At 65.3% G+C, this 112,832-nt stretch carries 105 protein-coding genes, 2 tRNA genes, 1 other RNA gene and 2 pseudogenes; 40 read left to right on the top strand and 70 right to left on the bottom strand.

Translation table 11 applies throughout. The features are described 5' to 3' along the window. Window positions 1-76 precede the first annotated feature (76 nt). The 5 genes from katG to C487_RS14630 all read right to left on the bottom strand — a co-directional run bounded on the left by katG (window position 77) and on the right by C487_RS14630 (window position 6,860). Window positions 77-2,215 carry a catalase/peroxidase HPI gene (gene katG / locus C487_RS14650; RefSeq protein WP_006186587.1) on the bottom strand — a complete coding sequence of 713 codons (2,139 nt, stop codon included), beginning with the start codon at window positions 2,213-2,215 and terminating at the stop codon, window positions 77-79. Window positions 2,216-2,502: 287 nt separating this feature from the next. Further along, the gene (locus C487_RS14645; RefSeq protein ID WP_006186586.1) at window positions 2,503-2,760 is read right to left on the bottom strand and encodes a PRC-barrel domain-containing protein; all 258 of its coding nucleotides are present in this window, start codon (window positions 2,758-2,760) and stop codon (window positions 2,503-2,505) included. A 90-nt stretch (window positions 2,761-2,850) separates the two neighbouring features. Next, on the bottom strand, window positions 2,851-4,197 hold the full coding sequence (locus C487_RS14640) for a RimK family alpha-L-glutamate ligase (protein WP_006186585.1): 1,347 nt from the start codon (window positions 4,195-4,197) through the stop codon (window positions 2,851-2,853). 85 nt (window positions 4,198-4,282) lie between these two features. Continuing rightward, window positions 4,283-5,752 carry a flippase gene (locus C487_RS14635; protein WP_006186584.1) on the bottom strand — a complete coding sequence of 490 codons (1,470 nt, stop codon included), beginning with the start codon at window positions 5,750-5,752 and terminating at the stop codon, window positions 4,283-4,285. A 355-nt stretch (window positions 5,753-6,107) separates the two neighbouring features. Further along, the gene (locus C487_RS14630) at window positions 6,108-6,860 is read right to left on the bottom strand and encodes a GNAT family N-acetyltransferase (RefSeq protein ID WP_006186583.1); all 753 of its coding nucleotides are present in this window, start codon (window positions 6,858-6,860) and stop codon (window positions 6,108-6,110) included. Window positions 6,861-7,042: 182 nt separating this feature from the next. Between C487_RS14630 and C487_RS14625 the strand changes: the two genes are divergently transcribed. The 7 genes and pseudogenes from C487_RS14625 to C487_RS14595 all read left to right on the top strand — a co-directional run bounded on the left by C487_RS14625 (window position 7,043) and on the right by C487_RS14595 (window position 13,793). Continuing rightward, a complete protein-coding gene (locus C487_RS14625; RefSeq protein ID WP_006186582.1) occupies window positions 7,043-8,137 on the top strand; it encodes a succinylglutamate desuccinylase/aspartoacylase family protein in 1,095 nt (364 codons plus the stop codon). Between the two features lie 162 nt (window positions 8,138-8,299). Next, window positions 8,300-8,731, top strand: coding sequence for a succinate dehydrogenase, cytochrome b556 subunit (gene sdhC, locus C487_RS14620; RefSeq protein ID WP_006186581.1), 432 nt, complete (start codon window positions 8,300-8,302; stop codon window positions 8,729-8,731). Beyond that, window positions 8,731-9,096 carry a succinate dehydrogenase hydrophobic membrane anchor subunit gene (locus C487_RS14615; RefSeq protein WP_006186580.1) on the top strand — a complete coding sequence of 122 codons (366 nt, stop codon included), beginning with the start codon at window positions 8,731-8,733 and terminating at the stop codon, window positions 9,094-9,096. Before sdhC ends, C487_RS14615 begins: the two co-directional genes overlap by 1 nt. 1 nt (window position 9,097) lies before the next feature. Continuing rightward, window positions 9,098-9,970 (top strand): succinate dehydrogenase/fumarate reductase iron-sulfur subunit, encoded by an 873-nt coding sequence (locus C487_RS14610; RefSeq protein WP_006186579.1) that lies wholly within the window; start codon window positions 9,098-9,100, stop codon window positions 9,968-9,970. A 2-nt stretch (window positions 9,971-9,972) separates the two neighbouring features. Next, a pseudogene (locus C487_RS14605) lies at window positions 9,973-11,810 on the top strand (FAD-binding protein). 80 nt (window positions 11,811-11,890) lie between these two features. After that, window positions 11,891-13,195 carry a 5'-deoxyadenosine deaminase gene (locus tag C487_RS14600; RefSeq protein ID WP_006186578.1) on the top strand — a complete coding sequence of 435 codons (1,305 nt, stop codon included), beginning with the start codon at window positions 11,891-11,893 and terminating at the stop codon, window positions 13,193-13,195. Window positions 13,196-13,547: 352 nt separating this feature from the next. After that, the gene (locus tag C487_RS14595) at window positions 13,548-13,793 is read left to right on the top strand and encodes a helix-turn-helix domain-containing protein (RefSeq protein WP_006186577.1); all 246 of its coding nucleotides are present in this window, start codon (window positions 13,548-13,550) and stop codon (window positions 13,791-13,793) included. 126 nt (window positions 13,794-13,919) lie between these two features. Here C487_RS14595 and C487_RS14590 read toward each other — a convergent pair whose 3' ends face one another. Beyond that, the gene (locus C487_RS14590) at window positions 13,920-14,735 is read right to left on the bottom strand and encodes an HD domain-containing protein (RefSeq protein WP_006186576.1); all 816 of its coding nucleotides are present in this window, start codon (window positions 14,733-14,735) and stop codon (window positions 13,920-13,922) included. 64 nt (window positions 14,736-14,799) lie between these two features. Further along, on the bottom strand, window positions 14,800-15,279 hold the full coding sequence (locus C487_RS14585) for a redoxin domain-containing protein (RefSeq protein WP_006186575.1): 480 nt from the start codon (window positions 15,277-15,279) through the stop codon (window positions 14,800-14,802). A 288-nt stretch (window positions 15,280-15,567) separates the two neighbouring features. On the opposite strand from C487_RS14585, the gene tatA reads away from it, so the two are divergent. Together tatA and C487_RS14575 are read left to right on the top strand one after the other, a co-directional pair. Then, window positions 15,568-15,930 carry a twin-arginine translocase TatA/TatE family subunit gene (tatA, locus tag C487_RS14580; RefSeq protein ID WP_006186574.1) on the top strand — a complete coding sequence of 121 codons (363 nt, stop codon included), beginning with the start codon at window positions 15,568-15,570 and terminating at the stop codon, window positions 15,928-15,930. A gap of 15 nt (window positions 15,931-15,945) precedes the next feature. Further along, window positions 15,946-16,018: transfer RNA gene (locus C487_RS14575), tRNA-Arg, on the top strand. A 248-nt stretch (window positions 16,019-16,266) separates the two neighbouring features. Here the strand turns inward: C487_RS14575 and C487_RS14570 are convergent. The 3 genes and pseudogenes from C487_RS14570 to C487_RS14560 form a co-directional block, all read right to left on the bottom strand. Next, on the bottom strand, window positions 16,267-17,508 hold the full coding sequence (locus tag C487_RS14570; RefSeq protein ID WP_006186573.1) for an acyl-CoA dehydrogenase family protein: 1,242 nt from the start codon (window positions 17,506-17,508) through the stop codon (window positions 16,267-16,269). 159 nt (window positions 17,509-17,667) lie between these two features. Next, window positions 17,668-18,156: pseudogene (locus C487_RS14565) on the bottom strand (SDR family NAD(P)-dependent oxidoreductase); the annotation flags it as partial. 100 nt (window positions 18,157-18,256) lie between these two features. Continuing rightward, complete coding sequence (locus C487_RS14560; protein WP_338045835.1) at window positions 18,257-18,616, bottom strand: SDR family NAD(P)-dependent oxidoreductase; 360 nt, start codon at window positions 18,614-18,616, stop codon at window positions 18,257-18,259. 187 nt (window positions 18,617-18,803) lie between these two features. Between C487_RS14560 and C487_RS14555 the strand changes: the two genes are divergently transcribed. The 7 genes from C487_RS14555 to C487_RS14525 all read left to right on the top strand — a co-directional run bounded on the left by C487_RS14555 (window position 18,804) and on the right by C487_RS14525 (window position 28,498). Then, window positions 18,804-22,412: an ATPase, T2SS/T4P/T4SS family gene (locus C487_RS14555; RefSeq protein ID WP_006186572.1), complete on the top strand. Its 3,609-nt coding sequence runs from the start codon at window positions 18,804-18,806 to the stop codon at window positions 22,410-22,412. After that, window positions 22,409-24,484, top strand: a complete 2,076-nt coding sequence (locus C487_RS14550) for a type II secretion system F family protein (protein WP_006186571.1) — start codon at window positions 22,409-22,411, stop codon at window positions 24,482-24,484. Before C487_RS14555 ends, C487_RS14550 begins: the two co-directional genes overlap by 4 nt. A gap of 1 nt (window position 24,485) precedes the next feature. Further along, window positions 24,486-25,013 (top strand): DUF7287 family protein, encoded by a 528-nt coding sequence (locus C487_RS14545; RefSeq protein ID WP_006186570.1) that lies wholly within the window; start codon window positions 24,486-24,488, stop codon window positions 25,011-25,013. Between the two features lie 4 nt (window positions 25,014-25,017). Further along, window positions 25,018-25,638, top strand: a complete 621-nt coding sequence (locus tag C487_RS14540) for a DUF7288 family protein (RefSeq protein WP_006186569.1) — start codon at window positions 25,018-25,020, stop codon at window positions 25,636-25,638. A gap of 359 nt (window positions 25,639-25,997) precedes the next feature. Next, window positions 25,998-27,011, top strand: a complete 1,014-nt coding sequence (locus C487_RS14535) for a bactofilin family protein (RefSeq protein WP_241431095.1) — start codon at window positions 25,998-26,000, stop codon at window positions 27,009-27,011. Between the two features lie 186 nt (window positions 27,012-27,197). After that, window positions 27,198-27,710, top strand: coding sequence for a DUF7266 family protein (locus tag C487_RS14530; protein ID WP_006186567.1), 513 nt, complete (start codon window positions 27,198-27,200; stop codon window positions 27,708-27,710). Then, complete coding sequence (locus C487_RS14525) at window positions 27,707-28,498, top strand: DUF7289 family protein (protein ID WP_006186566.1); 792 nt, start codon at window positions 27,707-27,709, stop codon at window positions 28,496-28,498. The genes C487_RS14530 and C487_RS14525 overlap by 4 nt, the downstream gene beginning before the upstream one ends. A 100-nt stretch (window positions 28,499-28,598) precedes the next feature. On the opposite strand, the gene C487_RS14520 is transcribed toward C487_RS14525, so the two are convergent. The 10 genes from C487_RS14520 to C487_RS14475 form a co-directional block, all read right to left on the bottom strand. After that, entirely contained in the window at window positions 28,599-29,888 is a 1,290-nt protein-coding gene (locus C487_RS14520; protein WP_006186565.1) for a hypothetical protein, read from the bottom strand. 119 nt (window positions 29,889-30,007) lie between these two features. After that, a complete protein-coding gene (locus tag C487_RS14515) occupies window positions 30,008-30,916 on the bottom strand; it encodes a CheR family methyltransferase (RefSeq protein WP_006186564.1) in 909 nt (302 codons plus the stop codon). Further along, complete coding sequence (locus C487_RS14510; RefSeq protein ID WP_006186563.1) at window positions 30,913-31,428, bottom strand: chemotaxis protein CheD; 516 nt, start codon at window positions 31,426-31,428, stop codon at window positions 30,913-30,915. The genes C487_RS14515 and C487_RS14510 overlap by 4 nt, the downstream gene beginning before the upstream one ends. Beyond that, window positions 31,425-32,693 carry a chemotaxis protein CheC gene (locus C487_RS14505; RefSeq protein ID WP_006186562.1) on the bottom strand — a complete coding sequence of 423 codons (1,269 nt, stop codon included), beginning with the start codon at window positions 32,691-32,693 and terminating at the stop codon, window positions 31,425-31,427. Before C487_RS14505 ends, C487_RS14510 begins: the two co-directional genes overlap by 4 nt. After that, complete coding sequence (locus C487_RS14500; protein WP_006186561.1) at window positions 32,690-33,295, bottom strand: chemotaxis protein CheC; 606 nt, start codon at window positions 33,293-33,295, stop codon at window positions 32,690-32,692. Before C487_RS14500 ends, C487_RS14505 begins: the two co-directional genes overlap by 4 nt. Before the next feature lie 34 nt (window positions 33,296-33,329). Further along, window positions 33,330-36,815: a chemotaxis protein CheA gene (locus C487_RS14495; protein WP_006186560.1), complete on the bottom strand. Its 3,486-nt coding sequence runs from the start codon at window positions 36,813-36,815 to the stop codon at window positions 33,330-33,332. Then, window positions 36,808-38,025 carry a chemotaxis-specific protein-glutamate methyltransferase CheB gene (cheB, locus tag C487_RS14490; protein WP_049908174.1) on the bottom strand — a complete coding sequence of 406 codons (1,218 nt, stop codon included), beginning with the start codon at window positions 38,023-38,025 and terminating at the stop codon, window positions 36,808-36,810. Before cheB ends, C487_RS14495 begins: the two co-directional genes overlap by 8 nt. Next, the gene (cheY, locus tag C487_RS14485; RefSeq protein WP_006181855.1) at window positions 38,022-38,384 is read right to left on the bottom strand and encodes a chemotaxis protein CheY; all 363 of its coding nucleotides are present in this window, start codon (window positions 38,382-38,384) and stop codon (window positions 38,022-38,024) included. The genes cheB and cheY overlap by 4 nt, the downstream gene beginning before the upstream one ends. Window positions 38,385-38,519: 135 nt before the next feature. Next, window positions 38,520-39,308, bottom strand: a complete 789-nt coding sequence (locus tag C487_RS14480) for a chemotaxis protein CheW (RefSeq protein WP_006186558.1) — start codon at window positions 39,306-39,308, stop codon at window positions 38,520-38,522. A gap of 294 nt (window positions 39,309-39,602) precedes the next feature. Next, window positions 39,603-40,838: an RNA-guided endonuclease TnpB family protein gene (locus C487_RS14475; RefSeq protein WP_006186557.1), complete on the bottom strand. Its 1,236-nt coding sequence runs from the start codon at window positions 40,836-40,838 to the stop codon at window positions 39,603-39,605. Window positions 40,839-40,892: 54 nt separating this feature from the next. On the opposite strand from C487_RS14475, the gene C487_RS21090 reads away from it, so the two are divergent. Beyond that, complete coding sequence (locus C487_RS21090) at window positions 40,893-41,030, top strand: hypothetical protein (RefSeq protein ID WP_006182022.1); 138 nt, start codon at window positions 40,893-40,895, stop codon at window positions 41,028-41,030. A gap of 305 nt (window positions 41,031-41,335) precedes the next feature. On the opposite strand, the gene C487_RS14470 is transcribed toward C487_RS21090, so the two are convergent. From C487_RS14470 to tfe, 3 genes are read right to left on the bottom strand one after another with little or no spacing between them, the layout of a single operon-like run. After that, complete coding sequence (locus C487_RS14470) at window positions 41,336-42,106, bottom strand: DUF5803 family protein (protein ID WP_006186556.1); 771 nt, start codon at window positions 42,104-42,106, stop codon at window positions 41,336-41,338. Between the two features lies 1 nt (window position 42,107). Continuing rightward, window positions 42,108-42,794 carry a DUF2110 family protein gene (locus tag C487_RS14465; RefSeq protein ID WP_006186555.1) on the bottom strand — a complete coding sequence of 229 codons (687 nt, stop codon included), beginning with the start codon at window positions 42,792-42,794 and terminating at the stop codon, window positions 42,108-42,110. Next, complete coding sequence (gene tfe / locus C487_RS14460; protein ID WP_006186554.1) at window positions 42,794-43,318, bottom strand: transcription factor E; 525 nt, start codon at window positions 43,316-43,318, stop codon at window positions 42,794-42,796. The genes C487_RS14465 and tfe overlap by 1 nt, the downstream gene beginning before the upstream one ends. Before the next feature lie 243 nt (window positions 43,319-43,561). Between tfe and C487_RS14455 the strand changes: the two genes are divergently transcribed. After that, window positions 43,562-44,572: an MBL fold metallo-hydrolase gene (locus C487_RS14455; RefSeq protein WP_006186553.1), complete on the top strand. Its 1,011-nt coding sequence runs from the start codon at window positions 43,562-43,564 to the stop codon at window positions 44,570-44,572. A 21-nt stretch (window positions 44,573-44,593) separates the two neighbouring features. On the opposite strand, the gene C487_RS14450 is transcribed toward C487_RS14455, so the two are convergent. Continuing rightward, a complete protein-coding gene (locus C487_RS14450) occupies window positions 44,594-46,171 on the bottom strand; it encodes a class I adenylate-forming enzyme family protein (RefSeq protein ID WP_006186552.1) in 1,578 nt (525 codons plus the stop codon). A gap of 131 nt (window positions 46,172-46,302) precedes the next feature. On the opposite strand from C487_RS14450, the gene C487_RS14445 reads away from it, so the two are divergent. Continuing rightward, entirely contained in the window at window positions 46,303-46,959 is a 657-nt protein-coding gene (locus C487_RS14445) for a hypothetical protein (protein ID WP_006186551.1), read from the top strand. A gap of 53 nt (window positions 46,960-47,012) precedes the next feature. On the opposite strand, the gene C487_RS14440 is transcribed toward C487_RS14445, so the two are convergent. Beyond that, a complete protein-coding gene (locus C487_RS14440) occupies window positions 47,013-47,570 on the bottom strand; it encodes a tRNA (cytidine(56)-2'-O)-methyltransferase (protein ID WP_006186550.1) in 558 nt (185 codons plus the stop codon). A gap of 161 nt (window positions 47,571-47,731) precedes the next feature. On the opposite strand from C487_RS14440, the gene C487_RS14435 reads away from it, so the two are divergent. Together C487_RS14435 and C487_RS14430 are read left to right on the top strand one after the other, a co-directional pair. Then, a complete protein-coding gene (locus C487_RS14435; protein ID WP_049908181.1) occupies window positions 47,732-48,214 on the top strand; it encodes a cupin domain-containing protein in 483 nt (160 codons plus the stop codon). A gap of 86 nt (window positions 48,215-48,300) precedes the next feature. Then, window positions 48,301-48,528 carry a hypothetical protein gene (locus C487_RS14430; RefSeq protein WP_006186548.1) on the top strand — a complete coding sequence of 76 codons (228 nt, stop codon included), beginning with the start codon at window positions 48,301-48,303 and terminating at the stop codon, window positions 48,526-48,528. A 54-nt stretch (window positions 48,529-48,582) separates the two neighbouring features. Here the strand turns inward: C487_RS14430 and C487_RS14425 are convergent, their stop codons facing one another. The 32 genes from C487_RS14425 to C487_RS14270 form a co-directional block, all read right to left on the bottom strand. Beyond that, entirely contained in the window at window positions 48,583-48,801 is a 219-nt protein-coding gene (locus C487_RS14425; RefSeq protein ID WP_006186547.1) for a hypothetical protein, read from the bottom strand. Between the two features lie 85 nt (window positions 48,802-48,886). Beyond that, the gene (locus C487_RS14420; protein WP_006186546.1) at window positions 48,887-49,348 is read right to left on the bottom strand and encodes a universal stress protein; all 462 of its coding nucleotides are present in this window, start codon (window positions 49,346-49,348) and stop codon (window positions 48,887-48,889) included. A gap of 2 nt (window positions 49,349-49,350) precedes the next feature. Beyond that, complete coding sequence (locus C487_RS14415; RefSeq protein ID WP_006186545.1) at window positions 49,351-51,096, bottom strand: sodium:solute symporter family transporter; 1,746 nt, start codon at window positions 51,094-51,096, stop codon at window positions 49,351-49,353. Further along, window positions 51,093-51,545: a DUF4212 domain-containing protein gene (locus C487_RS14410; protein ID WP_006186544.1), complete on the bottom strand. Its 453-nt coding sequence runs from the start codon at window positions 51,543-51,545 to the stop codon at window positions 51,093-51,095. Before C487_RS14410 ends, C487_RS14415 begins: the two co-directional genes overlap by 4 nt. A gap of 68 nt (window positions 51,546-51,613) precedes the next feature. Beyond that, window positions 51,614-53,593, bottom strand: coding sequence for an acetate--CoA ligase (gene acs / locus C487_RS14405; protein ID WP_006186543.1), 1,980 nt, complete (start codon window positions 53,591-53,593; stop codon window positions 51,614-51,616). A gap of 267 nt (window positions 53,594-53,860) precedes the next feature. Then, window positions 53,861-56,074: a bacterio-opsin activator domain-containing protein gene (locus C487_RS14400; RefSeq protein WP_006186542.1), complete on the bottom strand. Its 2,214-nt coding sequence runs from the start codon at window positions 56,072-56,074 to the stop codon at window positions 53,861-53,863. A gap of 133 nt (window positions 56,075-56,207) precedes the next feature. Beyond that, window positions 56,208-58,208, bottom strand: a complete 2,001-nt coding sequence (acs, locus tag C487_RS14395) for an acetate--CoA ligase (RefSeq protein ID WP_006186541.1) — start codon at window positions 58,206-58,208, stop codon at window positions 56,208-56,210. A gap of 102 nt (window positions 58,209-58,310) precedes the next feature. After that, a complete protein-coding gene (locus C487_RS14390) occupies window positions 58,311-58,811 on the bottom strand; it encodes a universal stress protein (protein WP_006186540.1) in 501 nt (166 codons plus the stop codon). Between the two features lie 50 nt (window positions 58,812-58,861). Continuing rightward, entirely contained in the window at window positions 58,862-59,293 is a 432-nt protein-coding gene (locus tag C487_RS14385) for a universal stress protein (protein WP_006186539.1), read from the bottom strand. A gap of 114 nt (window positions 59,294-59,407) precedes the next feature. Beyond that, a complete protein-coding gene (locus C487_RS14380; protein WP_006186538.1) occupies window positions 59,408-60,115 on the bottom strand; it encodes a TOBE domain-containing protein in 708 nt (235 codons plus the stop codon). A 63-nt stretch (window positions 60,116-60,178) separates the two neighbouring features. Beyond that, window positions 60,179-60,982 (bottom strand): ATP-binding cassette domain-containing protein, encoded by an 804-nt coding sequence (locus C487_RS14375; RefSeq protein ID WP_006186537.1) that lies wholly within the window; start codon window positions 60,980-60,982, stop codon window positions 60,179-60,181. 49 nt (window positions 60,983-61,031) lie between these two features. Beyond that, entirely contained in the window at window positions 61,032-61,703 is a 672-nt protein-coding gene (locus tag C487_RS14370) for an ABC transporter permease (protein WP_006186536.1), read from the bottom strand. Between the two features lie 36 nt (window positions 61,704-61,739). Continuing rightward, a complete protein-coding gene (locus tag C487_RS14365; RefSeq protein WP_006186535.1) occupies window positions 61,740-62,657 on the bottom strand; it encodes a substrate-binding domain-containing protein in 918 nt (305 codons plus the stop codon). Between the two features lie 300 nt (window positions 62,658-62,957). Next, complete coding sequence (locus C487_RS14360) at window positions 62,958-63,809, bottom strand: hypothetical protein (RefSeq protein ID WP_049908173.1); 852 nt, start codon at window positions 63,807-63,809, stop codon at window positions 62,958-62,960. Between the two features lie 69 nt (window positions 63,810-63,878). Further along, window positions 63,879-64,622: a hypothetical protein gene (locus C487_RS14355; RefSeq protein WP_006186533.1), complete on the bottom strand. Its 744-nt coding sequence runs from the start codon at window positions 64,620-64,622 to the stop codon at window positions 63,879-63,881. Between the two features lie 29 nt (window positions 64,623-64,651). Continuing rightward, window positions 64,652-65,095 (bottom strand): hypothetical protein, encoded by a 444-nt coding sequence (locus C487_RS14350; RefSeq protein ID WP_006186532.1) that lies wholly within the window; start codon window positions 65,093-65,095, stop codon window positions 64,652-64,654. Beyond that, the gene (locus C487_RS14345; RefSeq protein ID WP_006186531.1) at window positions 65,092-66,183 is read right to left on the bottom strand and encodes a hypothetical protein; all 1,092 of its coding nucleotides are present in this window, start codon (window positions 66,181-66,183) and stop codon (window positions 65,092-65,094) included. The genes C487_RS14350 and C487_RS14345 overlap by 4 nt, the downstream gene beginning before the upstream one ends. Before the next feature lie 103 nt (window positions 66,184-66,286). Further along, the gene (locus C487_RS14340) at window positions 66,287-67,564 is read right to left on the bottom strand and encodes an outer membrane protein assembly factor BamB family protein (RefSeq protein ID WP_006186530.1); all 1,278 of its coding nucleotides are present in this window, start codon (window positions 67,562-67,564) and stop codon (window positions 66,287-66,289) included. Window positions 67,565-67,566: 2 nt separating this feature from the next. Continuing rightward, window positions 67,567-67,938 carry a DUF3209 family protein gene (locus tag C487_RS14335; RefSeq protein ID WP_006186529.1) on the bottom strand — a complete coding sequence of 124 codons (372 nt, stop codon included), beginning with the start codon at window positions 67,936-67,938 and terminating at the stop codon, window positions 67,567-67,569. A gap of 43 nt (window positions 67,939-67,981) precedes the next feature. Further along, window positions 67,982-69,214, bottom strand: a complete 1,233-nt coding sequence (locus tag C487_RS14330) for a CbiX/SirB N-terminal domain-containing protein (RefSeq protein ID WP_006186528.1) — start codon at window positions 69,212-69,214, stop codon at window positions 67,982-67,984. Between the two features lie 30 nt (window positions 69,215-69,244). Next, window positions 69,245-69,937: a hypothetical protein gene (locus C487_RS14325; protein WP_006186527.1), complete on the bottom strand. Its 693-nt coding sequence runs from the start codon at window positions 69,935-69,937 to the stop codon at window positions 69,245-69,247. Further along, entirely contained in the window at window positions 69,934-70,200 is a 267-nt protein-coding gene (locus tag C487_RS14320; RefSeq protein WP_006186526.1) for a ferredoxin, read from the bottom strand. The genes C487_RS14325 and C487_RS14320 overlap by 4 nt, the downstream gene beginning before the upstream one ends. 37 nt (window positions 70,201-70,237) lie before the next feature. Next, window positions 70,238-71,275, bottom strand: coding sequence for a precorrin-3B C(17)-methyltransferase (gene cobJ, locus C487_RS14315; RefSeq protein WP_006186525.1), 1,038 nt, complete (start codon window positions 71,273-71,275; stop codon window positions 70,238-70,240). Window positions 71,276-71,292: 17 nt separating this feature from the next. Continuing rightward, the gene (locus C487_RS14310; RefSeq protein WP_006186523.1) at window positions 71,293-72,189 is read right to left on the bottom strand and encodes a precorrin-3B C(17)-methyltransferase; all 897 of its coding nucleotides are present in this window, start codon (window positions 72,187-72,189) and stop codon (window positions 71,293-71,295) included. Next, the gene (gene cbiG / locus C487_RS14305; RefSeq protein WP_006186522.1) at window positions 72,186-73,175 is read right to left on the bottom strand and encodes a cobalt-precorrin 5A hydrolase; all 990 of its coding nucleotides are present in this window, start codon (window positions 73,173-73,175) and stop codon (window positions 72,186-72,188) included. Before cbiG ends, C487_RS14310 begins: the two co-directional genes overlap by 4 nt. A 3-nt stretch (window positions 73,176-73,178) precedes the next feature. After that, window positions 73,179-74,099 (bottom strand): cobalt-precorrin-4/precorrin-4 C(11)-methyltransferase, encoded by a 921-nt coding sequence (locus tag C487_RS14300; protein ID WP_006186521.1) that lies wholly within the window; start codon window positions 74,097-74,099, stop codon window positions 73,179-73,181. Beyond that, entirely contained in the window at window positions 74,096-74,902 is an 807-nt protein-coding gene (locus C487_RS14295) for a cobalt-factor II C(20)-methyltransferase (protein WP_006186520.1), read from the bottom strand. The genes C487_RS14300 and C487_RS14295 overlap by 4 nt, the downstream gene beginning before the upstream one ends. Then, window positions 74,899-75,513, bottom strand: coding sequence for a precorrin-6Y C5,15-methyltransferase (decarboxylating) subunit CbiT (cbiT, locus tag C487_RS14290; protein ID WP_049908179.1), 615 nt, complete (start codon window positions 75,511-75,513; stop codon window positions 74,899-74,901). Before cbiT ends, C487_RS14295 begins: the two co-directional genes overlap by 4 nt. Window positions 75,514-75,701: 188 nt before the next feature. After that, the gene (locus C487_RS14285) at window positions 75,702-77,378 is read right to left on the bottom strand and encodes a hypothetical protein (protein ID WP_006186518.1); all 1,677 of its coding nucleotides are present in this window, start codon (window positions 77,376-77,378) and stop codon (window positions 75,702-75,704) included. Between the two features lie 119 nt (window positions 77,379-77,497). Further along, on the bottom strand, window positions 77,498-78,280 hold the full coding sequence (locus tag C487_RS14280) for a 3-oxoacyl-ACP reductase family protein (protein ID WP_006186517.1): 783 nt from the start codon (window positions 78,278-78,280) through the stop codon (window positions 77,498-77,500). Window positions 78,281-78,539: 259 nt separating this feature from the next. Then, a complete protein-coding gene (locus C487_RS21555) occupies window positions 78,540-78,731 on the bottom strand; it encodes a hypothetical protein (RefSeq protein ID WP_006186515.1) in 192 nt (63 codons plus the stop codon). A gap of 240 nt (window positions 78,732-78,971) precedes the next feature. Then, window positions 78,972-80,288, bottom strand: a complete 1,317-nt coding sequence (locus C487_RS14270; protein WP_006186513.1) for a cobyrinic acid a,c-diamide synthase — start codon at window positions 80,286-80,288, stop codon at window positions 78,972-78,974. A gap of 423 nt (window positions 80,289-80,711) precedes the next feature. On the opposite strand from C487_RS14270, the gene C487_RS21085 reads away from it, so the two are divergent. Continuing rightward, entirely contained in the window at window positions 80,712-80,879 is a 168-nt protein-coding gene (locus C487_RS21085) for a hypothetical protein (RefSeq protein ID WP_006186512.1), read from the top strand. Between the two features lie 144 nt (window positions 80,880-81,023). Here the strand turns inward: C487_RS21085 and C487_RS19730 are convergent, their stop codons facing one another. The 4 genes from C487_RS19730 to cobN form a co-directional block, all read right to left on the bottom strand. Then, a complete protein-coding gene (locus C487_RS19730; RefSeq protein ID WP_006186510.1) occupies window positions 81,024-81,290 on the bottom strand; it encodes a hypothetical protein in 267 nt (88 codons plus the stop codon). A gap of 111 nt (window positions 81,291-81,401) precedes the next feature. Beyond that, the gene (locus C487_RS14260) at window positions 81,402-82,202 is read right to left on the bottom strand and encodes a cobalt-precorrin-7 (C(5))-methyltransferase (protein WP_006186509.1); all 801 of its coding nucleotides are present in this window, start codon (window positions 82,200-82,202) and stop codon (window positions 81,402-81,404) included. Continuing rightward, on the bottom strand, window positions 82,199-82,948 hold the full coding sequence (locus C487_RS14255) for a precorrin-8X methylmutase (RefSeq protein ID WP_006186508.1): 750 nt from the start codon (window positions 82,946-82,948) through the stop codon (window positions 82,199-82,201). The genes C487_RS14260 and C487_RS14255 overlap by 4 nt, the downstream gene beginning before the upstream one ends. Window positions 82,949-83,008: 60 nt before the next feature. Continuing rightward, complete coding sequence (gene cobN / locus C487_RS14250; protein ID WP_006186507.1) at window positions 83,009-86,962, bottom strand: cobaltochelatase subunit CobN; 3,954 nt, start codon at window positions 86,960-86,962, stop codon at window positions 83,009-83,011. Between the two features lie 34 nt (window positions 86,963-86,996). On the opposite strand from cobN, the gene C487_RS14245 reads away from it, so the two are divergent. The 4 genes from C487_RS14245 to C487_RS14230 all read left to right on the top strand — a co-directional run bounded on the left by C487_RS14245 (window position 86,997) and on the right by C487_RS14230 (window position 92,665). After that, window positions 86,997-89,231, top strand: coding sequence for a VWA domain-containing protein (locus C487_RS14245; RefSeq protein ID WP_049908172.1), 2,235 nt, complete (start codon window positions 86,997-86,999; stop codon window positions 89,229-89,231). Between the two features lie 65 nt (window positions 89,232-89,296). Next, window positions 89,297-90,880 (top strand): uracil-xanthine permease family protein, encoded by a 1,584-nt coding sequence (locus C487_RS14240; RefSeq protein WP_006186505.1) that lies wholly within the window; start codon window positions 89,297-89,299, stop codon window positions 90,878-90,880. A 99-nt stretch (window positions 90,881-90,979) separates the two neighbouring features. Continuing rightward, complete coding sequence (locus C487_RS14235) at window positions 90,980-91,807, top strand: alpha/beta fold hydrolase (protein WP_006186503.1); 828 nt, start codon at window positions 90,980-90,982, stop codon at window positions 91,805-91,807. A gap of 210 nt (window positions 91,808-92,017) precedes the next feature. Next, window positions 92,018-92,665, top strand: coding sequence for a MaoC family dehydratase (locus C487_RS14230; protein WP_006186502.1), 648 nt, complete (start codon window positions 92,018-92,020; stop codon window positions 92,663-92,665). 675 nt (window positions 92,666-93,340) lie between these two features. On the opposite strand, the gene C487_RS14220 is transcribed toward C487_RS14230, so the two are convergent. Continuing rightward, window positions 93,341-93,415: transfer RNA gene (locus C487_RS14220), tRNA-Arg, on the bottom strand. Window positions 93,416-93,562: 147 nt separating this feature from the next. Here C487_RS14220 and C487_RS14215 point away from each other — a divergent pair. The 4 genes from C487_RS14215 to C487_RS14200 all read left to right on the top strand — a co-directional run bounded on the left by C487_RS14215 (window position 93,563) and on the right by C487_RS14200 (window position 96,052). Next, the gene (locus C487_RS14215; protein ID WP_006186500.1) at window positions 93,563-93,745 is read left to right on the top strand and encodes a DUF7511 domain-containing protein; all 183 of its coding nucleotides are present in this window, start codon (window positions 93,563-93,565) and stop codon (window positions 93,743-93,745) included. A 157-nt stretch (window positions 93,746-93,902) separates the two neighbouring features. Beyond that, window positions 93,903-94,757 carry a geranylgeranylglycerol-phosphate geranylgeranyltransferase gene (locus tag C487_RS14210; protein ID WP_006186499.1) on the top strand — a complete coding sequence of 285 codons (855 nt, stop codon included), beginning with the start codon at window positions 93,903-93,905 and terminating at the stop codon, window positions 94,755-94,757. A gap of 172 nt (window positions 94,758-94,929) precedes the next feature. Continuing rightward, the gene (locus tag C487_RS14205) at window positions 94,930-95,562 is read left to right on the top strand and encodes an RAD55 family ATPase (RefSeq protein WP_006186498.1); all 633 of its coding nucleotides are present in this window, start codon (window positions 94,930-94,932) and stop codon (window positions 95,560-95,562) included. A 79-nt stretch (window positions 95,563-95,641) separates the two neighbouring features. Then, window positions 95,642-96,052, top strand: a complete 411-nt coding sequence (locus C487_RS14200; protein WP_006186496.1) for a CoA-binding protein — start codon at window positions 95,642-95,644, stop codon at window positions 96,050-96,052. A 39-nt stretch (window positions 96,053-96,091) separates the two neighbouring features. Here C487_RS14200 and C487_RS14195 read toward each other — a convergent pair whose 3' ends face one another. Together C487_RS14195 and C487_RS14190 are read right to left on the bottom strand one after the other, a co-directional pair. Next, on the bottom strand, window positions 96,092-97,072 hold the full coding sequence (locus tag C487_RS14195) for a PLP-dependent cysteine synthase family protein (RefSeq protein WP_006186495.1): 981 nt from the start codon (window positions 97,070-97,072) through the stop codon (window positions 96,092-96,094). Between the two features lie 95 nt (window positions 97,073-97,167). Next, on the bottom strand, window positions 97,168-97,491 hold the full coding sequence (locus C487_RS14190; protein ID WP_006186494.1) for a DUF5798 family protein: 324 nt from the start codon (window positions 97,489-97,491) through the stop codon (window positions 97,168-97,170). On the opposite strand from C487_RS14190, the gene C487_RS21730 reads away from it, so the two are divergent. Further along, a complete protein-coding gene (locus C487_RS21730; protein ID WP_275039947.1) occupies window positions 97,490-97,612 on the top strand; it encodes a hypothetical protein in 123 nt (40 codons plus the stop codon). The two genes, C487_RS14190 and C487_RS21730, sit on opposite strands and share 2 nt — an antisense overlap. Window positions 97,613-97,756: 144 nt before the next feature. Further along, window positions 97,757-98,068: signal recognition particle sRNA (ffs, locus tag C487_RS19725), an RNA gene on the top strand. Between the two features lie 801 nt (window positions 98,069-98,869). Here ffs and C487_RS14180 read toward each other — a convergent pair. The 3 genes from C487_RS14180 to C487_RS14170 all read right to left on the bottom strand — a co-directional run bounded on the left by C487_RS14180 (window position 98,870) and on the right by C487_RS14170 (window position 100,407). Next, on the bottom strand, window positions 98,870-99,787 hold the full coding sequence (locus C487_RS14180; protein ID WP_006186492.1) for a mechanosensitive ion channel family protein: 918 nt from the start codon (window positions 99,785-99,787) through the stop codon (window positions 98,870-98,872). Beyond that, window positions 99,784-100,032 (bottom strand): YhbY family RNA-binding protein, encoded by a 249-nt coding sequence (locus C487_RS14175; RefSeq protein WP_006186491.1) that lies wholly within the window; start codon window positions 100,030-100,032, stop codon window positions 99,784-99,786. Before C487_RS14175 ends, C487_RS14180 begins: the two co-directional genes overlap by 4 nt. Before the next feature lie 96 nt (window positions 100,033-100,128). Further along, window positions 100,129-100,407, bottom strand: coding sequence for a ribonuclease P protein component 4 (locus C487_RS14170; RefSeq protein WP_006186489.1), 279 nt, complete (start codon window positions 100,405-100,407; stop codon window positions 100,129-100,131). A gap of 202 nt (window positions 100,408-100,609) precedes the next feature. Here C487_RS14170 and C487_RS14165 point away from each other — a divergent pair, with 202 nt between their 5' ends. From C487_RS14165 to C487_RS14155, 3 genes are all read left to right on the top strand, one after another. Continuing rightward, window positions 100,610-102,409, top strand: coding sequence for an ABC transporter substrate-binding protein (locus C487_RS14165; protein WP_241431094.1), 1,800 nt, complete (start codon window positions 100,610-100,612; stop codon window positions 102,407-102,409). A gap of 5 nt (window positions 102,410-102,414) precedes the next feature. After that, window positions 102,415-103,278, top strand: coding sequence for a phosphatase PAP2 family protein (locus tag C487_RS14160; protein ID WP_006186487.1), 864 nt, complete (start codon window positions 102,415-102,417; stop codon window positions 103,276-103,278). Between the two features lie 221 nt (window positions 103,279-103,499). Then, window positions 103,500-105,206 carry an ABC transporter substrate-binding protein gene (locus C487_RS14155; RefSeq protein ID WP_006186486.1) on the top strand — a complete coding sequence of 569 codons (1,707 nt, stop codon included), beginning with the start codon at window positions 103,500-103,502 and terminating at the stop codon, window positions 105,204-105,206. 90 nt (window positions 105,207-105,296) lie between these two features. Here C487_RS14155 and C487_RS14150 read toward each other — a convergent pair whose 3' ends face one another. Next, a complete protein-coding gene (locus C487_RS14150) occupies window positions 105,297-105,677 on the bottom strand; it encodes a hypothetical protein (protein WP_006186485.1) in 381 nt (126 codons plus the stop codon). Between the two features lie 136 nt (window positions 105,678-105,813). On the opposite strand from C487_RS14150, the gene C487_RS14145 reads away from it, so the two are divergent. Continuing rightward, window positions 105,814-106,500 carry a hypothetical protein gene (locus C487_RS14145; RefSeq protein WP_006186484.1) on the top strand — a complete coding sequence of 229 codons (687 nt, stop codon included), beginning with the start codon at window positions 105,814-105,816 and terminating at the stop codon, window positions 106,498-106,500. Between the two features lie 62 nt (window positions 106,501-106,562). Here C487_RS14145 and C487_RS14140 read toward each other — a convergent pair whose 3' ends face one another. Beyond that, a complete protein-coding gene (locus C487_RS14140) occupies window positions 106,563-107,318 on the bottom strand; it encodes a DUF2797 domain-containing protein (RefSeq protein ID WP_006186483.1) in 756 nt (251 codons plus the stop codon). Between the two features lie 211 nt (window positions 107,319-107,529). Between C487_RS14140 and C487_RS14135 the strand changes: the two genes are divergently transcribed. The 4 genes from C487_RS14135 to C487_RS14120 all read left to right on the top strand — a co-directional run bounded on the left by C487_RS14135 (window position 107,530) and on the right by C487_RS14120 (window position 112,423). Continuing rightward, entirely contained in the window at window positions 107,530-109,764 is a 2,235-nt protein-coding gene (locus tag C487_RS14135; RefSeq protein ID WP_006186482.1) for an alkaline phosphatase D family protein, read from the top strand. Window positions 109,765-109,831: 67 nt separating this feature from the next. Continuing rightward, window positions 109,832-110,176 carry a BsuPI-related putative proteinase inhibitor gene (locus C487_RS14130; protein WP_006186481.1) on the top strand — a complete coding sequence of 115 codons (345 nt, stop codon included), beginning with the start codon at window positions 109,832-109,834 and terminating at the stop codon, window positions 110,174-110,176. Between the two features lie 158 nt (window positions 110,177-110,334). Beyond that, window positions 110,335-111,252 carry a CbiX/SirB N-terminal domain-containing protein gene (locus tag C487_RS14125; protein WP_006186480.1) on the top strand — a complete coding sequence of 306 codons (918 nt, stop codon included), beginning with the start codon at window positions 110,335-110,337 and terminating at the stop codon, window positions 111,250-111,252. A 1-nt stretch (window position 111,253) separates the two neighbouring features. Next, entirely contained in the window at window positions 111,254-112,423 is a 1,170-nt protein-coding gene (locus C487_RS14120; RefSeq protein ID WP_049908170.1) for a DR2241 family protein, read from the top strand. A gap of 83 nt (window positions 112,424-112,506) precedes the next feature. Here the strand turns inward: C487_RS14120 and C487_RS14115 are convergent. Further along, the coding region (locus C487_RS14115) for a DUF7524 family protein (RefSeq protein ID WP_006186478.1) at window positions 112,507-112,832 on the bottom strand (326 nt) is incomplete at its 5' end.

Here is a 112,832-nt window from a genome sequence, read left to right as displayed (position 1 = left end):
CCCCCGACCGAGCGAGACATCGCCCCAGCGAAAACGGTCGGAGTAGGCCTTCAGCGATCGTGTCGTGTCGGCGCGATCACTCGAGGTCGAAGCGGTCGTTGGTCATCACTTTGTGCCACGCGTCCACGAAGTCCTGGACGAACGTCTCCTCCTCGCTCGCGTAGACTTCCGCGATGGCGCGGAGTCGGGAGTTCGAACCGAAGATGAGGTCGGCACGGGTCCCCGTCCACTCGACCTCGCCCGTTTCGCGGTCGCACAACTCGTAGAGTTCCTCGGACTCCGACGCCTGCTCCCACTCGTAGCCCATGTCGAGCAGGGTCACGAAGAAGTCGTTGGTCAGCGTCCCCGGCTCGTCCGTGAAGACGCCGTGGTCGGAGGTCTGATAGTTCGCGTTGAGCGCGCGCATGCCGCCGACCAGCACCGTCATTTCCGCGGGCGTCAGGTCCAGCAGGTCGGCGTGGTCGACCAGCAGGTCCTCGGCCGGCTGGTCGTACTCGCCGCCGAAGTAGTTACGGAAGCCGTCGACGGCCAGCTCGAGCGCCTCGAACGACTCCTCGTCGGTCTGCTCCTGCGAGGCGTCCGTCCGTCCGGGTTCGAACGGGACCGTCACGTCGTAGCCGGCGTCCGCCGCGGCCTGTTCGACGGCCGCGTTGCCGCCCAGCACGATGAGGTCGGCGAGCGAGACCCGAACGTCATCGGATCGCGAGCCGTTGAACTCCTCCTGGATCGCTTCGTAGGTCGCCAACACCGTCTCCAGTTGCTCCGGCTCGTTGACCTCCCAGCTCCGCTGTGGCTCGAGGCGGATGCGAGCGCCGTTCGCGCCGCCGCGTTTGTCGCTGTCGCGATAGGTCGACGCCGACGCCCAGGCGGTCTTGACCAGCTGGGAGATAGACAGCTCCGAGTCGAGGATTTCCGCCTTGAGGTCGGCGGCTTCTTCCTCCCCGATCAGCTCGTAGTCGGCATCGGGGACGGGGTCCTGCCAGACGAACGTCCCCTCGGGCACGTCCGGGCCGAGGAACCGCTCCGGCGGGCCCATGTCGCGGTGGATCAGCTTGTACCACGCCCGCGCGAAGGCGTCCAGGAACTCCGGGGGACGCTCACGGAAGCGCTCGATGATCTCCCGGAACTCCGGATCGCGCTTGAGGGCGATGTCCGTCGTCATCATCATGGGGGCGTGCTTCTCCGACGGATCGTGGGCGTCCGGCACGGTGTCTTTCGCCTCCTCGTCTTTCGGTTCCCACTGCTTTGCGCCGACGGGACTCTCCGTCAGCTCCCACTCGTAGTCGAGCAGGTTGTCGAGATAAGAGGTGTCCCACATCGTCGGCCAGGCGTTCCACGCACCCTCGATGCCGCTGGTAGTCGTTTCCGAACCCTTGCCGGAGTCGGGCCAGCCAAGCCCCTGCTCCTCGATGGGTGCAGCTTCGGGCTCGGGACCCATGTCGTCGTTGGCGGCACCGTGGGCCTTGCCGAACGTGTGTCCGCCGGCGATGAGGGCGGCGGTCTCCTCGTCGTCCATCGCCATGCGGCCGAACGCCTGCCGGATCCGCGTCGCCGACTCGAGGGGCTCGGGGTTGCCGTTCGGTCCCTCGGGGTCCACGTAGATCAGCCCCATCACGGTCGCCGCAAGCGGCTCGTCGAGCTCGTCGTCCTCGCCGAAGCGTGCGTCCTGGGGCGCTTCCCACTCGCTCTCGGGCCCCCAGTAGACGGCCTCGTCGGGTTCGAACTTGTCCTCGCGTCCGCCGGCCCAGCCGAGGGTCTCCATGCCCATCGACTCGAGGGCGGTGTTCCCCGCGAGGACGATCAGGTCGCCCCACGAGAGCTTGCGGCCGTACTTCTGCTTGATCGGCTCGAGCAGGCGTCGCGCCTTGTCGAGGTTCCCGTTGTCGGGCCAGCTATTGAGCGGTGCGAAACGCTGGGTCCCGCCGGAGGCACCGCCGCGGCCGTCGGTGGTGCGGTACGTGCCGGCGCTGTGCCAGGCCATCCGGATGAACAGCGGACCGTAGTGGCCGTAGTCGGCAGGCCACCAGTCCTGCGACGTTGTCATCAAGTCCTTGAGGTCAGCCTTTACCTCTTCGAGGTCGAGTTGCTGGAACTCCTCGGCGTAATCGAAGTCCTCGCCGTACGGACTGACATCGGTCGCGTTCTGATCGAGAACGTCAAGGTTTAATTGATTCGGCCACCACTCGTGGTTCCGATTCCGTTTGTTGTCGCTCATAGATGGTTCGTACGTGTGGGAAAACGGATTGAGTAATAATATATGTACCGATCACAACCTCATCTTCAGGTTTCGGACACTATATTTTCGATAGCGGAAAGGGGCGTGGCGTGTCCAGAGAAGTGCGGCGGCAGACGGACGATAGCATGCGAGCACGTCAATCCGAGAGCGCGAGCAATACGCTCCCGTCACCACCGCCACCCCGATCGCGGCGGCTCTCAGTCCCGAGTCGGGACGGACCGGTCGGTGGCGTCCCGAGACGGCGGGGGATAGACCGTAACAGCCGATTACGTCCCGGACTTTCGGCTCGTCAGATCGACGATCAGGTAGTCGTCAATGTCGTTCATACGGCTGGCCGGGACGACGAGTTTTCCGTCGTCGTTCGTGTCGAACCCGCGAACGTCGTCGGTCGTCGGGGTAACGAGCAGTCGTTGGAGCTCGCCGGTTTCGACGTTCATGGTGATATTGTGAACCGTTCCGATTTTCGTCCCGTCGGAGCCCATTACCGGCGTGTCGGAGAGCGTGGAAGCGAGAACCGTCGTCATGTGAGTCGCCTTTCGCAAAACAGATCAATAAAATAACCGGAAGCGGCGGCGACGGACGACGGCGCACGGGGAGCGGTCCGTCCCCGCGGCTTACTCTTCTTCCTCCTCCGGCGTCTCGGCGGCGTCGCTATCGATCCGACGGCTGACGTCGACCTGATAGTTCTCGAGGATGTCACGGCCGAGCAAGACGGGGTAATCCATGTGACTGCGGTCCTCGACGCTGGCTGTGACGGTGTGTTGGTTGCCGCCGACGCCGACGACGACATCGACGACCGGTCGGCTCTTGGACTGTTTGCTGCTGCCGGAGCGAATCCGAGTGATGGACTTGATCGGCCCGGCACCGATATCGGCGGCGAGGCTGGTATCGATGCTCGTCCGCGTCGCGCCCGTGTCGGACTTCGCGAGCACCGACTTCGAGCCGCTCGTTCCGGAGAGCACGACCTCCTCGGTATATCCGATGACCGCGGGCTCCGTATTCTGGGACACCGATTCCGGGGGCTGGGCGGTCGGTCGGGAATCGTCGAGGACGTTCGCGATGTCGCGCACGCGGTCGTCGTCCACTTCCCCGCCGGCGCGTTCGATCGCCAGCTTTGCGATGTAGGGTGCCGGACTCACCTGCGTCGCCTCGTACAGCCCTTTGAACCCCGCAGTCGGGTTGACCTCGAGGACGAACCATCCCTCGTCGCCCTCGACGAGGTCGACGCCGGCGTAGTCGAGGTCGACGACAGCCGCCGCTCGCTTGGCCATCTCGCTTGCTTCCGCGGGGAGGTCCTCGGTCGCGTCCTCGACGGAGCCGCCGAGAGCGACGTTGGTTCGCCAGTCGTTGTCCGGCGCGTAGCGGTACATCGCGGCGACGATCTCGCCGCCGACGACGTAGACCCGCAGGTCGCGGTGGCGAACGTCCTCCTGATCGACGAGTTCCTGCAGGAAGGCATAGCGGTTGCCGACCTTCGCGTTGACCGGATCGTCGGGCCCCACCTTCCAGGTGCCGCCGCCGTGAGTGCCGATCGCCGTCTTGTACACCGCTTCCTCGCCGTACCGTTCGCGCGCGGCGTTGAGCTTCTCGCCGCTGAGCGCGAGGGTCACGTCCGGTGTTCGAACGTCGTTCGATGCCAGCGCGGTCGCCGTCGAGAGCTTGTGCATCGCCGTCATCACCGCGCTCGGTTCGTTGAGCGTCGGTACCAACTGCGAGAAGGCGTTGACCAGCCCGAGTTCCTCGGCGGGCTGTTCGGTGTTCGACAGCAACATTCGGTTCGCGATCACGTCGACCTCGGGCTCGAGGAGCGGACTCCCGTCCGCGACGCTGATCGACGTGTTTTCGTTCCGGAGCCACTCGCTATCGTGCCCGAGCTCCTCGACGGCATTGAGAATCGCTTTCGTTTCCTTGCTCGTATGCAGACTCAGTACCCCGACGGTCACGGGATCGGCAACAGCCATACGAACTAGACGCCCACTCCCCGGATAAGTATTGGCAGTTCGTTCAGTTTCGGTTGCGTCACTGATAGGCCGACGGCCGGACCGCTCAGCCGATGACGGACCGCACCTGCCCCGGATCGACGAGTCCGCTCAGTACCGCCAGCGCACCCCACGTGATCGCACCCACGGCGATCGCGCCGCCCAGCATGAGCAGACTCGAGACCAGCGGCGTCACGAGCAACACCGTAACCGCCATCACGCCCGTAATCGCGCAGATCAGCGCCGTCGTCCGGGCGATCCGTATCACGTTCAGGCCGAGTTCGGTGTGGACGATATAGAGGTTCACGGCGACGTACACCGAATGCGTCGCGACCGTCGCGATCGCAGCGCCGACGACGCCGATCGTCGGAATCAGCAGGACGTTCAACCCGAGGTTGGCCAGCGCCGTCCCGCCCTTCGCGACGGCGCGCGCTCGAGCGCGTCCGAGATAATCGAGGCTGTCGCTGGTCAGGTTCGTGATCGCCTGGAGGACGACGAAGCCGGCGAGCACCTGTAACACGGGGACGGCCCCGGCGTAGTCCTCCCCGATGACCATCGTCAGGAACGGCTCCGCGACGATCGCGAGGCCGACCGCCGCCGGAATATAGAGCAACAGGACGTTCGTCAGCGACGTCTGATAGATCCGTCTGGCTTCCTCGAGTTCGCCGGCCGCTTTCTGTTCGCCGAAGTTCGGCGAAATTGTGAAGCCGAGCGACTCCGCGGGCGCGAGCACGAAGTCGGTAATCTGCTTTGCGAGGGTGTAGAAGGCGACCGCAGCGGGATTGAGAAACACTCCCACCAACACGATATCGATCTGCTTGTCGATGACGTTCGCGCTTCGGGTCGCCGTCAGCGGAATGCTGTACTCGAGCAGCCGACGCGAGAGCCCGGCTTCGTACTCCACGGCGGTCTCGTATCGCCTGTAGAACCCGTAGTAGAGGATGCCCATGCCGACGGTGGCGGCGATGGCGTAGCCGACGATATAGCCGAAGAACGCGCCGAGGGCACCGAGGCCCGCCAGGACGAAGGCGACGGCAAAGAGGAGCCGACCGGCCCCGCTGATCGCCTGGACGATCGCGCTGTAGCCGAGGTGGTTGAATCCCTGCAACGCCACCTGTGCGAAGGTGCTGCCGGAGAAGGCGACCAGATAGAGGACGCCCGCGGCGAGAAACGGGGCCGCGCCGGGATCACCGAGCGTGGCCGCGATCTGCTCGTGAAAGAGCAACAGGGCGTAGCCGACGACCGTCAGCAGGACGATCTTGGCCGTGATCACCGATCCGAGGAGGTGTGGTACCTGCCCCGGATCGGACTCCCGGTACTCCGAGATGTACCGCGCGACGGATCTACTGAGCCCGAGGTCCGCGAACAACTGGACGATAGCCAGGATGCCGATCGCCCAGTACAGCGCGCCATACCCGTCCGGATCGAGCAAGTACCGCGCCAGCACGAACATTAACAGCGCGCTCGAAAGCATGTAGATGGCGCGCGCAACGAGCGTTGCTTTGAAGCCGTGGATGATGTGGTCTTCCCTGTTCATGGTAGACGCGGACGGTGTGACACTCGTGACTGACCGACATCGAGAGCGACCAACGTGGTCGGAAACTCGCGGTCTCGGTCAATTGTAATGGGGAGACAACAGCCCGAAAGCGGCCACAACAGAATCGGTGGGGGAGTTCGGTCCGGGACGTGGCTCCATCGACGGCGACGGTCCGACTGCATCCGGAGACGGACTCCCTGTAATGCCACTCAAATGGCCGAAACACGCCCGTACAGGTAACTGAGACAATGACTCCGCCGTCGCGAACAGAGACGCGGGTTGAACGGAACGGCGAGGAGAGCGAAGGAGCGATCGCGTCCGTGTCCCGTCCGTGACGTGCGACGGGGACGCCGATCTACAGGTACGAGGCGTCCCACCGCGTCGCTTTCCGCCGATTGCCACACTCGTTGCACTCGATCCGTCCCATCGCGTCCATCGCGTTGTCGATCGAATCACAGTTCCCACAGAACCACGCGTACAGTTCGTGTCGGTCCGGGCTCTCGTAGGCCGTGTAAAACGGGGCGCGCGTCCCGCGGGTGGCCTCGCCGTAGCTCACGTAGAGCGTCCGGCCGTCGACCGTGACTTCGTCGATCGCGCCCCACTCGCCGTCGTCCTCGAGATCGGACTCGACGTAGACGTTCTCGGTGAACGTTTCGTCACCGATCTCGACCTCGCGCTGGCCGGCCTGTTCGAAGCCGTGGCTCCGGTAAAACTCGTTGCCGCCCTCGTTGTCCTCGAGGACGAAACAGCGAATCTGATCCGCGCCCGTCTCGAGGAGTGCCTCGCGAGTGCGGACGAGCAGTCGCACGCCCGTGGCGTCGCCGCGGTGGTCGGGATGGACGTGCAGCCAGAGGAGGCGTCCGGTCTTCGACTGCTGGCCGACCAGTTCGCTCTGGGAGAACGCGACGACGTCGCCGTCGCGTTCGACGATCAGGAAGAGCGAGCGGTCGTCGGTGAGTTCGTCGGAAAACGCGTCGCCGTACCATTGCTCGATCGCGTCGTCGATGGTTCCTTCATCGATGAAGGCCGTGTACGTGGAACTGAGCGAATCGCGGGCGATCGAGCGAATCGCATCGGCGTCCGAACGGGTCGCTTCGCGGATGTCCATGCGTGTCCATATCACACCGAGATACAAAACGTATGCCCACGGCCGCAAATTTTGATCGCCGTTGTTCGAGGGAACGCCCCGTTCCCCGCGAAAAGTACCACCGACGACTCGGAAGCGGGTCGGACACTCATCGTGGACGGTGAAGGGAGAAGATTCACGGTGATGCCCCCGGAGAACGTCATATGAGCGACGACGCGGCGACCGAACCGCCCGACCGGGCAGCGGATTCCGAACCGATGGCCGAAGCGTTTACGTACAACGGCGGCCGGGTCGACCCCGGCGAGTCGGCGAACATCCGCTACGGCATCAGTGAAACGTATCTCGGGGACCCGGTCAGGATTCCGGTTACGGTCATCAACGGCGAGCATCCGGGTCCGACGGTCTTTCTCTCCGCGGCGGCACACGGCGACGAACTCAACGGGATCGAAGTCGTCCGTGAGGTGGCCCACGACTGGGACCACTCCGTACTCCACGGAACGCTGGTCTGTCTCCCGGTGATGAACGTACCGGGCTTTCTCGCACAGGAGCGCTATCTGCCGATCTACGACCGCGATCTGAACCGGTCGTTTCCCGGCCGCGAGGGGTCGACCAGCGCCAGACGGATGGCCCACCGGATCTACACGAACTTTATCGAACCCTGCGACCTCGGGGTCGACTTCCACACGTCGACGCGCGGCCGAACGAACATGCTCCACGTCCGTGCGAACATGGAGCAGTCGGGCGTCGCCAGGCTCGCGAAGGCGTTCAGTTCCAACGTCATCATCGCGGGCGAGGGGCCGTCCGGGACGCTCCGGCGGGAGGCGACCGAAGACGGCATCCCGACGATCACCGTCGAAATGGGCGAGGCCCACCGGTTTCAGCGCCGCCTGATCGACCGCGCGCTCACCGGCGTCGCGAGCGTCCTAGCCGAATTCGGATGCCACCGCGAATCGTCGGTCCACTGGCCCGGCTGGCGGACCATCATCGACGACGACAACGAGAAAACCTGGCTCCGCGCGGACGCCGGTGGCATCGTCGACATGAAACGCGGCCGCGGCGCGCTCGTCGAGGCCGGCGAAGCGATCTGTACCATCACCAACCCGTTCAAGGAAGAGGAAGACATCGTCACCGTCGAGGCTCCGTTTACCGGCCTCATCGTCGGCGTTCTCGAGAACCCAGTCGTCTATCCGGGGAACCCCCTCTGTCACCTCGTTGGGCTCTCGCCGGACACGCTCACTGCCCTCGAGCGCGAGCGGACGACTGAGAGTTCGCGATCCGACCTCCGGCAGAACGACTGACGGTCCCCGGCGATAGACCTGGCGGTAACTGCCGCCCGAACGACTTCGGGAATCCGCCGCAACAGTGGTTCCGTCCCGTCTCTGGTGGACCGAACCGAGGCTGCGAGCGGAGCGATAAAAGTAACTTCTATACCCCCACGGTCAAACGGTCCACATGAGCGCATGAGTCAGTCTTACAATCGCGGTCTCGTCGAGGACTTCGGTCGCTGGAAGGAGTTCTCGGCCGGCATGTGGGCGTGGATCTTCCACAAGTTCACCGGGTGGGTGTTAATCGGCTACTTGTTCACCCATATCGCCGTGCTGAGCACTTCTATCGGTGGCGCACAGGGCGAAACGACGATGGTCGGCGGCGAGGAACTCAACGTGTACACTGCGACGCTGCAGGGACTCGAGGGGTTGTTCCTCATCCGACTGCTCGAGGTCGGCCTGCTCGCGGTCGCCGTCTTCCACATCCTGAACGGGCTGCGCCTGCTGATGGTTGATCTCGGCGTCGGGCTCGAGGCCCAGGATAAGAGTTTCTACGCCTCGCTGGTCTTGACGGGCGCGATCACCGTCGCGAGCGTCCCGACCTTCCTGACGGGGGTGACCATCTAATGGCGGAACGATACTCCTCGTTCACCCCCGGCGGCACCGGCTGGTTCCTCCAGCGGATCACGGCGGCGTTTCTCGTCGTCGTTCTCGCCTTCCACTTCTTCCTCCTGCACTTCGTCAACCACGCGTACGAGGTAACCTTCATGGGGACGCAGACCCGAATGCAGAACGTCGGATACTTCCTGACGATGGTCCTGTTCCTGATTACCGCCACGTTCCACGGCGTCAACGGCGTCTACAACGCCCTCGTCAATCAGGGACTCGAGGGGGGACGAAAGAAGGCCGTGCTGGCAGTACTGACCCTCGCCAGCGTCGCACTCGTCGCACAGGGTATCTACGTCGCGCTCGCGATGCGAGGAATGATCTAATATGAGTACACAACAAGCCGAACCCGAAAGCCAGGAGGCACCGGAAGACCCGGCGATGAAAGGGGCAGAATCGCCGGCGGCCGACGAACAGACTGGCGGCGGTATGGTCGACGACCACGCCGAAAAACGAGCGGAACTCGAGGGGGAGACGGTCCACATCAAGGTGTTCCGGTACGATCCCGAAGTCGAGGGCAAGCAGGAACCCCGCTTCGACGACTTCCACGTGCCCTTCGAAAAGGGGATGACCGTTCTCGACGCGGTCATGTACGCCCGCGACGAGTACGACTCGTCGCTGACGTTCCGCCACTCCTGTCGGCAGGCCGTCTGTGGCTCCGACGCCTTCTTCGTCAACGGCAAGCAGCGACTCGGCTGTAAGACCCAGATCTCCGACTTGGAGCAGCCGGTTCGCATCGAGCCGCTGCCTCATCAGGAGGTCGTCAAGGACCTGGTCGTCGACATGGACCACTTCTACGACCAGATGCACACCGTCGAGCCCTACTTCCAGGACGAGGACACGCCCGCGACCGAGGACCTCGAGGAACAGCGCCAGACCCCCGAGAACCGCGAGAAGATCAAGATGTCCTCGCGGTGTATCTGGTGTGGCGCGTGTATGTCCTCGTGTAACATCGCGGCCGGCGACAACGAGTATCTGGGCCCCGCAGCGATCAACAAGGCCTACAAGTTCGCGATGGACGACCGCGAGGACGAGCAGATCAAGGAGCACCGACTCCGCATTCTCGAGCAGGAACACGGCGTCTGGCGGTGCCAGACGCAGTTCTCCTGTACCGAGGTGTGTCCGAAGGACATTCCGCTCACCGAGCACATTCAGGAGCTCAAGCGGGAAGCAGTCAAGAAGAACCTGAAATTCTGGTAATCATGTACGAACACGACGTTATCGTGGTCGGCGCCGGCGGCGCCGGCCTCCGGGCCGCGATCGCAGCGCACGAAGCAGGAGCGGACGTGGCGATGGTCTCGAAACTCCATCCCGTCCGTAGCCACACCGGCGCGGCGGAGGGTGGCATCAACGCCGCCCTCCAGGAGGGAGACGACTGGGAACTCCACGCCTACGACACGATGAAGGGGTCGGACTACCTCGGCGACGCGCCGGCGGTCGAGACCCTCGCCAAGAACTCCCCCGAGGAGACGATCAACCTGGAGCACTGGGGTATGCCGTTCTCCCGCGAGGAAGACGGCACCGTCTCCCAGCGGCCGTTCGGCGGACTCTCCTATCCCCGGACCACGTACGCCGGAGCCGAGACGGGGCATCACCTGCTACATACGATGTACGAGCAGGTCGTCAAACGGGGCATTCAGGTCTACGACGAGTGGTACGTGATGAACCTCGCGACGACCGACGAGGCCGACCCCAACGACCGCGAGTGTCACGGCGTCGTCGCCTACGACGTTCAGTCCGGTACTATCGAGGGCTTCAAAGCGAACCAGGGCGTCGTCCTCGCGACCGGCGGCCCCGGTCAGGCCTTCGACCACACCACCAACGCCGTCTCCTGTACGGGCGACGGACACGCGATGGCCTATCGCGCCGGCGCACCGCTCGAGGACATGGAGTTCATCCAGTTCCACCCCACGTCGCTGCCGTCGACGGGTGTCCTCATCAGTGAGGGTGTCCGCGGCGAGGGCGGTATCCTCTACAACAGCGAGGGCGAGCGGTTCATGTTCGAGCACGGCTACGCGAACAACTCCGGCGAACTCGCCTCGCGCGACGTCGTTGCCCGGGCCGAACTCACCGAAGTCGGCGAGGGCCGGGGTGTCGAGGACGAGTACGTCCATCTGGACATGCGCCACCTCGGCGAGGAACGCATCATGGATCGGCTCGAGAACATCCTGCATCTCGCGGAGGACTTCGAGGGCGTCGACGGACTCGTCGAGCCCATGCCGGTCAAGCCCGGACAGCACTACGCGATGGGCGGCATCGAGGTCGACGAGAACGGCCAGACCTGTGTCGACGGGCTCTACGCGGCCGGCGAGTGTGCCTGCGTCTCGGTCCACGGCGGCAACCGACTCGGCGGGAACGCCCTGCCGGAGCTGATCGTCTTCGGCAAGCGCGCCGGCCGCCACGCCGCAGGCGAGGATCTCGGCGAGCCCGAAATCCGGACCGGCTACGGCGACGATGTCGAGGACGAGACCGAGACCGAGCTGCCGGTCACACCGGGCGACGCGGGAGTCGACACGGCCGGCGGCGTCGCTGCGGACGGCGGCGTCACGGCCGACGCCGAGGGGGTCCTCGAGCGCACCGTCGAGACGGCCCGCCAGCGCGTTGACCATCTGATGGACAAAGAGGACGGCGTTCAGCACGCCGAAATCCGCGCGAAACTCCAGAAGGCGATGACCGACTACGTCAACGTCTTNCCCTCGCGCCATCAGAGATGTGTATAAGAGACAGCATCCGCGAGTGCCGCCAGGAGTATCAGGACGTCTACGTCGACGACCCGTCGCGGACGTTCAACACTGACCTCCAGCAGACCATCGAGACGCGCAACCTGATCGATGTCGCCGAAACGATCGCGCTCGGCGCGCTCGTCCGCGACGAGTTCCGCGGCGCACACTGGCGAAAGGAACACCAGGAACGCAAAGACGAGGAATGGCTGAAACACACGCTCATCTCGTGGGACGACGGCGAACCCTCGATCTTCTATCGCCCCGTAATTCTCGAGGGCGAGAACAAGACCTACGAGCCGAAAGAACGTAGCTACTGACGCCGTGGCCGGCCGTTCGGCCGGTTCCGCCCTGCCGTACCAGCAAAGCTAAACGTCACGCCACGCTATCGTGGCTCGGTATGTTATTGTCGGGGACGGTCGTCGCTGATGCCGAAACCGTGATTCACGACGGTGCTGTCGTCGTCGAGGACGACCTGATCGTCGCCGTCGGAGACCGGTCGACGTGTCTCGAGGAGTATCCCGATCACGAACACGACTCGTACGACGTGCTCGCACCGGGTACCGTCGGCGCACACGTCCACTCCGTCCAGAGTCTCGGACGCGGCATCGCTGACGATACCGAGTTGCTCGAATGGCTTTACGAGTACGTGCTGCCGATGGAGGCGTCGCTGTCACCGGCCGCGATGCGCACTGCCGCCGAACTCGGCTACCTCGAGATGATTGAGAGCGGGACCACGACCTGTATCGATCACCTTTCCGTCGATCACGCGGCACAGGCGTTCGAGGCGGCTCGCGAACTCGGCATCCGCGGCCGCCTCGGGAAGGTCATGATGGACAAGGAAGCGCCGCCGGGGCTGCTCGAGGACACCGACGAGGCGCTCGCGGAGAGCGAGCGGCTCGTTCGCCAGTACCACGGCATCGATGGCGGCCGCATCCGGTACGCCGTGACCCCGCGGTTCGCCGTGAGCTGTACCGAGGCCTGTCTGCGCGGGGCTCGGCACCTCGCCGACGACTATGACGATGTAATGATTCACACGCACGCGAGCGAGAACCGGGGTGAAATCGAGACCGTCGAGGACGAAACCGGCTGCCGGAATATCCAGTGGCTCGACGAGGTCGGGTTGACCGGCGAGGATGTCGTGCTCGCACACTGTGTCTGGACCGACGAGTCCGAACGCGAACTGCTCGCGGAAACCGGAACGAACGTCACCTATTGTCCCTCTTCGAACATGAAACTCGCCAGTGGCGTCGCACCGGTGCTCGACTATCTAGATCGGGGGATCAACGTCGCGCTGGGCAACGACGGGCCGCCGTGTAACAACACGCTCGATCCGTTCACGGAGATGCGACAGGCGAGCCTCCTCCAAAAGGTCGATCGACTCGAGCCCCGGGCGCTGCCGGCGCGGACGGTGTTCGAAATGGCGACGATCAACGGCGCACGGGCAGCGGGGTTCGATCGCGTCGGGAAACTGCGCGAGGGCTGGAGCGCCGACATCATCGGCCTCGAGACGGGGATCACCCGTGCGACGCCGATTCACGATGTCCTCTCACATCTGACGTTCGCCGCACACGGCGACGACGTGCAGTTCACGATGGTCGATGGAACCGCGTTGATGCGCGATGGCGAGGTACTCGTCGCGGACGCCGAGGCAATCAGATCACGAGCCCGCGACTTCGCTGCCGAACTGGACGTCACCTGCTGACGAGACCCGATTCGACGATCGACGTTTGGTGGTGGATAGCTCCCGGTACCGATGCTCGCGCCGGTCGCCGTCCGTCCGATGTTGGCTCCTGGAGCGATACCGACGATCCCTAACCCTCCGATAGCGCCGGCAATACCGCAATCAGACCGTCGAAAAGGGAGAGAAGACGGCACTGGGCGTGCCGATCAGTGTCACGAGTACGATCGGTTGGTGCGGGCACTTACGTGGAGCAGACCCGAGTGTCGCGGTCCGCTCGAGTCGCGTTTCCGCCGGACGGAACCGGTATCGATCACACGATTTCGACAAATGACGATGCGGAATTTTAATATCGTCGAACCATCGAACCAGTAATATGACTCAGAGCGGAACGTCACGCTCGACGGTATCGATTCCCGACGACATCGAGTCCGCACAGGCGAAGCTCGTCTACCTCTACGTCTCCGTGTGGCCGGCCGCGACGCCGGGGGATATCTGTACGGCGCTCGCACTCAACAAGGGAACCGTCCTCTCGATCGCCGGCACGCTTCGGGACCGCGGCTACCTCGAGCGGCGGGACGGGGGGTACGAACTCGCTCGAGAGAGTGCCGCCTCGTCGTGACCGGCGGGAATTCGATCGCCGTTCAGGGTCCCGACCGACGGGAAACGGTCAGCTACTGTGTGACTGTCGTGGTCCGACGGCCCCGCACTCGCTTTCGAAGCAGACCGCGGGCAAAGGCGAGGGCACTTAGAGTTCGATTCGCTCGACCAGTTGCTCGCGGTTTTCGTTCGTGTTGAGCGCGACGATCCGGATCTGGTCTTCGAGTCCGGAGTCCTTGAGCTTGGCCTTGAGCAGGTTGTCGACCTGGTAGACGCCCGCGGCGTTGGTCATCTCGATTTCGACCATGACGGGGGTGGTGTCGCCCCCCTGGAGCGAGACGCGACTGATAGCCTGACTCGAGAGGGTGTTGATCCCCCGGCCGCCGGACTCGTAGGGGATTCGGGAACGGCCTCGTTCCATGTCGAGGGCGTCGGCGACGCGGATGACGCCGGCTTCGGTCGTCAGGGGCGTCTCGGCGGTGTGATGACAGAGGATCGCATGGAGGGTCTCGCCTTTCATCCGGACGGTGTCGGCGGCGTCGTAGAACTCGGGGAGGATCCGCTCGAGGATGTCCGCGGCCAGCGGGATCGAGTAGTAGGCGTGGCTGTCGCGGTGGACGACGTGTCCGACGTCGTGGAGGGTCGCCGCGAGCGCGATGATGACCGATTCGTCCGCCTCGTCGAGACCCTGCTGGCGCGCCCCGTTGAAGTCGACGTCACCGGCCTTGAGGAGGTCGTACAGACACAACGCCCGGTTGCGAACGATCTCGATGTGCTTCGTTCCGTGATCGTTGTACCGCATCCGGTCGACAGCGTTGACGTTCTGCGCCTCGAGATAGGCCGTGATCTCGGCGTCGTCTTCGATGTACTCGAGGACGGCGTTTAGTTTCTCGTCGGGGAAATTGTGGTGGTCGTCGGGAACGTAGACGCGGCGAGGGTCCTCGTCGGCGGCGGAATTACTCATACCGGAACGTGGGTTGCGGACTAAAAAAGCCCTGCGGCGGTCGTCTCGGCAGTCTCGAGGCGAGTTAGGAGAGGTCTTCGACCGCGGCCTCGACCTCGTCGTAGTCGGGTTCGACGCCGGGGTCGTCGCTGACCCAGGAGTAAGCGACCTGGCCGTCGCCGTCGATGACGAACACCGACCGCTTGGCGACGCCGTGGACGCCCAGGTCGGCGAAGTCCATCGAGAGCCCGTAGTCGGCAATGATTTCCTTGTTGTAGTCGCTGATGAGATCGAACTCGAGGTCGTTCTGTTCGCGGAACTCGTTCAGCGTGAACGGCGAGTCGCGGCTGACCCCGTAGACGGCGGCGTCGAGGTCGTTGAACGCGGCGAGTCGGTCCTGGAACGTACACATCTCGGTCGTGCAGACGCCGGTAAAGGCGCCGGGGAAGAACGCGAGGACGACCGGTGCCTCGTCCGCGAGGCGCTCGGACAGCGTAAACTCTTCGATGTCGCCGTTTGCGAGCGGTGCGGTGAAGTCGGGTGCGGCATCTCCGGTTGCTACCATCGTCTCGGTATTGCGTGTAACGCCGAAAGACAGTTTCGTTATCGGAACCGACGGAGGCCGGGACGTCGGGGCCGGACGACTCGAGACGGCCGCCGGCGACGACCGCGCGGCCGCGTTCACGGTCGCGAGAGTGCCGGGCGGCGGGGAAAATCAGGGGTCGCCGTCGGATAGCGAACAGTTCGCTGTCCAGCTGGACGAATTTCCTCCACAAACGGACTGTCGCGGCCGCTTGCTTACCTTAGTGGTCCAAAAAGGTTATAATTGCCAGCGGATAAGCCACGTATAGAGATGGTAGCCGAAACCGCACCGCTGTTCATCCCCGGCGGAATGGGGCCTCCCGAGCTCGCGATCATTCTCATCATCGCGATTTTGCTCTTCGGGGCCAACAAGATCCCAAAACTGGCACGCTCGACCGGCGAGGCCATGGGTGAGTTCCAGAAGGGGCGCGAGAAAGTCGAATCGGAACTCGAAGAAATGCGCGACGGAAGCGGCAACGTCAGCGAAGGTAGCGTCAAGGACGACGAGGAGTTCGTCGACACGGAGCCCGTCACCACCGAGGAGGAGACGAGCACCGAAACTGGAACCGGAACCGAAACCGAAACCGGAACCGGAACCGGAACCGAAACTGAAACGGAAACGGAAACCAACTAAGTTCTTTTTGCGGCGGGGCGTGTGGCCTAGCGGACAGGGCAGGAGGTTCCTAACCTTCTGATCGTGGGTTCGAATCCCGCCACGCCCGTGCAGCGAACCCAGTGAGCGAACCGGCATGGCGGGATTCGAATCAGGGAAGACACGCGCAGCGAGCACGTCTGAGCGCGGCTCGAATCCCGTCACGTCCGTGCAAGGAGGAGCGACTCTCGAGGCGGACCGACGCCGGACTGATTCGGCCCGTGACCGACGTCGCTGTCCGACCCGATCGGCCACTCGAGCCATCGGAAAGCGGGCTTCTTCGGGAGCCAGACGAAAAGCGGCGCGGCGAACGGTCCGTCAGTGGTTCGCGCTTCGGTCCCGGTTCGGATCGCCGAAGCGGGTCAGCGGCTCGAGTTCCTCCTCGGGGACGTCCTCGAAGGCGGCGCGGGCGATGACGCGGCGGTGGACTTCGTCGGCACCGTCGACGATGCGGAACTGGCGGACGGATTCGTAGAAGTCCGACAGGGGGAGGTCCTTTCCGATGCCGTTGGCACCGCAACATTGGACTGCGAGGTCGATGGCGTCCTGGGTGATGTTGGCGGTGAAGACCTTACACATCGAGACGGGGACGCGAGCCTCGTCGCCGGCGGCGATCCGGTCGGCGGCGTCGCGGATGCCGGTTCGGGCCATGTGGAGTTTCGTCTCGGCGTCGGCGATCCGATGGCGTAGCGACTGCTTGTCCGACAGCGTCGAGTCGAAGCCGCGTCGGTCGCTGATGTAGGCCTTCGCGATGTCCAGCGACCGCTGCGCCATTCCGGAGTAGCGCATACAGTGGGTAAGCCGGGCGGGACCGAGCCGTGCCTGCGCGTGGGTGAAGCCTTCGTTCAGTTCGCCCAGCAGGTGTTCCTCGGGAACGCGGACGTTCTCGTAGCGGATTTCGGCATGGGACACGCCGTGATTGCCGCCGCCCATGTGGGGGACGTCACGGATAACGTCGACCCCGTCGGCGTCGGCGGGTACGAGGAAGAGCGAACAGGCCTCGTAGGGGTGGGCTTCGGGATCGGTTCGAGCGAGGACGATCAGGACATCGGCCTCGACGCCCTGTGTCGTCCACCACTTGTGGCCGTCGATGACCCACTCATCGCCGTCTTTCTCGGCGGTCGTCCGGATCATCTTCGGGTCCGAGCCCGCACCCTGCATCGGCTCGGTCATCGAGAAGCCGGACTTGATCTCACCGGCGACCAGCGGCTCGAGATAGGTCTCCTTCTGCAACTCGTCACCCACCAGCTCGAGCAGGTGCATGTTCCCCTCGTCGGGGGCGTCGACGCGCATGGCGACCTGTCCAAGGAGACTGCGACCGGCTTCCTCGAACGCGGGGAGCGACTCGCGGAAGCTCAATCCCATCCCGCCGTACTCGTCGGGGATCTGTGGAGCGTAGACGTCGTACTCGCGGGCCGCCTCGCGAAGGTCCGTGACGGTCCCGCTCGAGACGGCCATCCCGCCGGCTCGCTCGCGCTCGAGCGGCAGGACGACCTCTTCCATCAGGTCGGCGGCACGGGCGGCGACCTCGCGGGCCTGGTCACTGTCATTGTAGCGCATAGTGGCGGTACTCCCGATCGACGGCTAAGCGTTCGGAGAACGCCCACGCGATCGCAACTATCCCCGTGATTTTTGCTGCTGAACGAACACGACCGAACCTGATCGGTGCGGGACGGCATCCCGGTGTGGAACGGAGAGTCGGCAACGATCGGCAGTAGCCTACCGTGCCGTCCATCCCCCGTCGGCCGCGAGTACGGAGCCGGTCACGTAGGTCGCGGCATCGCTCGCGAGGAAAACGACGGGGCCGGCGATCTCCTCGGGGTCGGCAAACCGCTCGAGCGGGGTCCGGTCGATGATCGATCGACGCAGCCGCTCGTTGTCCTCGAGGTCCTCGGTGAGTGCCGTCGAGACGTAGCCCGGCGCGACGGCGTTGACTCTGACCGCGGGTGCCCAGTCCAGCGACATGCTCTTGGTGAGGCCGACGAGTCCGTGCTTCGAGGCGACGTAGGGGTGTTGCCGCGGCAGGCCGACCAGTCCGCCGACGCTGGCGACGTTGATGACCGACCCGCCGTCGCTCGCGAGGAGGTGGTCCGCGGCAGCGCGGGTGACTTCGTACGCACCGTGTAGGTTGACATCGAGCACGCGGTCGAGACTCTCGGGTTCGACCGCCTCCGGTCGGCCGAGCGCGTCGTCAGGGTTGAAGCCGGCGCATGTGTTTACCCCCATAGAGTTCCTGGCTGAGCCACTGAGACGGCTGAAAACAGCACCCTCTATTTGATTTATATATCTCTCAGTGNGCGGTCGAATTTTACGGATTTCTAATTGAATTCCCCGATTTTGAACCTACTGTCCTCCTGCGATTTCTGGGGGTAAACACATACAAGCCGGCGTTGTTGACGACGATATCGATGCCGCCGAACTCGTCGGTGGCGCTGTCGATGACATCGCTGACCGCGTCGCCGTCGGTCACGTCCGCGGGGACGGCGATCGCGTCGCCGCCGTCGTCTTCGATAGCGGCGGCGACGGCTTCGATTTCGTCGCTCGAGCGGGCGCTCGGAACGACCGCAGCCCCCGCGTTTGCCAGTTCCACCGCGATCGCGCGACCGATCCCGCGTCCCCCGCCCGTGACCACTGCGACCCGCCCGTCGAGATCGAATAGTTCGCTCATCGCTCCCCCGTTTCGTCGGTAGCGATGTCAAGGTTTTCGCGCCCTCCCCCTGCAATATCGTATCAATTTGAAAACCAATAACGTCCTGCCGAGTAGACGAATCGATCGAAAACGAGCGGGCTCTGAGTTATCAGAAATAGTAATCGGCGGATGAATTTTTTGAGGGGTGAACGTCAGGGTGGATGCAATGGCTATTGACGAGGCCGACCAATCGGATGCTGGGGACTTTTCTGAGGGGGAGGCATCCGACCCTGCGTCGGAAGGCGAGCGGTCTCAAGAAGCTGACCTGACGTCGAATTCGGCGATCAGCGTTGGTACGTACACCTGGGAAGAGTTCATGAACGAGTACGGGTACGGCGACGAAGTGGCCGACCTGTACCCCGACGACGGGACCGAGGGGGACCAACTCGGACTCGATACCGGCGAAGACGTCGGATCGAGCCCGAGCGGGGACGACTGGGACCGAGTGACGTTCGATCCGGAATCGTACCTCGGGTATCATCCCGACGACCTCGAGGAGCAGGTCCTGCCGACCGCCGGCGACAGCGCTGCCACGCTCCGATCGATCGTCGACGAGTACCTCGATCCGGAGACGACGCCGGTCGTCAAGGACGTCTGGACCTGGGAACACTACAAGCGGGCGTACGGTCACGACGACTCGTCGCCGCTAGACAAATCCGACGCGCTCGGCTTCGACCCCGAGACGTTAGAGGGTCGTCTCGCCGCCGCTAACGACGTCGCCTTGGAACTCGACGATGTCGTGGAAGAACGCACCGTCAACGTTCAGGAGGACCTCGACGAGGACGAATTCTTCTCGACGGCCGGGGGGAACACGACCGTCTCCAATCGCTACGATCTCGAGAAGGCGGTCCCCTTCGAAAAGAAGACCCACTTCCGGGAGGTCGAGCGCTACTGGGTGAACAAGCCCTACGCCTACGTCGTCATCTTCCACTCGGAGAAGGAAAACGAGAAGAAGTACTACATGATCGAGCCCTACCAGAACGAGATCGAGGCGGAACTCAAGGAGTTCCTCTCGGGCAAACTCAGAAAGGCGATCAAGTACTCCGAGGACGGTATCAAGGAGAAGGCGACGGAGGGCGGTCGCCGAACGGTAATCGAGGACGAAACCAGACGGTTGTTGAAACGGTACGACCTCTTCGAAGCGACGTCCGGCAGCACGTCGGAAGGCGTCGTCGAGACGATTCGGGGACTGCTCGACGATGACGAGTCGACCGTGGTCGAGGCCGAGGACACCGGGACGAGCCGACTCGGCGGGATCGAAGCCCGACCCGAACCGGCCATCCTCGCGGACGATCCGGACACGCTGAGCGAGTATCAGGTCGAAAAGCTCCTGTACCTGCTTACGCGGGACTTCATCGGCTACGAGCGTATCGACGGGATCAAACACGACATCAACGTCGAAGACATCTCCGTCGACGGCTACAACTCGCCGGTCTTCGTCTATCACTCCGAGTACGAACAGATCATCTCGAACATCTACCACGGCGAGGACGAACTGGACGACTTCGTCGTCAAACTCGCCCAGCGGTCGGGCAAAGGGATCAGCAAACGGCTCCCGCAGGTCGACGCGACGTTGCCCGACGGCTCGCGTGCCCAGCTGACCCTCGGCAAAGAGGTCTCCGATCACGGGACCAACTACACCATCCGTCAGTTCAAGGACGTTCCGTTCACCCCGATCGACCTCATCAACTGGAACACGTTCTCGCTCGACGAGATGGCGTTCCTCTGGCTCGCCATCGAGAACCACAAGAGCCTGATCTTCGCCGGCGGTACAGCATCCGGGAAGACGACATCGCTGAACGCCGTTTCGCTGTTTATTCCCTCGAGCGCGAAGATCGTCTCCATCGAGGACACCCGCGAGGTCGAACTGCCACAGCGAAACTGGATTGCCAGCGTCACCCGCCCCTCGTTCTCCGACGACGAACAGGGGGACGTCGACGAGTTCGACCTGCTCGAGGCCGCACTGCGCCAGCGCCCCGACTACATCGTGATGGGTGAGATCCGTGGTGAGGAGGGCCGAACGCTCTTCCAGGTCATGTCGACGGGGCACACCACCTACACGACCTTCCACGCCGACTCCGTCGACGAGGTGCTCAAGCGGTTCACGACGGACCCGATCAACGTCTCGAAGACGATGTTCACCGCGCTGGATCTGGTGTCGATCCAGACCCAGACCCGCGTCCAGGGTCGGAAGGTCCGCCGGAACAAGTCCCTGACCGAGATCAACCACTACGAGGCCGAACACGACGAGATCAACGTTCAGGACGTCTATCAGTGGCAGGCCGAGACCGACGAGTTCCTCAAGATGGGGGATTCGAACACGTTAGAGGAAATCCAGTTCGATCGCGGGTGGAGTCGGGAGAAACTCGAGGACGAACTGTTCAAGCGGGAGGTCATCCTCGCGTACCTCATCAAAAACGGACTGAACACGTACGCACAGGTCGCCGCGACCGTGCAGGCGTTTATCAACGATCCGGAGACCATCCTCACGCTCATCGCGAACGGTCAACTCGAGGACAGTCTCGAGGACCTCCGGGAGATGGAGAGCGTCCTGATCGACGTCGATCCGGAGAAAGAGGAACTCGTTCCACGACCTGAGGCGACAAGCGAGACGTACAACCTTTCGACGGACATCTTGGAACGGGCCGAGGAGTCGCTGTTCGAGGAGTTCCGCGGAGAGGTTCCCAGCGGACTCGCGAGTTCGCTCGGCGATGTCGAAGCCGAGAGCACGATCGAGGTCGACCGCGCCGACAGCGACGAGTTCGAGTTCGGCGGCGAGGTCGACGAGACCGTCGACGAGGACGAGTGGGAACTGGGTGACAGTTCGACCGCGTTCGCCATCGACGGCGACGACGGCGGCGGTGACGAGCCAGCGTGGCTGAGCGAAGGGGCTGAGGCCGGCGTCGCTACCGACCCCGATACCGGACCGGGACCGGAGGGAGCCGACGAACGCGCGCCTGCCGGTGAATCGCCCGCAGCGAGTAGTACGCCGGCGGAGACGACGGCCCAGGCCGCCCCGCCGAACGCGGGCGACCGGCTCCCGGCGGACGAGACAGCCGACTCAAGCGACGGGACGGGATCGACGGCGAGCGATGCGACGATACTGCCGTCCGACGACGCCGGTGACAGCGATCTGGGTGGCTTGTTCGACGATATGGGAGAGACGATCGACGGGATCGACGATCCGCAACCGGGGCAGACGGCTGGCGGCCCCGAACCGACGGCGAGCGATCACGGGGAAACGTCAGGATTCGATTCGATGTTCCCGGACGGCGATCTCGATTCCATCTTCGATCCCGATTCGGAGGACCGCACATCGACGGCTGCGTCCGGGACACAACCCGCAGCCGAGACGGATGCGGCCCCGGACGACGAACCGGAGCCGCCGACGATCGATCTCGATAACGGGGCGACGGACTCGGATGCAGCGGATTCCGACACGCCTGCGGCGGACGCGGCTGCTGACGACGAACCGGAACCACCGACGATCGATATCGATGACGGGGGTGTCGACTCGTCGGCCGAAACCGCCGCCGATGACGAGCCGGAAGCGGACTCGGACGACGAAGCCGGCGACGACTCGATATTCGGCGACGATTCGGAGTCGGTCTTCACGGACGATGAGACCGACACGGTCGACGATGACGGATCACTGTTCGACGCCGACTCGAGCGATGACGAGTCGATTTTCAAAGGTGATGATGACGGAAACGCGGCGGACGGAAACAGCGGCATCTTCGACGCCGACGAAAGTGACGAGGAGACCGACTCATGAGCCTCCAAACGAAGGACAGCGGCGGCTCGGGCATGTCGGGAAGCTCCGACGTACTCGGTGATCGGTTCTACCCGCTCTACGATCGGCTGTTCGGGGACGACAGCGAGTTCGTCGCCGATGTCGAGACGAAACTCGCGCAGGCCCGGATGACGGATACGGTCGAACTCTACCTCTCGCGAGCGCTCGGGATCGGATTCATCAGCGGTCTCACCCTCTGGCTGATCGGACTCATGCTCGGCTACGGCGTCTTCGCCATCGGGCTCCTCTCGAACGAGACGCTCATCGGTATCCCGGTCGGCAACGGACTCCTCCTGCAGATCATCGAGATGCTTCGGGTCCCGGCCGTCGTCTTCTTTACCGGGCTGATACTCGGTACGATCGGCTTCGGGATCGGCTTCGGATCGATGGTCGCGATCCCCTACTCGCGTGCGTCCTCGCGCAAACGCGAGATCAACATGCTCCTGACCGACTCGGTCTCGTTTATGTACGCCCTGTCGGTCGGTGGTCTGAACCAACTCGAGATCATCGAGGCGATGGCCCAGGCCGACGACACCTACGGCGAGGTCGCAAAGGAGTTCCAGAGTATCGTCAAGGAGACCGAATACTTCGACATCGACTACCGAACGGCCATTCGGAAACAGGCGCTGGAGACGCCGAGCGACGACCTCGCGCAGTTCCTGACCGACATGCTCTCGATCGTCAATAGCGGCGGTGACATGCAGAGCTTCCTCGAGGACAAGAAAGAAAAGCACATGCGCACCGCAAAGCAGGAACAGGAACTCACCCTCGAGACGCTCGAACTGTTCGGGGAGATGTACATGACGCTGTCGCTGTTCCCGCTTCTCCTGATCATCATCATGGTCATCATGCAGATGATTCCGGGCGCGGGCGTCTCGAATCAAATGCTCTACATGACCGTGTACGGTTTGATCCCGATGATCGGGGTCGCCTTCATCGTCCTCGTTTCGACGGTCAAACACGACGAACCCGGCGACGGCTTCCTCACGATGGGGAACACGGACCAACGGACCGAAACCGGCAAGGAAGACGGCCTGTTGGGCCTCGGACTCGTCGAACAGTTCACCGGCGATCACAGCGTTTTCGATCGAATCAAGAACCGCGAGGGAACCTACGAGACGATCGAGGTTCTGCGGAAGCCACATCACTTCTTCAGGGACAATCCGCTGATCACCCTTGCGTTGACCGTACCGATGGCACTCGTCGTCGTCGTTACGGCCGTGGTAAACGGGGCGACACCGATGTCGTGGGAGGAACTCCTCGAGAAACCGATCTGGGGAACGGTCATCTACCTCTACGTCCCGCTGTACATCGTCGCCCTGCCGCTGGCGATTTTCCGCGAGTGGAACTTCCGCCACCGAACCGCCGTCGTCAACAAACTCTCCGAAGACCTCCGGAAACTCTCGAGTTCGAACGACACCGGGCTCACGCTGCTCGAGTCGTTCAAGGCCGTCTCCGACACGACGAGCGGCAAGTTGGCCCGCGAGTTCGAGATCGTTCACACGAAGGTCAACTACGGGACGAGCATGAAGGAAGCGCTCATCGAGTTCAACAACAAGTACCACATTCCGCGCCTCGCCCGAACGATGCGCCTGATCACCGAAGCACAGGAGGCGTCAAACGAGATTTCGGACGTCCTCCGAACGGCTGCAACCGCGAGCGAGAACCACGACGATATCCAGCGCGAACGCAAGTCCCGAACCCGGATGCAGATCGTGATCATCATCATGACGTTCATGACGGTGCTCGCGGTGATCGCCATTCTCAAAACGCAGTTTATCGACACGATGGCGGGTCTCGAAAGCAGCAGCGGTGGTGGTGGCGGCGGTGGCGGAGCTCCCGGCGGTGCCGGCGGTGCAATGCAGGGTGCGAACCTCAGCGAGAACATCAACGTCGACATGCTGTCGGTGCTGTTCTTCCACGCGGTAACCCTGCAGGCGATCATCTCCGGGTTTATCTGTGGATATATGCGCGACGCCAGTATACTGAGCGGGTTGAAATACGCGGTCGGACTGTCCGCGATCGCACTCATCGGCTGGACCCTGGTGGCCTGACATGAGCGACCAACGCCCATGCGACCGAAAGCAGGATCGACAACGACGACCCCGTACGATCTCGATCTCCCTCGCGGATCGGGGCCAGACCACGCAGGATTTCGCCGTCGGGATCGGTGTGTTCCTGCTGGCGATCGCCTTCGTCTTCTCGTTTCTTCCGTCGCTCGTAACCCCGTACGAGTCGTCGAACGGTGCGAAGACGGCACAGGCCGACCGGATCGCGGACCGGATCGTCGACGATCTCGGAACGGGATCGGGTAACGAGATCGACTTTACGGAGTATGCCGGAGAGGAGAACCTGACCCACCAGCTCGGACTCCGGGCGAGCGGTGACCAGGATCACGTTTACGATAGCCTGAACGTGACGATAAAATACGTGAACAATAGTACGACGCTCAAACACCCCGATACCACCGCCGGGGAACCGTATAGCAACCAGTCGGCGGCCAGTTCGGCACGGATCGTGACGCTCGAAGGTGATGTCGACGAGTGTGACCCCGCCTGTCGGCTCGTCGTGAGGGTCTGGTGATAGCATGGCTGGAACTGATATTCCATCCGGCGGCGATCGCGGACAGGCCTACACGCTCGAGGGGTTCATCGGCGCGATGGTCGTACTGATGGCGACCCTGTTCGCACTGCAGTCGGTCGTGATCATGCCGTCGACCGGCGGGATCGACCGCTCCGACCAGGCACAGAGACAACAGGAAGCACTGGACGCACTGGTCGTCGCAGCGGAAGACGGAAACCTCTCGGAGACGCTCCGTCGCTGGAACGGTGAGGGTGGATTCGAAGGTACCGACGGCCAGTTGGCAGAGAGCGGGGACTATCGGCAGTACCATCCCGATACCTTCGCCAACAAATCGACGCTCGGGAGCATATTGGACGATCGATTCAACGAGCGTGGTGGCGGATACAACGTCGAGATACATCCGAAAGGGAGCGAGAACAAAACGCTGGTTCACCAGTCCGGGCCCCCACCATCGAGCGTCACGGCCAGTTATACCGTAACGCTGTACGACGATCAGTACGTGACTCCGGACCGGGAGCGAACGCTGAGCGACCTCAACGAGAGCGAGTCGGCGATTTCGGAGTTGAGCAACGGCCCGAATAATCCGGTCTACAACGTCGTCGAAGTCCGGGTGGTCGCATGGTAACCATCTCCCACCGACACCGCGATCGCGGGCAGTTGCTCCTCGTCGGCGCGATTACCCTCGCGTTCATCATTCTGGGTGCCGTCGTCGTCTACAACGGTGTGCTCGCCACCGAAACCGTCGCCTCCGGCCCGACCGGCCAGACCGGCCCCGGTGCCAAAGTGACGAACGATGAACTCGAGGACGGACTCGGGGGCCTCGCCCATCGCGGAAATGTCAACTGGGACAACAGCAGCGGCGGGAGCTATGGCAACGCTCTCGAGACGGCGATCACCGGAGATTCGGAATACGCGGACTCGTACCTGAACACGACGGCGAGTAGCCGTCCGACAGCCACGCGGATCGAGACCGTCGATGTCGTCATGGAGGCACGGGTTGCAACGAACAGCATCGGTAACGAATCCGTCGACTTGATGAACAACGAGTCCGCGATCAACACGACTCGACACGTCGGTCACTTCGCCCTCGAGTTCGATCCGGACGACAGTGACGGTGACATAACCGTTCGATCCGTTAACAGCAGTGGCGGAACGAAGGAGGTGACGATCGCAGACTCCGGCAGCGACTATACGATACAATCCGAGCCGTGTTCCATGTCTCAACCCGTTCGAATCGACTTCGTTCGTGGAACGATCAACGGAACCGAACGGGAGTGCGGACTCGAGTTGATCGACCCGGACGAGTCGTACGACGAAGTCGAACTATCTCAGGGGGACGACGCCGACGGCTCGTACGAACTCGTGGTCAAAGGGGACCAGGATATCGACGGAATCGACGATGTCCACTACGGCGCGTGGGATATCGCGGCGGATGTCACGTATACCTCGAACGAGGTTTCGTATACGCGGTTGCAGCGAGTTCCGATCTACGGTGAAGGGAGTCAAAATCCCTTCGGGCTAGTTCCAAACGGGTTCTGCGATAATCTCAATCTTACTGGTGGTTCGACGACGATTGATGATGGTAAGATAACTGAGTGTGATATCAAAAAGGCCGATGGAAGCGGCTTTACGGTCGATATTGCTGATGAAAGTACCCTCGTTGGGGAAGTGGAGATCGATGGTGATCTGGATATAACCGATGAAAGCACACTCTATGGTCGTGTGATCCGGGCACAGAATATCGATATTGATGATGGAAAGCTCATCGGCGATATCAACAATAAAGAATCCATAACTATGGACAATGGGGCGAAAGTAAGTGGAGATATATCCAGTGACAAGACCATCTCTATGGGAACAAACAGTGTTGTTCGTGGGGATATATACTCGAAAAAAGATGTTGACATTGACGGTGGCAGCGTCGTCTACGGTGACGTGACTGCTGACGGAACTGTTACTGTCAACGACGGAACCGTCCACGGAGAGATCAACGATTGAGAACAAGAAACAGCAACCACATGAAAATACCACTCGAAACAACCCATGCGTATGTTCGAGACACTATAGTTGAATCCGGACTAATTCATCTTTCCGAAACGAACCCGATTGAAGTCATATATCGAATTATATCAGCAACTCATCGATTCGGATGTGTTACTCTCCGCCGGTCGGAGGTGTCGGTCGATGCGTGACCGGTTCCGTCGGGCTGACCGCGGCGTTTCGATCACGGTCACGCACGCGCTCACCATCGCCATCACGACGGTCCTCATCGCGATGCTCCTGATGGCCGGTGGCACGCTCCTCGAGAATCAAAAGGAAAACAGCGCGCGGCTGTCACTCGAGACGGTCGGCGAGCGCCTGAGCGATGAACTGTCGAACGTCGACCGGGCGGCGATCGGGACGAACGACGAGGTGACCGCTACTGCCGACCATCCGCAAACGGTTGCAGGCTCGTCGTACACGGTCGAATTGCTCCCTGCGAGCGAATGCGGGGACGGACGGTTTCTCGATGGCTCGACCGAGTGTCTGAAACTGACGGCGACGGACGCCGATACCGTCGTCTACGTCCCGGTCAAGATCGACGCGGAAATCGACGACGACTCGAAGACAGTGTCGGGCGGCACGATCGAAATCCGCCATCGGTCCACCGGTGACCCGACCACCAGTGAAATATCGATCCACGGAGGAACACGATGAGACGAAGCCGAAACGGCGAGCCGAGCGCTGGACGTGCCGGCCCCGATCGTGCAGTCTCCGATGTCCTCGCGTTCATCCTCGTCTTCGCGACGATCATCGGCTCCGTCATGTTGCTGTCCATGACCGGGTTCCAAGCGATGACCGATTACAGCGACGGCGAGCAGCTACGGAACTCCGAGCGAGCGATGGAGGCACTCACGGAGAACTTCAACGACGTGCTGCGATACGACGGGATCGACAAGCGACGCGGCGAACTATCGCTTCGCGAAGGGACGTTTGCGGCCGGCTCCGACGGGACGGTACTCGAGATCGAACTCGATACCGGTGCCGGTACCGCTTCCGCTGACGCCAGTCCCGTGACGCTCGGCGAATTCGCGTATACGACCGGGTCAGATCGGATTATCTACGAGGGTGGCGGCGTCGTTCGCTCCGCCGAAAACGGTGGTAGCGTCGTTCTCAAACGACCACAGCTGGCGTGTGACGAGGGGAACGAATCGGTCCTTATTACGATTCCGTCGGTCCAGGCCACCAACGGGTCGATCCAGAGTAGTGGCACGCTCGAGGTGACGATGAACGAAACGGAGCGCAAGACACAGATCGAAAGCGGTGTCGATGAAGTGACGGTAACGGCAAATACGGACTACGACAACGCCTGGAACGCGACGCTCGAACGGTCCGGCTGGGAGCGCGACACAGCCAGTCCGACCCCCAAAGCGACCTGTGGTGAAAGCACGGGCAGCGACCTCCAAGTCGTCATAACGGTCGTCGAGACCCACGTCAAGTACTGACCGCGCCGTCACTTCTCCGAAGAGTCGTCGAGAGCGATCGGCCATTGAACGTCACTGCACACCCGATCCAGACGGCTGGCCGATCGGCGTCGCAATCGCTTCAGGAGGTTCGACCGTCCCAGTCCCCCGTGAGCATCGCCCGCAATCCCGCTCGAGCGGCGAGCGCCTCGACGCGTGCGGCGCGTTCGTCCGGCTCGCCCCCGGTCGCGAGATAGAGCCCGTTCGAGAGCTGTGTCGGGGCGGCCATCGGCGAGCCGTCGGCGTGAGTGGGGGCGGCGTTCAGAACCGTGCCGTCGGCGTCGTCGGGGCTCCACGGGACGTCGATACCGGAGAGGCCGCGCTCGAACAGGTACTCGGCGGCCTCGACCAGTGCCCCCGCCGCCGTCGAGTGGCCGATCGCGCCGATCGAACCGCGATCGTTGAAGAATCGGACGACGTATTCGCCGTCGTCGGTACCGGTGTCGGCGTCAACGGTCGATCCGTCCGATCCGTCGTCGGGAGTCGACGCCGACGGGTCGTCCGATTCCGTCCCACTTGCGTCTCCCGCACCGGTTTCGCGGGCAGCGTCGGCGTTCGAGCCCGCAGCGCTCCCGCGTTCGGCTCGAGTCGCGTCCGTTCTCGGGTCGGTAGCGTCGCCGCCGGAGTCGGCGGGCAATCCGGACCGAGAGTCGGATGCACAGGTCTCATTCGTCTCCCCGTCTCCGGTTACCGCCGATTCGTTGAATCGAATCGAGACATCCGTCCGGCTCTCCCCCGATTCCGGCCTGCCATCGGCGAACGCGACGACGAGCTGGTCGAGGAGTCGGTCGACCGCGGCGTCGAACTCGTCGGCGTAGGCATCGCCCTGCACGGCGGCCGTCGTCAGTTGCTCGACGATCGAGTCGACGAGACATGGCCGCTCGAGTGCGAGTCGCCGGGCGACGTGGTCCCGGGAGTGGTGCTCGAGTCGGCGAGCCAGGGCCGCCCTCGAGTAGTTGTCCAGTGTCGACTCCGCGTCGGCGAGTTCGGAGAGGGTGAGGGCGTGGTAGTCGACATCGGACGCGCCCGCGAGCAGGAGATATTCGCGGCCGTTCGTGTAGATCGCACGGTCGATACCCGTCCAGGTCATCGCCCCCCGCAGCGCGGTGGCACGTGACTCTTCGAGGGACGCATCGTAGGCCTCGACGGCGACGAGCAGCGCGGGCACCGAGTCGATCATCGGCACGTATTCGACTCGCGTCCCGTCGACGGTCCGGTCGGTCACACCCGAATCGGCACGACAGTCCCAGCCAAGGGCCTCGAGAAAGGGCTCGACGAGCCACGTGCGGGTTTCACCGCGGGATGTCGGCGGCGACGAGTCGATCAGCGCCGCAGTGCGGGCGACGAACGGTCGAAGGTCGAGCGGAGGCATTCGTCGGGAGTATTCGGCGAACCGTCATGTAACGAGTGGTTGTTCTCCGCACTGTGAACAGATCCAACGGGTTCTCGCGGACAGCCCGACACCGCCATCGTATCCTCCGTTCGTCGCCGCTACGACGTGAAGTTCGGGTCCGTGCGGCGGTCGGTCGTCCCGCCGCCCGTGTTGCGTCCGTCCCGCTGGTAGATTCGCAAGCGAGCCTCGCGGACGGCGAACGCCGACTGGAGCGACGGCGGGATCGTCTCGGCCTTGCCGATGACGAGGTAGCCGTCCGTTCGAAGCGACCGGGCGATCGTTTCGAGCATCGGTCGTTTGTACGCGTTGTCGATATATATGAAGAGATTTCGGCACGTGACGAGATCGAACCCCGACTTCGGGTCGTCGTTGATCAGGTCGTGGCGCTGAAAGCGTACGTTTCGCTTGATTTCGTCGCTGATACGGTAGGTCCGCCCGTCGACATCGACGTACCGCCGGTAGTTGTCGAGAAAGGAGAGTTGGTCGTCGAAATCAACCGTCCGGGATTCCTCATAGACGCCGTTCCGAGCCGTTTCGAGCGCCGGTGTACTGATGTCGGTCCCGAGAACGTAGACGCTGGACTCGTCGATCTTGGGATCGTCACGCGCGAGCATTGCAAGCGAATACGGCTCTCGGCCGTCGGCACACGCGGCACTCCAGACTCGGACGGTCGTCTCTTTCGCGGACAGTTTCCGGAGAACGGTCCGGATCCCCGACCAGACATCCGGGTTCCGAAAAAAGCCGGTTACGTTGATGCTCATCGCCTCGAGCAACGCCTCCTGTTCGTCGGCATCAGTTCGCAGGTGCTCGAAGTAGTCCTGGTACGTCTCGTTTCTCGTCCGCCGCATCCGCGAGGAGATACGCCGGTCGAGGTAGCTGTCGTTGTAGTGACTGGTCGCGAACGACAGTTCGTCTTCGACGAACGCGAGGAGGTCGGCGAACACCTCGTCGTCACGGTCACCGTCGTCGGGGTCGGTGCCGGCGTCGCCAGCGCCGTCGCCGATCACAGTTCCATCACTCCGTTATCGCCGTCGGACGTTTTCACCACGAGCGTCCCCGTCCCGGGCGTGAATTCGACGGTTCGACCGTATTCGCCGCCGACGTCTTCCGCCTCGAGCGGGACGCCGAGTTTCTCGAGTTCCGTCTTTGCGGCGGCGATGTTTCGCTGTCCGACGCCGTCGCCGAAACTCTCGAACTCGAACATGTCGCTGCCGCCGGCGATTTTCGCTTCGACGGCGGTGTAGTTTGCGCCCTGCTCGACCATGCGCCGGAGGAGCGCACGGATCGCCGTATCGGCGTACTTGCCCGGTTTGCGCTCGCTGTTGTCCGCAGTGTCGCCGTCGGGCAACATGACGTGTGCCAAGCCGCCGATATTGGTGTTTGGGTCGTACAGGGCGATGGCCAGACACGACCCGAGGCCGTAGGACTTGAGCGTGTCGTCGCCGTCGCTGACGACGAGTTCGGAGATGCCGACCTGGACCGGCGTCGGTGCGCCCGGTTCGGTGCCGTACGTTTTCATGTGTTATCGACTTCCTGGAACTCCGCCGTCGTCGGCGTCTCCTCGATCCGATCGACGTCTAAATTGTTCAGCGCCCGCTCGAGATCGGACTCGTCGGGGATCGCGTACACTTCGCAGTCGAACTCCCGACCGTCGGCCATAACGACCGTGTCGAAGACGAACGCGAAGTCCTGATTCTCTCCGAGCTGGATGATGACCGGGTCGACGGCCGCGGCACCGATGTCGTGGATGAACTCCGGCGTCGAATGGTCGATCGTCGTATCGAGGACGTTCGCCCAGCCGTCGAGGAACCCGCTTGCCATGATGTTCCCGAGCTCCTTGATCGCGCTGGTGCCCATCTCGCCGAACCCGTCCTCGTCGACCTCCATGGGAACCATCGCGTCGACGATCTCGTGGGCCGACTCCTCGTCGAACAGGAAGAGGAGATAGCCGCTTGGCATGCCGTCGAATTCGAAGGCGACCCCGACGAGTTTCTCGTTTGCCACCTGCTCGGGAATCGCCTCGAGCGAGACGAAGTTCAGCCGGCGGATGTCGACGCTGGTATCGATGCCGGTCAGCGTGGTCGCCGTCTTGGCGACCTCCTCGGCACCGCGTTCCGCCATTCGATCGAAGCCGTCGAGTTTGTCGTACTCGATGCCCTCGCTGGTGCGCAGTTGCTCGAGGAGCTTCGACATCGACTCGCGTTTCGGGAAGAGGTAGTGACTGAAGCCGACCTCGGTCCCGACGGTCTCGATCTGGCTCTGGAAGAGCAAGGCGAGGTCGTCGTCGGCCGGTGCCTCGTCAATGTCGCCGAAGAAGGGCTCGGCGGTCTGTCCCTCGACGAACTCCGGCGTGGAGACGTCGATGACGGTCTCCAAGACGTCGGCCCAGCCATCGATGAAGCCGCTGTTCATGATGTGGCCGACTTCGGTGGCCGCGCTCTCGGTCATCTCGTCGAAGCCGTCGATCTCGTCGACATCGGCGTTGACATCCGCGTCGGGACCGGCTTCCGCGAGCAGGGTTTCGACGATTCGAAGCGCGTTCTCGCGCTCGAAGACGACGACCGAGTAGCCCTCGATCCCGCCGGTCAGCTTGACGCGGACGCCGACCTTCTCCGTCGAGTCCTCGAAGTCGCGCCGGATCTCCTGGCCGCGCATGAAGTTGAGCTTCGTTACGCCGACCTTCGTCTCGACGCCCAGCATATGGGTGAGTCGGCCCGCCGCCAGTCCGGCCCCCTCTCGAGCCATCCGGTAGAACGTGCCGAGTGCGTTGACGTCGAGTTTCATGCGGATTGGACTTCGATGCCGTTGACCATTTCCACGAACTCTCCCAAGTCGGGGAAGGCGTAGATCTCGGCTTCGATCTGGTAGCTGGGGACCGACAGATCGGAGTCGAAGAACAGTGCCAGATCGTCGCCGCCGAGACTGGCCGTCCGGGTGACGATGTCACCCGTTTGCGCGTAGACGAGCTGTGGCGCGGCGATATCGATCGCGCGGCCGAGCACGTCCGCCCAGCCGTCGATGAAGCCACTTGCCATCATGTTGCCCATCTCTTCGACGGCGCTGCGGGCCATCTTCCCGGAGACATCGCCCATGTCGTCGACGACGTCGCGAAGCATGATCGCCGTGATCTTCTTCGCGCTCGCCTCGGGGAAGAGGATAAGGATGTGCCCGTGTGGTGGGTCGAGCAGCCGGACGCGGACGCCGACCCGTTTCCCGGCATCGAGCTGTGACTCGATGTCGTCGACGTCGATGAAGTTGGTCTTGGTCACCTCCATCTGGGCGTCCTCGCCGGTCAGTTTGCTCATGTTGTCGGCGACGCCGTTCGTCCCGACTTTCGCCATCTCGTTTATGAAGCTCAGCTTTCGTATATCGACCATCATCGTCATGAATTTCTCCGTAGGTGTGGGTGTTCGCGTTCGTTCATAGTGTCGTCACGTCCAGGATGTTGACTACTTCCCCTCTCCCCCGCACCGTTGCACCGCTGAGCCCCGGGATACCGCTCATAACGCCCTCGTAGGGCTTGACGACGACCTCCTGTTGGCCCTGCACGTGATCGCAGTGCAGCGCTACCTCGCGGACCTCGTCGCGAATGCGGACGACCATCCCGTCGCCGTTCGCACCTGGAGCCGGCGTCTCGAGAACGTCGGCCAGTTCGACGACGGGATAGTCGCCGTCGTCGCCGTGGAGCGTGGGTTCGCCGGCGGCCGTTTCGATCGCGGTCGCGGATTCGATGTCCTGCACGGCCTTCGTCGGGATACCGAACTCCTCGCCACCGCTCTCGACGAACAGGATTTCGTCGATCGCAACCGTCACTGGAAGCGTCATGGTGACGGTCGTGCCCTCGCCCTCGTCGCTGTCGATCGAGACCGTCCCGTCCAGGTCCTCGATCGTCCGCTTGACGACATCCATGCCGACGCCGCGGCCGCTGACGTCCGTCACCTCGTCGGCCGTCGAAAGGCCGGGATGGAAGATGAGGTCGTACGCCTCCCCCTCGGAGAGGGCGTCGGCCTCGGCCGCGTCGAGAACCCCCGCGTCGACTGCTTCGTCGCGAAGCCGATCCGGATCGAGTCCGTTCCCGTCGTCCGCGACCGTGATCGTCACGCGGTCGCTCGAGCGATCGGCGTGGACCTCGACGGTCCCTTCGCGCGGTTTGCCGATCTCCTCGCGCCGCTCCGGGGCTTCGATCCCGTGGTCGACGGCGTTGCGAACCAGATGGATCAGCGGATCGCCGATCCGATCGAGGATACTCCGGTCCAGTTCGACGGTTTCGCCGCTCATCTCGAAGGCGACCTGCTTGTCCTGATCGCGGGCGATATCGCGAACGACCCGCGGCAGGCGACTCGTCACCGTCTGGAGCGGCACCAGTCGGATGTCCATCACCGTCTCCTGCAGATCGCCCGTCAGATCCGACAGCGCGTCGAGTTCCTTGTCGAGAGCCGTGCCATCGTCGTCCGCATCGGCCGCGTGTCGGAGGCGGACGCGACTGGTCACCAGTCCCTCCACGAGCGTGAGCAGGGAGTCGACTTGTTCGATGTCGACACGAACCGACTGGATCTCGTCGTCCTCGTCGGCGGCGTCCGACCGGTCGCTCGTCTCCGGAAGCGAAACGTCCGGAATCTCCATCTCGGGCTCGTCGATGGTCCGGACGATGTCGGCGGAATCGTCGGTTTCGGACCCGCTCCCGTCGTCGCCGAACGATGTGGCAGCCGACAGGCTCGAGTCCGACTCGGACTCGACGTCCGACGCGGGTTCCTCGAAGCCGGTCCCGTCGGTATCGAACGCGGAGGCTTCGGGGAACGCCTCGTCGTCGGACTGTCCGTCGAGTTGCTCGTCGAACCCGCTGTCGAAGCCGTCGGCCGACTCCGAGCCGGAGTCGGTCGTATCGGCCGAGAAGTCCGCGAACGAGTCGTCGACATCGGCCGCGAAGCTGCCGTCGTCGAAGGGGTCCGACTCGTCGTCGGCCGTCCCGAAGTCGTCATCGACGGCCGGCGTCGGCTCGACCTCGTCGTCGGCCCCGCCAAACGAGTCGGCCGTCGCCGCGTCGTCGGTACCGGACCCCGTACCGTCGTCGGGGCCGTCGGCGACAGCCCCGTCTCCCGCGTCGGCCATCGCATCGTCGACCTCGAGATCGGTCTGCGGGGACGAGCCGTCGGACGCTGCGGGTGCATCGGCTGCAGGGGCAGTTGCGTCCTCGGCCGATCCGGCGTCGCCCGAATCGGGACGCTCGTCGACAGCGACCGACTCGTCCGAACTGACCGCACCGGTGGCCGTCTCGCCGGTATCGACATCGTCAGAGTCGGTTGCAGCGACAGCGTCGACAGCGCCATCCGCTACAGCACCGTCGTCGGTGGCCGGCTCGTCGGGACCCGCTTCGTGGGTTCCCGTTTCACCGTGCTCCGCTTCGGCCACCGCCGAATCGTCGACACCGTCTTCGGCGATCGTCTCCGCATCCGGACCGGGCGCGGCGGTCGCTTCATCGCTCGATCCCGCGTCGTCGGCCATCGACGCCGCAGTCTCGTCGGCATCGAACGTCACCTCGTCGACGGCACCGTCCATATCCGGCTCAGCATCCGCCTCCGAGCCGACCAGGATATCGTCGACCGCATCCGCTGACGGCTCCTCGTCGTCGAGGAACGAGTCGTCGTCGGCGTCCTCGCCGAGGAGTTCGTCCATATCGACTTCCTCTTCTTCGTCGAACTCGTCGAACTCGAGTTCCTCGAGTTCGTCCTGGAGTTCGTCGAACCCGACCATCTCGACCTCGTCTTTGAGTTCGTTGAAGACCGCGCCGGCATCGTCGACTTCGTCGTCGGCGTCGGCATCGGCCGAAGACGATGCGTCGCCTCCGGCCGCGTCGTCGGCCGTCGACGCCGCGGTCCCATCGGTCGGGCTGTCATCCGCATCGCTGGCCCCACCCGGCGGTTCGCCCGGATCGGCGTCGAGTTCGTCGATGTCCTCGTCGTCCAACAGATCGTCGAACGACCCGGCTTCACCCATGTCCTCGAACGCGTCGAGTTCCTCGTCCTCGACGTCGTCGACCATCTCGTCTAAGTTATCGAACTCGTTGAATTCGTCGAGGAGATCGTCGACTTCGAGGTCCTGGGCCTCATCGGGAGAGATCCCGTCACCCGGCTCGGAAGCGGCCGCCGACTCCGCCCCGGGCGCGCTTGCGACTGCGTTTTCGCCCTCGAACCGATCGGAGACATCGACGATTTCGAACTCGTCGACCTCCTCGACCGGGTCGAGTCCCGAGGCGATCGCAGCCTCGCCGACCGCGGTCCCGAAGACCGCATCGAAACTCCCGCCGTAGTCCCCGGTCTCGATCGTTTCGCGGGGCGGGTCGGTTCCGATCAGATCGAAGGCGTCGATCAGCGCATCGACGACCAGTTCCCCGTTGTTGATGCCCGCTTCCTGTGCGATCGCGAGGCGGGCGAGATAGACGTCGTGGCCGTCGTCGGCCGGCGGCTCGAATCGGACACAGACGTCGTCGATTTCGTCTGCCGTCGGCGGTTCGACCCCTTCGATCGCCCCGTCAGCATCGGGGAGGTGTTCACGAAGCGCTTCGATCGTCGCCGACGGATCGGTCCGGATCTCGCCGGTCTCGGCGACCTCTCCGATCATCGTCTCGAGTTCATCGACGCCGTCGAAGACGATGTCCATCAACGACGCAGTCACCTCGAGATCGTCGCGGCGGACGGCATCGAGCAGGTCCTCGATCGCGTGGGCGAGGTCGCTGGCCGATTCCAGCCCCATCGCCCCGCAGTTCCCCTTGAGGGTGTGTGCGATCCGGAAGATGTTCTCCATCGCCTCCTCGTCGTCGGGCTCGCGCTCGAGGGTGAGCAAGGCGTTGTTCAGTTCGGTAATCCGTTCTTCGCTCTCCTGAACGAAGTCTGTCAGATAATCACTCATCGTTCTCACCGTCCGTCGTGAACGCGTCGACGATCGCCTCGGCGATGCCGTTTGCGGGCGCGATGGTATCGACACAGCCCGTTTCGATTGCCTGACAGGGGATGCCAAAGACCGGACTCGTCGCCTCGTCCTGTGCGATGGTCCGACCGCCGGCGGCCTTGATCGCCTCGATCCCGGCCGCCCCGTCGCGGCCCATCCCAGTCAGGACGATGCCACAGAGCGCATCGGAAACCCGCTCGGCGGCACTCTCCATCGTCACGTCGATCGACGGCCGCACGCCGTGGACGCGCTTGCCGTCATCGAGTCGCAGCCGAAGGGCACCGTTGACGTTACGCGCGACCTCGAGATGGTGGTCGCCCGGTGCAACCGCGGCCTCGCCGGCCCGGACCCAGTCCCGATCCGCCGCCTCGCTGACGTCGTACGCGCTGTTCGCGTCGAGTCGGTCGGCGAACCGCTCGGTGAACCCGGGTGGCATGTGCTGGACGACCAGCACTTTCGCCTCGAGATCGGCCGGGAGTCGTTCGAACAGTCGTTCGACGATCTTCGGCCCGCCGGTCGACGCGCCGAGGACGACCGTCGGTGCATCGGCGCGATCCCCGTCGACGGCGACGGGAGTCGCGTCCTCCTCCGGAACGACGGGAGCGCCGATTTCCGGTCCCGTCTCGGGACCGATCGTCCCGGAGTCGGAGTTCAGTCGGGCCTCCGCCCCGCCGCCGGCGACCGCGTTACCGGTCGTCGATCCACGTCCCGCACTGTCGGCGCGTCCCGAGCGAGTCGCGTAGGCCGCCGCCGAGGCCCGCGCGAGTGCCACCGACGAGACATCGGCCTCGGCGAGTTCGCCGACTGCGTCGACGACATCGTCGCTGAGGTGGGCGATGTTTCGCGAGTCCGAACCGTCGGGCTTGTGCAGGAAGTCCACGGCTCCGCGCTCCAAGGCATCGAGCGTCGCCTCAGCGCCGCGTTCGGTGTGGACGCTGAGCATGAGAATCGGAGTCGGGTTCGTCGCCATGATTCGCTCGACGGCATCGATACCGCCCATCTCGGGCATCTCGACGTCCATCGTCACGACATCCGGATCGAACGTGGCGACGGTCTCGACGGCCTCGGAACCGTTCGAAGCCGTTTCGATATCGTAGCCAGCCGCCTCGAGCGCGTTGCCGATGACTGTCCGCATAAACCTCGAGTCGTCGACAACGAGTACTCTCGTCATGCAGCGACGACGTCTGAAAGGGCCTTTCTGACGCTGGGTTCCTCGAACGGTTTCGTGACGTAGCCGTCCGCGCCAGCTTTCACGGCGAGTTTCATTTTCTCACGCTGTCCGACACTCGTACACATGATGACGCGGGCGTCCGGGTCGATCTTCTTGATCGCCGCGGTCGCCTTGATGCCGTTGCATTTGGGCATCACGATGTCCATCATCACGATGTCGGGATCGTGTTCTTTGTACAGTTTAACGGCCTCAGCGCCGTTGGACGCCTCTCCGAGAATGCGGTAATCTTGTTCCAAGATCTGGCGCAATAGATTCCGCATAAAATGAGAGTCGTCCACGATGAGCACCCCTGTCGACATTCAGTAGTACACCAAACTCTCGTAGAGATACAACTACCATAAATGCTGTCTCTCGATTATCAGACGTGATAAGCGTTGAATACGCCCCGGAGAGCCCAGTCACCGTGGGGGATCCCGATCCGCAGGATGCGGCAATTATTGCGACTGCCCGGTCGCTAGTAACAGTTTGTTGACATCGATCAGTGCAGTCGCCTCGACGACGACTTCCCGCGTCGAATCGTCGTCTTCCTCTTGGGCCGGTTCGGCGGCCGCGTCGTCGGTCGGTTCGACCTCGAAGGCCTCCCCCATCGACTCCTCGATGCCACCGCTCATCCCGCGTGCCGACGACAGCGCCGTCGATCCGCCCGTCCCCGCAGGGCCGCCGAGTGCGGGTCCGGCCGTCGTGTCGGTGGCGTCGTCCGTTGCGCCATCGTCGGCATCGGTGTGTAGTTCCCGTTCCTGTGTAACGAGCGCGGCGATCAGGGGATGCTCGAGGACATCGCCGGAGAGATCGCTGTTCTCGACGGTATCCTCGTCGAAGATGTTGTTTTCGGGGACCGACTCGACGCCGATAACCTCGTCGACCCGGATCGCAACCGATTGCTGGTCGCTCGCCCGGTCGAGCACGAGGAGTCGCTCACGCCCCGACCGGGATTCGGTGACGGGAAAGTGAACGGAGGGGTCGATAACCGCGGTGACCTCCCCGCGGAGGTCCATCAGTCCCTCGATAGCCGGGGGTGACCGCGGGACTCGAGTGAGTTCCGTCGGCGGTTCGGTGATGGTCCTGACCGCGCCGACCGGCAGCGCGAGCCGGTGTTCGCCGAGGCCGACGAAGAGAAACTGGAGATGGAGTTCCTCCTCGCCGTCGCCGGTGGCTGCATCGCCGCTCCGATCGGCGTCGTCGATATCGAGTCCGAGAAGTTTTTCCGAGAGGTCCGGGGCCATGGTCCTGTTCGTGTATCAGGTTCCACCAATAAAACGTTGACTCCACCGTGATTGTTCCGTTCGTTGATAGCTTCGGTCGCGGACCGAACCCGATCGCACGCGTTTCGTCGCTCGACGGGAACGACGTCGCCGGTCGGCGCGATCGCTCACTCGGGGCTCTCAAGTGTATCCCGCGCGAACATATTGCCTATCAGAACGCTTATTTCCCGTCCACCCATCCGTTAGGCGAAGTGACATCCTCCCCGCCGTGAACGGCGGGGCTTCCCACACGGTGGGAATCCAGCTTGGCAGGTTTCAGTCCGAGTACGCCGAGAGCGTCATCTGCGAGGATTTCTCGCTCGTCTCCCGGTGGACTGTGGCGCTGTCACAGGCGCTCCTATCCCGAGGTGAGTCATCGCGTTCCGGTTCCCAAGGAACGCTCTCTCCCCACGGGTTAGCGCGACCGGCGATGTTCGCCGCCGCGTTAATATCTGCTTGGAACTCGGAAACGTGGCAGTCGTCGTGCGGACACACGAACTCCGCTTGCTCTTTCCGCCGACCGAGCCGGTTGCAGGCGTAGCAGGTTTGTGAAGTGTACGCCGCGTTGATGTACTCGACGCGAATGCCTGCCTCGGTCGCTTTGTCCTCGATTCGACCCTGTAGCCGGGCGAACGCCCACGCGTGAAGCCGCCGGTTCATGAACTTCCCGCAGTCCAACCGCTCTCGGATGTACGACAAGTCTTCGAGGACGATAACGGGATTCTCGAACTGTTGGGCGTATTCGACGGCCTGCCGAGACGCCTTCTCGACAACATCCGTCAGGGAGTTTTGGTAGTGATCGAATCGTTCGTCCACGCGCCACTCGGCAGCGTCTCTCGACTGTAGCCGCCGGAGCGTGGTGAACATTTCTTTGCGAAGGTGTCGCGCTCGACTGCCGCTGACGAGCATCGGCTTCCGTGGCACGTCGCGTTTGAGGGCACAGCCCGTAATCAACGCGCTCTCGCCTACGTCGAAACCGATGTACGTCGGGTCGTCCGAATCGGTCGGTTCTTCGACCGGGTACTCGGCGGTGACGTGCAACTCCCACGACATGCGGTGTCGCTGTAGCCGCAACTCGCCCACCGTCGCATCTTCGGAGAGCAGGTCGAACCATAGGGATTCTTGCTCCGGGTTGATACGGAGTGGAATCCAGAAGTTCGTCCCGCGTCCGGGTTGCGGGGCCTGCCACACGAAGCCGTGTTCGCGCTCGTCGGAGTAGTCGAACTTCGCGGCCCGATTGACGAGTCGAAGCGGATGCTCGTCGTCCAACTCCTCGGCGTTGTACGTCGAACGGAGTTTCGGGACGTAGGATTTGAGCGCGTCTTTTGCTTGGTACGGCAGGTCGTAGGGCGTCACAATGTCGTTGACGGCTGACATTGTGTCAGCCTTGTTGTCGAAGGCGTCGTGGAGCGCTTCGCGGTAAGTGTCTAAGAGTCGCTGTAGGCGTTGCTCTTTGCCCGTGGTGGGTGTGACGAGCGTGGCCTGTAGCGTCTTCGCCACCGTCTCGGACACACCCGTAGATAGAGCGTAGACAAAGTTAAGTGTGCCGGAGTGCGAGAATGACTTATGCCACACATCAACTTCGAGGTAGACGAAGAACAGTACGAGTCGCTGAAAGAGACGAAGAAGCGCCACGGGCTGACGTGGAAGGGTATGCTACTCCACGCACAGCGGGAGTTGGATTCCGGCCCGGCCACCGAGTAGCCGTTGGTCAGCACCGTGTCGCATTCCCTCCCGCCCTAAAGGGCGGGATTCCCTGCTTGTAGAAAGACCGATACGGACGCGCCACGTCAGGGGACGGCTCGAGATCGACGAACGCGAAGTCATCTGGCTCGACGAGCAGGCGATTCACGGGTAACGTCCGGGTGCCGGGCCGAGGACCGGAACCGACGAGCGATCGCCCGGGTTCGACGGGCAAAACGAGAGTGGTCTCTCGGGGGCGGGCGGAAATCGATGCGGTCCGTCACACTGAGACCCGCAGCGTCTCGATCCGCTCGTCCCCGCGGGCTTCACAGGAGTCCGGGTGGGCCGCCGTCCGAGTCATCGTCGGTGTCGATATCGAGACCGAACTCCTCGCGCTCCTTTTGGAGTCGCTTGACTTGGCGGTAGTAGTAGCCGATGCCAACGCCGCCGAGCAGGACGACGACGCCGATGAGGCCGAGGAACAGGGGTACGTCCCGCGCGAGGTAGTACCGGAGCGAGATCGTGCTGTCGAGGTCGTCCCAGGAAAGGCGCTCGCGGCCGTCGACGACCTCCCGTTCGTACTCGTTGGGCGAGACATCACCGAACAGGAAGTTCGACGTCCGATGCCCCTCCGGAACCGTCACTTCGTACGACCCCTCGACGTAGGCCGGCAACTGGAACGTCTTCCGGCCGGCGTCGCCGGAGAACGCGAGCGTCCCGTTCTCGTCGGGTACCTGGACGGTCGTCTCCGACCGACCCTGTTCGACATCGAGTTCCGAGCCCGTGAGCTCGGTCCCGTTGGGATACCAGTAGCGGACGCTGTTGATCTCCAAGGGTTCCTCGCGGAAGAGCGTAGACCGGTACAGCGACAGTTCTTCGGACCCGTTGAGATCGTAGACCGCCCGGAATTCGCCGTCGCTGATCAGATTGCCGTCCTCGAGATCGATCGCGACGTCCGCCTCGCTGTCACGCAACTCGCTGTAGTTCCCGTCCCGATCGAGCTGTTCGTCCGAAATGCCGCCGGAAAGCGCCGAACAGCCCGCTAGTGTCGCGAGCAGCGCGATCGCGAGTGCCGCGAGAACGAGCCGTCGATTCATACTAGGGAACGACACAGCGGAGTTCGGCCGGGAGATACTCGCCCACGCTCGCGAGCAGTCCGGGCGGATCGGTGTTTTCGGTACAGATGACGCTCTGCTCGAGCAGCCCGAGTCGCTCGACGGTGACGTAGTCCTGTGCGTGCCCCGCACGGTTGAGCGTGGCGCGGACTTCCGCCCGCGTCGCGCTGTTGACGTTGAGCCGACCGTCGCCGCGGGTCCACTCGTAGAGGCGATCCTGCTCTGCCTCGGCGAGTCGCGACGGCTCCTCGCCGTCGTCACCGCCGTAGACGAACTCCAGGGGCAGGTGCTGGACCAGTCCGTAGCGCTCGCGGATCTGCGTCGCCGACCCCGGGCCGAGCCCGAGTTCGTCGGTCGGGATCCGGACGCCGTCACCCTGTCCGGCGTCGAGAACGAACCCGTCTTCGTCCCAGGACTCGAGGGTGCCGACGTAAGTGTCGCCGGCCTGCAGATCGGGGACGATCTCGCCGAACTCCTCGCGGAGGACGTTACGCGCGACGGTGGCGTCGTCGCCTTCGATCGTTACCGACGGGAAGTCGTCGTGACGAATTCCGATCTCGAACTCCGCGTCGAGTTCGCCGATCTCGTTGGTCACCAGCGAGCGCAGCGAATCCAGCGATCGCTCGCGGGCCTCGCCTTCGACGTAGAGTTTCGTTGCAAGTACGACCATTAGGCGTCCGCGTCGATGTTGAGTTCGTCCTCGAGGGCGTCGAGGCGGTCGTCCATCGCGTCGACCAGGCGGTTGTTATCCATCGATTCCAGCGGCGAGCCACATTCGGGACACTCGAAGTTGAAGTCCATCGCCTCGCCGAACTCGAACCGGATAGAGCAGATCTCACAGAGGTAGAACTCGTGGTTACGCTCGTATTCCCGGCGCTCGTCGAGGGCCTCGTGGAGCCGATACATCTCCTCTTCCAAGTTCTCAGGGATGTTGTCGTACTCGAAGGTCCAGAGATAGGTCAGCCACCCCGAGTCCTCGTCGCGCAGTCGCCGATACGTGGCGAGATCGTTCTCATAGAGAATGAACAGCGCGCGCCGCACGTCGTTCAACTCGAGGTCGAGTTCCTCCGCGAGCTCCTCGTCGGTCACCTCGCCGTCAGGGGGGGCCGCCGCGACGGGCATCCCCTTGGGACCGACCAGCTCGTGCAAATATTTCTGGATCACCGGGTCCTCGAGCAGGTCCTCAAAAGCCATTACCCGAATGTAACGGCATGGAGCCATTAAAGCTTGCCAAGTGGACCCGCCCCCGTGACACGCGTATCGGTCGCCTGCGTAGAACCGACGGCAGCCACCGCTGCCGAGAGCCATATCCGTCGGCGGAAGGCGGCAAAAGCAGTCCGAAAACCTCTCTCGACAGGGCGGGAAGGGGCTGACCGACACGACCGCCGGCGCGTTCGAGCGCGATGCTTATGATGCTGGCTCGGCCTTTTCGAGACAATGACTCCCGATGCTTCCTGCGGTGGCGCTCGTCTGGAGACCGCCTGCTCGCGGATCCATCGCCTCGAGTTCGACGTTCCCTGGCCGCCCAAACACGTCGCCGCCTACCTGCTCGAGGGACCCGAACCGATCCTGATCGACGCGGGCGCGCCCGACGAGACCGGCGGCTCGGACCGCGTCGGCGAGACGGAGCTGCGCGAGGGACTCGCCGCAGTCGACGCCGTCCCGGCCGACATCGACCACGTTCTCGTGACCCACATCCACAGCGACCACATCGGCCAACTCCCCACGCTCCGGGCGGCCGGCGCGACGGTTCACGCACCGAAAGCGGGGCTCGCCCGGCTCGAGACCGATCTGGACAGCGTCCGCGACGGCCTCCGGGAGACGGCACGATCGGCAGGGTACGACGACGACCTCGAGACGGTACTCGAGGAGGAACTCGACTCGCGTCGCCGGGACCGCCGACTGGTCGACGGCGAGCGCGCCCGGCCGATCGATCCGACCGAACCGTTCATCGTCGGCGGTCGCGAGTTCCGGGTCTTCGAAACGCCGGGCCACGAAATCGATCACCTGTGCTTCGAGACGACCGTCTCGGGGACTGACGTGCTTTTCGCCGGCGACGCGCTCATCGAGCCGTTTCGCGCTGGGGCCTTCCACGTCGGCTTCGACCGCGGTGCCTACGAGGCCGTCGACGCCTACTACGAGGCCATGGACCGACTACAGGGAACGTCCGCGACACACGTCTTCCCCGGCCACGGCCCCGTCTTCGAGGACCCCCAGCGAGTCGTCGAGACGACGCGGGACCGGTTGGACACGTTGCTCGCGGAGACGCGGACGGCGCTCGAGGCGATCGAGCCGGCGACGCCATGTGCGATCGCCGAGGAACGCGTCGGGACCGTCCGCTATCATGCGCCGGTACTCGATACGCTCGGGGCGCTGGGGACTCTCAAGCGGCGGGGGGCGGTCACGTTCGAGACGGCGAACGGCGTCCGGCACTACAGAACGGCGTAGAACCTCGAGACAACCGGTGTCCTACTCCGCTCGCTCCTCAAGTTTGTACTTCTGAATCTTGCCGCTCGTCGTCCGGGGCAGTTCCGCGACGAACTCGACCTCGCGGGGATGTTTGTAGCTGGCCACCGCCGCCAGACAGAACTCCGTGATCTCCTCGGCGGTGACGTCGCTGCCGGGAGTAACGCCCTCGGACGTAACCACGAACGCCTTCGGCACCTCGTTGCGCCGCTCGTCCGGAATCCCGACGACGGCGACGTCCGCGACGGCCTCGTGTTCCAGGATGAGCTCCTCGAGTTCGCTGGGATAGACGTTGTAGCCGGCGGTGTTGATCATGTGTTTCTTCCGGTCGACGATCTCGTAGTAGTTGTTCCTGTCGCGACGGGCGATATCGCCCGTGCGAAGGAATCCATTCTCGGTGAAGGCGGCCGCGGTCGCCTCGGGCAGTTCGAGATAGCCCGCCATGACCTGCGGGCCGCGGACGAGGAGTTCGCCCTCCTCGCCGGAGCCGACGTCCGCACCCGAGTCGTCGACGATCTTGCAGTCGGTCATCCGGAGCGGTTGGCCGATCGTCCCGTGTTTCAGCCCAAAGGTCGACCCCGACTGCGTGTGGGTCGCGCCGTGGGTCTCGGTGAGACCGTATCCCTCGGCGATATCGACGCCCGCGGTCTCCTCGAATCGCTCCTGAACTGCCGTCGAAAGCTTCGCACCGCCCTCGGAGGCCGACTCGAGGCTGGTGAGATCGTACTCGCCGAAGTCGTCGAGTTCGACCATATCCGCGTACATCGTCGTGACGCCGACGAAGTGAGTGATCCCCTCGTCCTCGATGAGTTGCAGACACTCCCGGGCGTCCCACTCGAGTGCGCTCCGGAAATAGAGCCGCCCGCCGCCGACCAGCGGCTGGAGGGCGGTGTGGGTGAAGCCGGTGATGTGGTAGAGGGGGAGCCAGGTCAGGCTGCGGACGTCCGCTGGCTCGACATCGACGTTCGAGGCGGTCAGCGGCCACATCAGCTGTGCGCGGGTATTTTCGTGGGTGAGCTTGACCCCCTTCGGATCGCCGGTCGTCCCCGAGGTGTACGGTAACAGCGCCACGTCGTCGTCGGCCCGCTCGACCAGCGTCGGCTCGCCACGCAGCTCCTCGAACGCGTGATCGTCCGGATCCCGCTCCCAGTCCTCGCTCCGGATGGTGATCACCGCGGGCTCCATGTCGGCGTCCGCGGTCGCCTGGGCCACGACATCCCGGAGTGCGGGGTGGGTGATGACCGCGCTCGCGTCCGTATCCGCCAACTGATAAGCCACTTCGCGGCGCTTGTACTGGGGATTGACCGGCGAGATTTCGACGCCGGCTTTGAACGCGCCGATCGAGGCGATCAGGTACTGCGGACAGTTCGGCAAGAAGAGCAGGGCACGATCGCCGGGCTCGAGGCCGATCCCGTGGAACCCGCCGGCGAGTTCGGCGGTCCAGTCGCGGACGTCCGCGTGGGTCCAGCGCCGGCCGTGATGTTCCATCGCCTGTGCGTCCCCGTGGTGGGCTGCCGTCCGATCGAACAGGTTCGCGACGTTGCCCGTTCGCGCAGCGTCGTCGATCGCCGTCAGGTCCATGCATTGTGGTACCGCCGGCCACGTTTAAAACATTAGCTCTCTAACACCCACTGGTCGGAAGCAAGCCGGGGTGCCGAGCCGGTCCGTGACGAGCGATACACTTAGGGGCGGGACTATTATATCTCTGACAGATGGCTCTCGAGTCCGTAACTCGACTGCGTGACTGCATCGACTCGGTCGATGTCGCCGTCGCTGCCGTCGACACCGGAGCGGCCGTCGATCTCGGCGTAGCGCCGAGCGTGATCGGATCGATCCTCGGGATCGTGGTCGGTAGAGCGGTTTTCGAGGCCGCGCTCGACGAATTCGATGTCGATCCGGCGCTGTGCTGGCTCGCCTTCGGGATGGTCGCCGTGGCGGCGGGTATCGTCCAGTTACGGGCGGGAAGCCGCTGGGTCGGTCCTGCGCTACTGGCGGCTGGCTGCTGGATCTGCCTCGACGGCCTGGCCGCGCGGCGGATGGACGACGACACAGCAGAGACCGACGAGCCCGACCTGACGAACGACGAGTACCACCTCGTCACACTGCACAGTCGCTGGCTGCTCGCGGCACTGCGCGAGGCCGACCGGCCGCTCACGAAGGCGGAACTCTGTGATCGGACCGGACTCATGGAGCCCGATTTCGACCGGGTCCTCGAGACCCACGATGGCTCGAGCCCGATCAAACGGGTCGGCAACGGCTACGTCCTGAACGAGGACGAGACCGGCATCCTCGCGGCCGTCCGGACAGCGCTGGGACTGGTATGGGGGCGGCTCGTCCGACCGGTTGGGTTGCTCAACTCGAGCGGCTGAGGCGGCGGCCAGGCGGTGTCACGGCTCTCGCGGGCGGTCGGCGCTCGGCTGGCTCACTCTTCGGCGTCCGAATCCGCCGATTCCACGCGCTTGCCCGTTTCCGTGGGGATCACGCGCCGGTCGGCGTCTTCCCACTCTTGCTCGAGTTCCCGCCCCTCGAACAGGCGGTCGAGGAAGACTGCCAGTCCGGCCACTTCGGAGTGGGGCTGATTCGTGACGCCGACGTTCCAGTCGGCTTCCTCGTAGACGTCGAACGGGACCTTCTCGGAGCCGACGACGAGCAAGAGCGGCTCGCCCGCGTCGACGTGAGCCGCCCGGATGTCGTCCTCGACGTCCTGGACGCGCTCGCCGTACATCGTGAGGTGGACGACGCTCCCCTCCCAGTTGCGGATGATTCCCTGTGGCCCCTCGATGAGTTCAGCCTCGAAGGGACCGCCGAAACGGTCGGTGATATCCGCGACGGTCTCGAGCGATTGGCCGGCGTTGTCGGGAAAGAGCACGCGGTCGGCCCCCAGCGCCCGCGCGGTCAGTCCGACGTGGGTCGTCATCCGGTCGTCCCGGCCGGGGCGGTGGCCGAGTCGAAGGACGGCGACCTCGGTGTCGTCGTGCATGCCCGTATTCACTCTCGGGCGAGGTTAGGGGGTTTCGTTTTCCGCTGCCGACGATCGGTCGAGCCCGCTCCGTGCGACCCCCAGCGCGGACGGCCCACGTGTCGCTCGAGACCGGACTCGTCACGGAACGTTCACTACGCGAGGTGACGGACAGCCGTGGGATGGAGAAACGCAACGAGGCCGCCATCGAGTGGGATGAGTACGACCGCGAGGAAACCGCGTTCCGCCGGACGGAACTCTCGAACGCCGTCGACGCTTCGGCCCTCGGCTGTAGCCTCTATGAACTCCCGCCCGGCGCTCGCTCCTGGCCCTCCCACTACCACACGGCAAACGAGGAAGCGCTCTACGTGCTGGCGGGCGACGGCCGACTGAAAACGGCGGACGGCCTCGAGCCGCTGACGGCCGGCGACTACGTGACCCTCCCGGCGGACGAACGCGGCGGCCACAGAGTCGTCAACGACGGCGCGGCACCGCTCCGGTATCTGGCGATATCGACGATGAACGAGCCGGACGTGACGGTCTACCCGGAATCGGACAAATTCGGCGTCTTCGTCGGCTCGCCGCCGGGGGGCCGCGACGAACGGCCGCTCGAGGGCTACTATCGCATCGACGATGAGACGGACTACTGGGACGGGACGGAATAGTGCTACGCCGCTCCGACCGAGCACCTGCCCCGCAACCGCCACTGGGACACCCATAGCTATTTGATAGCATCCGACTAACCGCCGGTATGACCAACGAGGGGGACGACGACCGATGGGCGACGTTCACCGACGGGTTCGTCGTTCCGATCGCCGGCCTGTTGGCGCTTCTGTTCGCCGTCATGGCCGGCATGACCGTTCGACCAGCCCTGTCCGGCTCCGCGTCGGATCTCTCGACGCCGCTCATTTTCGCCGGCGGAGCCCTCCTGTGTTTCCGTATCCGCCAGCGGGCAGTTGCGGCTCGAGACGACGACTGAGACGGGAGAAACGACGCCGGCTCCGTCGACCCGTGTTCACGTCCGGTCCCGCCGTCACTGCCGGGTGACCTGCTCGAGCGAGAAGAAGAAGCCGAAGTAGGCGACGATGCCCGCGAGCATGAACATGTAGAAAGCCCATCTCGGAGCGTCGACGAAGACGAAATCGAAGAGGAATCGTACGAGCGCGACCCAGACGACGGCGAACAGCAGGTCGTAGATCATTCCGGTCCCGTTGTCCGCGATGTGTTCGCGCACTCGATCGATGACGCTCATCGCGGCTGCCCTCCCGAACGCCGTGATACTGATTGGCTCATGGTGACGAATCGTGTCGATGGTGTCGCGGTCGTGTGTGGCCGCGTCAGTCCTCGGCCGTGTAGTCGACGACCAGGACGGGAACGTGCGTCGAGCGGAGCACGCGCTCGGTGACGCTCCCGAGTAACGCTCGGCGGACGCCGGAGCGGCCGTGACTGCCGATCACGATGAGGTCGATATCGTTGTCCGCGGCGTAGTCGGCGATCATCCGGTGGGGCTGGCCCCCGGCGTGACGCTCGGTCGCGGTCAGGCCGGCTGCCTCGGCCGCGTTCGTGACGTAGCCGGTCGCCTCCTCGGCGTCCTCGCGTAGCTCCGTCATGCCCTCGAACTGGCCCTGTCGGATTCGGTCGACCTGTTCGGCCCCCAGTCCGTACGCGATCGCGTCGGTGTCGGCAACGAACAGCGCGTGAATCTCCGCGTCGTACTTCGTGGCGATATCGATCGCCTGCTCGACCGCTGCTTCCGCGACGTTGCTCCCGTCCGTCGGCACGAGTATGCGTTCGTACATGGTTAGTCGTCCGCAGGTGCGCTTCCGTCTCGGTTCTTCTCGGCGACGATGTCCGCCGCAGTCTTATCACTTGGCATCGGATCGGGACTGTGACACTGTCGGACCATCTGTTTGGTCCGCAGCGGCGGCTCGGTGGTCACGAGCGAGACGGCGATCGTCACCGCGAACACGATCGGCGTCCCGACGAGCGCCGAGCCGATGGCCGGCATCCATGTCGAGATGACCTCGATACCGAGCCCTGCGCCACCGTTGACGAGACCGAAGTTCCCTTCGTTGATCATGGGAACGAACCAGACGACCAGGCCGGTCACCATGCCGCTGAGCGCACCCGGGCGGTTCGTGTTCTCCCACCAGAGCCCGAGGAAGAACATCGGGAACAGCACGATGGCCGCAAGCGAGAAGGCGAACCCGACTAGGGCTGCGATCGGCTGCTGGGGGTTCAGCGCGAAGACGATCGTGAGCGCGCCGATCAGGATGATGCTCAGGCGGCCGACGAGAACCTGCTGGCGCTGCGTCGCGTCTTCGTTGATGATGTTCGCGTAGATGTCGTGGGAGATCGCGGATGAGGCGGCGATGAACAGCCCAGCCGTCGTCGCGACGGCCGCGGCGATACCGCCGGCCGCGACGAATCCGACGAACCACGACGGTAAGTCAGCGAGCTGTGCGGCCAACACGACGAGCACGTCGCCGGCGGCGCTGGTCATGCCCGGATCCCCGTACACGGCACCGATCTCGTCGCCGTACAGCGCGGTTCCGATCGCGGCGAAGGCGGGCGCACTCAGGTACAGCAGCGAGATGAAGAACAGCCCCCAGGTACACGACCAGCGGGCCACACGTTCGTTTTTGACGGTGTAGAACCTGACCAACACGTGGGGGAGCCCACACGTCCCGAAGACCAGACTGAAACACGTCGCGACCCACAGGTAGTAGCTCCCGCCCGCGAACGGGGCCGAGAACTGCGTCCCGAGGCTGTCGATCATCATCCCGTACTCGAGTTGGGGCAACACGGTCGTGTACCCCGCGGACCAGCCCGTGACGACCAGTCCAAGCAGGAACGCGACGATGAGGATGACGTACTGGAGGACCATGTTCTTCGTCGCGCCGAGCATCCCCGACAGCGAGAGGTAGCCGACGGTGATGACCATAAATATCACCATCATCGTTTGGTACGCGGTCAACAAGCCACCGGTGAGCGCCGACCAGTCACCGAGGATGTACAACCCGACGAGTCCCATCCCGCGAGCCTGTCCGAGCGCGTAGACGAACCCGATCAGGAACGTGGTCACCGCCGCGAGTGCGCGTGCGGTATCGGAATTAAAGCGGTCGCCGACGAAGTCCGGCGCGGTGTACTTCCCGAACCGGCGCATCTGGGCGGCCATGAAGATAAGCAGGATGAAGTAACCGGTCGTCCAGCCGATGACGTACGCCAGGCCGTAGACGCCCGAAATGGCGACGGTCGCTGCCACACCGAGGTACGTCGCGGCCGACATCCAGTTGGCCCCGATCGCCATTCCGTTCTCGAGGTTCCCGATCGACCGACCCGCCACCCACATGTCGTCCGTGTCGGCGACCTTGAACATGAAGCCGGCCACGATGAACAACAGCATCATGCCGATGACGATGATCGACGGGAGGAGTTTGAACGAGACGTGCAGGTTCTCCGGGAGTAATTCGGAACCCGCCTGCAGCGGCATCAATTCCGCCGCGTCGATCGCGAGCGCCGCCGTTAGTGAGGCAGCGTCGATCATTCGTCGACACCTCCATCAGTCGCGGCCGCGTCGTCCGGGACGGTGTCGGTCGTCTCCGGTTCGGTAACGCCCTGTTCGATACCGTACTTCTCGTCGATCTGATCACGCTTCCGTGCGTACCACACCGAGAGGACGAGCGCCGCTCCCGGCCCGACGATGGCAAGCAAGAAGTAGTGTAACGGGAACCCGATCAGCGGCATCGACTGCGTCATCAGATCGGGCGCGAGACGTGTCGCCGTGATCGGTGCGAACGTCGTCAGAACCCAGATACCGAAGCCGATCCAGATGATCCGCAAGTGATCCCGCATGAACGGGGTCGCCGGCTTGAGTAGGTTGATCTCGACGTTCATGTAGTCGATCTGTTGTTCGCGCTCAACGTCGCTTATCCCGCCGTCGGTCGCGACATCGCGGGTATCGTCCGTCGTATCGTGATTGTTGTTGTCTGCCATAGGTCTGTCAATCTCCCTCGGTTAGCGTGTCGGTTCGAATCGGAAAACGTCAGTTCCGATCGGCGGTCTCAGTCCGTGTCGACCTGTGCTGCGATGTCGTCGACTACATCGGGATTGCGCAGCGTCGAGGTGTTCCCGAGTTCGTTCCCGCTCGCGATGTCCTCTAACAGCCGGCGCATGATCTTGCCCGACCGCGTCTTGGGCAGTTCGTGCGTGAAGACGATCTCTTCGGGCTTGGCGATCGGTCCGATGGAATCGAGGACGGCCTCCATGGCCTCCTCCTCGAGTTCGGCGTCACGGTCCTCGTAGCCGTCTTCGGGGATGACGTAGACGTAGACCGCCTCACCTTTGACCTCGTGGTCGCCGCCGACGACGGCGGCTTCGGCGATCCCCTCGACGCCGACGACGGCCGATTCGATCTCCATCGTCCCCAGTCGGTGGCCGGAGACGTTGATCACGTCGTCGACCCGACCGAGGATGGTGATGTAGCCGTCGTCGTCGATCTTTGCGCCGTCCTCGGGGAAGTAGACCCACTCGTCGGTCTCCTCGTCGGAGTACTCCTGCCAGTACTCCGAGATGAACCGCTCGTCGTTGTCGTACAGCGTGCGGAGCATGCCGGGCCACGGGTTGTTGACCGTGACGTAGCCGGCCTGTCCGGCGTCGACTTCCGCACCCTGTGCGTCGACGACGCGGGCGTCGATCCCCGGAAGGGGTGGTCCCGCCGAACCGGGTTTCATCGTGTTGATCCCCGGCAGCGTCGTGATCATCATGCCCCCGGTCTCGGTCTGCCACCAGGTGTCGACGATCGGGCACTCCTCGTTACCGATGTGTTTGTAGTACCACTTCCACGCCCGCGGATTGATCGGCTCCCCGACGGTGCCGAGCAAGCGCAGCGAGGACAGGTCGTGATTCTGCGTGTACTCCTCACCCCACTTCATGAACGCGCGAATCGCTGTCGGCGCGGTGTAGAAGATGTCGACCCCGTTCTTTTCGACGATCTCCCAGAGCCGGTCCTTATCGGGGTAGTCGGGCGTGCCCTCGTACATCACGCTCGTCGTCCCGAGCGCGAGCGGGCCGTAGACGATGTAGGAGTGGCCGGTGATCCAGCCGATGTCAGCCGAGCACCAGTAGGTGTCGTCGGCCTCGATGTCGAGGACGGCGTGGCTCGTCCAGGCACTGTAGGCGAGGTAGCCGCCGGTGGTGTGTTTGACTCCCTTGGGCTTGCCGGTCGTGCCCGACGTGTACATCAGGAACAGCATGTCCTCGGCGTCCCGGGAGACCGGCTCGACCGTCGACCCCTCGTGGTCGGCCACGAGTTCGTCGTAGTCGTGCTGGTTGTCCGCGAGGTCGTGCTCGAGATCGTCGCCCAGTCGGTCGACGACGACGACATCGGAGACTTCGTGGTCGACCCCCGCGAGCCCTTCGTTGGCCTTCGAGATGTGATCGAGGGCATCGCCGCGGCGATAGTAGCCGTCGCAGGTGACCAGATACTCGCTGTCGGCCGAGTTCATTCGGGTCGCCAGCGCGTCGGCCGAGAAGCCGGCGAAGACGACGCTATGGGGTGCGCCGATGCGGGCACACGCCAGCATGGCGATCGGCAACTCCGGCACCATCGGCATGTACAGCGTGACGACGTCGTCCTCTTCGACGCCGAGGTCGCGCAGCGTCGCGGCGACAGCCTCGACCTCGGCCAGGAGTTCGTCGTAGGTGTACGTACGCGTCTCGCCGAGTTCGCCCTCCCACTCGAGCGCGACGCTGTCGCCGCGACCCTCCTCGACGTGCCGGTCGAGGCAGTTGTACGACGCGTTGAGTTCGCCGCCGGTGAACCACTCGTAGAACGGTGCGTCGCCGTCCTCGAGAACGGTATCGTACTCTTCCTCCCACGAGAGCAACGCGGCTGCACGCTCCCAGCACTCCGGCCAGTTCTCCTCGAACTCGTCGTAGATCCCCGGATCGGTGACGTTTGCCTGCTCGACGAACGACTCGGGTGGCTCGAAGGCCGCCTGCTCCGCGAGTCGTGCCTCGAGGTTGGCATCCTCCTGTGTCATGGTACACCCACTCAATCGGGTACCCACATAGTAAAGCCGGCCTCTAGCTGTGCAAAACCGACTCGAGACTCCCGGCGATCTTTCGTCTCTATTGACTCTCGACGGCCGTGACAGGGGGTTCGTCGACCGGTCGGCCCCCCGGTATCGGGGCGCGACGCGTTGCGGAACGACGGCATATGAGTTTCAATTGACTGGTATGGCAAACGAGATGCCCGGATCGGGCGGACCGTCTAGAGACTTAGTCCCAGTCCCCACGTGATCGGCCGCCTACTCCTCAGGATCGTCGAGGAACGTTCGGAGCAGTTCGTGTTGGCCTTTCCGCAAGTGATTGTGCAGCGTCGGGGAGGAGACGCCCATGGCGTCGGCGACTTCCTCGGCCGTGCTCTCCCGAGGCCAGTCGTAGTAGCCGCCGAAGTAGGCCGCGCGGAGGGCAGCCTCCTGGCGGTCGGTTAACCGATCCTCGAGCCCTTCGCGGAACTCGCGAGCGGTCTGGACGGTCCGCTCGGTCTCGCGTTTCCCGACCAGTTCGGAGTCGGGGAACGCCGAACGGAGACCGTCGAGGATCGTCCTGAGGTCGGCGTCGGCCGCGCAGTCGCCGGTGATCGCCGCCGACCCGCCCTCGAAGAGCGCCTCGTGGACGGTCACACCGTACTCGGTCAGCGTGACGATCGGACAGGAGCCCTCGACGACGAACTCGACGCGCCAGCCGTCCTCGTCGGTCTCGATCAGCCGGCAGTCCTCGATCCCGGCGGCGGTGTCGGCGAGATCGAAGACATCGGCCGGCGACGCCCCCTCGAGTCGAACGTAGTAGAGGTGGGTCGATTCGTCGATCGGAACCAGCGAGTCGAGCTCGAAGCGGCAGTCGAGTCGACGCGAGGTATCGACGAAAAAGGAGCGCTCGTCTCGACAGGCGACTTCGAGTTCGAGCAGGCGGTCGGACAGCAGCAGGTTCCGGCGACGGATGGCACCGATCGCGTAACCGACTTGCCGGCCGATCGTCGCCAGCCACGTGCGTTCGTCGTCCGCGAACGCATCCGTGCGCTCGGTCGCGACCGATAGCGTTCCGTAGACGGTATCACCGTACTCGAGCGCGACCCTCGCGACGGCTCCCTCGAACTGGTTGTCTGCCTCGAGCGTCGCCGTGACATCGTCCGCGACCAGCACCGTCCCCTCCTCCGGAACGGCCTCGGCTGCCGACGCCGAGCGCTCGAGTGGCGCGGTCGGATCGGCCGCTTGCCAGTCATCGGGGACGACGCGCTCGATCGCATCGGGATCGATCCCGCTGGACGCGAGTCGTCCTCGTCGGTCCGCGATCGTCGCCCGGTCGATCCAGGCGAACTCGTAGGCTCGGCCGTCGGCGAGCGCGTCACACGTCCGCGTCTCCACCCCCTCGTGATCCGTCGATTCGAGCAACGCCGCGGTCAGGTCCCGATGTCGCCGGGCGACGGCGTACAGCCGGTCGAGTTCGTCACGGCGCTGGCGGGCGGCCTCGAGTGCCTCGTGTGCGGCCGTCCCGTCGCGGACGAAGACGGCGAAGCCGCGGTGGCGGCCCTGATCGTCCCGGAGCGGCGAGACGACTTCGGTCGCGCGAAACCGCGAGCCGTCCTCGTGGACGCGCCACCCCTCGGTTTCGCAACCGGATTCGTCGAGCGCCGTCGAGAGCGTGCGTTCGGGAGCGCCCGATTCGACGGCGTCGTCGGTGTAGAACGCGGAGACGTGGGTGCCGACGATCTCGCCGGCCCGGTAGCCGAACAGTGCGGCCGCGCTGCGGTTCCAGCGCTCGACGTAGCCGTCCGCGTCGAGACGGACGAGCGCGTACCGATCGCTGGCGGCCAACAGGAGCCGCACGACGCTGTCGTCGCTCACGGCGGGTCCGGACTGGGGGTCGCCGGAGCGAGGGCCGGACGGCCCCTCGACGGCGTCGAAGGCGTCGACGATCTCGGTGTCGGTCGGCTCGGGCAGATAGGACTCGAGGGCTTCGAAACTGCGCCAGCCGCCCGCGGTTTTGACCACGCGAGGATTGACGTCGTGGTCGACCAGCGCGGTGTGGGCGAAGTACCGGCGGAGATCGCTCGTCGAAACGTCGGCGAGTGCGGACTCGTCGAACAGCTCGCTCGCCCGATCGGCGACGTCCGAGACCAGCATCTGGAGCCGACGGGGCGTAACGGTAAACACCCGATCGTCGCTCGAGAGATCGTTGCTCCGGGCGTATCGGCGGAGCTCCCGTTCGACGCGGGTCGGGAGGTACGCGGTTCGAGTTCCCCGATCGTCGGCAGTCGGCACGCGGATCAGGTATCGCGGCGGGTCGATCCGTACCTGCTCGATGTCGCCGATCGAGAGCCGGGTCAGTTCGGTCGGTCGAAGCCCGACGTCACCGCAGAGTCGGATCACCAGCGCTTCACGGTAGGTCTCGGCCGCATCGAGCAGCGACTCGTACTCCCGCCGGGTGAGTACCGCCCCCACAGTCCCCTCGAAGCCCATCGAATCTGATTCGCCTATTCTGGCGACGCGAACATAATTGTATCGTCTATTGCGGTCAGTCGCGGGAGAGCGACGGGTGGAGCGGCGGCAGCCGGTGTGCGACCGGTTTCGCATTCGTGATATCCGCGAACCGCTACCGGTCCGCGTCCTCGCGATCGTCCGCGTCGCCGATCTCGGCCTGGATTTCGCCGACGATTTCGGGATTACGAAGCGCCGAAGTATCACCCAGTTCCTCGCCGTTGGCGACGTCCTCGAGCAGGCGGCGCATGATCTTGCCCGACCGCGTCTTGGGGAGTTCCGGGGTGAAGATTACCGCTTCGGGCCGGGCGAGCGGTCCGATCGCGGACTCGACGTTGTCGCGGATCGCCCGTCGAATCTCCCGGCCGGAGTCGTGCCCGCTCTCCGTGCTGACGTAGGCGTAGATATCCGTCTCGCCGGTCTCGCTCGAGCGGCCGACGACGGCGGCCTCGGCGACGCCGTCGGCGTCGGCGATCGCGCTCTCGATCTCCACGGTTCCCAGCCGATGGCCCGAGACCGAGATCACGTCGTCGACCCGCCCGAGAACGGTGATGTAGCCGTCCTCGTCGACGCGGGCCGTGTCACCACTGAAGTAGCGCCAGTCGTCGGATGCGGGCTCGGAAAACCGCCGCCAGTACTCCGCGACGAAGCGCTCGTCGTTGTCGTACAGCGTCCGGGCCATCCCGGGCCAGGGCCGGCCGATCGTGAGGTAGCCGGTTTCGCCGGGCGCGACGTCGTCGCCGGCCTCGTCGACGACCCGGGCGTCGATCCCCGGTAGCGGCGGGCCGGCGGACCCGGGCTTCATCGCGTCGATGCCGGGGAGCGTGGAGATCGTCACCGCGCCGGTTTCGGTCTGCCACCAGGTGTCGACGACCGGGCAGTCCCCGCCGCCGATATGTTCGCGATACCAGTTCCAGGGGCGCGGGCTGATCGGCTCGCCGACGGTCCCGAGCAGGCGCAGCGAGGATAGATCGTGGTCGCCGGGGTAGTCCGACCCCCACTTCATGAACGCGCGGATCGCCGTCGGCGCGGTGTAGAAGACGTCGACGGCGTTGCGGTCGACGATCTCCCAGAGCCGATCCCGGTCGGGATAGTCCGGCGTCCCCTCGTACATCACCGTCGTCGTCCCGAGCGCGAGCGGGCCGTAGACGATGTAGGAGTGGCCGGTGATCCACCCGATGTCGGCGGCACACCAGTAGGTATCGTCGGGCTTGACGTCGAGAACGGCGTGGCTCGTCCACGCGACGTGGGCGAGGTAGCCGCCGGTCGAGTGGACGACGCCTTTCGGCTCACCGGTCGTTCCCGACGTGTACATCAGGAACAGCATGTCCTCGGCACCTCGGGACACCGGCGCGACGGTCTCGCCCGCGAACTCATCACGGAGATCGTGGTAGTCCCACTCGTCGTCGCCGAGAACGTGGGGCAAGTCGTCGCCGAGCCGATCGACGACGACGGTTCGAACGTCCTGCTCGAGGGCGATGCGGGCGTTGTCCGCCTTGCTCTTCTGGTTGAACGCATCGCCCCGTCGGTAGTAGCCGTCGCAGGTGACCAGATACTCGCTGTCGGCGGCGTCCATCCGTGTCGCGAGCGCGTCCGCCGAGAGCCCGGCGAAGACGACGCTGTGGGGCGCGCCGATCCGGGCGCAGGCGAGCATCGCGATCGGCAACTCCGGGATCATCGGCAGGTAGATCGTCACGACATCGTCTTCCTCGACGCCGCGGTCCCGCAGGGCCGCCGCGAACTCGTTGACCTCGACGTAAAGGTCCCGGTAGGTGTAGGTTCGGCGCTCGCCCCGTTTGCCCTCCCAGCGGATCGCGGCGTGGTTCTTCCGCCCCGACTCGAGGTGCCGGTCCAGGCAGTTGTACGAGGCGTTGAGCCGTCCGTCGGCGAACCAGCGATAGAACGGGGCGTCCCCGTCCGCGAGGACCGTCTCGTAGGGCTCGTCCCACGAGAGGAGGGCGGCCGCACGCTCCCAACAGTCCGGCCAGTTCGTCTCGAACTCGTCGTGGACCCCCGGGTCCGAGACGTTCGCCTGCTCGACGAACGACTCGGGTGGGGCGTGGGTGGTGCCGCTGGACGTGGACGCGTCTCGACCCCACCCGTTCCGATCGACCATGTCTCGTCCGAACCGTGGATGGTCAGGGGAATAAACGTTCCTCCGAATCGCCGTGCAGTGGACGTGTCGCACCCGGCCGCCCCGGGGCGGTCCTCGCGTCGATCAGAGGCCGCCCTGCGTCGAATCGATGTCGGCTATCTCCTCGGGATCGACCTCGTGTTCGGGTGCGCGAACGACGTAGACGTCGTACCGGTGATCGCTCGCGACCGGCCCGCCGACGCTCGACTGCGGCGCGATGACCGAGCCCGCGTTCTCCGAGCCGATGAACACGACCGACGCCTCGATATCGGCGGCGACACGTCGTATCTCGCGGACGACGTTCGTCGTCGACGTCGCGGTCGGTTCGTCCGAACTGACCCGCTCGGTCCGGACCGTCGCCGCCGGCGCGACCTCGTCGGCACGGCGCTGCATCCCCGCGGCGATCGCTTCCGTATCGAACGGCTCACCCTGCGTGATCCAGCCTCGGTCCCGCGCGTAGTCGGCATCGTCCGGAATCACCGTCAGAACGACGACCTCCTCGGCAAGCAGGTCGCCGAACGTCGACGCCCGCTCGAGCGCTTTCGTCGCCAGTTCCGACCCGTCGAAGGGAACGAGCAGTGACATACGACTACGTCACACGACAGACGAGGTAAACGTTCGGCCCGTGACACCGGCTAGCCGACGACCAGTACCGGCCGATCCGCGATCCGGACGACCCTGTCGACGGTACTGCCGAGCAACGCCCCCTTGAACGACGACCGGCCGCGGGAACCGAGCACGATCGTGCTCGCCTCCCGTTCGCCCGCGTACTCGAGGATTTCCTCGTGGGGGACGCCCGATCGAACCGCCGTTTCGACGGCCACGTCGGCCGCGTCGGCCGCTGTCGCCGCCGACTCGAGGGCCGCGAGCCGGGCCGCCGCGCGCTCTTCGAGGTGCTGTCGTACCTCGTCGGGATCGACGATGCCGGTATCGTACGCAGTCCGTTCGTCGATGACGGCGATACCGTACAGCGGCGCGTCGAACCGGTCCGCGAGCGCGATCGCGTGCTCGACCGCGGTCGCCGCGGCCTCGCTCCCGTCGGTCGCGACCAGAACGGAATCGTACATGGGCATCGATACGAGTCCCCTCGAGAAAGGGTTATGGCTCGGAACGGTGACGGACACCGCGGGTCCCATATGGTCACCGAACGCGGGTTCGTTCGTCCCCTCGCCGTCCGTCGCTCACTCTTCGGTCCGCTCGTCCCTCGCGACGCCCCGCGCTGCCGTCGCCTTCACCGAAGCGACGATCGACCGCCCCGGCTCGAGTCCCAGGGCCGCGACGCTCCGCCGCGTAACCAGCGCCACGAGGTCGCTCCCCTCGTCGCCGTCCGCGAGCGTGACGCCCACTCTCGCGACCGCGTCGCCGGTCTCGAGCCACGAGACGGTCCCCGGAAACCGGTTCCGGACGCTCGTCCCCTCGGCTCGAGGGACATCCCTCGGCGCGTGCAAACTGACCGCGTCGGAGCGGATCGTCACGGACGCGGTGGCGGCGTCGGTCGGGACGACAGCCAGCACGTCGCCGGCACCGGTTTCGACGGTCGCGAGTTCACCGTCGCGGTCGACGACCGGCCCCGTGAGCACCGTCTCGTCGACGCGGGCGACGCCCTCGTAGGCCGCGACCAGCCGATCGAACCGCGCCAGCAGGTCCCTGGCGGTCCCCGTCAGGGAACTCCCGCCGCCGTCGGCCCCGCCCCGGGTCCGCTCGACTAACGGTCCGGCCGCCGCCTCGAGTTCGACCACCCGCTGCTGGAGGCGCGGGTACGACCGTTCGAGGGCCGCCGCCGCACCCGACAGCGAGCCACGATCGTCGATCGCGCGTAACATCGCGACATCGCTGCGGTCGATGCTTACGTCGTCGATCCGTAGGTAGGGGTCGAACTCCTTTTCCATGGGTATCGGTCCCCGGTGGGAGCCCCGTCGAGGCCGACGGGGGTCTCGAGTCACCCTTCGCGGTCAGACGAGAAGTTCGTTGTCATCGTACAGCAGATCGCCGCGGACGAACCGCGCGGTCCGTTCGTCCCGTGGGTCCTCGAACACCCGCTCGGGCGGGCCGATCTCGATCAGTTCGCCGTCGAGCAGGAAGGCGACCCGATCCGAGACCCGCTCGGCCTGGTGCATGTCGTGGGTCGCGAGCAACACGCCGTGATCGCGGTCGCGTGCCTGCCCGATCGCCCGCTCGAGGATGGCCGTGTTCCGCGGGTCGAGATCGGACGTCGGCTCGTCGAGGACGAGCAGTTCCGGGCGGGGTGCGAGCGCGCGGGCGAACGACACCCGCTGGGCCTCCCCGCCCGACAGCGACGCCGCGTCCCGGTCCCACTCGTCCCCGAGACCGACGAGTTCGAGCGCCTCGAGCGTCCGATCGTCGACCGTCGGCGACCCGTGAATCCAGCGGGCCGCGAGCCGCTCGGCGAAGCCCCGGAGCCGGCTGGCCCACGGCCGGCGAATCCGCCGTCCGGCGTCGACGTTGCGCGCCACCGAGGTCCCGAACAGGCTCGCCTGCTGGAAGACGACCCCGATTCGCCGCCGGAGCGCGAGGCGATCGTCTCGCGGGAGCGACCACGGCTCCGTCCCGTCACAGCGGACCGCGCCGTCGGACGGTCGCTCGAATAAGGCGGCCAGCCGCAAGAGCGTCGACTTGCCGGCTCCCGACGGGCCGATCACCGTCACGACTTCGCCCGCGCCGACGGTCAGCGAGATGTCGGTCAGAATTGGCGTCCCGTCGACGCCGTAAGACGCACACTCGAGCTCGAAGTTCATGGCCGTCTCACCGTGATCGTGGTCGGGGCGACGGGGTGCGCTCGCACGGTCATCGGCCCCCGAGCCGCAGGACGATCCCGTTGACGAGCAACACGAGGACGAGCAACACGGCACCGAGGACCAGCGCCGTCTCGAACTCGCCTTTCCGGACCTCGAACTGGATCGCGGTCGTCAGGGTCCGGGTTTTCGAGGTCCCGTCGGCGTAGGCGATGTTGCCGCCCACGATGAGGACGGAGCCGACCTCGCTGATCGCGCGGCCGAAGCCCGCGAGAATACCGGTGATGACGCCGTATCGTGCCTCCTTGAGCGTAATGAGGGCGACGTCCGCTCGAGTCCCGCCGATCCCGTAGGCTGCGTCTCGAACGGCATCGTCGACGCTCTCGACCGCCGAGAGGGCGACGCCGGTGATCACCGGTGTAGCGAGCACGAGTTGCGAGATGATCATGGCCTCCGGCGTATAGATGAGGTTCAGCGTTCCCAGCGGGCCTCGATTCGAAAGGACGTACCAGACGAGGAGCCCGACGACGACGCTCGGAAACCCCATGCCAGTGTTGATGACGGCCGTGACGAACCGTTTTCCCCGGAAGTCCGCGAACCCGACGGCGAAGGCGATCGGGAGGCTCACGGCGGTGCTCAGCAGGATTGCGAACAGACTGACCGTCAGCGATAGCCGGATAACGCTTCGGAGATAGGTCGGATCGGAGAGGGCATCGATTGGCATTGGTAAGTCCCCGGAGGCGGTCGGGTGGCGGCTGCGTCACTCGTCCGCGGAGTCCGGCTGCCATCCCTCCGGAACGTACTGCTGGAAGTTCGGTTCCGCGGACAGCGCCTCGGGATAGAACAACTGCTCCCCGTTTGCCGTAAACTCCGCGATGATCTCCTGTCCCTCGGGGCTCGTCACGAAGCCGATGTAGGTCATCGCGAGCTGGTAGTTGACGTTCGAGTGAATCTCGGGATTGACCGCCATGATCCCGTACGGGTTCGCGAGCAACTCCGGCCCGTCCTCGATCGGGCCTTGAACCAGAATCTCGAGGTCGATGTCGTCCCGCGAGAGGTACGTCCCCCGATCCGCGAGCGTGTAGGCTCCGGCCTCGTTGGCGTGGGTCAGCGTCTCGCCCATCCCCTGGCCGAGGCTCCGATACCACTCGCCGCCGGGTTCGTTGTCCGCGTGCTCCCAAATGACGAGCTCTTTCGTGTGTGTCCCGGACTCGTCTCCGCGAGAGACGAACGGCGCGTGCGCACTCGCGATGGCGTCGAAGGCGGCCGCCGCCCCCTCGGTGTCGCTTGCACCCGCCGGATCGTCGCTCGGACCGACGATCACGAAATCGTTGAACATCAGGTCCCGCCGGTTGACGCCATACCCCTCCTGCATGAACTCGTCCTCGCGCGACCGGGCGTGGACCAGAATGACATCGGCGTTCCCGTCTCGAGCCGAGCGGATCGCGGCTCCCGTCCCTTCCGCGTTGGCCGCAACGCGCGTCCCGAAGCGCTCCTCGAACGCTACGTTGATCTCGTCGAGCAGTCCCGTCGCTTCCGTGCTGGTCGTCGTCGCGAGCGCGAGTTCCTCCCCGGCGATCGATCCCTCGCCCTCGGCGTCCGATCCGAGGCAGCCCCCGACGGCCGCGGCGATCCCCGCCGCACCCGCTCCGAGTAGCGCCCGCCGTCGATATTCCATCTATGGAACAACGATGGAATACAGTGGGATAAACGTACCGCCCAAGGAACCCGTCGATGGTTACGAACCGCTCTCGAGGACCCACTGCGGGCGAACGCGTAATGGGATTCGGTTACCCGCCACCGCGATCACGACGTTCTGGACGCACCGTCCTCGTCGAGGAACGGGTGAAATCCCGGCGTCGCCGCCAACATCGGATCGATGTCTGCGAGTAATTCGCCGCGTTGCTGATCGTCGCGACGCAGGGTCCTGGCTCGTTCGGTGTCGACTCCGCTTCGATCGACGATTCGAACCGATCCGCTACCCGTGCTTGTCCGGCATCGTCGAGTGACGCGTGACCCCGCGCATGTCCGCCCGCTCGGACGGGGGCGGTGCCATCGTCGAATGGCGACTCGGACCGCCCGCCGTTCCGCGCGCCCAGTCACCGCCGAGCCCCGATCCCAGAACCCCCTCGTCTTCCGCTTCGTCCGCCGTTTCTTCCTCGTCCGCCACTTCCGTTTCGTCCGCTGCTTCTTCGGTACCACCTTCGTCCGGGGATCGAGCGTCGGCAGCCGTCCCGTCGGCCGCCGACGTGTCGCTGCGGGCGGGTCCCTCATTCGCGGATTCGAGTCGGTCTCTGAGTTGCACGACATCGTCGCCGAACCGCTCGACGGAGGACCGCATCGACGAGCGGAGTCGATCCCCGAGGTCGTCGGCCGTCTCCGCCGCCGCGTCGCCTCCGGATGCCGCCGTGTCCGCATCCGCTGTGGTGTCCGCGTCCGTCCTCGCGGATGCCTCCCGGTCACCGATCGTCCCCCGAAGGCCGTCGGCGGTCGCCTCGAGATCGCGGTCGTTCGCCCGGTCGGCAAGTTTCGCGAGGTGAAGCAACCGCTGCAGGTCCTCGAGGTTCTCCTGGTCGCCCCGGGCGATGGCCTCCGGAATCGACTCCGGTTCGGTTCCGTCCGCGAGCGTGTCCAGCCCCACCGCTGCGAGCAGGGCGTCGGGGTCGGCCGTCTCGAGTAGCTCGTTTGCTTCCGCGGCGGCCTCGAGCAGGGTCGTCTCGGGGGACTCGTCCCCGTCAGCCGAGCCGTCGTCGGCGATGATCGCGGTGCTCGACGCGGCGGCCTGGTTCAATACTTCGTCCACTCGATCCCGTCGTTGTGCGTCGGTCATAGCTGTCACCTGGTGTGACTACACCGGCGTCGGTCCCGCGATCCGTGGTTGGGGGCGCGTGTCGGTCGACTACTCGGCTGCTGCCTCGGCTTCTGACCCCGAATCCGAGTCATCGCCCTCCTCGTCGATCACTGCCTCGATGATCGCGTCGGTCATCTCCTCCCGGCTGAGGTTCGCCTTTACGCCGACGTCCTTCGCGACCGACTGCAAGTCGCCGTAGGACATCACTCCGAGGAAGTCCTCGAGGGTGTCCCTCCTGTGGTCCGCGACGTCATCCATCGACGGCTCCGCCTCGGTCTCGTCGGGCGCATCGCCTTCATCGTCGGCGTCGCTCTCGGACACGTCCTCCTCGGGTACCGCCCGCGCATCGCTCTCCGACTCGTCTTCCGCAGGTTCGTCGCGTCCGTCGCCGCCGATGCTATCGAGGACCCCCTCGGCGCTGCTGCCGTCGGTCACGCTCCTGGCTACCGACTCGAGCGAATCGCGACCCGTGATCTCCGAGACCGAATCCCCGAGCGCGTCCCGAATCGCCGCCGCTAATTCGATTCTGATCTCGCCGAGGTCGTTCCCCTCGTCGACGCCTTCGGCGATCGTCTCGTGGACTTCTCGGCCGACCGCCGCCCCGACTTCCCGTCCGAACTGTTCGCCGAACTGTCGACCGACCGCTGCGCCGACCTCGCCGCCGTCGATGCCGTCCTCGATGGACCCGTCGCCGAGCATATCGGCGGCGTCGAGTTGATTGCTCACCTCGTTGGCCACCATCCCCTTCAGTCCGGACCCGTCACTCACGGCGACCACCTCGAGCCGGGTCATCGAACGAGAGCGTGTGTTGCATCACAATATTACTCCTCGGCCGCCTGTTCCGAGTCTTCGTCCGCCGATGCTTCGCCTTCCTCGCCCGATTCGGCGTCGTCTTGGGCCTCGCCTTCGCCGCTCCCGTCGTCACCCTCGATCTCGGGCTCGTCCGCTTCGGTAGCCTCTTCGTCCGCTTTCGCACCTTCCGCAGCCGTTTCCGTGCCCTCCTCGGCACCCTCCTCGCCTTCTGCCTCGTCCTCGTCGCCGGAACTGAGCAGTTCGTCGACGACCATGTTCCCGATCGTTCGACCGAGGGATTCGCCGATCGCTCGCCCGAGGATCGCGCCGATCTGTCCGCCAAGCACCTCTCCGAGTGGCTTGCCCCCGTCGATCTCCTCTTCCCACTGGGTCCCCTCGACCAGTTCGTCGACGTCGACGTTTTCGGTGATTTTCTCGGTATCGATCCGCTGTGTGAGTGAATCGTCGCTCATGATGATGCCTCCGCCTGTGACGGCTCCGCCTGTCCGCCGGCCTCCTCCTCACGCTCCGGCTCGAGTCGTTCGATCAGCTGTTCGATGACTTCGCTGACGATCATCGCTACGATTTCCTCGGTCGGGAAACTGGGAACGAGCCCGGACAGCTTCCCGCTGAGCCAGCTGGCCGCCTTAGAGATGCGGCCCGTCGTCCCGTCGCCCTCGCTCGGTTCCGCTTCCCCGTCGTCGGCTGCTGCTGGTTTCGCTTCCTCGGCGTCCGGTTCGTCGGTTTCCGCCGGCTCGCCAGTATCACCGCCAAAGCGTCCACTGAGCCACGCCCTCGGCTTGCCGAGTGCGCTACTGAGCCACTCTCTGGGCTTGCCAAGCACGTTGCTGAGCAGTTCTTTTGGCTTGCTAACCAGGGAACTGAGCACCTCTTTTGGGTTGCCCAGTAGCGACTGGACCTTGTCCAGCACGGCACCGGGGCCGTCGAGAAGTCCCGTGACTGCCGACAACACGTTCCCGAGCAGGTTGTTCCCGCCGGGTCGCGCCGAGACGTCGAGCGTGACCGGATTCAGGTTCACCTCGAGGCCGAGCAAGTCCAGGAAGAGGCCGTCGAGATCGAGATGGAGGACGCCGGCCGTTTCGTCGCCCTGATAGACGTCGTCGGCGTCTTCGACGTGGTACTCGTCCTCCTCCTCGCCGTCCGCGTCCGCCCCGTCCGTTGCAGTTTCGTCGTCGCCCTCTCCCACCTCAGCTTCCGTTTCGTCCTCGCTCTCCCCGTCCGTGACTTCCGCTTCTTCCTCGGCGTCTCCTTTTTCCTCCTCGTCTTCGCTTTCGACTGCCCCTTCGGATTCGTCGTCCCCTCCCTGGACCCCTTCGCTTTCGGCAGGGTCCGTCTCCCCCTCCCCGGGGGCCACGTCGGCGTCGCTCGCGTCCTCGGGCTGGTCGTCGACCCCATCCATCTCCGCCTGTCCGCCGTCGGTTATCACCCGGCGTGGCGGTCCCGTCGTCCGCCCAGTTTCGTCGAGACGGCTCGAGGAGCGTTCGACCCGCCCGGGATCCGAACGCACCTCGCGACCGTCGCGTGCAGAACTCGCGGTCATTATACGGGAACACGGACGCTCGTGAGCGTTGTGGGGGTTGGCCTTGCGTATGCGACTAGCCAACGCGCCGGCGAACCGTTCCGAAAACGACCGATCGACGACGCTACTCGAGCGAGCCGGCCCAGAGTGCGTACTCGCCGCGCGTCTCGCCGTCGTCGTGGTATGCAACGGGCTCCTCGATGGCTACGACCGTGCCGTCCTCGACAGCGGCCGCCGTCGCGATTCCCGCGAACCGCTCGTACCCGCCCGCGCCGGACTCGAGGTCGTACCAGCGGACGGCGTGGGTGCTCGGGTCGCGAACGCGGAAGTTCTGGGCGCAGGGAGCGACGAATCGTCCCCCGTCGGCGGCGAGGCCATGGACGAAGCCCCGAACCTCGTCGTCCCATAGGGGGTCACCGTCGGCGTCGAACACGGCGACCCGGTGTTCGTTCGGATGACGATGCTCCGTCTCGCGGCTCTCGATCGCATAGGTGTTGCCGGTCACGAACGCCACGCGGCCGTCGTCCGCGTAGGTGTGGTTCGGATAGGCGTACAGCGTCTCGTCGTCCAGTTCGGTCTCGACTGCGAGGTCGACCCGCCAGCGCTCGGCACCACCGGGACCCAACAGGTAGCCGCGTTTGTCACCGTGACTCGAGACGGCGATCGAGTCCCCGTCGAACGATAGGTCGCCGACGCGGCGGTCGCCTTCGGTACCGGGGTCCCAGGTCCACTCGAGGTCGCCCGACTCGGGGTCGAGGACGACGAGACCGGTGTCGTGGTCGCCCAGACAGCGGTTGTAGCCGACCGCAAGGCGCTCGCCGTCGGCGTCGAGATCGAGCGCGATGGGCGAGGCGTCGGTCTCGTAGGTCCAGCAGACAGCGCCGTCGGCATCGAACGCGTAGACCGTGCTGTGCCACCGTCGGATCTCGCCGTCCCGCTCGTAGCGCCGCGCAGCGGCGTAGAGCCGCTCGTCGCCGTCGGCGTCGGGTCCCGTCTCGCAGGCGACGACGTAGGGCAGGTAGAAGACGGTGTCTTTGACGGCCTCGCCGACGTCGTCGACGGTGTCGTAGCGCCACCGTCGGTCGCCGGTCTCGGCGTCGTAGGCCGCGATCGTCCCCGTCCGGCCGCGGCCCGCGACGACGATCGTATCACTCGCCGGGAGCGACGCGATCCCGACCGCGTGATCCGGATGGGCGGCCGACCAGCGGGTCTCGAGCGAGTCGACATCGCGGGCGGTGACGGTGCCGTCCCACTCGCCGGTGACGACGAGATCGCCGGCGGCGGCGAAGCCGACCGCGGATCGGGTCCACATGTGACGGCTCCGGGCGGTTTCGATCTCGCCAAGCGGAACCGACCGGAGCTCGAGGGCGTCCTCGCGTTCGGTATCGGCAGTTTCGGCCATCGTTACTCCTCGACCGGGAACGTCTCGTGGAGGGTGTCGTGAGCGTCGCCGAGCCCATCGACGATGCTCTCGCCTTGCGCGTGCAGTCGCTGGACCGCCCGCTCGGCGTCGCGGACCGCGAGCAGTCGCCCCCGCGTGTAGTCGTACTCGGGGTCGTCGCTGTCCATCGATGCGACCTCCTCCTCCAGATCGACCAACGCCGCGTCCAGATGGCGTTCTACTTCGGCGAGGCTATCGGCCTCCGCGAGACCCTTGATCGGCCCCTCCAGGTGGCCCTCGAGTTCCTTCTCCGCGTGATCGCGGGTGCTGTCGTCCCCGACGCCGAGGACGTTCATCAGTCCGAGTCGTAGTGCTTCGATTTCGTGGCAGCTCATGGGTTGCTGTATGATGTGTCGAATTCGTGTGTTTCGGTCAGCGTTACAGCGTCTGATCGACGAGTTCGCTCACGATACGGTCCCGATCGAGGTGGTCGCCGACGATCCGTTCGGCGTCATCGTCCTCGACGCCGCCGTACCAGATTCCGTCGGGGTAGACCGCGACCATCGGCCCGTCGCCGCACCGACCCAGACAGGACGACCGCGTGATGCGGGCGTCGCAGTGGTCGGAGTCCCGCACCGCCTGGCGCAGGCGTTCGAGGACCGCCGGCGACCCCATCTTGGCACAGGTCTGGTTGGTACAGACGGCCACGTGCTTTTCCGGGGCGTCGTGGCTGTCGGGTTCCTCGTCGATGTCGTCGCGGTCGGCGTGGGCCTCCTGATGGGCCAGCGCACGGAGCATGGCCCGCGCCCCGCCGACGTCCTCCTCGTAGCCCTCGAGATCGACCTTGTACTTGCACGTGTCACAGGACATCTCCACGCTCTCCGTGCGGGCCTCCTGCCAGCGGTCGGCGAAGACGTCCAGCAGCCGCGAGTCCGTTCCGAGCGGATCGCCGGCCAGCGCGTCGACGTAGGGATAGTCCGCGTCGAACTCCGCCGTCCAGTCGCGGACCCGCTGGGTGAGGACGCCGTCGCCGAGCATGTACGGCAGGACGACGACCGCGTCGGGACGGTGTTTCGAGAGTCCGTGGAGCGTCTCCTCGAGCGTCGGTTCGGTGACGCCGATGAACGACGCCTCCACGCGGTCGAACTCGCGACCCTCGTAGAGCAGTCGGGCCAGCTTGTGCACGTCGCCGTTGGCGTCCGGGTCGCTCGAGCCACGGCCACAGACGACGACGGCCACGTCGTCGGTCGCTCGATCGACGCCGAGGTCGGCCTCGACCGCGGCGGCGCGGTCGTCAAGCAGGTCCAGAATCGCGGGATGGACACCCAGATGCGCGCCGTTGTTGATCTCCAAACCGTGTTCGGCGCGGGCCTGCTCGATCGCCAGCGGGACGTCGTTTTTGACGTGGCTCGCGGCGAACAGCGAGCAGTGGACGACCGTTACCTGCGACGTGACGGCCGCGAGTCCCGCGAAGGCCTCGTCGATCGCCGGCTCGGCGAGTTCGAGGAACGCGGCGTCAACCGGTATCCCGAGTCGGGACTCGAGCGCGGCGGCCAGTTCGCGGACCTGTTCGTTGGACTTCTCGCGTCGGGAGCCGTGGCCGATCAGGAGGACGGCCTCGTCGTCGAATCCGGCTGTCGGTGCGGGCGTGGTCTGGTCGGGTGTGCTCATCGGTATCGTGGGTGTCGATCTGTCGGGTGGTTACTCGTCGTACGCCTCGGCCTGCTCGAGGCTCCGCTCCAATTTGCGACGGCGGCTCGGCGCGAACAGGCCCGTTTCGTCGCAGTTCTCGTAGAGCCACGCGCCGAAGTCGGGCGCGGCGTCGTCGTCGACGCCGAACCAGTAGCCCCCGGCGGACGTCTCCGACAGCTCCCCCATCGGGGCATCGACCGGGCACTCGGCGATCAGTTCCCGTGCGAGTTCGAGCAGGTCCGCGTCGTCGTGGACGAACGAGATGCCCACCGTGCCGCTCGAGGATTTGAAGCAGACGGTGCCACAGCCCTCGAGCAGTCCGCGGAGCAGTTCCCGGTCGTAGTTCGAGAACGCGCCGAACCGGTAGTTCCCGCGGCCGTCGACGGGGAGCCCGAGTGTACCGCTACGGCCGAGGAGGCCCGAGTCGTCGTCACCGTCGATCGAGAGCGTGTACTCGTCTTCCGTCCGCGTAATCGACGTATCGTGGGCGTACTCGCGGCTGGTCGTGTCGTGCTCGAGGTCGCCCCCGGCGACGGCGGCCAGCACCTGTGCGGACGCCTCGTCGTTGGCGACGATCTCGATGCCGTCGTCCGAGACGTCGCCGCTGCCGGCGACGTGGCCCCAAAAGTACGCGGTCGCGGCGTGGCCGGCCAGCGGGTCCGACGGAACCTCGATCTCGGTCGCGGATTCCGCGTCGCTCATTCGCCCACCTCCTCGACGACGATCGCGTCCGTCGGACAGGCCGCGGCGGCCTGCCGGGCTTCGTCGATTCGGTCGTCGTCGAACGTCGCGACGACGCGCTCGGCGTTGTCGGTAACCTCGCCCTCGCAGTCGTAGACCGGGTCCGCGCCGGGATCGATCGTCGCGAGACCGTCCCCGCCCTCGACGAAGCGCGGGTCGCGGGTCAAACAGGCGAAGATGCCGTCGCAGGCGTCTTTCTCGATCGTAACTTCGTATCGTGACATTGGTGAATTGCGGCTGGTCGGCGGTCGGTCGAACTGGTCAGTAGTCGTACTTCGTCTCGTAGCCACGCGGCGTGACCATCCGGTCGTCCCAGACGTAGGTGTCCTCGTTGCCGACGACGATCGTCGTCGTCATGTCGATGATCTCGTCCTCGCCTAACTCCTCGAGTTCGCCGAGTTCGGTGATCATCACCTGCTCGTCCTCGCGGCCGGCACCGTGGACGATGCCGACGGGCGTGTCCTCGTCGCGGTGAGCCAGCAGGATCTCGCAGGCCTTCTCGAAGTTCTCCCGGCGCTTGCGGCTCCACGGGTTGTAGATCGTGATCGTGAAGCTCTCCTTGGCCGCGGAGTGGAGCCGCGACTCGATCTCCGGCATCGGGACGAGGTGGTCCGACAGCGAGATCGAGACGGTGTCGTTGACCAGCGGTGCGCCCAGTCGGGCCGCACAGGACTGGGCCGCCGGGACGCCCGGCACGGCCTCGAAGTCGACCATCGACGCCGTCGCGCCCTTGGACTCGAGGATCTCGAGTGCCAGCCCGCCCAGCGCGTAGACGTTGGGGTCGCCGCTGCCGACGATGGCGACATCGTTGCCCGCCAACGCGCGGTCGATGGCTTCCTCGGTGCGGGAGACTTCGCCGCACATCGGCGTGTCGTACAGTTCGTCGGCTTCCTCGGTGATCTCGTCGGGAATGAGGTCGATGTAGGTCGTGTAGCCGACGATATGCTCGGCCTCGAGCAGCGCCGACTTCGCGCGGTCGGTCATCCCCTCCGGATGGCCGGGGCCGAGGCCGACGGCGCTCAGTTTGCCGGGGTCGGCGTCGAAGTCGTCGACGGTGGAGCCGACCTCCTTCTCGTTCGAACTGTCGTCGTCGGAACTCGAGGCCCCACAACTACTCGAAGACGAGGAGTTCGAGGACGCCCCGCACTTCGAGCTACTCGAGTCGTCGCTGCCGCTCGATGCGCCACAGCTACTCGAGCGATCGGTGCTCGCCTCGCTGGTGCTCTCGCTGCTCGAGGCACCGCAGTTGGAAGTCGATTCGGCGTCAGCGTCGGTGTCCGCGTTCGTATCCGTACTCATGGTTGGTGATACTGATTTCAGAAGTCGTCGACGTCACGCCCGCCGCGCGGGGTGACGAGGTACGTTCGATCGTCGTTGCGCCAGGTTTCGGTCTCGTGGTTGCCGATGATCAGCGAGGTTCCCATCCCGGAGACCTTGTCGTCGTGGTCGGCGGCCTCGCCGAGGGTGGTAACGAACTGGCTCTCGCCGTTTCGACCGGCGTCCGCGCGGCCCGCGTCGTTGACGATGGCCACGTAAGCGTCGTCGGTCCGTTCCTCGCGGACGATCTCGACGGCCTTCTCGTAGTTGCGCCAGCAGTTGTAGAGGACGATCACGAAGTCGCTGACCGCGGCAGCGCGCAACTTCTCCTCGATTTCGTCCCAGCCGCGCCACTTGTCCGACAGCGAGACCGTACAGAAGTCGTTGCACAGCGGCGCACCGACGTTCGCCGACCCGCCGAGCGCCGCGGTGATGCCGGGGACGATCTCGATCGGAATATCCGTCGCGTCGTCCTCCTCGGCCATCTTGAATATCAGGTCGGACTTCCCGTAGACCGACGGATCGCCGCCCGAGACGTGGGCCACGTCCTTTCCATCACGGACGTGGTCGAACGCCGCGCGGGCGAGTTCGATCTGTCGGCCCATCGTCGAGCGGACGATCTCCTGTTCGAAGCCGTCCTCGCGGGTTGCAGTGCCGTCCTCGTCGGTTTCCTCCTCCGGCAGCAGGGTGCCGTCGTCGCGCAGGAACTCCTGATAGAGGCTCGAGGCGATGACGACGTCCGCGGTCTCGATGACCTCCTTCGCCCGCTTGGTCATGTGGTCGGGCAGCCCGGGGCCGATGCCGACGACGTAGAGTGTGCCGTGGCCGTCGGGCGTGCCGCCGGCCGTCGCGTCCGCAGACGTCTCCGTCTCGGCGACTTCGTCGCCCGAACTCATCGACCGATCGCCACCGTGACCTCGTTTTCGTAACTCAACTTCTCGAGGAGCAGTTCCTGCTCGGCCCCGCCCGCAATCGCACTCGCTTCGGAGACGCCCGGCCAGCCGATCAGCTCCTTCGACTTCGAGGGCGTCGGGCCCTCGTGCTCGAGCAGCGTCTCCTTGTCGAAGGCGACGACACCCAGATCGAGTTCCTGGGCCGCCTCGAGCAGTCCCTCCTCGTCTTCTTTCCGGGTCGCGGTCCCGACGAACTCCACGTCGTCGATATCGTAGTCCGTCCGCTCGAGGGCTTCCTCCCACGCCGCGAGGAAGGCCTCCTTGCTGGCCCCCGAAACGCTACCGGTCCCCAGGACGACGCCGTCGTCCTTGTTCCGTTTGAGGACCGTCACGTCGTCACCGACGAGGACGGCCTTCGGCCCGTCGAGTCGGGCGACGGGGCCGAGGTTCTCGTCCAGTACGGCGAGGTTCGTCTTGACCGTCGAGTCGCCGTTGACGACGTGAGTGTCCATGGCCTTCGCGCGGGACTCGACGCCCTGCTTGCCCGCGGCCTCGCTCGCGGTTGTCATCGCCGGGACAGCGCCCATCGTCGCCAGGTCCTGTGCGACTTGATTCGCGCCGTGGTGGCCGCCCGTGATCGGGATCGCCCACGTCAGTTCCTCGTCGACGACGCAGATCGCGGGGTCCTCCCACTTGTCATCGAGCAGGTGGGCCGTCTTCCGCATCGCGATCCCCGAGGCCATCAGCCCGATGAAACAGTCGTACTCGCCCCAGTGCTCCTCGAAGACGTCGCCGTGGTACTCGATGATGTCGATCGCCTCGTAACGATCGCCGATCTCGGCTTTGATCTCCTCGGCGGTGTCCATCTTCCGCCCGAAGGAGATGATCGCGATCTCCTCGGCGACCTCGCCGTCCGAATCCGCCGTCGAACAGTGGCCGCCGTCGGAATCCGACTCGTCGTTCGCGTTGTCAGCGTTGTCCGTACTCATGTGTCAGTCGTCTCCCGCTTGCGTTTCGTTCGCCTGTGCGTCCGATTCGTCCGCGTCGCTCGAGTCGGGGCCCCGATTGGCCCAGTCCCCGTAGAGGAACGAGCGCTCGTAGCCCGCGCCGGTCACCGCGTCGCCGATGACGACCAGCGCCGAGGCGCGGTAGCCCGCCTCCTCGACCTTGTCGGCGATGTCGCCGATCGAGCCGATAATAACGTCCTCGTCCGGCCACGAAGCGTGGTAGATCACCGCGACCGGCGTCTCGGGGTCGTGGTCGTCCTCGAGCAGCCGGTCCATCGTGTCCCGGACCGCGTGGGTCCCCAGATAGATGCAGGTCGTCACGTCACCCATCTCGACGAAGTCGGAGATGTGGTCCTCCTCGGGCGTCAGGGTCTTGCCCTGCGGCCGGGTGAACGCGACGTGGTTCGAGACCTCGTTGAGCGTCAGCTGCGTCCGCAGCGTCGCGCTGGCTGCGAAGGCCGACGTGACGCCCGGGACGAAATGCGTCGGCACGCCCTCGTGTTCCAGCGCGTCCATCTGTTCCAAGGCGGCACCATAGATCGCGGGGTCGCCGCTGTGGAGTCGGACGACGTTGTCACCGTCCTCGTAGGCGTCCCGCATCAGCGGGATCAGTTCCTCGAGGTCCTTCCCGACCGAATTCACGAGTTCGGCGTGGCCGCAGTACTCGTCCAACAGTTCGCTGTTGACCAGCGAGCCCGCGTGGACGACGAGATCGGCCTCCTCGAGCAGTTCCTTCCCGGCGACGGTTAGCAGCCGCGGGTTGCCCGGGCCGGCACCGACGAAGGGAATTCCGGCCTGTTCGTCGCCGGCGCTGTGCTCGAAGATCCGGTCGTCCAGTTCTTCGCGGCGCCGTTCGCCCTGCGAATCGATCGCGTCCTGTGGGTCGTTCCCAGTCTCGTCGGTCATCGGTGGCCTCCACGGTCGCCGCCGTCACGACCCTCGGCGCGCTCGCTGGCTCGTCGCTCTCCACCGTCAGTCACCGGCTCCCCGTCCGCGGTCGTCTCGTCCGCCCCAGTCTCCTCGTCGGTCTCGAACGCCGCCGTCGCCTGCTCGACCTCGAGACCCTCCTTCTCGGCGTAGGCGAGCGTGTAATAATCGCGCTCGTCGATCTCGTCGGGGTCGTCGGTGACGATCGTGTCGCCCTGCTCCATGAACAGCCGGCGGCCGTATGTCACGTCGTAGCCGGCCTCGACGAGGCCCTCGTGGGTGGCCGGCGCGTCGGTGACCTTGAACAGGATCATCCGGTCCGGGCCGGTCGGGCTGTGGCCGGCGGCGGCCTCTCGCAAGGAGAGCCCCGCGCCGGCTTCGATTTCGACTCCCATCGCGGTCGCAAACGCCGTCACGGCGCTCACGCCGGGGACGATCTCGAGGTCTACGTCGGAGTGGAAAGCGTCGATCGTCCGGCGCAGGTGGCCGAACGTCGAGTAAACGTTCGGATCGCCCAGCGTGACGAAGGCGACATCGCCGTCCCGTGCGTTCGGGGCGATCTCCGCGGCGGCCTCCTTCCACGCCGTTCGCAGTTTCTCCTCGTCTTTCGTCATCGGGAAGTCCAGATCCCCGATCTTCGACTCGTCGACGTGTTTCAGCGCGACCGTCCGCGACAGGCGGCCCGGGGAGTAGACCACGTCTGCGTTCTCGAGAACGTCCTTCCCGCGAACCGTGACGAGATCAGCCTCGCCGGGACCGAGTCCGACGCCGTACAGCGTCATTGGGCGGTGCTCCCTCCGTCGGCGGCGACGGTCTCGCCGTCGCCTTCGTCAGTCTCCTCGTCGGGCGTCGCACTCCCGACCAGCATGTAGACCGGGTTGTCCGAGTTGAAACTCGTCGCCCCGGCGAGTTCGTAGCCGTGGCTCACCTGAAACTGGACGACCTCCTCGAGAATGTCGCGCTCGCGGAAGGCCTTCGTGGCTTGGCCAGCGACCTCGAGCCGCGAGACGTTCATCACGACGCGGTCGATTTCGGTGTCGACGGCGTGGTCGAGGACGGCTTCGAAATTCCGACTGCCGCCCAGAAAGAGCGCGTCAGCATCGTCGGGCAGTCCGTCGGGCGCTTCCGCGTTGCGTAGGTCGACATCGGCGCGTACCGACGCCTCGTTCGCGGCGAGGTTCCGCTCCGTCGTCTCGAGTCGCTCGGGTTTCCGCTCGACGGCGGTCACTCGCCCGGCTCGCTGTGCGGCTTCGATGGTGACGGCCCCCGTACAGGAGCCGACCTCCGCGAAGTGGTCGTCCGGCTCGAGCGCGAGCTTCGAGCGGACGACGGCCCGGACCTCGGACTTCGTCGGGCCGGCCTTCGCGTCGTGTGGAAGCGCGATGGGTGGCATCATCCGTTGGAACAGAGCCCGTCCCTAAAACAATTTTGTTTGGGGTAGAACAACTGCGATTGCTCAGAGATGGTTCCGATAGGACAAGCGACCTTGTTCGGTTGCGATTCAACGTGTTCGAACGCGAGAAGTGGCGAACAGCGGCGAGAAACGGCCGAAACGCCACACTGCGGTCACCGCTTACTGAATCAGTAGGCGAACAGCCGCCAGAGTAACTCGCCGGGCCGTGGTGTGCCGAGTTTGCTCGGTCGCTCTGCCTCGATATCGACATCGTATTCATAGGTCAAGTGTCTGTCGTGGACCGTCGCCTCACCGTCTTCGTATTTGGTTGCGTTGAGTAGAACCTCGCCCTCGGAGAGCGTGTTTCGTTCGGTGTCGATCGTCATCCGGGCCCACGAGTCTCGAATATCGACGTCCTGGGATTCGATCCAGTCGTTGGAACTAGACAACACGGCGGAAACCGCCTTGGGATCGGTCATCTCGAGCGTAACCGTCTCGTCGCTTTCGTTGACGATCGTCCAGCCCGTCGCGTCGGCCGGCGGTTCGCCGAATCGGAAATCGCCCTCTTCCCAGCCGGGATAGCCGGGAAACTGTTTGATTCGTCCGAACTGGCCGTCACCGACGCCGCGGGTCCCGAGTGTTGCTTCTTCCATATCGATAGAACCGGGACTGAAAACCAATCCGGTCGAAGCGTACCAGGTACGCTTATCGCCGGTTAGTTCGCCTCTCGGGTTCGTTTTCAATACGAACTGCCGATCGTCCCTGTCGATCCGTCTCATCGTGTCGTGCGTGACTTCGTTGTCGCCGTTCAGATAGGTGACCCGGTACTCGTGACTCGCCCGGTCGGTATTCTCCCAGGCCGTCGCGTACAGCGCGTCCGGATCGTCCGGTAGCGGCTCCGGAGACGTATCCATCGGTCGCACCTCACCCATCCGAACGGCACCGGCCGCTCCAACGAGCGCGGTCCCGAGGAGTATCGCGAGCGCAAGTCGTGCGACCGCTCTCTTCGTCGGTATCGATGCACCCGACGACTCACCGGAGATGGGGACGAACCCGACTGTCAGAGCGAGCGAGAGCGCGAGCCACAGCGCGCTCCCGAAAACGACGACCAACCCGCCGAGTGCGATCGGATAGATACCGATGCTCCCCTCGGACACCAGTGCGAGCGGGGCGTACATGTATTCGATGAACCCGGAGTGTGGAACGTAGTAGATGGGGTCCGACTGTGGATTCGCTCCGAGTTCGCTTCCGATCCGGGTCCCGACGCCGACCGCCACGTTGAACACCGCGACGAAGACGAGTTGACGGCAGACGGCCCTACCGATCGCTCGAGGCCGAGTCACCGTCGTCACGAGCGCCGTTCGAAGCCCCTGCATCCAACTGGCCCCATCGGCGACCCGAACGACTGCGATTGCTGGAATGGCCCACATGACGAGCGTCCCGATCGTGACGCCGATCAGCGGCGTGATCACGATGACGGTTGAGGTGAGCAGGTCACCCCGGCCGGCCCAGTAGAGTCCATATCGAATCGGCGTATCGACGAGCAAAAAGAGGGCTGCCCCTGCCGTCACTGCGAGCGCGTGGCCACCGACAGCGACGCCGACGAGTGACGGAAGCCGACTTCGAACCGCTATGCTCTGTTCGGGTGTTTCGTCACCGTCCTCCATCGCGTTCCGTACTACCGGAACGACCGTTGCGAGACCCACGACTGCGATGAGCGGTGGCCAGAGGACACCGACGAGGGGGGAGATGGCGATCGCGAGGCCGACACGCACCAGCGTCTCGAGCACCGAGACGATGACGACGGCTGTGCCGAGTCGCTCCGATCGAACCGTGACGCGAAGCGCGTCCCGAAGCGAAGACATTGGTTATAGCTTTCAGCAACATCGTATAATTGATTCGATTATTCAGTAACACGATCGAGCCAACCGTAGTGTGGGGTACACGCCCATGTGAGGACTGGACCCGCTCGCTTAGCGACTCGTCACCACTCCAGTCCGCCGTTGATCCCCAGCACCTGCCCGGTCATGTACTCCGCCTGATCGCCGGCGAGAAAGCGGACCATGCCGACGATGTCCGCGGGGTCGGCGAACCGGCCCAGCGGGATCTCCTCGCGGAGCTTGTCCTGTACTCGGTCGGGAACCTGCTCGAGCATCTCCGTTTCGGTAAACCCCGGTGCGACGCAGTTGGCCGTGGAGCCGTGGCTGGCGAGTTCCAGCGCCAACGTCCGCGTAAAGGCAAATAGGCCGCCCTTCGAGGTCGCGTAATTCGCCTGGCCGTAGTTGCCCTGCTGGCCGACGACGCTCGAGATGTTGATGAGTCGGCCGTGGTCGGACGTCTTGATGTCCTCGTAGAACGCGTTCGTACAGTTGAACGTCCCGTTCAGGTTAATGTCGATGACCGTCTGCCAGTCCTCGTAGGTCATCTCCTCGAACGTGCGATCGATGGTGATCCCCGCGTTGTTGACGAGCACGTCGATTTCGCCGAGTTCCTCGCGGACTTCCGCTGCCATCCGCTCGACCGCCGCCGGGTCCGAGACATCCGCCTGTACAGGGACGGCCGTGTCGCCGTTCTCCGTGATCGTCTCGGTGACTTCGCGCGCCAATTCATCGGACGAGCGATAGTTCACGGCTACGTCGGCCCCGCAGCGGGCGAGTTCGAACGCGATTTCGCGACCGATGCCCCGGGAGGACCCCGTCACGAGACAGGTGCGATCGGTCAGTGGACGACGCGACAGCGGTTCGAGACGCTGAACTGTTTCCGACATGCGAGGGCTGCTACCACGAACATCGTGTTAAATACTTGTTCGGTTCGCATCGAGATCAACACCACTCGAGGAGCGCGAGCGGCGCGACGACTCCGCGGAATCGGTCACCCGCTCGCGTTTCACCATGATCGTCCCGGCCGCGATATCGCCGAGTCGCTGGCCGTAGTCGGTCGTGGCGGCGACGATGGCACCGAGGGGAGACCTGCCAGGAGGAACCCGAGTGGGAGCAGTGCCGGAGCGGAGAACGCGAGCACCGCGATCACGGCCAGTCAATTCCGGTCGCCACGAGTCGGCGGCGGAGTACCGTTCCGGCCGGTTCCATGTTCAGCCGAACATCGGCATCGTCGCGGTCGAGGACTGCGTTCGGCTCGAGGACCTCTCCCGACGCGCGCCAGTGCGGTTCGAAGACGTCCGCCGTCAGTAATCCGTGTTCGGACGCACGCTCGACCATTCCTGGCAGGTGTTTGGACCCGGTCGCGAGACAGACTCGATCGTAGTCGTTGGCCGTCCCAGCGCGGCGACCGCCGCGAGCATCGCCTCGTTGCGTGCCTCGAGCGTGCTCCTGCCGAGAAGGTACCCCGCCCCCAGATAGAGCAGGACGACGCTTCCAACGGTATCGGATAGGACAGCGAGCGGATGACGGTCGACCTCGTGGACCGGCCGCTCCCCTGCCACCGAGCGCTGCGGGTCGTCATCGGCCGAGACGCGCGAGGAACCGATCGAACGCCCCGCTTTCCGCGTGAACGTGGACGTACGTACCGAGCGACTCGTACTCGGTCAGGCCGTCGTGATCCCCGTCGATGCCGTCGCCACGAACCGTCTCGAAGGCGAAGCGAGCGTCGCCGTCGACGTCGGCGCTCGAGTAGTGGAACTCGTGGCCGCGAATCGTCTCCCCGGCAGCCGCGGTCAGCGTTCCCTCGGTGGCCTCGAGTTCGACGTGATCGAGCGCCTGATAGCGGTCGTGCATGGTCACGTCCGCGGGGAGGATTCCGGCCAACTCGTGGCGCTCGCCCTCGGCCGTCGTCAGCGACTGACTCATAGCCATCAGGCCCCCGCACTCTCCCAGTACGGGCAGTCCGTCGCTGGCCCGTTCGCCGAGTGCGTCCAGTGTGCCGGCCGACTCGAGTGCGTCGGCGTGGAGTTCCGGATAGCCGCCGGGCAGATAGACCCCGTCGCAGTCGGGGACGGAATCGCCGGCGACCGGCGAGAACGTGACCAGTTCGGCCCGTTCGCGGAAGCGCTCGATCGTCGCCGGATACCGGAAACAAAAGGCGGTATCGCTGGCAACGGCGACGGTGGCGTCGACCGGATCAGCCGGGTCGACAGCGGGTGACGGAGCGTCGGGAGCCGATGGTTCGCTCGCGACGGCGGCGAGCCGTTCGGCCGCGAGCGACTCGGCGGCCTCCCGTAGTGCCGCCTTCGGCAGCGCCGCTTCCCCTCCCATCTCGAGGCCCAGATGTCGATCCGGAATCTCGAGGTCGTCGTTCGGCGGGATTCGGCCGAAGAACGCCATGTCGTCGGGCAGGGCGTCCCGAATCCCCCGCTCGTGGCGACCGCCGTGGGCGCGCTGGGCGACGACGCCGGCGACCTCGATGTCGCGACCGATGGTGTCGGCGTACTCGCGGAAGCCGAGGGCGGTCGCCGCGACGCTTTCCATCCCGGCTTTCGCGTCGACCACGAGAACGACCGGGAGGTTGAGGGCTTCGGCGACCATGGCGGTGCTCGAGCCGTCGCCGTCGTACAGGCCCATCACGCCCTCGATGACACAGATGTCGCCCTCACCGCGGCGGTAATTTCGTCGGAGGCCGTCTTCCCCCTCGAGCCACGAGTCCAGCGTGCGGGACGGCCGACCCGCGATCGCCTCGTGGTGGCTCGGATCGATGAAGTCCGGCCCCGCCTTGGCGGGCTGGACCTCGTGGCCGGCGTCTGCGAGTGCCTGAACGATCGACAGTGTCGCAACGGTCTTCCCGACGCCGGAGCTGACGCCGCCGAGGACGAATCCATTCATGGTCCGTATCCCGTGTTCCGACCCGCTGCTCCGGCGAGCCGTTCGTCTCGGGTCGACGTCTCGAGGTCGTTCATCACTACGATTGAATTAGAACAATTGAACTTGAATCCATCGGTGGCATCGGCCGGTCAGAGCACCGCTCGTGGCAGCGACGATACACCCTGATCGGGGGCAACCCAAGGACGGAGGGCCAGCGGCACCCAAGCGACGGACCCTCATATCCGATACAAAAACCGTGTTTTGGAAATCGGGTTACAAAACATCGCTTTGGCGATTGTGTTAGGAGTACGCTTGATGGCGGGCTGTCCGTCGTCGAGACGCAGCGACTCCGAGTCGTCGGCAGTCCGGAACGCCCTCGAGTGACGGGGTCAGACCACCGACGACCTTAAGCGCTCGAGTCGGTTACGACCCGCCGCTCGAACTATGAACGACCAGAACGGGAGCGACACCGAACGCCACCTTCGCGAGGCGCTTCGACACCTGGGTGAGGCACGAGATGCCGACGACCTCAGGAAGACCAACGCCGTCGCGCTCGAGGAAGTATCGAACACCGTCTCATCGGTGTTGCGGGAGTACGAAGGCCACGAGTGACGGCCGTACTGGTCCGGCAGGGGGATCGTCACCAGAGACCGGGAACGAGGCGATACGGCGTTCGGTTCGCATACGCTTCGGAGGGTGCGCCCAATTGTTCCCGCAGGACGCGCCCTTCGACGCGGATGCGATAGCCGTAGCCGGTCAGGCCGGCGAGAGCCACAGTGTGATCCCGATCCAGAACGCGGCCGGCGAACGCGGGAGTTCCGGAGCGGGCATCACTTCGGGAAGGAGTGCAGCGCCAAAAGTACCGCCAGAGATGGCGACGGCGATCGCGAGTTTCGATCCCCGATCCTGCGAAGCAGTGGCTCTACCGCGAGACCGAAATCCGACGCTCAGGTCCGATACGACCCAGATAGCGAGCGCCCCGATGAAGACGTACAGGTACGGCCGTTGCGAATAGAACGGCATCGCTGTACGCGCGAGTCGGTTCCCACTCTGTTTATTTCGGACGGTTCGGCACCGTATCATATCGGTGGAGGGCCGCTCGAGTATCGTTCGAAACGCGGATGCTACACCTGCCTATTCCTCGGCGACCGGCTGCCGAACCGCGAGCACGACCAGATCGGAGAACGGCGTGTCGTCCGTCCCGCTCCCGCCAGCGTGCTCTGCCAGTTCCGCAAGCGTGAACCGGTGGATCTGCTCGTCGTCGTGGGTCAGCTTCTCGAGCACCAGCACCTCGAGCTCGGGGTCGGCACCCTCCTCGAGCAGGAAGGCCGCGATGTCGCCGGGCATCCGGTCGTACGGCCGCGGGAGCACGAGCAGGTGCCGTTCGTCGACCGTGGCCGCGGCGGCGAGGCGGTCCATGTCCGACTCGAGGTCGCCGCTCTTGTGCAGCGTGACGAATTCGGTGTCCTCCATCGGCGTCCGGGCACGGCTCGCCGCCATCTGGATCGCGGAGATGCCGGGAACGACGCGAACCGGAACGTCGGAATCGTGCTCTTGGACCGTGTCCTGTACTTTGCCGACGAACTGGTAGCCCGAGTGATTGGGGTCGCCCATCGCGACGGCGGTCCCCGACTCGCCGGCGGCGACGCGCTCGCCGAACTCCTCGAGCGCCTCGGCCTCGTCCTTGTAGCCGCAGGTCAGCAGATCGGCGTCGGTCAGGTCCGCGACGAACTCGACGACCGTCGTAAAGCCGACGACGACGTCGGCCTCGCGGATCGCCCGCTCGCCGCGAGGGGTGAGATACTCCTGGTTCCCGGGACCGACGCCGACGGCATACACCGGGTCGTCGGCGTCCGCATCGATGTCCGGCTCCGCCGCTCCCGCGGCGAACGTCGCCGGGTCCGGCCCCGAATCGAGGTCGTACTCGCCGCTCATCGGTTCCGGCCGTCCGCGGCCCGGGTTTCGGCGTCGAGCTCGAGGTCGATCTCGTCGGTCCGGACGTCCTTTGCGACGTGGATCAGTTCGTTCGTCAGCGCGGCGGCGAGGCCGCTCCCGCCGCGGCGGCCGACGTGCGTAATCGCGGGGACGCCGTACTCCTCGCTGACCTCGCGGATGCGCCCGCGGCTCTCCTCGGCCTTGACGAAGCCGACCGGGTTCGCGACGACGACCGCCGGCCGGGTCCCCTGCTCGATGCAGTCCGCCAGCGCCAGCGCCGCCGTGGGCGCGTTTCCGACCGTGACGATCGCGCCCTCGAAGGCGTCTTCCTTGTCCAGTTCGAGCATCGCCGCAGCGGTCCGGGTCATCCCGGTCTCGGCGGCGAGTTCCTTCCCGTGACCGATGGCTTTCGAGACTTCGCAGTCGTGGCCCCGGCCCGTGACGCCGGCTTTCACCATCGTGATGTCGGTGAAGATGTCGGCCTCGTCGAGCACGGCCCGCGCGCCGGCCCGGACCGGCGCGTCCTCGTCGTCACCGATCTCGTCGCCGCCGGTGAACTCGATCAGGTGCTGGAACTCGATGTCGCCCATCGAGTGGACCGACTTCTGGCGCACCCGGTCGGCCAGCGTCTCGTCGGGCGTGAACCCCCGGACGATGTCCATGCTCGTCTCCGCGATGTCCATCGCGTTCTGCGTCGTTGCTCCCAGATCGGCGTACTCCTCCTCGAACTCTTGGCTGTCGCTCATTGGGTATCACACTCCGGGCTCCAACGATCGATCGTCGGGCGAACCCGTTCACTCCCGTCGTCAGTCATCGGTCGATACCTCCGCACCGACGGCCTCGTTGGTCGTCCGCGCCTCGAGGTCACCCTCGACCGCGAGGTTCAGATCGCGCAGGCGGTCGACCGTCTGGTCGTCGGCATCCCACAGATCGCGTTCGACGGCCTCGAGTAAGGTGTCCGTGATCGACTCGAGCGCCCACGGGTTCACGTCGCGCATCCAGTCCTGGCGGTCCTCGTCGAAGGCGAACTTCTCGGCGACCTCCGCCCAGAGCGTATCCGAGACGACGCCGGTGGTCGCGTCCCAGCCCAGCGTCACGTCGACCGTCGTCGAGAGGTCGCCCGCACCCTTGTAGCCGTGGTCCTCCATGGACTCGAGCCAGTCGGGATTCAGCACGCGCGAGCGCATGGCCTTGCGGACCTTCTCCTCGTTCGTGTAGACGTCGACGTTGTCCGGGTCGGAAGAGTCGCCGACGTAGGAGGCGGGCTCCGCGCCCGAAATCTCGCTCACGGCGGAGATGAAGCCGCCGTGGAAGGCGTACCAGTCCGAGGAGTCGAACTCGTCCTGTTCCATCGTGTCCTCGATCTTCACCGTCGCGTCGACGGACGAGAGGCGGCGCTCGAAGGCGTCGTGGGCGTCGGAGACGCGCCCTCTCGAGCCCATCGCGTAGCCGCCCCACTGGACGTAGACATCGGCGAGGTCGGCGCGGTCGTCCCAGTTGCCCTCGTCGACCGCCTTGTTCGTCCCGGCACCGTAGCCGCCGGGGCGGGTCGTGAAGACGCGGTGTTTGGCCGCTTTGCGAGCATCGGATTCGTCGAGACCATCTTCTGCCTCGAGTTCCGCCTGCTCTTCCTCGACGTGCTTTTTGACGTAATTCATTTCGTGGGGCTCGTCGAGATCGACGACGGCGTCGACGGCGTCGTGAATGACCCCCGCCGCGGCGGGGAAGGCGTCACGGAACAGACCCGAGACACGGGTCGTCACGTCGACGCGGGGCCGGTCGAGGTCCTCGAGCGGGATCGGCTCGACGTCGTCGATCCGGCCGGCGTCTGTCCACTGCGGTTCGACGCCCATCATGGCAAGCACCTGCGCGATCGTCTCGCCGCGAGTGCGGACGGTCGGGGTCCCCCACGCGACGACGCCGATCTCCTCGGGGTACTCGCCGTTCTCGTCGTGGTGGCGCTCGAGGACCCCCTCCGCCACTTCGCTCCCGACCTGCCAGGCGGCCTTCGCCGGCACCTTGCGCGGGTCGAGCGTGTAGAAGTTCCGCGCGGTCGGCAGTAGATCGACGCCGCCGCGGGTCGGCGCGCCGGAGCCGCCCGGGGGCACGTACTCGCCCGAGAGGGCGTCGGCGGTGCGGGGAATCTCGTCTTCGGCCCCCTGCACGCGCGGCTGGGCTTCCTCGCAGATGTACGCGAGTGCCTCCCGCAGGTCGTTGTGCGCACCGGATTTCGCGCGCCCGTCGCCGATCGTCTCGAGGTCGACGACGAGGAGGTTCATGTTCACCTCGTCGTCGGGGCCGGCCTCACGCTCCGAGACCGGAATGTCGAAGTCGTGTTCGGCGAGCGTCTCGATCAGGTCGACGCTGGTCTCGTAGACCTCGTCGGCGGCCTCGGCGTAGGTCATCCCGAGGGCGTCGTCGTACTCGCCGGGCGCGTTCAGCATTTTCTCGTAGTCGACGCCCAGGACGCCGGCCACGCTCTCGCGCAGGCTCGGCGCGCCGGGGTTCTCGAGTCGCGTCAGCGCGACGAGGTACTCCACGAGGCGCTCGTCGGCCGGCGGCTCGGACATGGTGTGGAGTCCGAGCCGGATCTGGGTCGTCTTGACATCAGTGAGGTACTCGTGGACGCGTTCGACGAGCTCATCGATGTCGACCTCGTCGCCGTCAACGTCGCCCTCCGCAGGTGTCGAGCCCGCCTCGTCGGGGCCGCGGACATCGGCTTTCTCGTCGATAGAGCCCGTGATCCCCAGCTCGACGGCGAGATCGAGTTCGTCGACTTTTTCGCGGATGAGGGCTTCGAGGTGCTGGCCGTCGTCGGCGCGGGCGTCCTCCATCCCGGCCTCGCGGTATTGATTCGCCAACTCCTCGAGTTCCGAGAGTTCGTCGTAGGTGCCGGCCGATCGCATGACCGGCGTCAGATAGTCGACGATAGCAGCGTAGGAGCGGCGCTTGGCCTGGGTCCCCTCGCCGGGGTTGTTGACGATGTAGGGGTAGACGTTCGGGATGTCGTCTATCAATTGATCGGGCGCGCTCTCGCCGTCGAGCCCGACGGTCTTGCCGGGGAGCCACTCGAGGCTGCCGTGGGTGCCCAGATGGACCACGGCGTCGCTCTCGAACGTATTGCGCAGCCAGCCGTAGAACGCATAGTAGTCGTGTGGCGGCTGCAGGTTCGAGTCGTGGTAGACCTTCGAGGGGTCCATCCCGAACCCGCGCGGCGGCTGGACGGTGACGAGCACGTTACCGAACTCGACGCCCGGGATCGCGAACGGGCGGTCGGGGACCTCGCCCCACTCCTCGATGATGTTCTCCTGAAAGCGCTCGTCGGTGTCGGCGAACCACTCCGCGTAGGTGTCCGGCGAGACCACGTCAACGGCGAGGTCGCGGACGTCTTCCGGCGCGACCCAGCGGTCCTCGAGCGTGAGCTGGGCGGTCAGTTTCTCGACGAGGGACTGTCCGCTGTCCGGCATGTCGTCGTCTCGCGGGTCGCTCTGCTCCCCGCTCGACGTTTCCGAGGCGCTTCGCGCCTCGCCGCCCAGATCGTAGCCGCGAGCCTCGAGTTCCGCGAGCAGGTTGACCGTCGATTCGGGCGAATCGAGTCCGAACGCCGTCCCGATGCCGTCGTCGCTGGGCGGGTAGTTGTGGAGGACGACGGCGATCTGCTTGTCCTCGTTCGGCGTGTGTCGGAGTTCGGCCCAGTTGACCGCCAGCCGGGTCGCGTGGTCGATGCGGTCTTCGATCGGGAAGTGGTGTTTCGGCGCGGAGCCGATGCCGGCCTCGTCGTCGGTGCGTTCCTTGCCCGAGATCGGGTGCGTAATCACGTTGCCGTCGAACTCCGGCAGCGCGACCGAGAGCGCGAGTTCGAAGCCCATGACGCCCGTGTCGCTGGACTCGTACCGGGAACGCGAGCGCATCGTGGTAACCGTCTGGAGGACCGGCACGCCGAGCCGATCGAGAAAGACATCCTCCGCGGAACTGCCTTCGTCGTCGGCGCTGCGGCCGCGCTCGTCCATCGAGAGGGAGAACATAAAGGAAGAGAGTACGGCGTCGACGACCGGCCGGCCTGCGTCGTCGAGCAGCCAGTTGTCAGTGACCCACTCGGCGTCCTCCTGCTCGTCGGTGTCCGTGGCCGGATTACAGAAGATCGGCAGGGCGTTGGCCCCCTGTTCCTCGAGCGCCCGGACCTGTGCGTCGACGTACCGGGTGTTCTCGTGGGTCCAGTGGGACTCGTAGAACCAGACCGCGACCGTCGGCTTGTCGGGGTCGTGGGTCTTGAGCAGGTCCTCGTACTCGATGCCCGGATGATCGGGGTGGTAAACGCCCTCCGTGGGGAGTTCGGTGGGCTCATCGTATTCGATATCGCGGCCCTCGTACTCCGCAGCGAGAAACCGACACAGGTTCGCGACGTTGATCGTGCCACCCTTCTCGAGGTAGTCGTAGACCCGGTCCCGGTGGGCGTCCGCGACCGTCGTATCTTCGAACGCGAAGGCGTCGCCGGTCGCCTTGACGATCAGCGGGACGCCCGCCTCGGCGAGCGCACCCGTCGCGTAGTCGTAGCCCGGCATGCTGTCTTCGGCCCCGTGCAGCCAGAAGATCGCCGCCGCGGCGTCGTGCAATTCCTCGACGAACTCCTCGACGTCGGCCTCGTCCTCGAGGTCGCTCTCCGAGCGGACGACCAGTTCGACGTCCTCGAGTCGCTGGGCGGCCCGGCCGATCGAGCCGAGTTCGTTCTCCGTCGCAGTATAGATCCCGATCCGTGTCATCGTACTTTTAAACCTCTGTTGTATTAGCTCAAGCATGGTTGTAAACGCCGGGGGCAAAAAGCTATCGTCACTCCCTTTTCCGGCGATCGTCGGACAGAACGAGCTAAAGCGCGTGCTGCTCGCCGTCGCGGCCAACGACGGTCTCGACGGGGCTCTGATCGTCGGCGAGAAAGGGACCGCGAAGTCGACCGCGGTTCGGGCGCTCGTCGATCTCCTGCCCGACCAGCGGGCCGTGGCGGACTGTCCGTACGGCTGTTCACCCGACGACCCCGACCTGCAGTGTGCCGACTGCCGCGAACGCGATCCCGCGGACCTGCCGGTCGAGACGCGACCGGTCCCGCTCGTCACGCTTCCGCTCGGGGCGACCCGGGACCGCGTCGTCGGCACCCTCTCGGTCGAGGACGCGCTGGCCGGCGAGGCCGACTTCGATCCCGGCCTGCTGGCCCGCGCCCATCGGGGCATCCTCTACGTCGACGAGGTCAACCTGCTCGATGACCACCTCGTGGACGTCATCCTCGACGCCGCCGCAAGCGGCGTCAACACCGTCGAGCGCGACGGGATCAGCGTCTCCCATCCGGCCGAGTTCACCCTGATCGGGACGATGAATCCGGAGGAGGGTGACCTGCGCCCGCAACTGCGGGACCGCTTCGCCCTCCAGGCCAGCGTCGAGGGCTGCCGGGAGATCGACGACCGCGTCGAGATCATCGACCGCGCGCTCGAGGCCGACGGCGGCACCGAACCGGGCCCGGACCGGGAGTACGCCGACGCAGTGGAGACCCTCCGAAACGATCTGGCAGCGGCGCGGGACCGCCTCTCGAGCGTCGACCTCCCACCCGACTTCAAGGCCGAGATCGCCGAACTCTGTCTCGAGGCCGGCGTCGACGGCCACCGCGGCGACGTGGCGACGGCTCGAACCGCGATGACGCTGGCCGCGCTCGAGGGCCGCGAGACGGTCATCGAGTCCGACGTCCACGAGGCGGCGACTTACGCCCTCCCCCATCGCCTCCGGAGTACGCCCTTCGAGGACGAACCCGATCTCGACGACCTGCTCGAGGATCGGTTCGACGAGGAGTCGCCGGACGAGGCCGACGGGGAAGAGAAGGGTGACGCGGACGACGGTGACAGCGCGGAGGGAACGGACGGCGAGGACGGCGACGCCGAGTCCGATCCGGGCGACGGTGCCGACCGCGGTGATCGCGACGAGGGAAACGGGCACGGGGGAGACGACGGCCCGGACGGTGAGGACTCGAGCGACGGTGCGGGTCCCGATGGCGACGGGGACAGCGCCGGCACTGACGACGGTCCCGAGCGCCGCCCCGACGACGGTGACCGCCCCGACTCGGTGGACCAGTCGCCCGCCGAAGCCGGCGACGGCGGGTCGGATGACGGCTCGAGCGACGGGGAATCGGATTCGGAGGCGTCGCCCGATGACGAGGACGAGGAAACCGCCCAGCCGCTCGTGCCGGGCCAGCGGCGGGCCGGAATCGGCGAAGCACGGGCTCCTGACCTCGAGTCGCCGACCGTCGACGGCGACACGGCGACCGCGACCGGAACGCGTGCGAGTTCCTCGCCGAGCACGGCCAACCGGGGCGCTCGCGTGCGCACCGAACCCGCCTCGGGCGAGGGCTCGATCGACGCCGCGGCGTCGGTCCGGTCGGCCGCCGCCCGCGGGGCGTCCCGCGTCGGCGAGGACGACCTCCGGCAGTCGGTCCGGACCGGCGACACCTCGGTGACGATCGTCTTCGCCGTCGACGCCAGCGCCTCGATGCGGCCGGCAATGCGCACCGCGAAAGGGGTCGTGCTCGAACTCCTGCGGGACAGCTACGAACACCGCGATCAGGTCTCATTCGTCGCGTTCGCCGGCGAGGACGCCGACGTCTTGCTCCCGCCGACCGACAGTGTCTCGCTGGCGGCTCGGCACCTCAAGGACCTCCCCTCCGGCGACCGCACGCCGCTGCCGGCCGGCCTCGAGACCTCGCGCCGAGTGCTCGAGCGCGCCGATACCGACGCCTCGGTCGTCGTCCTCGTCACCGACGGCCGGGCGAACGTCGCCGACGGGAGCCCCACCGAGGCGACCCGGACTGCGGCTCGAGCGCTGGCGTCCAGCGATACTCGAGTCGTCGTCGTCGACGCTGGCGACGATTCCCGGGCCGGCCTCTCGGAACTGGTCGCGAGCGAGACCGAGGGGGAACTGGTCGATCTCGCTTCGCTCTCGGTCGAGACCGTCCGAGCGGCCGCCGAGACCGCGGCGGACGAGACCCAGCGGTAGACGAGACCGCCAGGGACGGACCAACACCCCTTTGAACACCCTCCGCCGTTATCCGACGAGAATCGATGACGGGGGACGAGCCAGTCGCCGACGGGGCCGTCGGCGACGATATCGAGTATGGAATCGACGAGCAGCCGCCGCTCGGCGAATCGATCGTGCTGGGTATCCAGCACTATCTGACGATGGTGGGTGCGAACATCGCGGTACCGTTGATTCTGGCGAGGGCCATGGGAATGACGGACTATCCCGGCGTGACCGCGCGGTTCATCGGAACGTTCTTCGTCGTCTCCGGGATCGCGACACTGGCGCAGACGACGTTCGGCAACCGGTATCCGATCGTCCAGGGCGCGCCGTTCTCGATGCTCGCACCCGCGCTTGCGATCGTCGGCGTCGTTACCGCCGGCGGCGTCTCCGGGGGCGCGGGCTGGGAAGCCGCATTGCTGCAGTTACAGGGAGCGATCATCGTCGCTGCGGTCGTTGAGGTCGCGATGGGATACTTCGGGCTGGTCGGGAAACTCCGGCGGTTCCTCTCGCCGGTCGTCATCGCCCCGACGATCGCACTGATCGGGCTGTCGCTGTTCAGCGCACCGCAGATCACGACGCCCGATCAGAGCTGGTGGCTGCTCGGCCTCACGCTCGGCCTCATCCTGCTGTTCTCGCAGTATCTCGACGTCAAACACAGGGCGTTCCGTCTGTATCCAGTCATTCTGGCACTGGTCATCGCCTGGGTCGTCGCGGCGGCGCTCTCGGTCGCCGGCGTCATCGGGGGAAGCCATCCCGGCTTCGTCGACCTCGAGCAGGTCGCGGACACGCGACTGCTGTTGCCGATCTACCCCTTCCAGTGGGGCGTTCCGCAGGTGACGACCGCCTTCGTCATCGGGATGTTCGCCGGCGTGCTGGCCTCGATCGTCGAGAGCATCGGCGACTACTACGCGGTGGCCAACATCACTGGCTCGGGCGCGCCGAGCGGGAAACGGATCAACCACGGCATCGGCATGGAGGGGTTGATGAACATCTTCGCCGGCGTGATGGGAACCGGCGGTTCGACCTCCTACTCCGAGAACATCGGCGCGATCGGCCTGACCGGCGTCGCCTCGCGGTACGTCGTCCAGATCGGGGCCGTCGTCATGCTGTTCGTCGGCTTTATCGGCTACTTCGGCCAACTGATCGCGACGATCCCGGACCCGATCGTCGGCGGCCTCTTCATCGCCATGTTCGGCCAGATCGTCGCCGTCGGGGTCTCGAACCTCCGCCACGTCGATCTGGACTCCTCGCGCAACACGTTCGTCATCGGCTTTGCCCTCTTCGTCGGGCTGGCGATTCCGGCGTACATGGGCAACTTCGAGAGCACGCTCGCGTTCCGCGAGGCCGTCGGGCTCGAGGCGACAGTCGACTCGCTGGTCGGCACGGGCGGAGCGAGTGCGATCTGGATCGAAGCCGCCGCACAGGCCGTCGTCGACACCGTCTTCATCATCGGCTCGACCGGCATGGCCGTCGGCGGCCTCGCCGCGCTCGTGCTCGACAACACGATCCCCGGCTCCCGAGAGGAACGCGGGCTCGCGGAGTGGGACCGGCTCACCGAGGACGAGACCGATTTCGACTCGTTTTGGGACCGCTGGGTGCGGACCGAAACGGGTACCGAAGACTGACCGCGTCGCCGCTCGCGCGACCCCGATATTCTTTTGGCACCCTTGCAACACGTCGAACGCAACCCGGTATTGTAAGAGCGCGCGCGTTCCAGAGGGCGTATGGCGGAACTCGAACTCGCGGACGGGACCATCTGGTACGAGACGAGCGGTGACGGCCCGCCGCTGGTGTTCGTCCACGGCGGCTGGATGAACGGCCGGGCCTGGGACCCCCAGGTCGAACGCTTCGCCGACGACTACCGCGTCGTCACGCTCGACGTTCGGGGCCACGGCGAGACCGGCAGTACCGACCCGGACGAGTATTCGATCGGCCTCTTCACCGACGATCTCGAGGCCCTGCTGTCGGCGCTCGACCTCGAGCGGCCGACCCTCTGTGGCCTCTCGCTGGGCTCGATGGTCGTCCAGGAGTATCTGGACCGCCACCCGGACGATACGGCGGGCGCGATCCTCGGCGGCGCAGTGCGGTCGATGCCACCGATCGAGTTGCCAGCGGGACTGAAGTCGTTCTGGTCGCCGCTACCGGCGCTGTCGCTGTCGCTGTCGGTCTCGGGCTCGAAAGGGACGTTCCGGTCGATGCTGTCCTCGATTCAGGCGACGACCGGCCAGCGGTGGCTGGCAGTCGATCCCGCGGTCAGAGCCGAGGCGATCGAAGCGGTCGGCGACATCCCGTCGACCGAATTCCGGAAGATCTTCGACGCGCTTTATCGGTACGACCCGCCGGCGCTGACCGGTGTCGAAACGCCGACGCTCGTTGTTCACGGCGAACAGGAAGCGCCGCTGGTCAAGCGACAGGGCCGGCAGATCGCCGCGGCGGTCGCCGACGGCGACCAGCGGGAACTCGCCGGCTCCGGCCATCTCGTCAATCAGGACCGGCCGCTGGCGTTCAACGCGATCGCGGCCGACTTCCTCGACCGGCTCCCCGCGGCCTAGCTCCGGTCGCGCCGCCGCGAGGGAACGCTGCCCGGCGTTACGGGACGGTTCGGATCGGCCTCCTCGGGTGTTCGACGCTGAATCAGTCACCGCTCGAGAGAGCTCCCGTTGGTCGCCCAACATGCTTTGGCGACACGCCAAAGACGGGGACCGTACTAGCTGTACGCGGAATCGACCCCCGTCGATCGGGACGGTCCCAGATTCACACCTATGAGTAGCCAATGTCCGGACACCGACAGCGCCACCGCCACGCCAGCGGCCGAACAGTGGACCAGCATCTCGAAACACGTCGTCAATAGCTATCTCGAGGCGAACAACGCGCTCCTCGCCGCGATGGGGTTCAGTTCCGCGGGGACGGACGCGTCAGCGGCGGCCGAAACGACGACGCCGTCGCCGACCGCCGATGTCTCGTTCGGCGACGAAACCTGGGTCATGGAGCGCTCGACCGACGACTACGACTCGCTCGGCGTCGGCGACTACGTTCGGTTCAGCAAACTGATCGCGGATACCGACGTGACCGCGTTCGCACAGGTCTCCGGGGACACCAACCGACTCCACCTCGAATCGGACTTCGCCGAGGACACCCAGTTCGGCGGCCGGATCGCCCACGGCACGCTCGTCGCCGGAACGATCAGCGCCGCGCTGGCCCGACTCCCCGGCGTGACGGTCTACCTCTCCCAGACCCTCGAGTTTACGGGTCCGGTCCGAATCGGTGGGCGAGTCACGGCGGAGTGCGAGATCGTCGAGGACCTCGGTGGCGACCGCTATCGGTTGCATACGCGGGTCGTCGACGAGGCCGACGAGACGGTCATCGACGGCGAGGCAGTCGTCATCATCAACGAACTGCCCGAAACGTAAGGACAGGCGTTGGCTCGCCGTTTCCCGGGGTTAGCGGCTGCGACACGCATTGCGTCCGGTCTCTCGAGATGTCCCGCGACCGCGGCGCTTCGGTCCCGCCACTCCCTCGTGTCCGGGAGGACCGCAGCCCTATTACCGCTACGTCCGGTGTCGGATCATGACCAACCGGCTGCCGCCCCGGCCAACCCCGTCATCGGCCCACAGACTCACGATATCGACCGCGAAACCGGCATCGTCGCCACGACTGAGTAACTGGCCGCGGCCATCGAGGACGCGCTGGGCTGTCGCCCCCGACGACGCCGTGCTCGAGTCCCTCCTGCTCGAACTCGACCGCCACGGCTACGTCGACTGGATGACCGTCACCCGAACCGGAGCCCACGTCTGGGACTGCTCCGAATCCGCCGACCGCATCGGCGCGGCCATCGCAACGGCCGTCGCCGATCGACTCGCGTCGTGCTCGAAAAAGTCGACTACACGCCTAACAGCGTCTCGAGCGTCACGGCGACCACCCCTCGTTTGCGAAGGAAAACGCCCGACGTAACGGGTCCGCGAGTGGTTTCCGTCTTGTATCCGATTTAGACCCCTGATTTAGAACAGGCTGGAATGTCGGATAATGAGGTATACAGTACCGATACTGGCTGATTAAGATTAGTCCCGAAACGGGCAGGAACAGGATGGGCGCTACAGGATTTGAACCCGTGACAGCTTGGTCCGAAGCCAAGTACTCTGTCCAGACTGAGCTAAGCGCCCGCATCGTGTTGTTCCGGCCGGTTCCCTATAAGTCACTCGATTCGGACCAGTTTCGACAGGGAACGACACACACTGTCCGGCTGTTCTCAGCCGATGATAATTGGCGTCAGAGATCTTTGTTATGTAGTTCCAACGACTACGCGTGTCATGACGAACACCGACGCCACCGTTTCGGACGAGGCGCAGGCCGGCGCGACGCCCCTGGAGCTCCTCTCGGACGACGAGGGGAACTGGACGGCCGTGCCCGCGGACGCCAGCGGGGACGAGCAGGTGAGCAAGTGGCTCGAGGTCGAGGGCGACGTGCTCTGTGATCTCGAGGAGTGGCGCTGAAACGCCGGCAGGTGATGGCCGGTCGCGGCGGGCGGCCCACGCGAGCCGTGTTCTCGTCGCTGTTCGATCGGTCTCGAGCGTCGTGTGAACGCTGACCGTCCAAAGCCCACGACGGCGGACCGGACCGTTTAACCACCACGCATGATCAGTCCCGCGTATGACTGTCGGCGAGACGGGTCGCGGGATGCTCGAGTTGACGCGGCCGGTGAACGTGATCGCGGCGAGCGTGTTGACGTTTATCGGGGCCTTCGTTGCGGGCGGGGTGGGAGAGGAACCAGTGGCGGTCGTCGCGGCGGTCGCCGCCACGGGGTTGGCGGTCGGTGCCGGAAACGCGATCAACGACTACTTCGATCGGGAGATCGATCGGATCAACCAGCCCGAGCGGGCGATTCCCCGCGGTGCGGTAAGCCCGCGCGGTGCGCTCGTCTTTAGCGTCGTCCTCTTTGCCGGAGCGGTCGCGCTTGCGCTCACGCTGCCGGGGCTGGCGATCGCCATCGCGGCCGTCAACCTCCTCGCGCTGATCGCGTACACCGAGGTGTTCAAGGGGCTGCCCGGTCTCGGAAACGCGCTCGTGGCCTATCTGGTCGGAAGCACGTTTCTCTTCGGGGCCGCGGCGGTCGGCGAGATCGGCCCGGCGGTCGTCCTCTTCGTACTCGCGGGGACTGCGACGCTGACTCGGGAAATCATCAAAGATGTCGAGGACATCGAGGGGGACCGCGAGGAGGGATTGAACACGCTCCCGATCGCGATCGGGGAACGTCGCGCGCTCGGCGTGGCTGCCGTTCTCCTCGTCCTTGCGGTCGTTGCGAGCCCGGTCCCGTTCCTCCGCGGGGAGTTCGGCGTCGCCTACCTGCTGCTCGTCGTGCCGGCCGATGCCGTCATGCTCGCTGCGGCCTACGAGAGCTTCGAGGACCCGACCGTCGGACAATCCCGTCTCAAATACGGGATGTTCCTCGCCTCGCTGGCGTTTATCGTCGGCCGTGCCGCTCTCGAAGTGTCGCTAACGATGTAACATGAAAAATGACAGTGCCGACGAAAGACGGGTTCGCTCCGCCCACATCCGTGCTCGGTGTGTTTTATAATCAAAAGTACTATAAGCCGCTTTGCGTATTTCCATACAACGCGCCGGCTTTCGGAGTGGGCTGTGGTACCAGCTCGTCGCCACGGCGATGTGAGTATCCCGTATGTATGACCTCGCAGATGTCCTTCCGGACGCCGAACTCGAGCCGGGGACAAACGTACTCGTTGCGGGCCCGCCACTGACGGGGAAACGACGGATCGCGTTCGATATCCTCGGGAGCGGCGCAAACCGCGGTGACGGTTCGATCGTCGTCACCACGAAGGACAGCGCCGACAAGGTTCTCGGGAGCTTCGACGACCACGTCGCCGAGGGCGTCGAACCGGATATCGGAGTCGTCGACTGCGTCACGAAACAGCGCGGCATCGGAACGACGGACGACGATCCGCGAATCAAGTACGCCTCCTCGCCCGTCGACATGACCGGCATCGGGATCAAGCTCTCGGAGTTCCTCCAGGAGTTCTACGAGACTCGCGGCCACACCGAAAACCGCGTCCTCCTCCACTCCGTCTCGACGCTGCTGATGTACTCCGACCTCCAGACCGTCTTCCGGTTCCTCCACGTGTTTACCGGCCGTATTCAGAGCGCCGATGCGCTCGGCATCTACGTCATCGACTCGACGTCTCACGACGATCAGACGATGAACACGCTCAAACAGCTTTTCGATGCCGTCATCGAACTCGAGGAGACGGCCGACGGCGACGAGCCCGCAATCCGGACCGCCGGCCTGTCGACGTAAGATCTGAGACGGGAGTCCACGGCCATGCGATCCCGTTCGCACCCCGAGACGTTTAGTCCTCGAGCCCGTACGCCCGCGTATGCCAGTCGAATCCGCGGCGGAGATAGCGGACATCCTCGAGTACGAAACGGTCGCCGTCGTCGGCTGCTCGAGCACGCCCGGGAAGGCGGCCCACGACGTACCGAAGTACCTGCTCGATCACGGCTACGACGTGATCCCGGTCAACCCCTACGCGGACGAGATTTTCGGCCGCGAGGCCAACGACTCGCTGGCCGATGTCGAGGCGGCGATCGACGTGGTCTGTATCTTCCGGCCCAGCGAGGAGGTCAGCGGGATCGTCGACGAGGCCCTCGAGCGCGATGACGTGGCGGTCATCTGGACCCAACAGGGGATTCGCGACGACGAGGCGGCGGCCCGCGCGGAGACCGAGGGTCGGACTGTCGTCCAAGACCGGTGTATGAAAGTCCAACACCGGCGGCTCGTCGCCTAGACGGGTGGTCGGCACCCGGCCGACGGTCGCCCGGTGACTCTACGACGACCACTCCTCGAACGAACGATAGATGCCCTTCGAGAGGTAGCGTTCGCTCGAGTCCGGGAACAGCGTGACGACCGTCTCGTGGGGGACATCGAGGTCGCCATCGTCGATCCGGCGGGCGACTCGTTTCGCGGCCACACTCGCGGCACCTGCGCTCGAGGCGACGAGATGGCCCTCCTCGCGAGCGAGGCGTTTGAGTTCGTCGTGAGCGTCCCGGTCCGGGATGGCGTCGACGTCGTCGACCAGTTCCGGGTCGAACAGTTCGTTGGTCTCGGTATCGTGCGTGCCGATCCCTTCGGTCTTGTACTCGTCCTCGTCGCGGCCGTCACCGATGAGTTCGCCGTAGACGGACCCCTCGGGCTCGACGGCGACGACGTGGGTCTCGGGGTCCTGTTCGAGGGCGTAGCGGGCGATCCCCATGAGAGTGCCAGCGGTCCCACAGCCGGCGACGACCGCTCCCACCTCTCCGTCCAGCGCGTCGAAGATTTCGGGAGCCGTCAGTTCGTAGTGTGCCTCGGTGTTCAGCGGGTTCGAGAACTGCTGGGGAACGGCCGCGTTATCGAGTTCCGACGCGAGTTCGTGTGCGCGCTCGATCGCGCGATCCATCCCGTCTTCGGTGGGGGTGTTGATGACCTCGCCGCCGAGTGCCGACATCAACTGCTGTTTCTCGAGACTGAACCGCTCGGGGACGACGAAGATCGCATCCAGTCCCAGTTGTCCGGCCGCGACCGCCAGCCCGATACCCGTGTTACCGGCCGTCGGCTCGATAATCGTCCCGCCCGGCGAGACATCGCCGCGCTCGAGCATCCGTTCGAGCATGTACTGTCCGATCCGGTCTTTGATGCTCGCGCCGGGGTTGAACGACTCGAGTTTCGCGTAGATCGGTACGTCCGTGGGGCCGTCCTGGAGCCGAACAAGCGGCGTTCGGCCGATCGTCTCGAGCACCGAGTCCACCGGCTCGTCGTGGGTCGTCATCGATTCGGCAAAAGTTGCCCGCGTTGTTAGGCTTTTCGCAGCGGGAAATTCGGGGACACAACCGGGGTCGGACGGCGCTCGACGCGGTGCGAACGCTATTCGGCTGTGGCGTCGGTCGCCCCGTCTTCGGCGGCCGCCGACCCGTCGTCGGGCTCGGTTTCGCCGTCGCGTTCGGCGTCCTCGATCGCTGCGTCGGCCAAAATCTGCTCGCCGTCGAGACCCTGCTCGTCGGCGATCGCGAGCAAGAGCGCGCGTTGCTCGGTGAGTTGGTGGTCCATGCGCGTGACCGTGGTGTGGGTTTCGTCCATCTCCTCTTCCAGTCCCGTGATCCGCTGCTGGAGTTTCTTTACCTGCTTGTACATCGCTTCGGCCCGATCCGAAAGGGTCTGAATCTTCTTCGCAGTGCTGCCGAGTCCCATGGAGAGACAATGTGTCGACGTACTAATGGGCCTTTTCCTCCACCGCCCTCGAGTCGGAGCGGGCGCGAGCGACTTCGACGAGGGTCTCGAGGGTGCCGGGACCGAGACTGAGGCGGAGTAAGCGGCCGACACGCAACCGTGTGGCGATCACTCGCAGTATTCGGTCAGCGTCGGGAACTCGACGGCCCGCCGCTCGTTCACGTTCCCCCGTGCCGTCGGGCGATCCGAGAGGCGAAAGGCCCTTAAGTCATAACCGTCTACCATGGAGTGGACTAGGTCGGGCAGTTTGGCCCTGCTCGTTACCCGCGCTATGGTCATTAGCGGGGACCGAACACCGCGGGCGTCCGGTCAGACCGACCGGGGCCTCGGGAGCCAACAGAGAAGCCTCGTCCGTCGGGGACAGCGGTCCACGATGGCCGTCCGCAGGGACGACCCACCGTGGTTAGTCGGCGACAGCCCATCAGGCGCGGAAGCGAGCAGTGGACCGCCGGACACCTGTCGCTCGACGGGTCGCGGGGTGGAGAAGGCAACCGAGATTCCCCCGGTCGGAACGCCGGGCAACCGCGGTCGTCCGCATTCATACCACATTTCACTCTGCGCGAGCGGCAGCGCTACGCGCTTGCTCGCTCGATGAGAGTTTGATCAAAAGCGCTCTTCCTGCCGTTCGTTGCCCTGCCAGTCCTCACTCACCGTCGCCGTCAGCCCGCTCGCTCCCGCCGGTCGCTCGCGGTTGAGTACGGGCATAGCCTGCCCTCCCCCGGTTCGCACTGCTCTCACTGTCGTTCGAGCCGTGTTCCCGGCCAGCGATTGAGCGTCCCGATCTTCGAATCTTAGCACAACAGTCGGAGTCGAACCTGCTACTATTGCAGGCCGGAACCAATCCTTCAATGGCAGTTGGAGGATCGACGGCCGTTCCACTGCATTCGTCGTATGCGCCCTTCTGAGCGGTTGTGCAGTGCTCGAGTCCTCCGAACCCGAAGATGGGAGACAGTAACGACTCGAACGACTCTGGGTCGTGGTGGTACGGCGCAGCCTCGCGAACTGCGAGTTACTACGAGGCCGAGCGACAACTCGTGTTATCGACCTCGACGACAGCGGCACCGAACGAATCGCGGAGCGAGAAGCCCACGCCCTCGCAGTCGAGGCGAACAATGAGACCGTCGAACAGACACTGGGCTCGATACGGAGTACGACTCCCCGTTCGAGGAGCGTGCCAGGAGTTCGACGGCGAGCGCATCGTCATGACCGAGCGCTTCGAGTCAGTCACGTTCGATGCCGATTCGGCGATGATCCGTTCGTGTTCGATCCGCCGAAAAACGCAGCGATCGAAAAGTCGACCGCCGTCAACGAACCGATCCGGCGGTCCCTGCGAGGCGCGTTATTCGGCCGGCTGCACGACGCCTTGGCCACTCTCGAGGGAGAGACCGCCCTCGAGCGTGCGAACGGGGTAGGGGATGTCGATCCCCTCCTCGTCGAAGCGCTGTTTGACCGCGGTAACGTACTCGCCTCGCGTCCGGACGAAGTCGGCGCGGGACGGGTTCGAGATCCAGAACCGCGACTGGAGGCCCACGTCGGAGTTGCCGAGTTCCGTCAGTCGTACCGACGGTTCAGGGTCGTCCATGATGTCGGGGTGGCGCGTGGCTTCCTCGACGATGATCTCGGTCGCCCGTTCGATGTCGTCGTCGTAGCCGATCCCGAAGACGAACTTCAGCCGCAGCTTGTCGGCGTCGACGGGGTTTTTGAGGACGCCGTCGGTGAGCGCCGAGTTGGGAACGGTCAGCAGTTCGTTGTCGAACGTTCTGACGCGGGTCACGCGGAGGCTGATGTCCTCGACGGTGCCCGAATAGGTGCCGTCGTCCCACTCGATCCAGTCGCCGATACGGAACGGCTTGTCGGTGTAGATGAACACGCCGGCGACGAAATTCGAGATCACGTCCTGCATCGCGAGCCCGATGGCGAGCGCCCCGGCCGCCGCGATGCCGGCCATCGAGACGAGGAAGTTCCCGTAGTCGGCGAACCCGAAGGCGACCGCGACGGCACCGAAGCCGATGCCGAACCGTGTCAGCATCAACAGCGGATTCTGGGCGTGCTCGTCGATCTCATGTCGGTCGAGCGCTCGGCGAACGAGCGGCAGGAGGACGATTCGGCCGACGAGCCAGATCGCGACGAGCGCCATGACGAACTTGATCGCGCTCTCCGCCGCGGCGGCCTGTGCGGCGGTGAGCCCGAACCCGTCGAGTCTGCGACCGATCGGTCCGAGGGCCTGTCCCGGGAGCAGTTCGACCCAGCCGCTCATCGATGGAGGACTGCCGTGTGACCGCGCGTCTCGATCAGTTCGGCGTTCACGCGGTCGGCGAGATCAGCCGCCTTCTCCTCGGTCGAACTCCCCGCACGAGCGGCGCGGAGGAATTTGACCTTCACGAGGTCCCGATTCGAGAGTTGATCGTCGAGTTCGTCGACGACGGCGTCGACGCCGCTCTTGCCGACCCAGACGGTCACGTCGAGATCGTGTGCTCGCTGCTTGAGTTCCTGTGTATCCATGGCCTCGAGTAACGAACCGAGGCGCTTCAATCTTCTCGATTCGGTAGCGACCGGAGAACCGGGCGGTCGGGACCGACCTCGAGCGTGGAACGGCGATCACCCTTCGTAGGGATACCGGGCGTGTGCACCGCAGTCGCAGGTGATTACGACGTGGCCGTCCCGGACTCTCACCCGGGCGTTCTTCCCCGGGCGAAGGTACGCGTCACACCGGTCACAGGTAAACTGGCGAAACGCCCGCGGCAGCGTCAACCGGTTTCGCTCCGCGACCCGCCGCGCGAGCCGAACGTAGTATCGAGCCCGGTCGTCCGCGCCGTCCGCCGCCGCCGCTCGAGCCAGACTGTGCAGACGCTCGATCCGTTCGGCGGCGATATCCATACCCGCCTTTTCGTCGGTCGGCCTATTGATGTTGCGCTCCGACGACGGGATGAGAGTGCGACCCCTCGCGGACGGCCCGCGAGTGAATCCCACGGCTGTGGCGACTGTGCTGTTGATTGAAAAGATTCTTTACTCACCCTCGTGTTCGATGGAGTACGCAATATTGTTATATATCAGATGAGATTGGGTGTTACATAACAGTATGAATTGGAATTCCTCCCCGCCCGACGACGGCGTGAGCAGACGGTCGTTTCTGGCCGCCGGCGTAACCGGTGCGACCCTCGCGACGAGCGGCTGTATCGACCGCGTCCAGAGCGTCGTCGATCAGGGCGGCGACGAGCAGTTTTCGCTGTCGATCACGACGGTCCCCGCGGACGCGGATCGGCAAAACGTCCGGATCGCCCGTCGGCTCGAGGCGAGCCTCGAGAAGGTCGGTATCGACGTCTCGCTCGACATGCGATCGCAGTCCGAACTACTGGAAGCTGTCCTGATCGAGCACGATTTCGATTGCTACATTGGCCGTCATCCCGCCGACTACGATCCCGACTTCCTCTACGAAGCCCTTCACTCCACGTACGCAAACGAGGCCGGCTGGCAGAACCCCTTCGGGTTCACCAACATGGCCTTCGATACGCATCTCGAGCACCAGCGTCGAACCGACGGCGACGAGCGCAAGCGACACGTCGAGGCCGTCCTGACGGGATTGGCACGGGCGAAGCCTTTCGACCCGATCTGTATCCCCGAAGAGCACCGCGTCGCTCAAGCGAATCGGTTCGACGGCTGGGACGAGGGCCACCTCGCGACTCGCCACGGCTATCTCGGCCTCGAGCCGGCCGCGGGCGTCGACCGGTTGCACGCGCTCGTCACCGACAGTCGGATCACCCGAAATCTCAACCCGCTTTCGGCGACGTTCCGGAACCGCGGGACGACCATCGACCTGCTCTATGACTCCCTAGGGACCGAACACGGGGGCGACGTCCAACCGTGGCTCGCCGAGTCGTGGGACATCGCGGAGACGACGGCGGAGTCGGACTCCGAGACGGCGGACGAAGAGACGACGCGAACGGCCACGATCACGCTCCGAGAGGGGTGTCACTTCCACGACGGGGAGCCCGTGACCGCCGCGGATGTCGCCTTCACGTATAAATTCCTCAACGATACGTCGTGGGGACGAGCACCGGTTCGGTCGCCGGCACCGCGGTATCGGGGCCGGGCAGACGTAATCGAAGCCGTGAGCGTCGACGGGGACTACGAGGTCACGATCACCGCGTCGGGCGGTCGGGAGGCCGTCAAGCGGGCGTTTACCGTACCGGTCTTGCCCAGACACGTCTGGCTCGAGTTGCTCGATCAGTACGCCACGGGCGACGATTTCACCGCACCGCAGGGGCGGTGGGCAGTCGTCTCGGGTAACAACATCCCGCCGGTCGGGAGCGGCCCCTTCGAGTTCGAGAGTCGGTCCGAAGACGAGTCGCTCGTCCTCAAACGATTCGAGGACCACTTCACGCTTCGGGACGGCGTCGACCTCCCCGAGCCGACGGTCGACGAGGTGCAGTTCTCCGTCGATCCGTCGAGCAACTCGTCGATCACTCGCATCGAAGACGGCGGCGCGGACGTCACGGCGACGATGCTCAGTCCGCATTCGTTGCCGACGATTCCGGACTCGTCGGACCTCGAACGGCTCCGCTCCCCATCGCGGACGTTCTATCATCTCGGGTTCAACGTCCGGAACGCACCCTTCAGCAATCCACACGTTCGCAGGGCGGTCACACAACTGATCGACAAGGAAGGGATCGTAACGGACGTGTTCTACGGGAACGCAACGCCCGTGGCAACGCCGGTCAGCGACGAGTGGGTCCCGGAGCGACTCCAGTGGAGTGGCGACGATCCAGTAACGCCGTTTGCCGGCGCTGACGGCGATCTCAACGTCGAAGCCGCGAAAGTGGCCTTCGAACGAGCCGGGTTCCGATACGATGATAACGGGCGACTGCTTGGGGGCTATTAGGAGCGATGCTCGCCGAGGTGCTGATTCAGCTCGTCGTCGTAGTCGGGATTCTCCTCCCGGTCTCGATCGCTCTCTTCGTCGGTCGTGAGCGCCTCGTACGGACACGATCGGAGTGGCGGACTCGCCTCAAAACGGCAGCACCGACGATCGCCGTCTTGCTCGTGGTCTTGCTGATCAATCGCTTTGCCAGACAGCGTGCACCGCGTCTCTCGCGGGAGATCGGGTTTCACCTCACCGCGAGCTTTTACAACATCGAGGGGGAGTTCATCCTGCTCTTCCAGTCGATCGCAACGCCGGAGACGACGGCGTATTTCTCGTCGATCTACGTGTACGGCTACGTCTTCCTGATCGTCTTCCCGGTTCTGGCGTACTTCACGCTGCCGGACACGCGGATGTTCCGCCGGCTGTTAACGGCGTACGCGCTCAACTACGTGATCGGACTCGTCCTCTACATCTTCGTCATCGCGTACGGCCCTCGAAACGTGATGCCGGCCGACGTGGCGGCAACGATGCTGTTCGAGAACAATCCGCAGTACCAGTACCTCACCCGCGAGGTCAACAGCAACACCAACGTCTTCCCATCGCTTCATACATCGCTCTCGGCGACCGTCGCCACGTTCGCTGCGATAACGCGCTCGACGTTTCCGAAGTGGTTCCCCGTCGCGGTCGCGCTGGCGGCCAGCGTCGCGATTTCGACGATGTTCCTCGGCATCCACTGGGGGATCGACGTCGTCGCGGGAATGCTGCTTGCAGCGCTCTGTGTCGTTCTCTCCGACCGACTCGTCGGTCGCTGGGCGGTCTCGGAACTCCTCGGCGAGCGACTCGAGCGGTTCGAGGACCGGATACCGTGGCTGGAACGAAGCGAATAACGACGAGTCACACGTCCGGCCGGTGACCGTGTGCCGGGAGCCACGGCACAGCCCTGACCCGTCCGGTACTGCGATCACGGCGGTCGCGTGCTGTTGGAGGAGCACAATACTGTTATAAGGTGGCTCGTCAACTATGATAGACGAACGAAATGAACAGGAGACGGACCGCTCCAAATCGAGAGCGCCGCGGCGGCGACAGCAAGTCGCTCAGTCGGCGAGCCATGTTGGCGACGGCCGCGGGACTGACGGTCTCGAGCAGCGGCTGTCTTCGTCGGGTCCGGAACATCGTCAGAACGGACGACATCCAACAGCTCTCCGTGACGATCACGACGGTCCCCGCGGACGCGGACAGACAGGCCATCCGCATCGCGCGGCATCTCGAGGAAAACCTCAGGGCCGTCGGAATCGACGTGTCCCTCGACCTTCGCTCCGACATCGAGTTCCGCCGAGCGGTACTGTACGACCACGAGTTCGAGATCTGTGTCGGCCACCATCCGGGCGGGACCGATCCCGACTTCCTCTACGAGGCGTTGTACTCGCGGTATATCGACGAGTCCGGGTGGCAGAACCCGTTCGGATTCACCGACCGGAACATCGACACCCACCTCGTGGCGCAGCGAACCGCCGAGGGCGACGCGCGCCGCAAGGCGGTCACGGCGATGCTCGAGGCGATCGCGACCGAGCAGCCGTTCGTCCCGCTCTGTGTCCCCGAAGAGCATCGGGTCGTCAGGACGGACCGGTTCGACGGCTGGGATGAGGGTCACCCCGCGACTCGCCACGGCTATCTCGGCCTCGAGCCGGCCGCGGGCGTCGATACGCTTCGATTGGCCCATCTCGACGGCAGGCTCACGGAGAACTGCAATCCGATCGCGACCGACTATCGTGATCGTGGCACGATCACGGATCTGCTGTACGACTCGCTGGCGACCAAGAACGGCGACGGCCCTATCGAACCCTGGCTCGCCGAATCATGGGCGTGGAACGATCGGACCGTCGACATCACCCTTCGGGACGGTTGCGAGTTCCACGACGGGGAGCCGGTGACCGCCGACGACGTCGAGTTCACGTATCGGTTCCTCCAGGATACCTCGCTTGGCAACCACGGCACGCCCTCGCCGGCTCCCCTGTATCGGGGTCAGGTCGACGCCGTCGAGTCGGTCGAGAGTCGCACCGACCACCGCGTCGAACTCTCGGTCGAAACGTCGCCGGCGGTCGGTGCGCGCGCGCTTCTCGTCCCGATACTTCCCGCCCACCACTGGCGCGATCGGGCGGTCGACGTCGTTGGACCCGGCGGCCCCAGCGTCGCCCAGGGAACGACGGAGGCCGTCGCCACGAACAACATCCCGCCGATCGGGAGCGGCCCCTTCCAGTTCGGCGGGCGAACCGAGGGTGCCCAGCTGGTCCTCGAGCGGTTCGACGATCACTTCACGCGTCGCCCGGGGGTCGATCTCCCGGCACCGACCGTCGACGAGTGTCGTATCGACATCCACCCGAGCGGCGACACGGCGGCACAGGTCGTCGCGAACGGCGACGCCGACGCGACGAGCCTCCCGCTCGGCGCGGCCGATATCGACGGCGTCGAGACCCCCGCCGGAGTGGCGATGCGCGACGCGTCGCCGTGGACGTTCTACTGTCTCGGATTCAACACCCGCGACGCGCCGTTTAGCAACTACCGGTTTCGGCGGCTGCTCGCGCAGTTAGTCGACAAAGAGTGGCTCGTCGACGAGGTGTTCCACGGGCACGCCCGTCCCATCGCGACCCCGGTCACCGACGACTGGGTCCCCGAGAGCCTCGAGTGGCATGGCACCGATCCCGAAACACCGTTCCTGGGCTCGGAGGGCGAGGTCGATGTCGACGCGGCGAAGGCCGCGTTCGAAACCGCCGGCTTCCGATACGACGATTACGGCCGGCTTCGGGTTAGACAGTAACCAACCGATCACCGCGCTCGAGACGGAACGGGTGCGCCGCGGCTGGTCGACTCGGCGTGGAGACAAAAACGAGACGAACGGCCGTTACCGTTAGTCCTCGAGTGCGTCCGCAATGCGCTTCAGTGCGCGGGTTTGGTCACGGAGTTCGTCGCGCATCTGTCGGACCTCGCGGACGAGTTCCTCGTTGCTCTCGTCCTGACCGCCAGCGCCCGGCCCGCCGGGACCGGCACCGGGGCCGGGGCCGCCACCGCCCATCATGCCGCCCATCATCTGCGCGAACGGGTTGCCGCCCATGCCACCGGGGCCGCCGGGACCGCCACCGCCGCCGCCGAACGGGCTTTCGGGTGGCTCACCCTCGCCGTCGCCTTCCTCGGCTCGCTTTTCGCGAATCTCCTCGACGCGTTCGCGGAAGGATTTCTCCTCGCTGTCCTCGCCTGCATCTCCGTCAGGGGAGTCGTTTTCGTCCGTCATACCATCGGATTCCGGTGCGTGAGGGAAAAGGGTTGCCATGTTTCGAATGCCCGCACCGACCGGCTTCCCGATTCCGCGATCGCCCGGCGAGCAATGCCTGCATAAAACCGACCCGAGACGAACCGGTAGCTGGCGTATGGACGATAATCGTTCCCACCACCCCCCGATTAGCGGAGGCCTCGAGAGCCGATGGGATCACGACTGCGAAGCAACCCCGACTGGAAGCGGCGTCGCCGGGTCGGAGCGAACGGAGCAGCGTGAATCGGTGGCCGCGGGGCCGGGGTCGCTGCCCGGTCTCGAAACGGAACGTGAACGCGCGTATCCCCACTGTGTCTACCAGCCGGACGGTGACGGCGGCTGGAGCGTCACGATGCCGATCAATATGCACGTCACCGCCCCGGGTGAGCAACGGGCGCTCGCCGCGATCGACGCCGAACTGGTCGGCCTCGAGAACCCGCGCTGGACCCGCGTTCTTCCGGACGCACCGATCGCAGCGTGGGACAGCGACGACGACCAACTCGTTGCTCCGGACCGCTCGGTTCGCCGGCCGCGGCTGGGCGACGCGTGGACGCACGTCCACGTCTGGGAACTCGACGCGGATCGAGTGGCGCTCCACGCACACCTGGACGTCATCGACCTCGAGTACGCGTATTTGCACCGCGGCGACGGCTATCACGTTGCCACGCGGCGGGTCCGCGAGCACCTTTCGGGAAGTAACTGGCGACGGGAAACGCCCTACCGTATCGAGTACGGCATCGAGGCGGAAACCCGAGCGGACTGGGGTCCGACGGGGGATACGAAACTCGAGTACGCCCCCGACTGATCGGGCCACGCACGGCCGTCGAGTCGCCGAAACGGCGCTCCGAGTGCGCCGCCGAGCGAGCGTTAGCCGAAGGAGCCGAGCGATGACTGAAGGCTCCGGTCCGGCCTGCCCGTCTCGAGGTCGTAGCCGACCAGATCGCGCATGTCGACGGCATAGGTCGTCCCGCCGTTCACGAGGACCAGCAGTCGACCTTTGACGCCGACGACGGTCCCCGAGGCGATCGTCTCGCGGACCGGGCGGGTCTCGAGGGTCATCCCGTAGTCGAACTCGAACCGGTCGATCACGTCGAACTCCCGGAGAGCAGCCGCCCAGGCGGTTTCGTCGACCGCGGCCGCGAGCGCGGCGACCTTCGGCCCGGTTCGAACGCGGTCGACGAGCCGGGTCGCGATGTCGGCCTCGAGCTCGCGGGCGACCCGACCGTTCGAGACGGTGTGAACGTGGGCCGCGCGGTCGGCTCCCTGCTCGCGCAGGCGGGTCTCGAGCCGTCGGCGTTTCGTGACGCCGACCTTGAACGTCTCCGGGGCGAAGGCCGCGATGTAGACCGCGTGTTCCTCGTCACAGTCCATCTCGTCTTTCAGGCAGGTCCCGGTACAGCGCGCACAGACCCACGTGTTCGTGTGGTAGTCGCAGTAGGGTGCCGACGGCCGGTCACAGGAGACGTGGGTGCCGTCGGCGACGGCACCGGCACAGTGGCGGTCACCGAGCGCGTACGCGAGGTCGTCGCCGGCCGCGAGCGGACGGCGGTCGACGTCGCCGCTGCCGTCGCTGAGCAGCAGCGCCGAGCCCCGTCCGCTCGGTTCGTAGCCGACCAGTTGCACGGACTCGAGTTGGAACCCGACTCAAATAGACGTAGCGCTCTCGGGACGGACCTACTCCGTTCGGGTTTCGGCGTCAGGGGTGTATTTCCCGTCGCTCCCATCGCATACATACTGCTACGACGGTGACGGACGTCGGTCGTGCCGTATTCACGCCAACTTATGCAAAATATATAATATCTTGTGGCAGGTCGGGAGTGATCCTCTCGGAGCGATGAAAGACACACACTCCAACGGACGAGCGGATTCGATGGCGAACGATCGGCGAGCGGTTCTGCGGACGATCGGGCTGGCTGCGACATCGACCGGTCTCGTCGGCACGGCGGCCGCGGGTTCCGAGTCGGACGACGCAACCGATGCCGGACGCGACGGGACGGCCGACGCCCTCGTCGCGCTCACTCACGGCGTCGCGACCGGTGACGTCACGGCGACGACGGCGACGGTCTGGGGGCGGACGGCGGACGATGCGACCATCCATGTCGCATACGGTCATGCCGAGTCGTTCGACGACATCGGCTACGATCGGACGACGGTCGACGCCGAGACCGATCACACCGGCCACGTTCGACTCGAGGGACTCGAGCCCGGAACCCGGTATCGGTACCACGTCTGGGCAACGCGCTCCGAGACGACGTATCGACCGTTTCGCGGCGGGAACGTCGCCCGAGGAGGGCATTTCGAGAGCGGACCCGGGACCGAGCACTCGAACCGAAGCGATCGCGGGTCGGATGGAACCGACACCGCGGGTCACGACCCTCGAGAGAATCCGGGGGCGAGCCGTTCGGGCGACGACCCCCCGGCCGGTGGTGACGTGACCGGCGACCTGCTCCCCGACGCGATCGAACGCGGGATCTTCGTCACGGCACCGGCCCCCGACGACGATGCGAGCGTTACGTTCGCCTGGAGCGGCGACACGTGGGGGTACGGCGACGACCCGGTCGAGCCGCCGTTCCCGGGACTGCAGGCCATTGCAGACCGCAAGCCGGACTTCTTCCTCTATCACGGCGATACCATCTACGCCGATGCGGAGACGCCGGCCGGGACGATCACCAGGCAGACCCCGCTCGACGATGCCCTCGAGATCTATCGGGCCAAGTACAAGGAAATGCGCGATCCGCCCGCGGAGGTCGCAGATCGGACGGGTTTACGCGAGTTGCTCGAGACGACATCAGTGTACACTGTCTGGGACGACCACGAGGTCGTCAACAACTTCGCGGGACCGATCGAGCCGCTGATGCCCGAGGGACGACGGGCCTTTCGCGAGTACTGGCCGCTCGATCGAGACGACGGGGCCGAACCCGGCGAGTCGAATCAGTTCTACGACTCGTTCCGCTGGGGGAGCCACGTCGAGTTGTTCCTCATCGACACTCGCCAGTACCGCGATCCGAACGTCAAACTCGAGTCGAAGACGCTGCTCGGCGCGACACAACTCGAGTGGCTGAAAGACGCGCTCGCCGACTCCGAGGCGACGTGGAAGGTCCTCGCCTCGCCGGCCCCGCTGGGATATCCGTCGGACTCGTGGGTGACGCCGGCCGATCGAACCGGCTACGAGGCGGAACTGCTCGACCTGCTCGAGTTCGTTCGGACGGAACCGATCTCGAACCTCGTCGTCGTCGCCGGCGACGTCCACAAGTCGGTCGTGGGGGCGTTCGATCCGGACGACGACGGCGAGTTCGAGTTCGTCGAGGCCATCGCGGGTCCATTGGGTGCGCCCGCGGGTGAGCCCGACGACCTGTATCCGCCGTTGAACCCGACGGAGTTCTTCGCCAAGGGCGAATACGCGAACTTCGGCACCGTCGACGTCGACGAATCAGGCGAGACCCTGACGATCGGCATCTACGACGAACAGGGGACTGAACAGTTCACCGAAACGTTCCGCGCTGCCGATATCGACGCCGGTACCGGACCTGAGCCGCCCGAGCGCATCGAAAGCACGTTCGACGAGGACGACGACGGCTGGCTCATCTCGCAGAACGGCGGGAGCGACCGTCCCGTGTACCACGAGAGCGGCGGCACCCCCGGCGGACACGTGAGCGACGAGGAGAACCAGGGCGGCATCGCCTGGTACTATCAGGCTCCGTTCAAGTTCCTCGGCGACCGCGAGGCGTTCTACGGCGGCTCCCTCTCCTTCGACCTCCGGCAGGCCCGGGCTGACCGCCAGTTCGACGCCGAACCCGTCGAGGGCGGGGACGTGCTGCTCGCGGGCGGCGGCGCGAAACTCGTCTACGAGTTCCGCGGCCCCGAGCGCACACCGGGGACGGAATGGACCAGCTTCGAGGTGCCGCTGTCGGCCGATGCGACCTGGATCGATCTGACGAGCCAGGAACCGCTCGCGACCGAGGAACGGTTCCGAGCGGTCCTCGGAACCCTCGAGACCCTCCGAATCCGCGGCGAGTATCGGTCCGGCGACGATACGAGTTTCCTCGACAACGTCGTCCTCTCGAAGTAACGCGCCACCGCGATCGAGCGCGGGCCACGGAGAAGACCTATGCGTCACGGGGCCAAACCCCCCGTTCATGACCCTCGAGGGTGCACTCGAGACGACGGCGGACGGAGCCAGAGACGCTGTACTGTTCGTGTTTACCGTCACCAATACCGGCGATGAGCCCGTCGAGCTCGCGTTTACGGACGGCTGTAAGGCGGAGTTCGTGCTCGTCGACGACGGAAACGAGGTCTGGCGGTTCAGCGACGGACGCATGTTCGCGCAGGTACTCAGTTCGGCTGAACTCGATCCCGGCGAAACAACGACTTACGAGGCGGAGTGGTCCGACCCCGACCCGGGCGAGTACACTGCGATCGCGACGTTGCAGGCTCGGAAGCGGGACTGCGAGGCGACGACCACGGTCACCGTCGTGGAATGAGCGGCCGGGACACGCCGGTCGGAACGACGACTGCGGCTCGCATTGGTTCGTCTTTACGGAATCAGTTTTAGAGAAACAAAAACTCTGTTTCAGCCGTCGAAGAGGAACTATTGTGCTTCTCCATAGGGTATATACCGGCCCCGTCCGAACGGTCGATCATGCAAGCGCTGGTCATCGCGGCACACGGATCGCATCTGAATCCGGATGCTTCGGACCCGACCTACGCCCACGCGGACACGATCCGCGAGACGGGCGCGTTCGACGAGGTCCGCGAAGCGTTCTGGAAGGAGGAACCCCACTTCCGCGAGGTGATCCGAACGCTCGAGTCCGACGAGGTGTTCGTCGTTCCCCTCTTTATCAGCGAGGGGTACTTCACCGAACAGGTCATCCCGCGAGAGCTCCGGCTCGACGACTGGGACCCAGACAAATGGGAGTCAGACGGGACCAGCGCCTCCCAGGCCACGCTCGAGGCGACTGACGTCGGGAAGACCATCCACTACTGCGGGCCGGTCGGGACTCACGACGCGATGACGGACGTGATCGTCCAGCGGGCCGAAACCGCGATGGAGGACCCTAACGTCGGGGATGGCGTCGGTCTCTCGGTCGTCGGCCACGGCACCGAGCGCAACGAGAACTCCGCGAAGGCCATCGAGTACCACAGCGACCGTATCGCCGAGCGCAACCGCTTCGACGAGGTGAAGGCGCTGTTCATGGACGAGGAACCGGAGGTCGACGACGTCACTGACTACTTCGAGAGCGACGACATCGTCGTCGTACCCCTCTTCATCGCCGACGGCTACCACACGCAGGAGGACATCCCCGAGGACATGGGTCTGACCGAGGACTATCGGCTCGGCTGGGACGTCCCGGCCGCGGTCGACGGCCACCGCATCTGGTACACCGGTGCCGTCGGGACCGAAGACCTGATGGCCGACGTCGTCCTCGAGCGGGCGGCCGACGCCGGGGCCGACATCGGCGATGCCCGCGAGGCGGTCCGCCGACTGGCCGCCTCGGCCGCCGAGGCCGGAACTGACTCGAGCCCGGAGCCGAACGCGGGCGCAGGCGCGGGTGACTGACGTGTCGGTGGCGACCGACGATATCGAGGCGCTGCTCGAACGCGCGTCCGACGGCGTCGCGTTCGACGGCCTGCACGTCACGGAAACGGACGGCGAGTACGCACTCGAGACGCCGGGCAACGAGTGGACCGGTCTCGACGACGCCGCGCTCCGGCGGGCGCTCGACTCCGTGGCGGCGTACGTCACGAACTGGCGCTACTGGCAGGAGACAGTCGGCGGCGAGGGGACTGCCCGCCGGGCCTTCCTCCGGTGGTGCGAGCGCGCGCCGCTGGCGGACGCCGACCCGGACGCGGCTCCGACCGGTCCCCGGACCGGCGGAGCCGACGACGCGGACGACCGCCCGGGTGCACTCGGCGTCACCGACCGGTACGACGCGCTCCGCGACGGCATCGACCGCGAGTGGGGGCAGCTCTCTATTACGGCCCGCTTCGTCGATATCGACGCTCCCGACGGCGAGCGCGTCTACGATCTCTGGCACGTCGAGGACGCCGGCAGGGATCTCGCCGACCTCGAGATTCACGACGACCCACGCGACGCACGCGAACTCGCGACGTACGACGAGGACGGCCGCTACCGCCCACTGAAGACCGCGCCGACGCTGCCCGGTGGCTGGGCCTTTACCGGCCTCTCGGGCGCGGAACTCGTCGAGACGGTCGAGTTCTTCTATCCCGCGACGGTCGCCAACTGGCACCGCGAACTGCGCGGGAACCTGGACGTCGACCACTGGCTCGAGACCGCCGAGCGACAGACGGGCATCTACGACGTGATCGACGAACTCCCCCGCGAGGCCGTCGAATGGATGACCGAGGCCTGCTGTGTGGATTCCCAGTGTCTCCGCCGCCGGGAGTGGCAGTACGAGGCGGGCGACGACCTCGCCGTCGACGGCGGCGACGGACCGTTCCCCTGTCGCGAGCCGTGTTCACTCGTCGTCGCCGCCGCCCGCAAGTGGGCCACCCTCGAGTCCGAGGACGAGCACACCTACGAACTCGAGTTGACGACGAGCGAACTGAACCAACTCGAGGAACTCATCGATGCAGTCGCGGAGGGCCGTACCGACGAGATCCGTGAGGCCGATGTCTACGACGGCGCGAACCGCTACCGGGCGCGATATCTCCGCGCCAAACGGTTCGACGACGAGGGCGATCTCGAGGCGACACGGGTCGACGACTGACGACCGATCGGTGCCACCGCGCCTCCGACTCCGGTTCTCGTCCGCCGGCCACGAACGTCATTTCACGTCCGGGAGCCGGCGAGTTACTGTCCCAGCAAGAACAGCGCCACGAGAACGCCGCCGCCGACGATTCCCAGGCCGGCGGTCGCGACGGGACCGCCGATCATCGCCGTCGTCAGCCCCGCGACGCCGACCGCGACCGCGCCGAGTGCGAGGACGACGAGCGTCGCCGGCTCGACCGCAGTCACAGCGGCACACCGGTCGACGGCTCGGTCGAACGCCGTCGGCTCGGGGTCCGATCGCGCGGGTTCGGCGAGGGATTCGTCGACGTCGACGCCCGGCGGCCCGGGCTCGACGGTGACGGCGATCGAGACCGATTCGGAACCGTAGCCGGTCAGCACCTCGAGAC

This window comes from Natrinema pallidum DSM 3751 (assembly GCF_000337615.1).
Taxonomy (GTDB): Archaea; Halobacteriota; Halobacteria; order Halobacteriales; family Natrialbaceae; genus Natrinema; species Natrinema pallidum.
This window is presented reverse-complemented; position numbering and strand designations above follow the sequence as displayed.

What these genes read in the sequence shown, in the direction of transcription:
- katG (WP_006186587.1), bottom strand. Translation starts at nt 2,215, where the DNA reads ATGAGCGACAACAAACGGAATCGGAACCACGAGTGGTGGCCGAATCAA.
- C487_RS14645 (WP_006186586.1), bottom strand. Translation starts at nt 2,760, where the DNA reads ATGACGACGGTTCTCGCTTCCACGCTCTCCGACACGCCGGTAATGGGC.
- C487_RS14640 (WP_006186585.1), bottom strand. Translation starts at nt 4,197, where the DNA reads ATGGCTGTTGCCGATCCCGTGACCGTCGGGGTACTGAGTCTGCATACG.
- C487_RS14635 (WP_006186584.1), bottom strand. Translation starts at nt 5,752, where the DNA reads ATGAACAGGGAAGACCACATCATCCACGGCTTCAAAGCAACGCTCGTT.
- C487_RS14630 (WP_006186583.1), bottom strand. Translation starts at nt 6,860, where the DNA reads ATGGACATCCGCGAAGCGACCCGTTCGGACGCCGATGCGATTCGCTCG.
- C487_RS14625 (WP_006186582.1), top strand. Translation starts at nt 7,043, where the DNA reads ATGAGCGACGACGCGGCGACCGAACCGCCCGACCGGGCAGCGGATTCC.
- sdhC (WP_006186581.1), top strand. Translation starts at nt 8,300, where the DNA reads ATGAGTCAGTCTTACAATCGCGGTCTCGTCGAGGACTTCGGTCGCTGG.
- C487_RS14615 (WP_006186580.1), top strand. Translation starts at nt 8,731, where the DNA reads ATGGCGGAACGATACTCCTCGTTCACCCCCGGCGGCACCGGCTGGTTC.
- C487_RS14610 (WP_006186579.1), top strand. Translation starts at nt 9,098, where the DNA reads ATGAGTACACAACAAGCCGAACCCGAAAGCCAGGAGGCACCGGAAGAC.
- C487_RS14600 (WP_006186578.1), top strand. Translation starts at nt 11,891, where the DNA reads ATGTTATTGTCGGGGACGGTCGTCGCTGATGCCGAAACCGTGATTCAC.
- C487_RS14595 (WP_006186577.1), top strand. Translation starts at nt 13,548, where the DNA reads ATGACTCAGAGCGGAACGTCACGCTCGACGGTATCGATTCCCGACGAC.
- C487_RS14590 (WP_006186576.1), bottom strand. Translation starts at nt 14,735, where the DNA reads ATGAGTAATTCCGCCGCCGACGAGGACCCTCGCCGCGTCTACGTTCCC.
- C487_RS14585 (WP_006186575.1), bottom strand. Translation starts at nt 15,279, where the DNA reads ATGGTAGCAACCGGAGATGCCGCACCCGACTTCACCGCACCGCTCGCA.
- tatA (WP_006186574.1), top strand. Translation starts at nt 15,568, where the DNA reads ATGGTAGCCGAAACCGCACCGCTGTTCATCCCCGGCGGAATGGGGCCT.
- C487_RS14570 (WP_006186573.1), bottom strand. Translation starts at nt 17,508, where the DNA reads ATGCGCTACAATGACAGTGACCAGGCCCGCGAGGTCGCCGCCCGTGCC.
- C487_RS14560 (WP_338045835.1), bottom strand. Translation starts at nt 18,616, where the DNA reads ATGAGCGAACTATTCGATCTCGACGGGCGGGTCGCAGTGGTCACGGGC.
- C487_RS14555 (WP_006186572.1), top strand. Translation starts at nt 18,804, where the DNA reads ATGGCTATTGACGAGGCCGACCAATCGGATGCTGGGGACTTTTCTGAG.
- C487_RS14550 (WP_006186571.1), top strand. Translation starts at nt 22,409, where the DNA reads ATGAGCCTCCAAACGAAGGACAGCGGCGGCTCGGGCATGTCGGGAAGC.
- C487_RS14545 (WP_006186570.1), top strand. Translation starts at nt 24,486, where the DNA reads ATGAGCGACCAACGCCCATGCGACCGAAAGCAGGATCGACAACGACGA.
- C487_RS14540 (WP_006186569.1), top strand. Translation starts at nt 25,018, where the DNA reads ATGGCTGGAACTGATATTCCATCCGGCGGCGATCGCGGACAGGCCTAC.
- C487_RS14535 (WP_241431095.1), top strand. Translation starts at nt 25,998, where the DNA reads ATGGAGGCACGGGTTGCAACGAACAGCATCGGTAACGAATCCGTCGAC.
- C487_RS14530 (WP_006186567.1), top strand. Translation starts at nt 27,198, where the DNA reads ATGCGTGACCGGTTCCGTCGGGCTGACCGCGGCGTTTCGATCACGGTC.
- C487_RS14525 (WP_006186566.1), top strand. Translation starts at nt 27,707, where the DNA reads ATGAGACGAAGCCGAAACGGCGAGCCGAGCGCTGGACGTGCCGGCCCC.
- C487_RS14520 (WP_006186565.1), bottom strand. Translation starts at nt 29,888, where the DNA reads ATGCCTCCGCTCGACCTTCGACCGTTCGTCGCCCGCACTGCGGCGCTG.
- C487_RS14510 (WP_006186563.1), bottom strand. Translation starts at nt 31,428, where the DNA reads ATGAAAACGTACGGCACCGAACCGGGCGCACCGACGCCGGTCCAGGTC.
- C487_RS14505 (WP_006186562.1), bottom strand. Translation starts at nt 32,693, where the DNA reads ATGAAACTCGACGTCAACGCACTCGGCACGTTCTACCGGATGGCTCGA.
- C487_RS14500 (WP_006186561.1), bottom strand. Translation starts at nt 33,295, where the DNA reads ATGACGATGATGGTCGATATACGAAAGCTGAGCTTCATAAACGAGATG.
- C487_RS14495 (WP_006186560.1), bottom strand. Translation starts at nt 36,815, where the DNA reads ATGAGTGATTATCTGACAGACTTCGTTCAGGAGAGCGAAGAACGGATT.
- cheB (WP_049908174.1), bottom strand. Translation starts at nt 38,025, where the DNA reads ATGACGAGAGTACTCGTTGTCGACGACTCGAGGTTTATGCGGACAGTC.
- cheY (WP_006181855.1), bottom strand. Translation starts at nt 38,384, where the DNA reads ATGTCGACAGGGGTGCTCATCGTGGACGACTCTCATTTTATGCGGAAT.
- C487_RS14480 (WP_006186558.1), bottom strand. Translation starts at nt 39,308, where the DNA reads ATGGCCCCGGACCTCTCGGAAAAACTTCTCGGACTCGATATCGACGAC.
- C487_RS21090 (WP_006182022.1), top strand. Translation starts at nt 40,893, where the DNA reads ATGCCACACATCAACTTCGAGGTAGACGAAGAACAGTACGAGTCGCTG.
- C487_RS14470 (WP_006186556.1), bottom strand. Translation starts at nt 42,106, where the DNA reads ATGAATCGACGGCTCGTTCTCGCGGCACTCGCGATCGCGCTGCTCGCG.
- C487_RS14465 (WP_006186555.1), bottom strand. Translation starts at nt 42,794, where the DNA reads ATGGTCGTACTTGCAACGAAACTCTACGTCGAAGGCGAGGCCCGCGAG.
- tfe (WP_006186554.1), bottom strand. Translation starts at nt 43,318, where the DNA reads ATGGCTTTTGAGGACCTGCTCGAGGACCCGGTGATCCAGAAATATTTG.
- C487_RS14455 (WP_006186553.1), top strand. Translation starts at nt 43,562, where the DNA reads ATGACTCCCGATGCTTCCTGCGGTGGCGCTCGTCTGGAGACCGCCTGC.
- C487_RS14450 (WP_006186552.1), bottom strand. Translation starts at nt 46,171, where the DNA reads ATGGACCTGACGGCGATCGACGACGCTGCGCGAACGGGCAACGTCGCG.
- C487_RS14445 (WP_006186551.1), top strand. Translation starts at nt 46,303, where the DNA reads ATGGCTCTCGAGTCCGTAACTCGACTGCGTGACTGCATCGACTCGGTC.
- C487_RS14440 (WP_006186550.1), bottom strand. Translation starts at nt 47,570, where the DNA reads ATGCACGACGACACCGAGGTCGCCGTCCTTCGACTCGGCCACCGCCCC.
- C487_RS14435 (WP_049908181.1), top strand. Translation starts at nt 47,732, where the DNA reads ATGGAGAAACGCAACGAGGCCGCCATCGAGTGGGATGAGTACGACCGC.
- C487_RS14430 (WP_006186548.1), top strand. Translation starts at nt 48,301, where the DNA reads ATGACCAACGAGGGGGACGACGACCGATGGGCGACGTTCACCGACGGG.
- C487_RS14425 (WP_006186547.1), bottom strand. Translation starts at nt 48,801, where the DNA reads ATGAGCGTCATCGATCGAGTGCGCGAACACATCGCGGACAACGGGACC.
- C487_RS14420 (WP_006186546.1), bottom strand. Translation starts at nt 49,348, where the DNA reads ATGTACGAACGCATACTCGTGCCGACGGACGGGAGCAACGTCGCGGAA.
- C487_RS14415 (WP_006186545.1), bottom strand. Translation starts at nt 51,096, where the DNA reads ATGATCGACGCTGCCTCACTAACGGCGGCGCTCGCGATCGACGCGGCG.
- C487_RS14410 (WP_006186544.1), bottom strand. Translation starts at nt 51,545, where the DNA reads ATGGCAGACAACAACAATCACGATACGACGGACGATACCCGCGATGTC.
- acs (WP_006186543.1), bottom strand. Translation starts at nt 53,593, where the DNA reads ATGACACAGGAGGATGCCAACCTCGAGGCACGACTCGCGGAGCAGGCG.
- C487_RS14400 (WP_006186542.1), bottom strand. Translation starts at nt 56,074, where the DNA reads ATGGGCTTCGAGGGGACTGTGGGGGCGGTACTCACCCGGCGGGAGTAC.
- acs (WP_006186541.1), bottom strand. Translation starts at nt 58,208, where the DNA reads ATGGTCGATCGGAACGGGTGGGGTCGAGACGCGTCCACGTCCAGCGGC.
- C487_RS14390 (WP_006186540.1), bottom strand. Translation starts at nt 58,811, where the DNA reads ATGTCACTGCTCGTTCCCTTCGACGGGTCGGAACTGGCGACGAAAGCG.
- C487_RS14385 (WP_006186539.1), bottom strand. Translation starts at nt 59,293, where the DNA reads ATGTACGATTCCGTTCTGGTCGCGACCGACGGGAGCGAGGCCGCGGCG.
- C487_RS14380 (WP_006186538.1), bottom strand. Translation starts at nt 60,115, where the DNA reads ATGGAAAAGGAGTTCGACCCCTACCTACGGATCGACGACGTAAGCATC.
- C487_RS14375 (WP_006186537.1), bottom strand. Translation starts at nt 60,982, where the DNA reads ATGAACTTCGAGCTCGAGTGTGCGTCTTACGGCGTCGACGGGACGCCA.
- C487_RS14370 (WP_006186536.1), bottom strand. Translation starts at nt 61,703, where the DNA reads ATGCCAATCGATGCCCTCTCCGATCCGACCTATCTCCGAAGCGTTATC.
- C487_RS14365 (WP_006186535.1), bottom strand. Translation starts at nt 62,657, where the DNA reads ATGGAATATCGACGGCGGGCGCTACTCGGAGCGGGTGCGGCGGGGATC.
- C487_RS14360 (WP_049908173.1), bottom strand. Translation starts at nt 63,809, where the DNA reads ATGACCGACGCACAACGACGGGATCGAGTGGACGAAGTATTGAACCAG.
- C487_RS14355 (WP_006186533.1), bottom strand. Translation starts at nt 64,622, where the DNA reads ATGACCCGGCTCGAGGTGGTCGCCGTGAGTGACGGGTCCGGACTGAAG.
- C487_RS14350 (WP_006186532.1), bottom strand. Translation starts at nt 65,095, where the DNA reads ATGAGCGACGATTCACTCACACAGCGGATCGATACCGAGAAAATCACC.
- C487_RS14345 (WP_006186531.1), bottom strand. Translation starts at nt 66,183, where the DNA reads ATGACCGCGAGTTCTGCACGCGACGGTCGCGAGGTGCGTTCGGATCCC.
- C487_RS14340 (WP_006186530.1), bottom strand. Translation starts at nt 67,564, where the DNA reads ATGGCCGAAACTGCCGATACCGAACGCGAGGACGCCCTCGAGCTCCGG.
- C487_RS14335 (WP_006186529.1), bottom strand. Translation starts at nt 67,938, where the DNA reads ATGAGCTGCCACGAAATCGAAGCACTACGACTCGGACTGATGAACGTC.
- C487_RS14330 (WP_006186528.1), bottom strand. Translation starts at nt 69,214, where the DNA reads ATGAGCACACCCGACCAGACCACGCCCGCACCGACAGCCGGATTCGAC.
- C487_RS14325 (WP_006186527.1), bottom strand. Translation starts at nt 69,937, where the DNA reads ATGAGCGACGCGGAATCCGCGACCGAGATCGAGGTTCCGTCGGACCCG.
- C487_RS14320 (WP_006186526.1), bottom strand. Translation starts at nt 70,200, where the DNA reads ATGTCACGATACGAAGTTACGATCGAGAAAGACGCCTGCGACGGCATC.
- cobJ (WP_006186525.1), bottom strand. Translation starts at nt 71,275, where the DNA reads ATGAGTACGGATACGAACGCGGACACCGACGCTGACGCCGAATCGACT.
- C487_RS14310 (WP_006186523.1), bottom strand. Translation starts at nt 72,189, where the DNA reads ATGAGTTCGGGCGACGAAGTCGCCGAGACGGAGACGTCTGCGGACGCG.
- cbiG (WP_006186522.1), bottom strand. Translation starts at nt 73,175, where the DNA reads ATGAGTACGGACAACGCTGACAACGCGAACGACGAGTCGGATTCCGAC.
- C487_RS14300 (WP_006186521.1), bottom strand. Translation starts at nt 74,099, where the DNA reads ATGACCGACGAGACTGGGAACGACCCACAGGACGCGATCGATTCGCAG.
- C487_RS14295 (WP_006186520.1), bottom strand. Translation starts at nt 74,902, where the DNA reads ATGACGCTGTACGGCGTCGGACTCGGTCCCGGCGAGGCTGATCTCGTC.
- cbiT (WP_049908179.1), bottom strand. Translation starts at nt 75,513, where the DNA reads ATGCCACCCATCGCGCTTCCACACGACGCGAAGGCCGGCCCGACGAAG.
- C487_RS14285 (WP_006186518.1), bottom strand. Translation starts at nt 77,378, where the DNA reads ATGTCTTCGCTTCGGGACGCGCTTCGCGTCACGGTTCGATCGGAGCGA.
- C487_RS14280 (WP_006186517.1), bottom strand. Translation starts at nt 78,280, where the DNA reads ATGTCGGAAACAGTTCAGCGTCTCGAACCGCTGTCGCGTCGTCCACTG.
- C487_RS21555 (WP_006186515.1), bottom strand. Translation starts at nt 78,731, where the DNA reads ATGGTCGAGCGTGCGTCCGAACACGGATTACTGACGGCGGACGTCTTC.
- C487_RS14270 (WP_006186513.1), bottom strand. Translation starts at nt 80,288, where the DNA reads ATGAATGGATTCGTCCTCGGCGGCGTCAGCTCCGGCGTCGGGAAGACC.
- C487_RS21085 (WP_006186512.1), top strand. Translation starts at nt 80,712, where the DNA reads ATGAACGACCAGAACGGGAGCGACACCGAACGCCACCTTCGCGAGGCG.
- C487_RS19730 (WP_006186510.1), bottom strand. Translation starts at nt 81,290, where the DNA reads ATGCCGTTCTATTCGCAACGGCCGTACCTGTACGTCTTCATCGGGGCG.
- C487_RS14260 (WP_006186509.1), bottom strand. Translation starts at nt 82,202, where the DNA reads ATGAGCGGCGAGTACGACCTCGATTCGGGGCCGGACCCGGCGACGTTC.
- C487_RS14255 (WP_006186508.1), bottom strand. Translation starts at nt 82,948, where the DNA reads ATGAGCGACAGCCAAGAGTTCGAGGAGGAGTACGCCGATCTGGGAGCA.
- cobN (WP_006186507.1), bottom strand. Translation starts at nt 86,962, where the DNA reads ATGACACGGATCGGGATCTATACTGCGACGGAGAACGAACTCGGCTCG.
- C487_RS14245 (WP_049908172.1), top strand. Translation starts at nt 86,997, where the DNA reads ATGGTTGTAAACGCCGGGGGCAAAAAGCTATCGTCACTCCCTTTTCCG.
- C487_RS14240 (WP_006186505.1), top strand. Translation starts at nt 89,297, where the DNA reads ATGACGGGGGACGAGCCAGTCGCCGACGGGGCCGTCGGCGACGATATC.
- C487_RS14235 (WP_006186503.1), top strand. Translation starts at nt 90,980, where the DNA reads ATGGCGGAACTCGAACTCGCGGACGGGACCATCTGGTACGAGACGAGC.
- C487_RS14230 (WP_006186502.1), top strand. Translation starts at nt 92,018, where the DNA reads ATGAGTAGCCAATGTCCGGACACCGACAGCGCCACCGCCACGCCAGCG.
- C487_RS14215 (WP_006186500.1), top strand. Translation starts at nt 93,563, where the DNA reads ATGACGAACACCGACGCCACCGTTTCGGACGAGGCGCAGGCCGGCGCG.
- C487_RS14210 (WP_006186499.1), top strand. Translation starts at nt 93,903, where the DNA reads ATGACTGTCGGCGAGACGGGTCGCGGGATGCTCGAGTTGACGCGGCCG.
- C487_RS14205 (WP_006186498.1), top strand. Translation starts at nt 94,930, where the DNA reads ATGTATGACCTCGCAGATGTCCTTCCGGACGCCGAACTCGAGCCGGGG.
- C487_RS14200 (WP_006186496.1), top strand. Translation starts at nt 95,642, where the DNA reads ATGCCAGTCGAATCCGCGGCGGAGATAGCGGACATCCTCGAGTACGAA.
- C487_RS14195 (WP_006186495.1), bottom strand. Translation starts at nt 97,072, where the DNA reads ATGACGACCCACGACGAGCCGGTGGACTCGGTGCTCGAGACGATCGGC.
- C487_RS21730 (WP_275039947.1), top strand. Translation starts at nt 97,490, where the DNA reads ATGGAGAGACAATGTGTCGACGTACTAATGGGCCTTTTCCTCCACCGC.
- C487_RS14190 (WP_006186494.1), bottom strand. Translation starts at nt 97,491, where the DNA reads ATGGGACTCGGCAGCACTGCGAAGAAGATTCAGACCCTTTCGGATCGG.
- C487_RS14180 (WP_006186492.1), bottom strand. Translation starts at nt 99,787, where the DNA reads ATGAGCGGCTGGGTCGAACTGCTCCCGGGACAGGCCCTCGGACCGATC.
- C487_RS14175 (WP_006186491.1), bottom strand. Translation starts at nt 100,032, where the DNA reads ATGGATACACAGGAACTCAAGCAGCGAGCACACGATCTCGACGTGACC.
- C487_RS14170 (WP_006186489.1), bottom strand. Translation starts at nt 100,407, where the DNA reads ATGGATATCGCCGCCGAACGGATCGAGCGTCTGCACAGTCTGGCTCGA.
- C487_RS14165 (WP_241431094.1), top strand. Translation starts at nt 100,610, where the DNA reads ATGAATTGGAATTCCTCCCCGCCCGACGACGGCGTGAGCAGACGGTCG.
- C487_RS14160 (WP_006186487.1), top strand. Translation starts at nt 102,415, where the DNA reads ATGCTCGCCGAGGTGCTGATTCAGCTCGTCGTCGTAGTCGGGATTCTC.
- C487_RS14155 (WP_006186486.1), top strand. Translation starts at nt 103,500, where the DNA reads ATGTTGGCGACGGCCGCGGGACTGACGGTCTCGAGCAGCGGCTGTCTT.
- C487_RS14150 (WP_006186485.1), bottom strand. Translation starts at nt 105,677, where the DNA reads ATGACGGACGAAAACGACTCCCCTGACGGAGATGCAGGCGAGGACAGC.
- C487_RS14145 (WP_006186484.1), top strand. Translation starts at nt 105,814, where the DNA reads ATGGACGATAATCGTTCCCACCACCCCCCGATTAGCGGAGGCCTCGAG.
- C487_RS14135 (WP_006186482.1), top strand. Translation starts at nt 107,530, where the DNA reads ATGAAAGACACACACTCCAACGGACGAGCGGATTCGATGGCGAACGAT.
- C487_RS14130 (WP_006186481.1), top strand. Translation starts at nt 109,832, where the DNA reads ATGACCCTCGAGGGTGCACTCGAGACGACGGCGGACGGAGCCAGAGAC.
- C487_RS14125 (WP_006186480.1), top strand. Translation starts at nt 110,335, where the DNA reads ATGCAAGCGCTGGTCATCGCGGCACACGGATCGCATCTGAATCCGGAT.